Genomic DNA, 115,343 nt, shown 5'->3' on the forward strand with positions numbered 1-115,343 from the left:
TCCCCTGGTTGGCAGTCTAAATAGCGACAAATAGCCTCCAGAGTTGAAAAGCGAACAGCCTTCGCCCTGCCCGATCTAAGAATTGACAAGTTCTGCGGGGTGATACCAATTGCCGCCGCAAGCTCTGTTGATTTCATCTTGCGTTTAGCCAACTGCACATCAAGTTCTATCACGATAGCCACTATATGGTTAACTCTTGTTCTGATTGCAGCAATAACCCTTGCAACATAACTTCAGCAATAACAATAATGATTAAGCCCACCAGCAGCATTGCGATGTCATTTTCTCCGAGGCTAATGGTTCGCTTAAGAGCCAACTCTGAGTACATATTATTCATAATAATGCTCAATATGGGTGGATATATTATGTTTAGTAAAAATTGCCCCACTAGGGTCCAACCTAAATAGCGAAAACAGTTAATATTGGCTAATTCAAACACTTTTCCCCGCTGGTATAAACTAAACAAGCGCAATAATACACAATTAATAATCACTAACGGGATTATCTGTATTAACCCCATTAGCAACACTTCGTTGAAGCCATGCAATGCTAATTGCTCTGCTAACACACTCCAATTACCAGCGACTTCTAGCCCCAGCCAAGCTTCCATGCCACCTTCTCCACCAATAACCACATGGTGATCTTGATGGAACACACCAATCGCTATACTCAGCAGCAGAGACAATAACGTAAAATAGAGACCAAATTTAACCATCAAGCTCAGTACTTTTATTCTATTCATAATGTTTCAGCCTTGCCTGCCAACAGCACTTTTTCAATAAATGCCTTATATTGAACCGAAAATAATGCTGACTTAATCGCATTACCATGGCCTTTTCCTGTGGCGATAAATAGCTGTTTGTTTGGTGTGGCCGCACTTTCATACAAGGTTTTTGATAAACTAACCGGAGTAGTGTTATCGTTTTCCCCCACCATTACCAGCAACTCTCCAGAGTAAGTTTCGATATTAGCCAGATTATCAATATTGGCAAGTTCATCGCTAATATCAAGCTCAATGAAAGGCGATGCATACCATGGCACTTGCGCGTCGATCATCGCCTTAGCCGTTGTTGTTGAGCCCTCCAAAACTAGCCCATCTACTGGTCGCTGACTAGCCAGCCTCCCAGCTATCATGCTGCCCAATGATAATCCGTGAACAATAACGGGCAGTTTTGCCAAGCTTGGGGCTGACTTAACGTAGTCGTAAATATCGCTCGCATCAGATTCTAATGTACTGATACTTGGAACGCCTTTACTCATCCCGTAGCCACGATGATCCATGATCAGCAAGTTATTATCGAATTGACTCAATATTTTTGCCAACTCTCCACCCTGCGACTCGAATCTAAACTGATTCCCGCCAAAATATATCAATGTAAATCGAGCATTTGGCTGTGTGATAAGCGCACCTTTCAATCGAGTGCCGTCTATCGCGCTAATACTGATAAGTTCTAGTGCTTGTTGTCGTTCCCAAGTATCGACATCCGCCTGGCTAATTGAATCATCAGGATATAAAAAGTGTTCCTCTGTCACCGAAATAGACTGACAAGCCGACAACATCAATAATCCCAAAAATAGCGTAACGTAATTTGTAGCGCGCTCCATTTAACATCCTTATTTAACTCAAGCTAATTTACACTAAAAACTACCCAAACTATTAACATTAGTCAATAATTAATTATCGTTAAACGGTAATTGAATACACGTGAGTATAGTTTTAAATTGGCCTCTTTGATGTTGAAGCAACAGATTACAATCACAGGTATTAATGGAAAGTTTGCGTGCCGATGACATCGAAGGGAATGAGTAGAGCGATGGTGTTAGAAAAATATTAAACGCCGTAAAAACTGATAGTTTACGGCGCTAACAATTTAATTTGGATACCTAGTAGAACTAAGCATCCTCTTCATGCATATAACCCTCTATTAACGCTATCTGCTCCGCCAGTTCATCATTTTTTGAGGTGAGTCGGTAACAGCCATGGGCCATTTTCTCTAAGCTGATATTATCGCCAGCGCCTAAATGCAGTTGTTCGACGATCTCTTGTGGTAACTCCAGCCCTAACCCTTTACCCACATTTTTAACCTTGAGTTCTGTCATAATCATTACCTATGTATCTGTCTTACATTCAGTCTGTGGTAAAAATGAGGCTGATGTAAGAACCAAATAATTACTTCAAATTATAGTTGATTTCGCAGGCGCCGAACGATATGTCACTGCACCATTGGCTGAATAGTGGTTGGTTATTGATAAAGGCAACATTCTCGGCTGCAAAATCGATGAAATGTAAAAAGATGGATTACAACAGAAAAAATCACAGACCAACGGCTAGCTTAAAGCTAGCCGTTGGCTTGAACATTACCCCATAGTCACCAAGCTACAAGCGCAGATATTGGTGCTAGGTAAAAAGTACAACAGCGCAGTATTTTCGGTTTGGTTACGACTAGCGATTTGAATCGTCAAGTTGTGTACTCCCTTCTCCGTTATATTACGACTGGCGAACGCTTCTAAATGGTTCGCATGTAAAGGCAATGGCAACTCGCTATTATGTCGAATGAGCTTACTACTGACCAAATTGAGGATATAGATATCCTTGTCCTTATTCGCACTCAGCACATCGCCCTTTAACTGTAGGGTCGCAATGGGAATACCGTCGGTGGTGAAGTATCGATAACTAATACTAGCCGAGCGTTTTTGCAGAGCAAAATCAGCAATCATTGAGTGGTGTTCAATGACATTGGTTCTGGGATTCATGGCAACCAGTTCATTGCGACATGACAACACAATGTCCACTTCGGTTGCCTTAATGTGCTGATAAACAATTATTCCTATGACTAGCGCCAATAGCCCGCCACTTAACACTATTTTTAGCTGTTTAATCACAGAGTGATACCTCCTTGAGCCAGTCTTCTGAAATAAATTCAGGGCTTAAGCTAAAGTCGATAGTTTTAATGTTTCTCATCAATGTGCCGCCTTTCGCTGTTTTGCCAAGCATAGATACATTAAGCACCTGCATATCATTTGAAAATGCGAGGTACACCCTATCCCATGTCAAATGAGGGCAACGATTTAGTGCAAATACAACCTTGGCTTCGACGGACACCTCTTGCCGTAATCTAATTCTCGGCGACTCTAACCAAGTGAGTATCAGTTTTTGTCCATTATCCAACACTATGTTACGGCTGGTTTTAATCGGCGCATCAATATGTTTAAACAAAATATACTCATGCATAGCCGTCACCACGGCAATACAACTAATAAAAAGTGCCGTCACGGTTAATAAAAGGTACTTTTTACGTGCTTTAGAGTGCTGCGACCAACTTGCATTAGGCGCAGCTATATTTAACCGATAACCTTTTCGGGGAAAGGTCTCAATTAATTCAGCATGTGCTTCGCCAAAATGCTTCCGTAAGGTGAATACGGCTTTTGCTACAGCAGATTCACTCATCACTGCAGTTTGCGATCCCGCACAAGCAAGCTGACCTTTACTCATCACCTGATTTGGGTGAGTAGCTAACAGTTCAAGCACCTGACATTCGGTGCGTGTTAGGTGTACCGAACTTTGAGTTTCACTATTGAATAACTGACTATTGGCAATATCAAATTCAAAGATTTTTAACCGCATATCAATAGCGTCCATATAAAATCGTTAAACTATTTTACTGCAATTACAACAGCACAAACATCCTGTTAATCACAATTTGCAATACGCGATATTATTTATTGCAACTTTGCATTAGTTCTAATCTATCAGCTCATAATGTCGGCCCTATCATTGTTTTTCCTAGCCTTTTACCCTTATTGCATGGGATCTTAAATAGCAATATTACCCGTAGGTTTTTATTGCTCACTTATTTTCAGAGAAACTCACTGACTTACAATGCATCCTCCATCGAAAATTCAAAGGTGTATATGCAATTTTTCTTGTGCATCATAACTTTATTAGATCTAGATCAATAAACTCTAGCAGTAATAAGCAGGATAAAACGCTGTAATCAGCATTACATCCGTTACGAGCAAGCAATACAGGTGTTATTTACCACTAATCACGCGCTTAACAGTAGTTAACACCAACGCAGAGCCCAACCATTACGGCAACAATTTAGGTGGAAATTACTTTGAGCTAGCTCTCATCAGCATTTCTCAGTCCTGTCATTCTTATCTCAAGCCAATGCAGCGTTGATTTGCACTCCAACAGGAACAACATTTTAACTACCTGCAGCTAATTCAAAACGCTCAAGCTGAGTATTGAGTGACATATAAAAAAAATGGGACATAAAATGATGAAAACACTAAATAGAAGACAAGCAATCAACCGTATTATTGGCATTTCGTCAGTTGCAGCAGGTACAGCTTTAGTGGCAAACCCAGTTATAGCAGCAGTAACAAACAGTGATGGAGAGTGGAGACTAGCAGTAGGTGAAAAATTAGCTTACGCCAAACTAGACCCTATGACGGTTGCTAAACGCGCCTATGAAACGGGTAACGGCTGTATGTTCCAAGTGTTTGACAGCATCATTCAAAGTTTAGCTCTGTCAGATTCACCAGACGCTGAAAAATTTGCACTATTGCCTACAGGTCTTGCGGTATATGGCTGGGCGGGCATGCTTGGTGAAGGAACTGTTTGCGGTAATATTAACGCCACCGGTATGTTAGCTAATTTATTGAGTATTAACGGTGAACAAGCCAACGCACTTCTTAGTCCAACAATGCGCTATTACGAAAGCCAAGCGTTACCACTGCAAACTGCTGAGTTTATTGAAGGGATCGGCGCTGATATGACTGAGACATTAGATCAGGTCGGCACACCGACTTCAGCAAACACTATCTTATGTCACTCCTCTATCAGCCTATGGGCAAGAGAAAATGGCAAATCCTTCAGCCAAAAAGGCATGCGCTGTAAGCAACTATCCGCTTCTGTTGTTTATGAGCTAGTGATCATGTTAAATAAAGCGTTTGATGGCGAAACGGTAATCGATCACCCTATCTCAGATACTGTTGCCGGCTGTCAAAGCTGCCACACTTCAGAGTCCACATTTCAACCAAGTGTGAAAACCAATATGGAGTGTGACACCTGCCACACTGGCCACTTCCAAGGGTAGAGAGCATGACAATGAAACATACTAAATTATACTGCGCCATCGGCCTAAGTTCGGTACTACTATTCGGTTGTGGTAGTGATGACGATAAGACTGTCGAACCGCCAATCGTTGAGCCACCCGTCACTACGATTGGCATAAATGAAACTGAAACTTTGAGCGTTAACCTAACTACGGTTGACGGTGAAACAGGCAATGTAGCCTTAACGTTAACGGGTGATGATGACTTGTTAGTGACAGGCGCTAGCGGCTTTAACCTAATCATCATGGGTTACCCAAAGGAAGGCGAGACTTCAGTTAAATACAAACTTGCTTGGCATCAAGCCAACAATGCAAATTGTATTGAAGATGCAGAGTGCGATTTGACAGTCACTGAAGCTGAGTCCGGGATCTACAATCTTGAACTAGGCACTGTTGAGTGGAAAGATGCAGTTGACAACTATCGCGTCGCTGTAGAAGTTAAAGGTGAAAAGTCCCACCTTGAGCTCGCATTTTTAGATTAATGTCTACTTCCTAAAAAGCAGGCAATCAATACTCGACCAGCACGCAATGACCATTCATTGCGTGTTTTTTTTGTTTCAAAATCAACCTATGTTCCACAATAAGTGGTGAACTTCCCGAAACTTGCCGGCGCAGAAAGGCTGAACTCCTCTTTATCCGTCTGTAGCGTATAAGGGTTAGCAAGTACCGAGATTAACGCCTCAAATGGTTGATAATCGCTACGCTCCTCTGCCGCCTCAATAGCGGCCTCAACCAGATGATTCCGAGGGATATAAACCGGGTTAACGGCATCCATCAAACTTGCGCGCTCTGCAGTGGATAGCGGTTCCTTTTCCAGTCTTGCTTGCCATTGCGCTTGCCATTGCATGAATAATTTAGAGTCAGTAAACAGCGATTCAACATCATTGCTGTCAGTGACCAAATCAACTGCTAATTGACGAAATAACTGAGTAAAGTCCACCGCTTGCCCTTGCATCGATTCCAGCAACTGCTGGCAAAGTTCATAGTCTCCGTCTAATTCCAAAGTCATGCCCAGTTTGGCCCGCATTCCCTCGAGCCAGTGGCACTTAAAGATATCCCAAAACGCCTTTATTGCCTCCGTTGCTTGCGCTATAGCATCGTCTGCATCTTCACTGATAAATGGCAGCAATGTTTCGGCAAGTCGCGCTAGATCCCATTGCGCCATCGCGGGTTGGTTGCTATAAGCATAGCGACCATCCTGATCGATAGAGCTAAACAGTGCACTGGCGTCATAGTTATCCATAAACGCACACGGACCATAATCTATGGTCTCACCACTAATGGTCATGTTGTCGGTATTCATCACCCCATGCACAAAGCCTACTAACATCCATTTTGCCACCAGCTCGGCTTGCTTATCTCGCACGGCACAAATGAGGCCTAAATAAGGTTGTTCAGTTTGCTTAAGCTCAGGGTAATGCCGCTCAATGGCGTACTCGGCCAGCTGTTTTAACTTATCCTCTTCGCCTTGAGCGGCGAAGTATTGAAAAGTGCCTACGCGCAGATGACTTGCTGCCACTCGAGTTAATACAGCACCTGGCAAATATCGCGTTCTATAGATGGGTTCACCCGTCGTCACCACAGCCAGCGCGCGAGTCGTCGCAATCCCAAGCGCATGCATCGCTTCACACAATATATATTCCCGTAATATGGCGCCAAGCACCGCTTTACCATCACCACCGCGAGAAAACTGCGTACGGCCAGATCCTTTAAGCTGAATATCTTGCCGCTGACCAGACTTATCCACGACCTCCCCTAACAACAAGGCTCGACCATCCCCAAGTTGCGGACTGAATCCACCGAACTGATGGCCAGCATAAACTTGGGCTAATGGCGCTGAACCTTGAGGCGCTTCGCTTCCAGAAAAAACATCAGCAAGCTGCTCTGCACTACTATTGCTTATGCCTAACTCCTCAGCGAGTGCCTGATTGAGCTTTACTAATACCGGTGTTGGCGCTTTATCACCATGGCATGATACGTAAAACCCTTTGAGTTCATTTGCGTAGCTATTGTCAAAACTTACGCCTAAATCAATCTTGGTGCTGCTCATCAAATATCCATCTGGCTGCAAAACATAACAAATTCCGATTCCACTACTTTACCCTAGCGGTGCCCATAACGGTAACCTTGGCCGTCTTTGTGGTCTTAGTGTAGCTTCATTCTCGGCCTAACCACTCGCATCAGTTTTTCAGCTAGCCACAGCGCAACTGTTTTCAAGCTGCCATGAATCGCTCTTTGATGCATTCGATACAGGGATATATAGACAAAACGCGCAATTTTCCCCTCAACAAACATGCTGCTTTTGGTCAGATTGCCCATCAGGCTACCCATGGTGCTGTAACGAGACAAATTGACTAAGGAGCCGTGGTCTACATAAACGTAATCCACCAGCGACTCGGCATTCATTTCCCTAATAATATTCTTCTCAGCGCACTGTGCCATTTGATGCGCAGACTGTGCTCTTGGCGGTACAAAGCTACCATCGGCTTGCTCAAATGCACAACAATCACCGATGACATAGATATCTTCGTTAACGGTACTTTTAAGGTTCGTTTGCACCTTAATTTGATTGGCGCGATTGAGCTCAAACAGCGCCAAGTCTCTAATAAAGTCCGGCGCTTTCACCCCTGCAGCCCATAACATTAAGTTAGCGGCGATAAGCTGCCCTTCGGCAGTCATAAAACCTGCTGATGTAGCTTCACTAATACGGGTATTTTCCATTACAGACACCCCCAACTGACTTAGTTCACGTCTTGCAGATGAGGCTATACGCTCAGTCAATGCCGGTAAGATACGCGGACCCGCCTCAACTAGATGAATGTTGAGCTTGTCTGCTGTCATCCTACTGAGGCCATACACTTTCAATAGGTCAGTGACATGATATAGCTCAGCCGATAACTCCACTCCAGTGGCACCGCCACCAACAATGGCAATATTAAGCTCATTAATAGAATCAGACTGATGAACGCGAGTAAAGCTATCAAGAAGCGCATTGTGAAAGCGATTTGCCTGCTGATGAGAATCCAAAAAAAAGCAGTTTTCCTGCACCCCTGGAGTGTTAAAGTCATTACTCACACTGCCGATAGCGATTACTAATTTATCGTACTTAATTTTGCGCTCAGGCAGTAACTCTTTTCCCATATCATCGGTAATTGCCGCGACCGAGAGCAACTTGCTCTCGCTGTTAAGCCCGCAAAAAGTCCCCAATTGAAACTGATAACCCTGCTTTGCTGCATGGGCTGAATAAACCACGCCATCAAGATCAGAGTCTAGCGAACCGGTAGCAACTTCATGCAATAGCGGCTTCCAGATGTGAGTGCGATTTCTATCAACCAATATGATCTGTGCTAAATTTTTTTTTCCTAGCTTACGGCCGAGCTGAGTCGCAAGCTCTAGCCCGCCAGCTCCTCCACCAACAATCACAATTTTTGGACATGATGACATCACAACTTCCCCTAACGCTTGATTGAATTTACCGTTACTCTGAATAAGCATTTAATTCAGAAACACTTATTTAGCGTCCTCTATAGTGACTGAAACAAAAAATAAAGTCATGGTCATTATGATTAGAAATAACAACAAAAGCAGTGAATTAAACCGCAAACCTAGGCGCTTACAGCAAGTTAAACTGTTAAAAAGTGAAATTACAAAGATGTATGCCGAAATGCGCATTCCAATTTAGCCTAAGAGCTATCATTAGGCAGAAATTAAGTCTGGGGCTGGGTAGCCACATACTGACTAAGCAAGGCTTGAATTATTAGGTAGTACTGCAGCAGTCACTATCGACAATTGCGTCACTGAATATATAAATCATATAACTCATAAAGATAGCTAAGTTGACTCTAATCCAAGTGATTGCTACTTTAGCACTGCAACAAATTAGCAACCTTATTTAACTATGATTTTGGTCATGGATTGAAGCTCTTATTAATGGATTAAAAAATGAAAAAAGTACTCCTATGCGCTGCACTATTAAGCCTTTGTGCATGTAAAAGCACTGACATACGCAATATCACTAGCTCAGTTTCAGATATAGCCAGTATCGGCTCATCAACTACAACGACCACTAACTCACCTAGTGCTGATTACACTCATAATCAGCCACAATATTCCAATGAATCTGAGGATATCAGTGCCCATCGCACAGGGAAAACCAATAAAGATTACGGTGTGATCCGCTCGATTACTGCAGAGAAAAACCCTAAAGGTATGACAATGGTGCGTTTTGTTTCATTTCACCTCGATAGCGGTGCAGCATTAGAGAGTAACCAATACTTATATTCAATGGATGAAAATGGCTGGATGAGTAAGAAATCAATCCTTACACTGGATAGTAGAACTAAGATGCTTAATAGCGGCGAATATTACCTAAAAGCACACGCTAAAAGTGGCGAGTTCTACACCACAGGATTGTTGACATTAGCATCAGGTGTCACCAATGTGGTAACGATTGATCTTGAGTAATAACTAGCTAAAACAGTCAATAATGAAAGGCCGCTAAACAGTGGTCTTCCATCTCTACTGCAGCCAAGATTTTCCTGCTGCAGGCACTCTAGTAATAGTTTTTTCATCACCACTTTAGCCAAATAACAACTTCATCGGTACAACAACCCTTTTAAACTGCATGCCACTCCACTTACAAACTACTCGTGAATAAGTCATCGCTACCAGTATATCCAATGGCCGCCTTTCCAACTTCCAAATATCTACTTGCTTCCTCAAAAGATAATAATTTCAAGTTTAATCTTTAATATCAACAAAATAGAAATAAAATCAAACACAACTTCAGCCCTACAATTAGGTTAATTAGTCTTTTTAACAAGCTAAATCCTTCCAAAAAACAGACTCACCTTTGACATTGGATACATTATACTGTAGAAATATTTTAACATTCCCGCAACAAAGTATTGACGGGTAGTTGAGTTAAATAAATAGAAATAAAAGAGGACGGAGTGATGGCGGTCGCAGCCTAGCTTCAATACCCCTCCCCATAGAGGCTACATAATATGATAAGAAAAATTAAAAAGAGTTTGCCCTGTATCATTTCACGCAAATCAATTCTAACAACCGCTATTCTTGCTTCGTTAAACGTAGGTACTGTGCAAGCAGCTGAAATGTGCGGTGAAAAGACCTTAGACAGACAAGGTGAAGTATCCGCTAATCAAGACCATTGCATCACCGATTACGGTCACTTCCTCTATATTAATGTTCCATACGAAAACAGTGATGTCACAATTACCACTTCAGGTGGCAGTTATGCTGGCAGCGACGCAGATATAGTCTTATATAACGGTGATGATTGGAGTGGAAATCAAGAGCTTGTCAGTAATACTGTCGGTACTAACGATGAGAGTATCTCTTTTATTTCTCGTGCCGGTAAACGTTACTTTAAAATCAATGGCAATATTCAAGAAACCAACTTAAGAGTCAATATTACTGGTGGTGATATACCACCACCTATGGGCGACTACATTGTTTTTAATACTAATCTCAACGTCACTATTCCAGCTCCTGCGATTTCTTCAAAGTCTGAGTACGGAGCTACTATTGCGACCATCCTCGCAGCAAGTTACAGCGATTTTGAATCTATTGCAGGTGCAAGCCAAGATCCCATCGCAGACGTTTCCGATGCATTGCATTACCTTGCAAGCACCGATGATTTAGACGATCCAGATTTAAACCAACTATTATACTTTCTTGCCTCTTATAAATATTACGCTGCAGCGATGACAGATACCGAGGCGCAAAATCTAAGTATTGCACTTCAGGCTGTCACTCAAATGACCGACTTTATCGGCGACGCTGGTGGCGTCATTCAAGAAGGTTACGCTGGTGCACTTAATAATTTTGAGCGTGGTGCTGGCGCCGCGTACTTTAAAGATTTATTGCCACACCTCTTAGCGATTATTCAATACTATTCAGAGCAAACAAATCCATTTGATGGCAACAACGCAGGCGACGCAACCATGGCGTTACTTAAAGCCGTTGGATCAGCAGCCTATTACGGAGATTCCGCGACTAAAGCCGCCTATAACAATAATATGTTGGACGTATTATCGGTGATGCGATCGTTTGCCTTCCTAGGCGAGACATCGCTTGATATGCGTTGGTCGACTGAAGCTGATAAAAAATGGATTATCCCCCATAGCTTTATCGCTCTCGGTAAAATTTCATCTATTGCTACCGACGAAGCTAAAGCTCGCTTTGATAGTACGATTATTGAAACTCGCGACAAATTAGTGAATGACATCTCTGTTGAAACTACTGAAACCATCGTGACAAAGAGTTATTTAGAGTCCGCAGGACGACAGTGTGAGGCAAGCGATCCACTCTTTGGTAACTGTATTGTACCGCCAAAAGAGGAAGATATTTTAACCGTCCGTCATGAGTGTACAGATAAGCTCATCATTCGTGCTCAAAGCAGTATTTCTCAAGCTACACTCGAGCAATCTTGTGCCGATTTATCACTGCAAGAAGCCGAATTCCACGCTTTTTTCAACACCAACGCTATTCCTGTTCAAGGCGATCTTAACGACGTGCTTGAAGTGGTCTCTTTTGCCTCGCCTGAAGATTACGAAAAGTACGCTCCAGAATTCTTTGGTATTAGCACTGATAATGGTGGTATGTATCTCGAAGGTTCTCCTGAAGTCGTCGGAAATCAACCACGCTTTATTGCAATGCAGTGTCCTGACTCATGGGTGGGCAACTCTTGCCAATATGAAGACCAAATTTACAACTTAAGACACGAATTCGTCCACTATTTAGATGGTCGCTATATCAAAAAAGGGTCATACGGTTCATTCGATTACAATGTCTCTTGGTCAGAGGGAATGGCCGAGTACATGGCCAACGGTAACGATCATCCAAGAACCAATAACACACTGGAAGGTAAAACTATTCCGCCATTATACAACCTGTTATTTATGGCTTATGGGTATGATGAACTCTATCAGTGGAGCTATTATGCGATGCGTTACCTGTCTGAAGAGCATAACGACGAAATAGTAAAGATAACTCAAGCACTGCAAGTGGGCGATAAAGATGCCTACACCGAAGTACTAAAAGGGGTTGCCGCGCGAACAGAAGCTGGGTTTGAAGCTTTTGTATTGGCTAATGCCGATGTAATAGCCCCACCAGCGGCAACGATTCCTGATACCAATGTCATTGGTGAATGTACGTTAACCCAGCAATACGCTCGCCATGTTGACGCTGCAAAGATTAACTTCACCATTACCAATACTACCGATGTTCCAGTGTCACTATTTTGGCTAGACAATAACAAGGGAACAGCCAATTTCGCTAAGAACTACAAAACACTAGAGCTTGGTGATAGTTATACATCGACCAACTGGCGTCAGGGCGATCGATTGATGTTAAGCGATAATGCCATGAACTGTCTCGGTGTTAGCGTGATGACCGACGACAGCAATAACTTCTCTATCGATGAAGAGCTTGTCAAAGATGTAGTACCTGAAGTATTACCAAATCAAGACATGCTAGGTAGCTGTGAACTTGTAAGGCCTCACCTAATAAAAGATGAATCCCATGAATTTACCATTACCAATACTACAGACTATCCAGTGCGTTTGTTCCGTATTGATAATCTAACGGGCAAGCCTAAATATGCGAGCGCTGCCACCGGTTTCGATTTTGGCTACGGTACCTTGAATAAAGGCGAAAGCTATAGCGCTGATATCTGGTACGGCGACCGTCGTTTTATGGTTACCGATGCGCGTCTCAACTGCTTAAGTGTTGGTGTGCTAAATAATACAACGGCTGACTTTACCATTGATGAATCAACCATTGCCAATGCAGCAGAACCTGAGGTTATTCCAGAAGTTAATACAATCGGAAGCTGCGAGCTTAAAGGTAAACATCTAACTGGCCCGTTTGAAGCTGACTTTTCATTTACCAACAACAGTAACACTGCAGTACGTGTTCACCGTGTCGACAATGAAACAGGAGAGCTCAGTGAAAGCTTTGGCTTTACCACTCTTGAGAATGGTGAGACCTATGATAGTGCAACTACCTGGAAGTGGTTTGGTAATCGCCGTGCAGCAATTACCGACGTTAACAACCAGTGTTTAGGGGTCGCGGTGATGTCACAAGAAAATGATATCAACGATTATTTAATCACCGACGAGTTAGTTAATCGTGGCGACACTTCACCTGTTGACTCAGACGGCGATGGCGTTATCGATAGCGAAGATGCATTCCCTAATGATGCTACTGAAACACTTGATAGCGATGGAGATGGTGTAGGTAACAATAGTGATGCTTTCCCATTTGATGATACCGAATCAATGGATAGTGACGGTGATGGCGTAGGTAACAATGGCGATGCATTCCCTAATGATGCCACTGAAACACTTGATAGCGATGGTGACGGCGTAGGTAACAATGGCGATGCATTCCCTAATGATGCTACTGAAACACTTGATAGCGATGGTGACGGCGTAGGTAACAATGGCGATGCATTCCCTAATGATGCTTCAGAAACGCTCGATAGCGATGGTGACGGCGTAGGTAACAATGGCGATGCATTCCCTAATGATGCTACAGAAACGCTCGATACTGACGGCGACGGTATTGGCGATAATAGCGATGCTTTCCCAACTGACCCTAATAACGGCGTGATCACAAGTTGTGGCGCCGCGACCATCAACTCCGGCAAGTTAACCTTAGAAAATGAAGAGTGTATTAGCGGCGGTAAAGGCAGCTATTACGTGTGGGTTGACGCAGATAACACCGACCTATACATCTCGACTCAAGGTGGAGATGGAGATGCGAATATCTATTTCAACGCCGATACTTGGGCGTCTTCGACCAATGCACAGTCTAAGTCTGCAACAAGTGGCAATAGCGAGCAGTTGCATGTTGTTGCAAATCGTGGCTGGCGCTACATCAGCATCGATTCGAATACTAGCTACAGCGGCGTATCGATGACAGTGAGTTTAACCAACGGTTCAACCGTTGATCTTGTTGACCCCGTTGAACCAGAAGTGCCATCAACACTGAGCAACATGTGTGATAGCGCATCGCCTCAAGATTATGGCAGCATTAGCAATGGAGTACCTATCTGTGTAAAGAATGGTCGTTCATCTTTCTACATCAATGTGCCTACAGGTACCCAGAGCTTAACAGCTGAAACCGGTCACGGCAGCGGTGAATTAGAGTTGTATGTCGGTGAAAGTTGGCCTGATGCGAATAACAATACAGGAAAATCGACAAGCCTTGGTACTCAGGAGAGAGTGACCGTACAGCAGCCTAGTTCAGGTTGGTACTATGTTACAGTTCAAAGTACACCAAGCAGTGATGACGTCACCTTAAAAGTGACACTGAAGTAATAACTCGAATGAGTGTTAGTCGAAAGCTACAACAAAACTAACACTTACGAGCTACTCGAAAAGGCAAACCATCAGGTTTGCCTTTTTTCTGTTATATCGAGCAAATTAAATCAGCGGAGGTATTCGATTATGCTGATAAAATCGATAGTATTGCACCACTACTATACCAAAATACCTTTAAATACTGATAGTTAAGCTACAACTCATGCTGCTGAATATACTGCTTCGGTGACTTACCTAAGGTCTTCTTGAAAAAGGTGATAAAAGCACTCGCCGATTCATAACCGAGTTCTTCTGCGATGCGTTGCACCGAGCTGCCACTCGCTAGCTTTTGCAAGGCTAAAACAATATGCAACTGGCCCCGCCAACGACCAAAAGTAAGCCCCACCTCTTGTTTAACTAATCGCGTCAGTGTTCGCTCACTCATAGCGTAAGCTCTGGCCCAAGCAGCGATCGAACGTCTATCCTCTGGAGTTTGCATCAGTTTCGCAGCGATTGCTTTTAGACGTGGTTCTGCAGGTGTTGGAAAGTCATAATGCTGGCTTGGCATCTGCTTTAGCTGATCAATGAGTACCTCCACTAAGTTGGCGGTAGTGGTGTTAGGCTGATAGTTTTGATCTAGGCTGGTCAAATGTACCGTTAACTCTCTTATCAAAGGCGAAATTGATAGGGTACAACTTTTTTCAGGCATACCTTGCACGTCGGGATCAATAAACAACATGCACACTTTGGCGTTACTGGAGATCAAATTGCAGTGTAATTGTTGACTCGGGATCCAGACAGCACAGTTCGGTGGCACCATCCAAATCGCATCAGCAATTTTACACTTAATGTAGCCACTTAACGCCATCACCAACTGGCATTTATGGTGCTGATGCAGCGGAGTTTCGGCATCACGCTCGCCGCCACTCATTGTCAAAGCCACCACTTTTTGCGGAAAGGCATCTGAATCAAATACAGGAAAGGTATGACTGTTCAACATGCTACTTGACCGTTTTAAACAATAAAAAGTCACTATAGCTCAATTCAGCAAGAAGAATGAAGCGTAAGCTGCCCTCATTACTGTGAAGCCGTTATTTTTTGCTCGAGGACAATACAATCACAAAGCTAAAACCCTCTTATCTGACCAGCAGTGCGTTTTTAATGCTGGGAGTTTTATTGATCTCAGTGAGCTTACGTAGCCCTATTACCGGTATAGGTCCTTTACTTGATGCCATCAGAGCTGAGCTCAATCTATCAGCCACTCAAGCAGGCATGTTGACCACACTACCGCTGCTTGCGTTTGCCTTTTTCTCACCAATAGCTGCAAATGTTGGTCGTAAGCGTGGTCTTGAACAAGCACTAATGTTATCGCTGCTATTAATCACCCTTGGCCTTGTTATTCGTTCATTAGGCAGTACATTAGGCCTCTTTAGCGGTACGGTTATTATCGGTGCCGGCATTGCCATTGCCAATGTGTTGTTACCTAGCTTAATGAAGCGTGATTTTCCCAATAAAATTGCCACTATGACCTCAATCTATGTATTGATGATGGGCGCGGGCTCCGCTCTAAGTGCAAGCTTGGCAATCCCACTGGCAGAACTGGCTGATACGCTCTCTATTCGCTTGATGCCCAACTGGGCCTTTTCGTTAGCCAGTTTAATTTTGTTCCCCATCATTGCGATATTGGTATGGCTACCGCAATTGCGTAACCATACAGCCCCGACCAAAGACGCGCTGAAGCTTGATAGCCATAGTTACCTTTGGCGTAATGCTGATGCTTGGCATATCACGCTATTTTTGGCCATGAACTCATTCTTGATGTATATCTTCATCAGCTGGTTGCCCACCATCTTGGTTGAACTGGGATACAGCCATCATCAAGCCGGTGTTATTCATGGAGTATTACAGCTATTTACCGCTGTGCCTGCTGTATTACTTATCCCATTAATGGCTAAAATAGACGACAAACGGCTGTTGAGTTTCGGCTTAACCATCATGGCGTTTATGGGGATCTTAGGTTTGATCTTAGCGCCTGCCCACGCAATGGTTTGGGGAATGATGTTTGGCTTTGGCGCGGGCGGTGGCTTCATTGTGGCGTTAGCACTCATTAGCTTGCGTACAACAAGCGCACATCAGGCTGCAACTTTGTCTGGAATGGCGCAGTTTTTGGGTTATCTTTTTGCGGCAACGGGACCCATTATTATGGGCGCGATACATGAAGATACTGGCAGTTGGCAGCAACCATTGAGCATATGTGCAGCGGTAGCCTTGCTGTGGAGTGCATTCTCTGTTTTCGCCTCTAAGAGTAAGCTGATAACAGCAGCGTCAGCGCCCTTAGCCGCGCAAATAACGAACAGGCAGTAAACAATCAACTCTTATATGATTGGAGCCTAGCTAAAGAATGAAATCCATACTTTTATTCAGCCCACTATCTATGAAGCCCGACAAGCGCCGATATACCAACTGAATTCAACATTGACATAGTGAGTGATCTTACTCAGACCTATTTAGGTTAATTTAAGTAAGATCACTTAGAGGCGATGAGTTATTAAGAATTACTTAGCCTTATCCAGGGTAAAGTCGAGCCTTACTTGCTGCTTAGGCTGCACCACTGGATTACCTTCAACAATCTTAGGCTTATATTTCCAACCTTTAATAGCGCGTACAGCTGACTTATTAAAGATACGTTTAGGGTAGGCATCAATCACGTTTACATTAGTCACAGAGCCCAGCGTGCTAATGTCGAATTCGACGACCACATAACCCTCTTTACCATCTCTTGCAGCACCTATGGGATATTGCGGTGACACCTGCACCACAGGCAAGGCATCTTGATTAACAGGCCCTTGGCTATAGATCTCAACCACCTTTGGCATAATTGGTGGCTCAGAATCCGTTGCTGAATTAATTCCTTCACCGCCACTACTAGGGATAGCAATACGCTCGGGCTTGGGAGTGATAGGTTGCGGCTTAATTTTTTCAATAGATTTAGGTGGGATCGGTTCAGGGATATCGGCCGTGATGTGAAAAATGGGCGCCTCAGTTATCTTGCCGCTAGACACTTGGTCAGTCTTAACCAGCTGCGACATAAAGATAAATAAACCCAAAGTGACTAGGGCTCCCGTTAGCATAATACTCGTGCGGCTAAACAGATTATTTTGACTCATAGATTATCCTTTCTTGAGTGGGTGCCCTTTTATTCCTAGCAGGATAAATAAGTTAAGCCAAACGTTTTGTTACATTTTGTAATAAATAAAACCAAACACAACAATAACTTAACACGAAGTAAACAGGGTGGTTACATTTGACTTGCTGACATATCTATTAATAGGTATAAGAATGGCTTCCCTTAGTTGGCTCTTTTGGCGGGAATTTTAGCGTTCAAGTGTTAGTTATCGTCAGTGGAATAACTAAGATTATCTGTGAGCTGTTATTTTTTGCAGTTTAAATGGCATGCTCTAATTAGCTTTTAAAATGAAGTAAGTAATAGACAAATAATAAATTCTTCTTTGGGAATTAAAATGCTTTTAAGCCACTTAAAATAATGAGAACCTTACCGAAGTGAGAGTAATTATTGATTGAATAACGCGATGAATATTGATTTAAAATCTACCCCATGTGATGACGGTCTAAAGGCGCTCAGCAGCGTATTTAAAAAATATGGGCTAGATGATCAGGCTGTTATCGATAATGCGCTATCTCAATCTCAGCGAGTGGTTGTTAGCAGTGGCAATGTTTTATTGCGCCAAGGTGAACCGCAAACTAGCATCTATTTCGTCGTTTCTGGGATCCTAAAAGCCTGCCACTATGGTAATAACGGTGGTGATCTATCTAAAGAGTTTTATTTTGCCCACGAGCTCTGCTTTCTCTATGCCTGTTGGTTAACGAAAGAGAACGCTGAATATCAAATTGAAGTTGTTGAGGATGCCCAACTGCTGCAAATTCCTTTAAGCTTATTGTCTCAACCACAATGGCAAACAGTTAAGATCGCATTGCTTAGCCAGCAGCTAATTTATAAAGAACAGAAAGAGATTTTTTTGTTACTCAATACCCCGCAGCAGCGCTATCAATTCTTAATCGACCACCGGCCTATTTGGGTACAGAAGCTCAATAATATTCAACTTGCTAGTTATATAGGCATCACGCCTGTAAGCCTGTCACGGCTAAAATCTCGACTTACTGAGTAAACATACTGGTCGCCTATTAACTTAGGATAATGACCACAGTGACCTTTCTATTTAGCCTTAAAAGTGAAAAGCCTGCAGCCCGCAAGCTTACTCATTTAAGGCTTATATATGTCCGCTTTTATGCTGTCACAATGCTTAATTTCCATCGCAATTGTATTCGACATTCTTTCGTTTCAATTTAAACAAAAACAAAAAATAGTCGCCTGTTTATGTGTTTCGGGTGTACTTATTAGCAGCCACTTTGCACTACTTGAGCAATGGACTGCCACTGCATTAATGTTGCTCGCAACCATGCGCTACTACGTCAGCATCTTTAGTCATTCCAAACGCTTAATGTGCATATTCCTATCCTTAAACACGCTCGTTTTAGCATATACCTTTTCTGGAGTCTTAAGCTTATTAAGCTTTACAGGAAGCTCAGTTCAAACCATGGCTGCTTTTTGCCACAGTGATCTGCGCCTGCGTCAATTGATGCTCATTGGCACCAGTATTTGGCTTATCAATAATGCCCTTTTGGGCTCACCTGCAGCCGTGGTAATGGAGCTACTGTTTATCAGCAGTAATCTTATTGCTTACTATCGCTACTATGGTTTGGCTTTCACTGATGACAAAATCACTGATAAGAAAGTGGCTCAATAGATAGAAGAATGGGGATATAAAAAGGGAGCCTTAGCTCCCTTGATTCCGCTCCTTCATGCCCTGATGGCATCGTTACGGGTAAAAGTTAAAAATTATAGGTTACCGATACACCAACATTACGTGGGTCAACTACCGCCGCATATCCGTCAGGGTAACCTCTGCTTGGAGGCTCATTGACTGTTAGCGCTTGCTCATCGAAAAGGTTATTGACGAAAGCACTAATACGCCAGTTATCGTTTTGATAATCAACATTGAATCGGCTCACGATATAGTCACCCGCGACTCGCTCTTCAGTATTGGCTATGTCAGCGAAGTATTCAGCAACATAATTACCTGACAAGCCAAATGTGAGCTCATCACTAAGCCAGTATTTAACCCCTAGATTAGCGGTCACATTTGGCGCCGCATTAAGCTCATTACCAACAATATCGCCATAACTCGGATCAGCTGCTTTAATCTCACTTTTTAGCAAACCTAAACCAGAAAATAACTGCCAGTTATCACCTAACATACTGGTGAATTCCATCTCTAAACCATAGGTTTCAGCTTTGTCTATATTGGTGATACGACGCAAGCTATTTGAGGCTTGGTATCCATCATAGTCATTGTAAAACAGGTTGATATTGAGGTTGATGTTACCGCCATCAAAGTGACTACGAGAACTCATTTCAAAAGTATCGACTGACTCATCGTCATAGTAATAATACTCGCCACCCGCAGGCGTTAGCGCCATTGCTCCGCCGCCAGCGTTATAACCGCGACGACCACTTAACGCTAGTGTTGTATTATCGCTAATCGCGTATTGCACCACGAGTTTAGGTAGTGCAACGGTTTTTGCTTCATCAAGTTGTTCATCAATAGCGCTGCCACGAAATTGCATGGCAAAATTACGTGTTTGCTCATCGCGCATGACGCGACCGCCCAATGTCACCCACCATTTTTCAGCCATGGCAAACGTCATCTCTCCATATACCGATGATGAAGTGCTACCGTCATCGCCGCCATAACTAAAGCCACCAACACTGGCAAAATCTTGGGTGCGTTTGTAATAGGCTAAGCCCACAAATCCATTAAGGTCTCGATTATCTAAGCCAAAGCTGTATTTACCATCGACGGTGTAACTCTTGTCATTCATATCGACCACTTGTTTGGCCGTTGACGTTGCCTCATATGACTGAAAACCCCAGTCATAATCCATATAAGCCACTTGCAGATCGAGTGACTTACTGGCACTCAATTTATAGTCAAATGTCAGTGAGTGGGTATTGGACTTAGTGGTAATGTAACGCTGAAACATAGGGACATAGGCCCAAGGGTCATCGCCTTTAAAGTAGTTACGGCCCGAGTCGCCTTTCTCATCGTTATAAGAGAAACTATAGAGTACGCTTAGGTCATCTAAGGCTGCGGGCTGCCACAACAATTTTCCGCGCCATCGATTAGTGATCAACTCATTTTGGTCAAACGTCTTTGGGTTAGTGCCAAATACCTCACCGTTATTAAAGGTGCTGCCATTGACGTTCTGCCCGCTAATTCTGAATGCTAACTGCTCTTCCAATATCGGACCTGACAACATAATTGCACTGTCGATAAAGTTATCTTGATCGCGATAACCTAAACGGGCGGCTCCTTGCCAATCAAAGGTAGGATCGGCTGTTTTAATAAAGACAGCACCACCAATACTATTACGACCATTAATCGTTGATTGGGGACCTCTAAACACCTCTATCTGCTCAATGTCCCACAAACCGGTATCACCAGTGAGATCGGCAACAAAAGGCTCTGCTACGCCATCAACAAGTGTAGATACTCGCGCTTTAGCACCACCTGTAAATGAGTTGAACCCACTGGCAGAACCATTACCTGTAACACCACGAATATCGGGGACGGCACCCGTCGTCACCACTACGTTAGGCACTTCAGACAACGCACTCGATACCGACTGGTATTGACCACTATCTAACGTCTCTTTATCTATAACAGATACCGACGAGGTCGTGTCTTTTAAGCTACGTTCAACCTTTTCACCGTAAACAGTGATCCTTTCAATTGATTCGGTTGGCTGCGTATCTACGGCAGCAAATGCGGTCGAAAAAGCTGGGCTACATAACATTGCAGCTACGACGAGATTTTTCTTAAATACCCTGTGTTCCATGGGATCCCTTAAATTCACAGTAAATAGATGTAATCACTTCTAAAAAGCAGCAACAATTTACAATAAACCTTGCATGCATACAATTGCGAATCATTCACATTTACATTACCATTTACATGATTTCTTTACCCACGTATCAAAAATCTAACCGGGATAACGGCCGCACACCCTTGAGTGATCCCTTACCCCCTGCTCAGTTTTAGCAGAACAGAGAGACTGCCACATAGGAGACAGAGATGACCATGTTCCAAGTTTCAGCACTGATGCTGACGTTAGTCGGCGTTGGTATTATTTATGCCACCAGCAAACATCAAAGGTTGCTGCAAGACACCCTGCCCAAGCCTCTCGCGTGGGTAGGCAGCAGCTTGCTGCTGTTTGCGCTATTAAGCTGGATGCAACTACTAACAACGACAGCGGCTATTTTTACTTGGCTATTTACCATTGTGGCTTTATTGATCTGTGTGCCATTCACCACCCTGACTAAAACAAGAGAAAATCATCGATGAACCGATTAACCCAAGCGGAAAAAATCCAGCCTCATTGGTGGGGAAAAAGCCTTACCGCAAGTTTTTTGGGTCTAACTTTAGCCTTTGGTCTGGTCGCCATATTTGCGTGGTTTGGCCCTGGAGGGATAGATGCTGCGATGAAAGTGCAACTGAATATGTGGCTTATAAGCCTTATTTGGTTGCCCACCCTAGCGCTTAGCTTCCTTTTCAAAACAGCAGCGAGTGCATTTTTCTATCTATCACTCGCTAACCTTGGTGTTGCAGCTATATGGCTTGGACTTTGGTGGTTACTGTGAAAATTCGCTCAGATATTCTTAGAACCTACCAATCCATACACACCTGGACCGGCATACTGACAGGCCTAGTGCTTTTTATTGCATTTTATGCTGGTTCACTCACTATGTTTAAGCCACAAATAGAGCAATGGGCAACTCCACCAGCTCAAGCGTTACATCAAGTGAAACTGCAACAGTTAGACACATTGATCGAGCAAGCTATTAGCCAAGATACCAATGCTAGTAATGGTTTTATTATCAGTTTTGACAGCAGTGACTCACCGATTAAATGGTATGAGAAAGGCGGTGGTCGCGGCATAAGGCTTGATGACAGCCTTAAACATGGCACGCTCAATGCGGCTGGAGAGTTAACCACGCAAACCAGTAGCACCAATGAGCTGGGTACGCTTATCGATCAACTCCATCGTACCGCTGGTATTATTGGAAAACTAGGCCATGAAGATATTGGAGTACTGATTTTAGGCTTAGCGGCAGCTCTGTATTTTCTGGCCTTAGTCTCTGGGGTTATTGTGCTTTTGCCCACCTTGGTTAAAAACCTATTTGCCCTACGCCAACATAAAGGTGCTAATCGTTTCTGGTTAGACAGTCATAACCTTATTGGGATAATAAGTTTACCGTTTCATTTAATTATTGCCTGGACCGTGGTGGTGTTTGCTTTTCACGACATGTTCTACGGTGGCTTAGGGTTAATCTATGGTGATAAGCCATTGTTTGAACCTAGAGAGCGCTCAAGCATTGAGTATAACGTTAGCGATATTCATAGCATAGATAGCTATTTGGCCCAAGTGCACAGCGTTGCTGATGGCTATCAAATTACCTCAATGGAATTTAGTAAACTGAGCTCTAACGCCCCATCACTCGCTGTCGAACTTCAAAAAGAGGGCAAAATGATGCGTGGCGGCTATAGCGATTATGTTTATCTGCACCCCTATACATTAGATGTGCAATACAGCACTGTAAATCAAATTAACGATGGCGCTTACGGACCTATTGTAAACAGTTTATTTGCGCTGCATTTCGGTAATTATGCGGGGACTTTTGGCCGCTGGATGTACTTTTCATTGGGGCTATTAGGCGCACTGCTATTTTATAGTGGTAACTTGCTTTGGCTTGAAAAACGTCGAAAAAAGCAAGGTGAGCAGCGTAAGTCAACCAAGTACATGGCGGCGCTAACCATAGGTTTTTGCCTAGGTTCAATGCTCGGTGTTGCCGTGTCCATGTTAGCGACAAAATGGCTCTACCTTATTAGTGAACAAGTAAACGGTTACTATCTCCTTTGTTACTATGTTGCCTTCTTTGCCGCCATTGGATACAGCTTTACCCGCGGCGCAGCGCTGGCCGCGATTCACTTACTAAGAATACTCGCACTATGTTGTTTTTTGATCCCAGTAACCAGCTTACTCACCTTTGTGCTCCCAAGCCTTAACCACTGGAGTGAGATAACGGCTAGCACGAGTATCAGCACTAACGTGATTGATCTATTGGCACTGGTGTTTGCAGCACTGTTTTATATGGCTGCAAGAAAGGCACATCATAGAGCTTATTATGGTGAAAAAGGCAGTATTTGGGCTATTGATAAAGCACTAGAGATACCAAGCTCGCCGTTATCGGAATCGACACCGTTTAACTCTGTAGCTTCAAAGGTTGATTAAACAATACTGATAAGTCACAGCGCTGAAAAATTAGTAACAAAGATATATTGCTCAAAATGTTCCAATAAAAAAGCCAGTTGGGAGTACCAACTGGCTTAATAAAAACCATCAATCTATTTTAGAATTAGACAACGGTGAGTTTTACGCTAGCAGTAAAAACCCTACGAAAGTAAACCCAGCTGCAATTAACGCATAGGGTAACTGTGTTACCGCATGACTCACTAAGTTACACCCAGAGCCCTGAGCAGCTAATACCGTAGAGTCAGAGTAAAAGCAGGCCTGACTGCCAAAAGAGGATGCCGATAACAAAGCACCAATAACCAGTGGGATATTGGCATCAACAGCCTGTGCTAACGGCATAACGATGGGGATAGAGACCGCAAAAATCCCCCAGCTTGAACCTGTTGCAAACGCCAATACTGACATGGTTAAGAACACTACAGCAGGCAGTAGTTCAGGGGTCATATAGGGACTCAAACTGCCAATTACGAACTCAGGCAGCATCATCTTGTCGCACACATCTTTAAAGATAAAAGCCGCTATCACAGTCCCAATCGCCGGTAGCATATTCTTAAAGCCATCAATCATCTGCTCCATCATCTCTGATAAAGGCATCAACTTTTGTAAGCCATAATAGGGCAAAGTGATCGCTAACGTGGCAATGAGCCCTTTGAGTACATCGATATCAAAATAAACGGTAAAGCCAACCAACAACAAAATCGGCACAAAGAAGTTGTGTAGTTTACCACCCTCATCGGCATTTTTAAATTCATCTTCAATGGCCTTAAGCGCGTATTCGTCCGAAGTTTTTACCTCATCGAGATCCAACTGTTTAATCGCTGGCTTGCCCTGCATTGCAGCAAGTTGCGCTTTTTTCATTGGTCCAAAAACCGGTACGATACCCAAAATAACCAGTAGTACCATTGCTACAGCGAGCCATGCATAAAGCATATAGGGGATCGCTTGCATATAAACCGCAATACCTTGCCCTTCGCTAGCAATACCGTTGTCCACCAGCAAGCCACCAAAGAATACCGCCCATGTAGACAATGGTACCAACACACAGATCGGTGCAGCCGTTGAATCAACAACATAGGCGAGCATTTCACGGGACACTTTAAATTTATCAGTCACCCGCTTCATGGTTGACCCTACCGTAAGCGCATTAAGGTAGTCATCGATAAAAATCACAATGCCTAAAACGAATGTCATAAAGAGTGAAGACTTCTGCCCTGTGGCCAATTTCAATGCATGACGACCAAATGCCATTGAACCGCCAGTTTTTACCAGCAGTGCGATTAGGGCACCAAAACCACCACACACAAGAATAAGCCAACCAATGGTTTCATCGGCCATAACAGATAACGACGTATCAGCGAAATTGGTTAGCATATTAGCGCTGTCATACATCGCTAGACCCACTAATGCGCCAATAATCAAAGAAAGGATTGGGCGGCGCAGCACAATGGCTAACACCAATACCACCACAGGTGGGATAAGACTTAAGGCTGTCGGCTCAGACATGCACTAAGGTCCTTATAATAAAGTGCCAAAATGGCAAGATTATTCACCAAACTCATACACTTATTTGTCGAGTTCAATTGCTGCTTTTCCCTGAGGTACCTGCCGATACCTTAAATTTTGCGGGCCTTTAATGGAGCCCTAGGAAAAACATCGCGCCGAAAATAATCCTCAATGGCTTTTGAGTCAATAAAAATTACTATCTTGCTGGCATTTTTTATTGGAGGTGGGAAGAAAAGTCAGCTAACGCTCTGAAAAAGACACTGTTAAGCTAAAATGACTCCTCTTTAGGCTAACGGTTACTCACTTTCGTCAGCTTTAGAAATAAAGAGTCGACTGACATCGTTGCTCCAAAGCTGAATGATTTTACGGTTTTTGGCCTTATTCCAAAAACATTTGCCAAACAGAATGATCCCCGCGCCTTCAAAATCTCGACGCACCTTCAAGCCAAAGCGAGATATAAGTGAACTGGAAAACATATCAATAGGGATCCCCACATCTTTAGTCTCGGCGGGATTGAGCCATAAGCGCTCTTTATCAGTATGTGAAATAGTGCCCCAATACATCCGCGGTGCGCCATTATCCGTTGGCTCAGCATCAGCAAAATTTACAAATAGGTTTTTGGCACGCCAGCGATACTTTTCATCGGTATATACCCAAAGATCCGATGTTGCCAGATCGCTGCCACGTAACAAGCTATGCAGTACCTTTTCCAGTCCTTGAGTCGCGATTCTCATTTTAGTTTCTGACTTATCGTCTTCGTTAACCAACTCTGGCTTGGCGATCGCTAGCGCTGGTTTTGATAAGTCAGCTTCGGCTGGTACGGAAGTGATGTCAGGTGAGCTATTTACCGCAACCTCACCATTCTCACTCAGTGCTTTATCTACCGTTGGCCGCACTTTGGGCTTAGTGACTTTTGCAGCACAACTAAAGTCGATAATCATCGCGTCGGAATCAACCACCTGCTTATTAACCTCTATGGCATGCTGCTCTTCACGCTCTTTGGCTGCCGAAGGTTTAAACTCGGCGCAATCAGCTTGATGATAACGGGATCCAAAACAGGCGGCTTTACCATCTTTCGAGGCTTTACGATAATAAGCCTTACCGGCACATGCTGGACATACGAGTGCTTGCCGATATTTTTCAATATCACCATCAGATAACTTCTGAAACTTAAATACCGAATAGGTCATCGGCTTAGTTGCATCATATTGGCAAATAGCATCGAGCATGGTTTGTCCTTTAAGCTATTGATTTAATCATCATAAGCGTTTGCGCTATTTTAACAACGAAATTATCGACCTCAGCTATACGTAACAGCATCTTAAGAATGATTAACTTAAATTATTTCGATAAAAATCGAAATATATATTGACTAAATACTTAATAAGTTTATTATCCGCTCATTACAATTATTTCGATAATTCCAGAAATAACAAACATGTAAAAGGTCAATATTATGAGTCCTGAAATCATCATCATGGCAAAAGAAACTGCGAATATGTTCCTGTTTCTAGCTGCTGAATTAACAGTGTTATTCCTCGCGATAAGTTACATTGTTGGCATATTACAGGAGTATATTCCACCGGAAAAAATACAATCGATTTTGAGCTCAAAAAAAGGCAAAGGTTACATCATTGCCGCCCTTCTAGGATCGATAACCCCCTTTTGTTCATGCTCAACCATCCCCTTCTTAAAAGGGTTACTTAGAGCAAAAGCAGGCTTTGGCCCAATGATGGTTTTCTTGTTCTCAAGCCCATTATTGAACCCAATCATTATCGGCCTGTTTGTGGTGACATTTGGCATAAAAGTCGCGGTGTTTTACTTCTTAGTCGCTATGCTTGTGTCGGTAACTGCAGGCTACGTTCTAGAAAAACTTGGATTTGAGCGCTACGTAAAACCTGAAGCTTATGAAGCGGTAACAGCCTCTAGTTGTGGCACTAGCTGTAGCGATACCCCTACAACGCCTGTAAGCGCCAAAGCGGACGCTAAAGAATGTAATGACCAAGTGCTATCACTAGAAACCGTCAGTTGTGGCGCTGCATTGGCTGCTAACAATTGTGGTAGTACACCTGCCGTTAGCTCATGCGGCTCGCCAAGCACCAAAACAACCAGTGGTTGTAACGACAGTAACACTGTAGCTAAGCAAGATAATCGTTGGATGCGGGTATGGCGTTCAACATGGAAAGATTTTAAGCAAGTTTTACCCTACTTAATGATAGGTATTTTACTTGGTTCGTTCATTTACGGATTCATGCCTACCGAGCTGATTGCAAAGTACGCTGGTGAAGGCATGTGGTATGCAATTCCTATTGCAGCAGTCATTGGTATCCCACTCTACATTCGTGCAGAAGCAGTTATCCCATTAAGCTCGGCATTAGTCGCTAAAGGGATGGCGTTAGGTTCAGTCATGGCATTGATTATCGGTAGTGCGGGCGCCAGTTTAACTGAAGTTATTTTGCTAAAGTCGATTTTTAAGAACCAGATGATAGCGGCGTTTCTAGCCGTGATCCTAGGTATGGCGATAGGTGCTGGTTACCTTTACAGCTTCATCTTTGCTTAACGATTACGTTAAACATTGTCACCGACTATTTCCACCAAAAAATCACCTGCTAATACTGATGTTAAAAGTATTAGCAGGTACAACTAATAATTGCGTATAATTGCACCACTGATAAGAGTATCTCAATCGAGTTCCTTTTTAGTGGTGCAAGCTTTCATTTGTTAGCAACCCACCAACTAACAGCGCACTACAAGTACGTAATAGTAAGTTCAGGAATGAGTTTAAAAGCGAATAAACTGACTATAGGAGTCACATAATGGCAAAACATCGCCAAGTACAACCGCAGATAGAACATGAAAGTGGTCGCGGAGTCATTAAAGATAACGCGTTAAAGGCCATCGTCACCAGTACCCTGTTTCGAACACGGACTGAGAAACCTAAAAAAGGCAAAGGGTCTTATAACCGCAAACAGAAGGGGCAAAAGCTGAAGGGCTTAGCCCCTTTTGACTATCTGCGACAGGCATTTTTTTATAACCTGGCTCGCTAGCTTTCCTCCTCCCTAAAACCTCATTAACACCTTCTATATATCTCGCGACACCCTCGCATAATGACTGTTTGCTTTGCCCTACAATAATCGACTATTGATTAAATCAGTGATTGTTGAATTTATCGGTTGACTACAGCGCGCAACAAATAGACTATCAGACCTTCGAGACACTAGATTCTACTGGGTAACATGACGCTTTTATTCACCTCTATTTATACGCAAGTTAATTGCCTGACACTGCGACTCCTCGCCAGTGTGATGTGGCATTCTAGCTGCGCGGTAAATTGGGAATATAATCAATAGTTAGCCACTAGTTCTCGATTCCACACCGCAAGAGTCTGCAGCGCGGTGATGGATATTATCTCCTTTGCTCGCCCTTCTCTCCAGCGGTTCTAATTTAATCTGTATGATTAGCCCAGGTCATTATTGATGACTAAGCAAAAGGAGTGTTGAGATGTCAGCTACAGCATTACCCAAGATGGTTCCAACGGCATTTTTGTCAGTGGTATTAATTTGGTCGACAACGCCGCTAGGTATTGTTTGGAGCAGTGAGTCGGTGCATCCCACCATGGCGGTATTACTGCGAATGCTAATTGCGTTGACCCTTGGGTCGCTGATCATACTGATTGCCCGAATTCGACTGCCATGGAATGCCACTGCCAGAAAGCTATATGCCGTATCATCCATCGGGATTGTTGGTGGTATGCTGTTGAGCTACTTTTCCGCCCGATACTTGCCCTCAAGCACCATGTCACTGATCTTTGGCTTATCGCCGTTGATCTCAGGCTTACTGGCACAGAAATTACTGAATGAGCCCAAATTCGGCCCAATGCGCTTAGTGGCTTTAGCCATGGCATTTGTCGGACTTGGCATTGTATGCTCATCTAAGTTGTCACTGGCGAGTGACAGCTGGATTGGGCTGATATTAATCTTGTCTGCGGTTAGTTTGTTTAGCTTAAGCGGCGTATTAATCAAAACGGTTAAAATCAACATACACCCTATTGCCAGTACCGTCGGTGCACTCATTTATTCAACACCTATGTTTGCTTTAGCGTGGTTACTATTTGATGGCACGATACCCTTTGAAACTTGGCAAACTCGTTCGCTGTTAGCAATCACTTACTTAGGGGTATTTGGTTCACTGATTGGCTTTATTTCCTACTTCTACATTTTGCAGCATCTTAACGCCAGCACGGTTGCGTTAGTGACCTTAATCACGCCAGTATTTGCGATAATGTTAGGTGCACAACTCAATGGTGAAACGATTACGTCAGCGCTAGTGATAGGGGCTGGTTTTGTACTAACGGGGCTAGCCTTGTATCAATTCGGTGACCAGTTACTGCATAAGTTTTGCAAAAAAGGCACCAGTGCTAGGCGTTGAACCACTGCTCTACACACTCTGCATAATGACAACGAGCAGTAATGGCGACGAACATAACCATCAATGTCAGTCGCCGTTTTCAATGGCTGTTGCTACTGGTAAGTCTTGCCTTGGTGTTTAAGCCAACCGCCAATATGTCGACCTTGTGGATCATGATGAGTCCAATGCACCACACCGCCGCGTTCGTTGTATTCATAAACCCCATAAAACGAGATGCTGTCACCTGTTTTTAAACTCTCTATTCTCGGTGCTAAATCGATGTTATGCGCAATCAACAGGGTCTGACCGTTGGCCAGCGTAACGATAAACCGCTGGTGACGACTGCCTTTAGTGTCGTCAGCTAACAGCCGAGTCACAACGCCGCGACTTTGTACCTGTATGCCACTTTGCTGCTGCAAAAATGCCTGGCTTATTCGTAGTTCATCTGCAGCGACAGCTGTTGATATCAATGCAGAGGAGCCATAAGTAGTAACAGAACTACTTGGAGCAACCGTCGGTGCGACGACACGGTTATAGACAAAACTGGCAATCGCCAACACTACCAGCATTATCGCAATACGGTATAACACCCCTTTTATCGGGCTATTACTTAGCGCTTGCTTGTGGTTAGATTGGTTTGAATGGCTCTTGACTGCGCAGCCTTTAACACTAGCGTCAACGCCCTCTATCCGCGCTGCAAATGCTCGTTGCTTACCATCGGCTTGCGTCTCTATTTGAAAATACAGCACATCGCCAACTAAGGGTCGCCTGACCATATGTTGCAGCGCTGACATATGAATAAATACATCATTATCCGCTTGCGTGTTTGCTACTCGAATAAAGCCATAGCCTTTACTATCATTCCAACGAATTAACTGTCCCTTATTAATCACAAGCATCCCTCTGCTAAAAAACGTTGCTGTACTGATTTAGGCCATAAGGCTTGATAGATATTCAGTTGCTCAAACAAGGCATGATAAATGTCCAATGCGGCTAAGGCATCGCCTGCTGCGTAATTAACCTGCTCCTCTGATAATGGCTTATTCAATGGAATAGCCCAGTTAGACAGTGTTACCCGCTTACTTTTAGGCAGTTTAAGTGCCAATACTGTCGCTGCCATCTGCACCGTGCCCATCTGCTTTGCAGCGCCTAGCTGATTCATTAACCAATTGAGATCAAGTATGGGGTTAAGCACGATACCGAAATCTCGCTTCATCGAATTGATGTCACTACGTAGGCCAATACCCACCTTAGTAATATTTGACTGCTCAGCTAGCACTTCTGCAAGTGCCGCCTTAAAGGGCACTATATTAGTGCCGACCATTCTAAACAGATAACAGTGGCTAGTGGTCGCTATTTGAATTAGCGAGATAGGATTGCTATTACGGCGACCTTTTTCGAAGCTAGCGGCAGTTTCAGTATCAAACCCAACCCATTTTTGAGCCTTAATATCATCAATCGCTACCCCTAAAGAATCAGTAGTCACTATGACGATTTGACGCGAAGTGCCATTTAAACGCTCTGATACGCTTTGAGTATTCTCGATACGATAATCACTTAAGCGCGCAACATCTCTATCGCTCATGCGGCAAATCAGATGCGTTCGTAGCAACAGCCAATCAAGTTTCTGCTGGTTCTGTTCATTGGTAATGGAGGTTAAAAATACTTGTTCAGCACTTTCCATTGCAGCGAAATAAGCATCCGCTTGCACACCGAGCGCTTGCCTAATTAGCACCGACTTTTCTGTTGCTAACCCAAATTTATATAAGCTCATGCTGTGTTTCTCAACGCTGTTAATCGCCATTTGCCTAGGATATCTCTTGCCGAATCATAACGCGAAATCCCCCCTTATTGCTTAATAAAATCCAACTGTTAGTATCGAATGCGTCTAATACAATAACAATAAGATGCCGAAAACCATGAAAAAGATGAATAAATGGATTTATCCAGCCCTATTGGCGTTGAGCTCTAGTGCTCATGCCCAAACCACCTTAATTAAAAATGTAAATGGCTATACCACCGACAAAGGCCAACTTGTTTCGTTTCACTCAATTGAGCTTAAAGATGACACGGTGATGCGCCTTTATAGTGATCAGCAAAAACCAAAACACGGCAGCGCCATGCGCACGATTGATGCTGAGGGTAAAACCATGCTGCCGGGTTTAATCGATGCTCACGGACACGTACTCGGTTGGGGGCTCAACTTAATGCGTACCAATCTTCGTGGAAGCGTGTCAGAAGCTGAAGCAGTAGAGCGAACCATTGAATTTCGGAAGCTAAACCCAGAGTTGGCTTGGGTACAGGGGCGCGGCTGGAACCAAGTACTGTGGCCAAGTAAAACGTTCCCGACCGCAGCCACACTTGATAAGCATTTTCCAGATACCCCCGTATGGTTAAGGCGAGTTGACGGACATGCAGGCTGGGCCAATAGCGCCGCGATGAAACTTGCAGGGATCAGCAAAGACAGTAAAGCACCATCAGGCGGTGAGATCATCCGCACCGCAGATGGCGAGCCCAGTGGTGTATTTATCGATAACGCCATGGGTCTTATTAGTCAGGCCATTCCAGCGTTGAGTGTTAGCGAACAAGAAACGGTACTTAAAGCGGCAATGAACGACTTAGCCCGATTAGGACTCACCAGTGTTCATGATGCAGGCGTGGGCAGTAATACTATTAGTGCCTATAAAAATTTAGCCGATAGAGATGAGATGCCTATTCGGGTGTATGGCATGGTCGCGGCTGGCGATAGTCAGTTCAGCAGCATTATGAGTAAGGGGCCATACCATCACAAATCACAGAAGCTGGATTTTAGCAGCGTTAAGATCTCCGCCGATGGTGCTTTAGGTAGCCGAGGGGCGGCATTAATCGAAGATTATTCAGATCTCCACGGACACAAGGGCTTGCTACTCCATAGCGACCAGCAACTTAACAGCTATATGCTAACGGCTATGCAAGCGGGGTTTCAGGTCAACACCCATGCCATTGGCGATCATGCTAATAAACTGGTGTTAGATTCTTATGAAGCCCTCATAAAACTAACCAATAGCAAGCCACTGCGCCATCGTGTTGAGCATGCGCAGATATTGCGTCTTGAGGATATCCCACGTTTTGCCGAACTTGGAGTTATTGCATCAATGCAAGCAACACATGCCACTAGCGACAAAAACATGGCGGAAGATAGAGTAGGACCAGATAGAATAAAAGGCGCTTACGCGTGGCAAAAACTGCTTAACGCCAATGCCGTTATCGCCGCGGGTTCGGACTTCCCAGTAGAATCAGCAAATCCTTTCTTTGGTCTGCATGCCTCTGTAACACGCCAAGATCATGACAACAAACCACTGCTAGGCTGGTATCCAGACCAAAGCATGACGATGGCCCAAGCACTCAGTAGTTTTACTTCTGCAGCGGCGTACTCAGCCCATCAAGAGAATAAAATTGGTCACTTGGCATCAGGAATGAAAGCTGACTTTATCTTAATTGATCGCGACGTTATTAAGGGTAATCCAACTCAAATATGGCAGGCTCAAGTGCTGCAAACCTGGGTTGATGGCCGAGTGGTCTTTAATATCGCAGATAAGCAGCCCTAAGCTAAAGTGAATGGTTAGCCATTAGCTATCAATCGAAAGGCGAGCACGACTGCTCGCCTTTTACTCTCACGTTATTGCAGTTCGTTCACGATAGCTATGTTATGTTGCCTAGTTCATTAACAAAATGATAACCTAGCTCATTGATTTTTTAGGTACTCGCATTAAGCACAGAATCAAAGTGAAGGCACTAGGCCACGGATAGTTTTAAGTTAAGGATAAGCACGAGATGATAGTGGCGTTATCGGCACTACTGATGAGCTTAGTCACCACAGTGGTCGGCATATACTCTGCGACGATAGATAGAGCATACGCCCGGACATCGGTTTGACCTAGATTAGAAATATTTCGTAGTTTCAGTAACGAAGGTTTCAACTACGGAGTCAGCAACAATGGTACTGGTCCCGCCATCATCAAATACGCCGCTTTGACCTATCAATCTAAACCAATTCAAACCTGGGACGATATTCCCGCCATACCGACTTTTACCCAGTCGCATATCGGCAGCCGCATTCTTCCAGCAGAAGACGTTATCCAGCCACTTGCATATCGAGGTAAGCAGTCTAAAAAGTTCTTAGCTATAGATAACGATGTGCGAATAAGCCTGTGCTACTGCTCTATTTATGACCAGTGCTGGTTAACTGACCGAGAAAAAGATCCGTTGCCGATAGATGAATGCGAAATAGCAAAACGCACCGCTTTCAGCAATAGCCTAAAGACACATCCATCAGATTAGGTTGAGGGGATATCACCGAAACGACCATTTTGATAATCATCAATAGCTTGGCGGATCTCAGCTTGGCTATTCATCACAAAAGGCCCCATATGCACGATATCCTCTTTTATCGGAGTGCCCGCAAATAACAGCATGCCCGCCCCCTCAATTGTTGCAGTAAGCCGTAACGCCGCTTTTGCATCAAGTAGCAATAATTGCTGTGGGTTATAAATTTGCCCTGTGTCACTGGTTAATTGCCCTGCATAGAGGTAAATGCCGACAAACTGATGTTGCTTCAATGTCAGTTCCGCACTGCCATTGGCATCAAGTACCAAGTCTGCTATTTCAGCTTTACCCGCAAGTTCTTGAATCGGAGCCGCTGCTGTTTGTCCTGCAAAATTCCAATTCCCCGCCAACGCTCGTAACTTGGCACCATGGCTATTGCTGATTTCGGGGATCGGCGTATTAGTTGTATCTTGATAGCGCGCTGGGCGCATTTTTTCACTGGCGGGCATGTTAAGCCAGATTTGAAATCCATGCAGCCCTGCATCGCTATCGGCTAACGGCATCTCAGAGTGGATCACTCCGCTGCCGGTACTCATCCACTGCACGTCACCCGCCTGTATTGCTTTAACGTTTCCGAGCTGATCTTTATGCTCCATACCGCCTTTTAAAATATAGGAAAAAGTTTCAATACCACGATGTGGATGCGGCGGAAAGCCACCAATATAGTCCGCTTTATCATCAGACTTGAGTTCATCAATCATCAGAAATGGGTCGAAATGGCGATGGGTAAAGTCGGCAACGCGAGAAATATTAACCCCGTCGCCATCCATGGTGCGATGTGCTTTATGTTGGCTGATTATGTTCATCTGTTTCGCCTAAATGGTTATCAATAAGGCAAGGTTAACAAGCAGTGATTAGAATGAATAACACGAAATATGGCAGTATTCATTCTAATAATACGAAAGAAATAACCAATACATCGCTGAAAATAGATGCAGTTCTTAAAATGGGTGATCGACCATAACCCAGCCATTAGTGGCTTCATCAGAATGTGCAATATCAAAGCGGATCACTAGGCCAGCTGTTAATGCTCTTAACGACAATCCATAATCAACCTTAAGATCAGACAGTAATGTGCTGGCAGTATATTCAGGTGCAACCCTACCCGCCTCCACAAAGCCCACCACTTGAAACCAATCTAACCTTAAGAACTTTAGCCAATTTATATCTTCAATCGGATTATATTTTAAGGTGTAACGGTACTCGGCACTGGTATAGATGGCGGCTTTATCGTGAAAGCGATTCTGATCGAAACCTCGCATACGGTAGAAGCCCCCTAACGTCGCGCCTTCATTGTAGGGTGCATTATTAGTGACTTGTCGTCCGCCAAGACTGTCATACTCAACCTCCCATGATGGCGAGTAGCCCGTCCAAAAGTTAAGCGCTAGTATTCGCTGACTGGCATAATCTGACTCTCCGAATGAAAAGTACTTACTCATATCGAGGTTTATAAAGGTCCACTCGTGATCGGAGTCCAACCATGCGGCATCATGAGAAACTGATAAATACTGGCTGCTTCCCATTGATGGGTTAACCGAAAAGTCAGTATTGTCGTATAAGATCCCCAGCTCCACAGCGTGGATGGTGCCATCAAGCTCCTCGTCGACGAACTCAAAACTCTGATAACGATTGAACTGTCTTAATACGAGGACGGTTGCACCACTCTCTAGTGGGTTCCAGCTTTCGCCACCACTGGGCTCAGACACCAATAAGCCATTTTTAAGCTTGTACTCAACCATGCCCTTATCTTTAGTTGCACCGATTGGCAGCGCATACTCGAGCTTTATATCGAACCAGTTTGATGAACCATCGGCTTCTAAAAACTGCATGTTTGTTGAATCATTACTGCCTGGAAGTGGCGTGCCTTTGGGAATAAACTCTTGCCCCGCACCAGCATAAGCACGCTGATCAGGATAGTAACCGAGAAAACCATAGGTACTCAAAAAGAAGCGCTCTGTCTTTGGTAGTTTAAAATTCCAAACACCCAGACCGATACCTTTGCTCACATCGCCACCAAACACAGTGCCGCCAATCGTCATCTGATCTTGGAAGTAGCCACTGAGCATGCCTCCCAGACCAATGTTGAGCCCCATAGAGTCGGAGCTAAACAGATAAGGCAAAAGTAGTTTTTCTTTGACGTTATCTGGTGTCTCAGCCCTATCGATTGAGGTTTTCACATTAGCAGCTGGCGCTGAAATTGCGATATGAGGTAGTAATGCGAGTGCAAAAATACCGCGGTAAAACGCGCTAACATTGGTTTTTAAAGCCATTTAATTCCCCAATTCAATAATGCGTTAGACACGCCAAAATCAGTGTGCTGTACTCACAATACACATGCATACCGATTAAACAAAACAGCATCAATAAAACAATAAAATTGCAGCGACTGCTATCTTACGAATGAGCAAACTACGTAAAGTATTTATTAGAGCATGTAACTAATAGTTCATGATAGACAGGTCGTAAACTACGATTGTGATAAATTGCACCATTAATTAATCTTGAAATAACTGGCTGGTTTCGAAGCAAGTAATGACAGCTATACTCATTAGTATCCTTAAGAAATGGAACAAAACTGATGGCTAGAAAAAGACTAATGCTGCTGATATTGCTTTTCTGCACTGCATTTACACTCGTAAATGCAACTGCTGCAACACCTCCTGCGGGGAGCCATAATGGTCAATTGATTATTCAATCAGGTCAAGTAATGGCGTGGGAACAATCGAGCCAGCAATGGCTGACGGTGGAAAAATTTTGGCAGCACTGGGCTGACTCCCGTGGTGGCCTTACTTGGGGAAGCAGTGAAACTTACCCCGCCTATGAGCAAGTTAAAGAGCGAGATACCTTCCTGATAGAACTAAAAGGAGGCACTTGCATGATGGAGTTCTGGCATAGCCGCTGGCGTAGGGCTAACGATGTTCGCCGTTGGGACGATGCTTTTAATGACTACTCTGCTTGCCCGCATGTTTTCGAGTAAAAGAGTAACGCTTGAGATTTAGTGAGTCTTAATGGCCACTTTCAGTGGCTAAGGTAATACATTTTCAGTAGTTTCCAACAAGATCACAGCTTGAATTAAAACTTCTGATGTCCTTTCAATTGTCACGTAATATTTATCACTTCTATCGCAAATCTCTCTTTGCTTCCAGTGAGTTAAGTTTACTATGACAGAATCTTCCTTTGAACGGGCTAAACGCTCATTCATCACTGCGATATCGGCAACGCTAGCGAGCATATCCCTTGGGCTAGCTTTCAAAGTTTGGCTAGCACAGTGGGTTGCCAAAAGCGATCTCGCGCTCTATCACACTGTGATCGATATTATCTCACTCTCGTTAATCCTTTTGAATGGTTTCAAAAGCTCAATGGTAGTGAGTTTTTCCCAAACAAATAACGCACAAGACATTACCAATATCTTCCGTTATGCATTGATTTTAATAATTCTATTAACTTGGGTGACAGTGCTACCGTATATCAAACACCACCTTAAATTCAATGTTGAGTACGCTGTGCTTGTAGGCATTATTTTAGGTCTCGGCTTAAAAGTCTATTTCACCTGTCAAATTGGTATGTATCGACTGTACAGTATTGTCAATAAATCCATATGGATTGAACCTTTAGTGCATATACTACTGTTCTTAGTCTATTACTATACGCTGCAGCAAAGCGCTGTTTCATCACTATTTTACAGTTTAATGCTCTCCAGAATAATCGTTTCCGGCTACATGTTTATCCAACGGCGAAAAATAGTCGCTACGACCCCATTAGCGCCTGTTAAGCTCGATCCAGAGATACGTGACTTTGTGAAAAAAAGCATGTTTTCGTCTTTAGAAGTGGGTGCCAGTGTCTTGATGATCTACATTACCGTGCTACTGACTATCAGTTACTTTACCATTGATGAACTCGGTGATTTCCAAGTCGTTGTTCGGCCAGTGTTTGCTTATATGTCGCTGCTGTTTATCTTTCCTGTTTATCGCTATATTCTGCCTGAAATTGCCCAAAGTCTACGCCAAGGAGACCACCAACAAATCGCAAAAATACGCCGCTGGTTCTATCGTTTTAGCATCAGCATTAGCACGGTGTTTTTATTGAGTATGCTATTTTTCAGTAAACAGGTCGTTAGCTTCATCTTTCCAGAAACCTACTTAACTGCAGCGCCAGTGTTAATGCACTTTTCACTGTTCTTTGGTTTTATGATACTAAACGCTTTTCAAGTCGCCTATATCAAAGCGCATGGACACTTTTTGCAGAGCCTTGCTATTCGCATTACCGGTGTTATGACTCTCATTGCTATGTTCTATATCTTACGGCAGGTCACTGACAACGTTGTCGCCGTCATACTGGCAATGGGGTGTGGTTACGTATTGATGTTTATCATTTCGAGTGTGCTGGAGTATCGCCTAGTCAAGCAGCACAAGCTAACCGCTAACTGACCACATCTGTATACAGCTCAATACTAGACACAGGGGACAAAGTTTGATTGAATTAGATGATTACCAATCACATCTTATGTCTGATGCGAGTTATTTATCAGTAGTTTCCAGGCAGATCACAGCTTTAATCGAAACTTCTGATGTCTTTTCGATTGTCACGTAATATTTCCCGCTACTATGCAACCTTACTTTGTTTCCGGTGAGCTAAGTTTACTATGTCAGAATCTTCCTTTGAGCGGGCTAAGCGCTCATTTATCGCGTCTATATGGGCGACACTAGCGAGCATATCCCTTGGACTCGCCTTTAAAATTTGGCTAGCACAATGGGTCGCCAAAAGTGATCTTGCGCTCTACCACACCGTGGTCGATATTATCTCTTTATCCTTGATCCTATTAAGCGGTTTTAGAACCTCGATGGTAGTGAGCTTTTCTCAAACGAAAAATGCCAAAGATATCACTAATATCTTTCGCTACTCTCTCATATTGATGGTCTTGCTCACGTGGGGGATAGTACTACCGTATATCAAACACCAACTGAAGATTGATGTCGAGTACGTGCAACTCGTGGGTATTATTTTGGGCATGGGCTTTAAGGTGTATTTCACCAATCAAATTGGCATGTACCGACTTTATCATATCGCCAACAAAGCCATTTGGATTGAGCCTTTGGTGCAAATACTGCTGTTCTTAGTGTGCTATTACGGGCTGCAACAAAGTGCTGTTTCATCGCTATTTTTCAGCCTTATGCTCTCTAGTATTGCTGTTGCCTGCTACATGTTTATTCAGCGTCGAAAAGAGATTGCCACGACACCATTGGCGCCTATTCAACTCGATCCTGAAATGCGTAATTTTGTGAAAAAAAGCATGCTGTCCTCTTTAGAGGTCGGTGCTAGCATTTTGATGATCTATATTACGGTACTGCTGACTGTTGGCTACTTTACGGTAGATGAACTCGGCGATTTCCAAGTTGTTGTTAGGCCGATGTTTGCTTATATGACACTGCTGTTCATCTTTCCTGTTTATCGCTATATTCTACCTGAAATTGCCCAGTGCCTGCGCCAAGGAGAGCATCAGCAGATCGCAAAAATGCGCCGCTGGTTTTATCGCTTAGGGTTGACTATTAGCCTGCTGTTTTTACTGAGTATGATATTTTTTAGCGAACAGCTCGTCACCCTTATATTCCCTGAAACCTACGCTTCGGCAGCCCCGGTGTTAATGCACTTCTCACTGTTTTTTGGCTTTATGATGTTAAATGCCTTTCAGATCGCCTATATCAAAGCGCATGGACACTTTATGCAGAGCTTATCTATCCGTATCACGGGCATCGTCACCTTAGTGGCTATGTTCTATATTTTACGGGGTTTTACCGATAACGTCGTCGCCGTCATACTGGCGATGGGGTGTGGTTATATACTGATGTTTATCATTTCGAGTGTGATGGAGTATCGCCTAGTCAAACAGCATAAGCAGATCGCTAACTAGAGTCTTACTGTGACTTAAGCTGCTCGCAAAACGTATCAATAAACCATTGATAACGACTGGGCAGCTGCCGCTGCTTCTTGGTCACCATATATAGCTCTTCAGCGACCTCTGACAGGGTATTAGCAACAAAGAGTGGCTCGGGATATTCATCCACCACGATCTGCGGCAACACGGTAAAACCTAAGCCTTTAGAAACGGGTAGCAAAATTTGATTCAACTGGTTGATATAGCTCCGTTGCTTGAGCTTAGCCATTCCCACAAACTCATTTCCAAAATGTGAGCTCAAAATTTGCTCGGCGTAATAGTGGCCATCAGGATGGTTAATAAAGCCTATATCTTCGAGTAACGGCAAGGTTACTTTAGCGCCCTCAAAGCTCGGTGGCAGCACTAAGCACAACACTTGCTTGCCTAGGTATTGCTGCTTAAGCTCTAATGATGATTGCTGTTGGGTCACAATACCGACATCAACACTATTGTCTAAAATGCTACTAATAATGGCGCTGTTTGGTGCAGCTTCTAAGGACACTTGAAGCTGCTCATGCTGCAATTGATATTGCACAAACCGTGGAAAAAAGTGCATTGCCAAAGCACCTGAGCAGGCAAAACGACAGGCCCCACGATGGGGTTCATCTACGAGAAGTTGCTGCAGCAGATGCTCCTCCTCCGCCATTTTCACTTTGGCATAGGCTAACAATTGCAGACCTGCATCAGTCAGCTCAAAGCTTTTACCTTTTCGAGTTAATAGCAAGGTGCCGACTTGATTTTCGAGCTTGTGGATATGCTGGCTTACGCCCGGTTGAGTCATAAATAGTTGCTCAGCGGTACGGGTAAAGTGCCCGATCTCCGCTAGCGTCACAAACGTTGTAAGCCATTGCTGATTCAACATGAATATCTCACTCAAATTTAAAAATTATCTACTCATGTAAATAATAACAAATAGTAATTGTAAAGCTAACTATTGATAATTTTCTCAGACGTTTACGACAACCGATAGTACTGACTGCAACACTAATAAAATTCCGATGACATGATGGATTGGACACTAAAAAGGGCTGAATACTCAGCCCTTTTTAGTGTATATATCTATCCTAGCTGTAGATGCAAGATTCTGTGGCGTGGAGATTACAACAAACGAGTGAATCTCGTATTTGCCTAACTCCCTTAGACCACCAGTTCAGCCTTAGGCTTTATCTCTTCAGCATCAATAAAAACTTGATTACGACCATTTTCTTTCGCTTTATACAGCGCCATATCAGCAACCGCCGCGAACTTAATCATTTCGTCATTTTCGGTAGGAATAATACTTGTTACCCCCACACTCACCGTCACATAAGGGCGAGTAGAGGAGCTTGCATGGGGAATATTTAGGGCTTCAACATTACCACAGCATCGCTGCGCCGGTGACAAGCAATCTCGCGTATAGGGTAACAGCACGACAAACTCCTCCCCGCCATAACGGGCAACAACATCACCAGGACGGTGTAATGCTTCCGCGATCGCTTGAGCAACTTCCTTCAAACATTGATCGCCAGCTAGGTGACCATAAGTATCGTTGTAGCTCTTAAAGTTATCAATATCTATCATCAATAACGCCAGCCGTGTTTTATTCCTTATCGCTAAGCTCCATTCACGCTGAAAGGCATCATCGAAGTAACGCCGATTACCAATTCTAGTCAAGCTGTCAGTCATTGATAGTGCTTCAAGCTTCTTTTTGGCTAAGTTAAGCTCCCGCGTACGCTCCTGTACTTGTGTATCAACCATATGTGTATGACGCATAACAAAAAATACATAAATGGCCAGCGCAAAACTTGCTAATATACCAAAGGCTCCAACTAAATAGGGAAAAGCGGTGCGCCGCGCAGCGATATAGCCTTTGCTCGGCATAGCGTGGATCTGCCAGCGACGCCCTGCAAAAGAGGTTAGCGGCTTCTGATAGACAATTTCACTGGCGCTCTGATGCAGATCAAGTGAACTATTGCCACCGAAATTACTGTATAGCGCTTGATGTTTATCATCGGTTATATCCTCTAAGATATAATAGAGTCCTTGGGCTGAAGTTCGCTTAACCGCACTGTCAAACATATCCGAAATACGATATACCCCAAGTACAAAGCCTTGTAACCTCTGTCGTCGCTTACTCAGTGTGTTCGGCTCACCTTGATAAACGGGCAAGAAAATAAGCAAGCCTTTCTGATTTTTCGCCTGTACTAGATTGACCCCTTCCGAAGCGATTGGCATACCAAGATCTGTCGCTAACGCTAACGCCTCATTACGGGCCCTGCTTGAAGCTAAATCAAACCCAAATGCTTTTTCATTGCCAGAGTGAGGTTCGAGATAGTAAACGGGATAGTAATACGCTCGCTGACCTGCCGAGATTAGGCTTCCATCTGAGGCTCGCTCGGTAAATTCAAAGTCTGCAGAAAAACGTTTTTGTTGCGCTTCAAACTCCCCCCTTTGATTATCTAATACCTTGGGTACCCACTCCAGTGCCTGGATATCACTGTGACGCATTAAAAAGCTCTTAGCAACCTGGCTAAACTCCGCTCGGCTCACATATTCTGAGCTAATGAATACCCCTTTCAGTGCATGCAAGACTTCAATGTTAAGCAATATCTCCTGCTCTAAAGCTTGGGCTTTGTCATCAATATCTTGAGTAAACTCAGTTTCAATCGAGTGCGTTTCTTCGACATAAAAGCGAAAACCGATAGCAATAGAAGAACACAGCCCCAGTATGGTGGCGCATAACAATATAAAATGAGACAAAATCTTCATAACACTCTCAAACTACTCACTCGATGAAACACCTGTAGTATCCTTGCAGCCGTAGCACGACTAGCCCCACGGCATATCGACGTACACTCTAACTAATGTGTCTTTATCCCAAGGCAAGATAGCAAGGTAATCAGCGTCATTTTTATCCCGATTATCAAAAGGGTCAAGATTATATTCAGTATGTTCAACGCTGAGCTTAATCAGGCTATCTTCAATCCAGCTATCTGAATGAAAACTAAATACTGCTGAGTATTTGTTTTCTAGCCAGTCACTGCCATCATTCCATGTTTGCGCACTGGCATATATATCAAACGATTCACCGAGCATAATGCGAGTGTCCGCCGCCACAGAGTATGCGCCAGTGGTGTTCTGAAAATCCTCTCGGTCATAGCCACGCTCTCTCGGCACGTCATCATCAATTTCCAGCATATAATGCCCACCAGCAAGCGTTAGCCCGGCATATATTTTATCGCCGTTATAACGTGCGACAACACCTGGGAATAGCTTTGACTGTTTCTCCACTGAGCTTACCGTATTACGCTTACCGTCTAGAGTAACTTGCCATTGCAGATCCATCGCTGGAGAGAAGCGGTACAGATTGCCACTTACAGACCAAGCGGTTTGAAACCAGATGGGGATATGATCAGGGTCGAGTTTATCTTTATCGTCATCAATAAAGATATCAATATTTCCTTTCCAACTGATGTTGGATTGAGTTATATGCTCAACAAAAAAGCCTGCATGCGCCCCCAGAGTATGAGAATCAACTTGCTCAACAATGGTATTGTGACCGCCAAATACGATACGCCAATCTGTACCTTCCGCTTCAGCGGTGACGCTCATAGCTGCGCACACGATTGAACCTACAACTAAATATGATGGTGTATTCAAATCCATTTCCCCCAACATGACTTTCAAGTTTTCAAACCGAACCGACTGAAATCCAACTAAAAAACTCAAGAATTCACTAAAATTTAACACAAACTGCTCACATAATCTGTTTAATCTTAGTTCTGATGTCTATGAAAAGCTTAATTATTACCTAGAAAATGACTCTCAAGTTAAAACCAAGACCCAGTGACTAAACCGCGGGTAGTACACAAAAATCAATTAGTTCCATTAAATAGGAAATTTTGATGTGAATAAAACCCAGTTTGTGAAGCACTACAAACTTTAATATGAAAAGTGTCGATTCTCATCTAAAGCACTATATAAGTCACATTTTAGTGCATGCCAGACAGTAAAAATTAAGTCATAATTAAGCATCTGGTTTTATTCTTAACCACGAGTAACGGAATTTTAATAGCTGTATTTTCGTTACCATTACACCTTGTCTAAAAAGACACAGGTCACTTTGAGGACATTAGCTTGATTAAACATATCGCTTTAGCATTAACACTTGCCGTTGCTCCAATGAGCAGCTTTGCTGCACAATTCATCGAAGGTAAGCACTTTACCCAAGTATCAGACAAAGCGCCAAGCAGTGAGCCTAAGCTGACAGAGTTCTTCTCTCTGTACTGTCACAACTGCTACAACATGGAAAAACAGTATCTAGGTGATATAAAAGCCAACTTAGATAAGTCAGTGACGTTCGACAGCAAGCACGTCGATTTCATGAACAGTGATATCGGCACCGAAGTAATGCGCTCTTTGGCTGTGATTCAAACCGTCGGCCAAAAAGATCAACTAACTAACGCAATGTTTGCCGCCATCCAAGGTAACGACAGTGGTCATGGCCACGATCACGGCGCAGAAGGCGACACGCACGAAGAAACAATCAATAACCGTGATGACATCAAACAGGTCTTCGCGAAATTTGGTGTTGATGCTGCGCAATATGACAAAGCCGCAGACAGTAAAGAAACCGATGCGAAACTCGCTTTATGGCGTGCACAGCAACAAGAATTTAAAGTTCAAAGCGTTCCAGCATTCGTGGTTAACGACAAGTATGCCGTTAACATGAGCTCGGTACGTACTTTAGGTGAGCTTATCGACCTTATTAACTACCTTGCGGTAGAGCATAAGTAAGCTAATTTAAATTATGTAAAGGCGCCTAACGGCGCCTTTTTTGTGGCTAATGTGAGCTACTGGATTCACTTTAGCGGTACTGCTCCAACAGTTGCTGCCACCGAGCTAACATCTTTTGCCATGCATATTGCGTTGCTTGACGCTGTTCGCCACAGCCTCCGATACAGTTGCCATTTTTGACTCGAGTAATCGCCTGCCGGATCCCATCAACTGACAGTGACTCAATCACTTCATACCCATGAAACTGACCTTGTTGATGTTGACGCAGCTCTGTAATTTGATCGGCAAGTCCATCAATTTCAGGCAAAATAACATGCCTTCCTGCTGCAATTGACTCCATACACGTTAATCCAAAAGGCTCCCAGCGAGAGGGGATAACGACAGCATCAGCAGTGTTTAACAATGCGGGCACATCATCAACCTCACCAATAAGTGTAACTTGAGGCATCATCTGCGCCAGTAGCTGCAGCTTATCTTTGTCCTCTCCATCACCCGCTATCGTTAGCGTTACCTCTTGCTCACTAAAGCTCGCCATTGCCTGTATAAGCAGGTCAAACCCCTTCTGCTTTGCTAGTCGGCCATAGGCAACTAGCCGCAATGGTGAATGAGCCTCAACCGCAGCAACAGCCATAAAGTGCTCTACCTCTTTTGCTTGCCCAACCCGTGCAACTTTGTCCTCCGTTAACACACCAAGCTCAACTAGCCAATCAGCTTGCTGATGCGATACCGCGATCACTTTATCCATCAATGCGTACCCCAGCTTGAGCATGAGCTTAAAGCGATAAGGATGAGCGACGCTATGGCGCACAAACTCACGGCAATAGTGATGCTCTTGATACAATAACGGCGTCGAGCTGTTGGCCAGCTTTAGTGCCAGCAGGGCGGGGATTTTTCGCCAACTCATCGCGGCGTGAATAACAATGATATCGGCGTTATAACGGGACTGCTTTAGTTGTGTCAGCTGAATATGCAGCAACTTAAAGTCAAAATGCTGCTTCAATCTTGAGGTAGCAAGACTCTCTAGCGCCAAATTGACGCCACCGAGTTTTGTATCATCGATGAGATGGATCACCTTTGGACGCAATTACCTACCCTGACTTGCAGCTCAATAAGAATAAGTTAGTTTAAAGCCCTCAAAGATAAAAGCTTTGTTTGGTAAAAAACAGTCTAATTACGAATAAAATCGAGTAGATGTACACAAGCAAAAACAATATGCACGCCAATAAAACCAATAAAACCTTTAGCACAGAGGATATGGTAATTTCGCCATAAAAGAGCATCAACAGATCCTTGCGTCACAAACCACAATACCCCCGTCATGCCCACAGCTAAGAAGATCAGCAAGCCTAAGCCTTCAACAATACTAAACAAACCGCGACCGCCGGCTATAGGTAACTTGCCCTTACTTAGCCCCTTAATATCACTGACCAACTGTGAAAAATCGCCAACTAACCAAGGAAAATATTGGCGCCACTTTCCTTTTCGGCAAGTTGTAATTAAGAATGATAGCGCCAGAAAGGCGGCAAATAACCCAAGGTAGACATGGCTGAGATCCCACAGGCTTGCGTTCGCCCTTAAGCTGCGACCGATCAAAACCCAACCGCTGGTTAAGACCAGATAAGCCACCGTAAAAACAATGACTATATGCTGCCAGGCACTGTATTTATCTAGCAACTGCTGTAGTTTTGATTTAGCCATGGCGACCTCTGTTGACTCACTTATGACTCAAGCGATAATTGATCAATATTGTCAGCATAGCTATCGACTTTTAACCAATCTGTGTACTCAATATTGGTATCTGCGGCAGTAGGACCTTTGGTCATCCACATAATAAAGCGGATTATACTTCTATCGACAATGCCATAACTTGGGTAGTTCAGATTACCGCCAAAGACTTCTGCAAGTGCCGGTAACCACGGTGACTTATCCATGAACGCCTGCATATAAGGGTTGGTTTCGGCAGTATTTTTCAGTGGTTTTCTTGCCACTAAATTCACCGAGAAAAAGCTACTCGGCTTTTTCTCAAGCGCATCTTGATGTGCTTCAATAAAATCATACACCACAGGGTTATGTTTACCGTGACGAATACTGGCACCAATAATGACTTTATCAAACTCAGCTAAATCAATGTCGTCACTAATACTAGCGGCTTGAACTTGGTTGCCTAAAGCTATTAGCTTTTGTTCAAGATACGCACAAATTTTGCGGGTCTGGCCATGTACGCTTGAATAAACGATAAGAATGTTGCTCACCAGACAGTCCCCCTTTAGATAGAAATTCAGTGGTTTAATCATAGGGGATTATAGAATCTTTTTACTTGAATCAGATCACGAGCTACAAAGCGATAAACTGCTTTAGCTTTATCTACCTCACAAAATTAAAAAGGGAAATGCATCAAGAATGCATTTCCCCCTCGGCGAGTTTAATGATCTCTTTATAGAGACATTAAGAAATCAACAACTTGAGCTCGCTCAACGGCGTTAAGTGCCATAAAGTCATCAGTGCTCTGCTGCGCTTCTCCACCATGCCACAAAATAGCTTCTTCTAGCGTGGCGGCGCGGCCATCATGCAAGAAGCCGGCTTGTGGATTTACGGTTTGCGTTAAACCTATCCCCCACAATGGACGCGTACGCCACTCACTGCCGTCGGCAAGGAAGTCTGGACGACCATCAGCAAGCTCTTCCCCCATATCGTGCAGTAACATGTCGCTAAAGGGGTAGATTGTTTGGCTCTTGTGACCAGCGATCATCTCAGTACCGCCAATATCACCCGACGCTTTAGTGGCAAAGCTTGGGGTATGGCAGCCACTACAGTTTAATTGCTCAAACAGACGTGCACCTTCGCGTACGTCTGCATCAGCAACTCTGCGCCTAGCAGGTACTGCCAGTGTTTCGGCATAGAACACCACGGAATCACTAAACTCTGCATTAGCCTCTGGCTCACCGTCAATACCAGCGCCAGTATCGACAAATCCAGTGCGAGTTAGATAATCGTCATGCAATGCCGTACCTTTAATGCTTTCATCAGGAAACAGTGGATTAGTGATACCGATATCGCCGCGCAATGCGCCCAATGACTGCACCCTTACACTAGGAGTATTTGCCTTCCAGCCAAAGCGCCCTAAAGATACCGGGTTGCTATCGCCCGCCTGTGCTTTTACTGCATCAAATACATAGTTAGCACGCCCTGAAATACCATCATTATTGGCATCATCAGCGTCAACGTTCGCCACAATATCCGCCTCAGGTATCGCCTCAAGCAACCCGAGGCCAAATACAGGCATGCCGTTACGCCAGCCCATCAATACATCGTCTTGCAATAAGTTCGAGGTGACATTGGCACTTGATTTGGTTTCACCGGGCGCATCATAGGGATTTTCGACATCAAACAGTGGCTTTTTCAAGGTTACAGTAGTGCCATCGCTATAGCTGATGACCTTGGTTTCATAAGACAGGTATACATCTGCTTGACCAATGAATTTATTCTGCTCCCAGTCATTGCGCGCTTTAAGCACACCTCGATGGAATAGTTGACCGCCAAAATTGGGTACCGCAATGGGGGCGCAGTAGTTGTTAGCAGCTGTACCGACGAGGCAAGGCTCATCGGGTGCTTTACTTATACGCAGAAATATCCCCGCCTCTGAGCCGAGTTTCACCCGAGTCTCGCCCGCAGCGACTTGGGGGGTTGAGTTGCGACCATCGCGTTGATGACAAGAGTTACAATCGGCATTATTAAACACTGGCCCAAGACCATCTAACTCTGGATGTGCATCATTAGGAGCCGTCGTAAATGCGGTTTCAAAGCCTAAATCACCGTCTAAATGTAGCGCTAATTCCGCAGCCGTCAGATTGGGGGCTGGCGTTGAAAAACCGTGACCAGATTCCGATGCATCATAGGTTGTTGTATCGCCACCACTCGCGGTGATATCAGTGTAAGCAGGATACACCTTCTCTTCTGGTACTGGCGTATTCTCATCACCAGAGCCGCCACATGCCGATAAACAGAGTACGCTTGCCATCGCAACTATAGTCAGTTTTATCCCTGTATTACTCACTTTCTTATTGTTAATTATCATTTGCGTTACCACACACGTTTTATCTTAAATTAGTCTTTAAATTCTGTTGTCCAAGACACAGAAAAGCACTAAGAGATGAACATGAAAAAGAGGGCATAAAGAGTATCCTTTATGCCCTCTCGACAGACTAAATGGTTATACTTTCCACGTTTTAAGTAGTGGTAGTACATCTGATTCCAAGCTTGTTTGCAGCTTTGAAAGTGCATCAACAGCAGTTTGAATACGCTTTCGCCCTTCAACATCAGAGATAGCTTGACGGAAAGGCATATCACTCGAACCTTCAATGGCTTGAATCGTCAAAATAGCGTTGTCGATTTCAGTACCAACCCGCGCCGCCAACTCCTTATCTGCCGCTGCAACAAAATCAACAATCCCCTGTTTATCGGCAGACCCAGCCAACTCACCTTGGTAAACGTTGCGCACGCCGATGATGTTATTGCTAAAATCAGTCAACGAATTCCACGAGTACTGAGATTCAACTTTAGAGGTGTCGGCACTGGCGGCATCGGCACCAAATGGATCAGCAATTTTACCGTTACCCACTTCATCTACAATGCCGATCATGCCGTTAATGAGCTCTTGAACAACACCTACATTTGAGCTGTAGAAAGTATTGCCATCGCTACCAGGATTCTTAATTAGCTCGCCATAGGCTTTGCCTGTACTTGCATCGTGGCTTATTAACCACGCATCATCTAAGTTTTTAGTGTAATCGCGAAATACCTCAGCAAGCCCCATTAGGTAATCACGCTCATTATCAGATAAGTCTGCAATCATTTTGGTGTTAGTCGTGACACCGTCACCAAACAGTAGGTATTCCATGGTATGGAAACCTTGTACGTCGTCATTCCAACCTTTAATAGTCTTCGCATCAAAACCAGTAGTCGTCGACAGTACTGTTGTTAAATCGGTGGTGTTTAGTGGCCAGCTGTCTAAATGCGGATCGATACCGAGTGAGTCCACTGGACCAAAGATATGTGATTCACCTTGCTCCCATGGCTGGCGAGCCGCTTTCCATGCTTGTTGTACAGCTTCAAGATTTGACTGTGATGGCGTTGCCACTAATGTCTGTGTTGATGCAAGTAATGTTGCACCACGGGTGGCGAGATCGCTGTAACCGGCAACAATGACATCATCGGTCAGGTTGGTGACCATCTCAGTTGCTGCAAATGAGAAGGTACCGTCCGGTACTGGTGCTGGCGTGCTGTCAGAACCTGAACCGCCACATGCAGCAAGTGCAGAAATAAGTGCGATAGCAACCGCTGAATGAGTAAAGTGCTTCATTTAAAACTCCATTTTATAAACTTAGTTAATTTGGCTAATTTGATTTAACGACTACGTACTGAATTGCTTACAACGAGAATTGATAACCCACGCCAAGCGCAAAGAAATTGGTATCGGGGATGGAAGCAACTGCCACTTGCTGCACTCCGGCTTCCGCCTTAATAACGATTTCTGGAATGGGGAAATAGTTAATACCCGCACTGATCCAAGTGTTCTCGTAACGCTTGGTTGCAATGCCTGTTTCAACTTCTTTTAGTGGATTTGAGTAATCGATATTGGCAAAAATGGTAATAGGAACAGGAGTGAAATGACCTAAGTCGACTCCGGCTTCAACGAAGAAAGCTTCGGATTCACTACCCAATTGCGCAAAATTACCCGGCTTTAGGCCTGGGGTAGTTTTGTTTGCTTGAGTAATCGCATCAGAATCACTCAACGTACCGTTAAGGTATTGGCCACGAACAATCCATGGGCCTTCAACAAATGCTCCTGCAATTGAAAAAATACTGACTGTGCCATCTGAATTTAGCTTATTGGTTTTATGCCGATTGCCACTGGTATTACCGTAGTAATATGAAACACCTACCGCTGAACCGGTTTTGAAGTTGCCGTAATCAAGACGCATTACGTAGGCTAGGTCGTCAGCATTGACATGCTCGAAACGCTTTTGATGGCCCGATGCAACCCAATCATAGGTACGAAAATACTCTGAGTTTAACCCGCTAACCACTTGTGCTTGATAGTGAAAGTTAGCAATTTCACCAAAAATGCCAATACCATTTTCATTCCATACCGCAGGTAACATCGCCGCTTCACTTTTATGGCGCTGCACGGTGAGGTACTGGCTTGGTTTATGGAGGGTACTGCTAAGACCTACTGGCAGATGGATATTACCGAACTTAACCCCAAACGCATCGCTTGGACGATAACGGATCTCGGCTTTCTCTATCATGACTTCGCCGCCAGCTTCAACTTCAGCTTCAAACTCACCGAACTCATCGAAACCATCGTATTCTAGTGAAGTACCAGTGCCGCCGTGCTCATATTCAATCTCAACTTCCATATCCCACTGGTCGTTAAATTGATAACCAAATTCAGTCACAATGCGCTCTAGATCAAAGCGACCACGGCGCTCAGGCGTCGTATCTTGAACGTTGTCATAATATTCATTGCTGGTGTAGATCACACTGCCATATGACTTAAATGAAAACTTGCTGAACTTGCTATCTGCAGACTCAGCTTTAACTACTGCTATTGTTTCTTGCTGTGCTAATTGTTGCTGCTTCTGCTGTTCGGCTTGAGCTTGTTGTTGCTGTGCAAGCTCCTTTAACTGAGCTTTAAGTTCAGTAAGTTCAGCTTCTTGCTTTGCAATCGCTGCTGCGAGTACTTCAGGATCTGTTGCTGACATTGCATTTGCGCTAAAGATACTTGCTATCGTCGCAGCCAATATATTCAGCTTTACATGCTTATACATGTTTCTCATAAAACGGCTCTCAATTGATTCTTTGCTGGAAAGCCAGCATCCCTTAAATTCGCCGTCAAAATACTACAAATGAGAACGATTTGCATTATTCTTTACAATATAATTTACATTAAACTTACATTAGGTAATGCAAATTAACACCTAAACTGCCTTGGCAAATATTTATTAAACAACTAATATCAATAACTTGAGATGGAGCTATATAGCATAAGCACACAATGCTGCAGCAAAAAATAAATTAGCAATCCTTGCTTCTAAGCAAATTTTACACAGTTGTTAACATTAAAATTACTGGTAAACGAACTCGAAAATGCTCATAAAAAAGGATGCTATAGCAATTGGATTAACCGAATACTTGTTAGTTTACGTTTTGCAATTCAACTCGAGTTATTAGCAATAACTACATTAACCGGGTTTAATACCCCCTAGGTCAACTAGGTTAATATTGACAGCTGCATAGTTTTTTTGATTTATCCACAGCCTCTACAAGTGGCATATAAGGGAACGACCATCATTACCACAATCCCCCTTGAATTGAATTCGCTCAGGCAACTCTGAAACATGCACTTTAAAGTAGGATGGGTATATACTGCTCGTCCTTTCGCCGGAACACATGGATCGTTTTAATGAAGAACAACCCGCAGAAACTGCTGCTTTGGATGACCTTTATCATGTCATTAGTCTTTGCTGTATGGCAGGTATTACTCAACAACTTTGTCATCGAGCGTGCACAATTCACCGGTGCTGAAATAGGTATATTACAAAGCTTAAGAGAGGTCCCTGGGTTTCTAGCGTTTACCGCGATTTTTGTGCTCTTACTCATAAAAGAACAAGCATTTGCATTATTGTCGCTGGCACTACTTTGTATCGGAGTCGCCATCACAGGGTTCTTCCCGCAAGTTCTCGGCCTCTATATCACCACAGTATTGATGTCCATTGGCTTTCATTATTTCGAAACCGTCAACCAATCACTGACACTGCAATGGGTTGAAAAGAGAAACACCGCTGCATTTCTAGGTAAAGCACTGGCATGGCGCAGCGCTGCTGCACTGTTAGGTTACGGCAGCATTTGGTTAATCATGACCTGGCTAAAGCTCGATTACCAATGGATGTATGCCATCATTGGCACCTTAGGGCTTGTCATGGTGATAACCATTAGTTTCTACTTCCCAACCTTTGAACAAAAAGAGCCGCAGCACAAAAAAGTAATTCTGCGGAAACGCTACTGGCTATATTACATGCTCACTTTTTTCTCCGGTGCGAGAAGACAGATATTCATGGTCTTTGCAGGCTTTATGATGGTGGAAAAGTTTGGCTATAGCATTAGCCAAATTACCTCACTCTTTCTCATAAACTATGTGGTTAACCTATTTTTTGCCCCTGCTATTGGCCGCCTAATTGGCCGAATTGGTGAGCGTAACGCGCTGACTATTGAATATTTAGGTCTTATAGCGGTCTTTATCAGCTATGCACTCGTTGAGCATGCTCAAGTCGCCGCAGCGCTATACGTAATTGACCACCTATTATTTGCCATGGCGATTGCAGTCAAAACCTACTTTCAGAAAATCGCCGACCCCAAAGATATTGCCGCAACCATGTCGGTCAGTTTCACCATTAACCACATTGCAGCAGTTATCATCCCCGCACTACTTGGGCTTCTATGGTTAACCTCCCCGTCACTGGTATTTTATATCGGCGCTGGTTTTGCAGTATGCTCACTGATATTAGCTGTGAATGTCCCTCGCCACCCTCAGCAAGGTGAAGAGGTAGCCTACTTTGGCAAAATGCCATCTCTGCTCAATGCAGACAAATAGCTAGACAATTAACCGCTTGATTGATAAAGATATAGGCACATAAACAAAGGAGTGCGACTGATGGTTGAAACAGTTAAAGACACCAGAAATCACACCGTGAAAACTTCGAATAGTGATAACGGTAAATCAACCGATGTTTCAGCCAGAAAAAAAGCCTTATTACTTGGGCGTATGCTTGGGCTGAGCAGTGAAGATGATTACCGCCCAAGCAGCGCCTCAATTGCTGAGCGTTCAAGCTTTAGAGCACAAAAACTGGCTAGCCAATACCAGTCGAATTTGGAAACTATTTATAAGATTGCAATCAGCCAAACCCCGTCAGACGTGACTGGTGTCGATCTTGATCCCGATTGGGCACATCAGTTTTTTCAACTAGCAGAACAGATCCATAATCGAAAAATGCAGGAGTTATGGGGCAGGATTTTAGCCAGTGAAATAACCAGTCCAGGTAACTTTAGCTTACGCACGTTGACCACTTTAAAACAGCTGACTCATAAAGAAGCACAGATCTTAGAGAAGGCTCTGGGCATGTCAGTATTGGTAAACAACGAATCACGGTTGAAGCTCATTATTGGTTTTAAACATGCCAGCGGGTTGGGCCACTTTTTCAAAAAGCCAACCCAAACAAATATTGGCTTATCTCAATTTGGCCTGCCCTACTCCAACATCTTGACCTTAGTCGAAGCGGGAATATTGCATCGCAGCGAATTAGAAACCGGGATACTCAGCAGCAAAACGCCCATTAGTTTTGCTCTAAGCGGGATAAAACTCAAACTCACGCCCAAAAGTGGGCAATTGTTCTTCAGTTACTATCGTTTTACACCCATTGGCGATGAACTTACACAGTTGATCCGATACAAAACCGACGTTAATTATATTAAGGCGTTAAAGGAGGTTTTTGCGCAAGACTTTAGAATCGATTAATTCGATTTTGATAACACGAGGTACTGGTAAATAGGGCAAGTTGTAGCTCACCCACTTAACTGCATTTACCTAGTGAAACCTACTTAGAGGCTCTAATTAGAAAAACTCAACTGACTTAGTATATCTCTAAGTTCTTGTTGTTCACTTTCCGTTTTATAGGTCAAAATAAAACTCAGAACATAGTCTTCATACCTAGTGGCGTAGTATTCTTGATTCACTGTCATATTGGCAATACTAATTTCCGACGGCATCACATCAAACGCCACACCTGACAAGTCTTCTGAATAGATCTCTTTAGAAAATGTATACTGTATCTGCGCTCCTCGAAGAATCTTTTTCACATGGAAAAAATAGTCAGATCCTCTTTTTATTCCAGGCATATGTGCGACTCGCTCCGCGACGGCCATAATGCTGGGATTAAACTCCACTGGCGAGCCTTGCTCAAACTTAAAGAAAGCAAACATATTAACAGTTTGCTTTTCAGACTCTTTAATAATGGCTTGTAAATTTTGATCGTCACCGGCAATGAGATTACCGCCTATTTCTCTAATTTCATTTATTGCAGCCTTACTTTGAACCGCCCACAGCTCAGGCACCGGTAAAGCAATATTAAAATAGCTATTTTTATAGATATTATTTTCTATGACTCCATACTCGATTTCATTTGCTAAGAGGCTGTTAGACCATATTAAAAGCATGGGGATAATTAAGACATAGCTAAGTATTTTCTTCATAATAACGCCTCTGAACAAGTCCATGTAGAGTAGGGATTGCGACTAACTAAAGATGTTTACTTTAGTTACTATTAAGTGGTTTTTCTAAGCATAAAATACCTAGTTTACAAATAAATAACAACGTATTCTTCCAAATACCGTCGCCGTTAATTCGCTCTATAATAGAGACGAACTTAACAAAATTGCCGTAAATGCTTGCACTCGGTTGTGGAATGATTTTCTCAACGGTGATCATTCTAGCCACGAACAATCACCGCCAAATAAGCGCTAGCTTAGTAATTAAAGCAGCAAGCACTGTAAACCTAAACTGCTGCCTTTAACTTCGCGCCATCTATCACCTGAATTGCGGCTAAATAGTCTAAAAGAGCATTAACTTGGGTGGCAATATCACCTTTACTGGTATCGATGGTTAACTCCGCCGCGATTGGTGTTTCGTACGGTGCAGAGATACCGGTGAACTCTTTTATTTCTCCTGCGCGTGCTTTTTTATAAAGCCCTTTGGGATCACGCGCTTCGCAGACCTCTATTGGCGTAGAGACATGAACTTCAATAAAGCGTCCCTCTTCAAATAGGCCGCGGACACGCTCTCTCTCCTCCTTAGTCGGGGAGATAAATGCCGATAACACTACTAATCCAGCATCAACCATCAACTTGGCCACTTCGCCGACACGACGTAGGTTCTCGTCACGATCACTGGCGCTAAAACCCAAATCTTTACAGAGGCCATGCCTAACATTGTCGCCATCGAGTAAATAGGTGTGAAAGCCGCCATCAAACAGTGCCCGTTCTAATGCTCCCGCTAAGGTTGATTTACCAGAGCCAGATAGACCCGTAAACCAGAGTAATACCGGGCTTTGGCCTTTTTGCTTTGCACGCGACTCTTGGTCAATACTATGTTGGTGCCAAACGATGTCAGACATAACCACTCCAAAAACAATAATCTAATAGATAAAATGCACCAAACTTACTCAACTTATGGTTTTAAGATTGTATTACAACTTTAAAACGGGAAGAGCATCGGCACTAATATAATGACAATCGACGAGTACAACAGCGACAGAGGCAGTCCCACTCTTAAAAAATCGGTAAAACGGTAATTTCCTGCGTTATAAACCATCAAATTTGTCTGGTAACCATAGGGCGAAATGAAACTCGCGCTGGCACCAAACACTACCGCCAAAATAAACGGCCTAGTATCAACCCCGTAGCTGAGCGCAATGGCGTAAGCGACAGGAAAAGCCAGTGCGGCGGCCGCATTATTAGTTATCAATTCAGTCAGTAATAACGTCAATAAATACACGCACACAAATGCAGCGAAGACATCAAAACCATTCAATGAGCCCAAAATAAAATGAGCAATATCATCTGCAAGACCGGTAGATAGCATCAAGTTAGCCAGACTTAACGCACTACCAACAATGACCACTAACTCAATAGGAAAGCGTCGTCTAAGCTCTGTTAAACTCACAGCACCAATCGCGACGTAGCTAATCAATAGTAAGGTTAAGCCTTTGACCAAAGGCAGCGCGCCTATCACGCTGGAAAAAATGGTCAGCACAAAGCCGAACAATACCCACTGGCTGCGCCTTTTATCTAAGCGAACGCTGAGATCAAGGCCACTAACCGCAGCAAAATCTGACGCCAATTTGGCATTATGGCTAAAACCATCGCCAGGAGTAATGAGTAATACATCTCCCGCTTGTAACTCAATATCACCGAGGCCGCCTTTTAGTGGGTGATGCCCGCGGCGAATAGCTAGAACAGCCCCATCAAACCGCTCTCGAAACTTAGAGGCCTTCAATGAAGTACCCACAAGACTTGATGTAGGGGCGAGTACCGCTTCAACCAAATTCTGCCCTTTGGCTTGTTGCTTGCCAAACCACTCTAACCCATCAAACTGGTGTAATAGCTCAACGGATTCAACGGCACCACCAAAGCGCAATATGTCTTCACTTTGCAAAACCAGATGTGGCGGTACCGGACAAATACGAATGCCACTGCGTTCAAGTTCTACAAGATAGAGTTTTTTCAGTGCTCTTAGGCGATTGTCTATGACACTCCTGCCAATCAATTGCGACCGCTTTGCGACTCTGGCTTCAAGCAAGTAGGGTAAGCTTTCCTCTGCCCCCTCTTCACGCCTGTCGGGCAGAACATTAGCCAGCAACACCAGCAAAGCCACCCCTAAGGTTACAATCACTACACCTATGATAGAGAACTCAAAAAAACCCAAAGGCGCTAAGCCTGCATTCTCTACAAAAGAGTTAACGATTAGGTTAGTTGAAGTGCCAATTAGGGTTAATGTACCGCCAAGAATAGCTGCGTATGACAGTGGTAATAACAGTTTAGCGGGCGCATGAGACTGATTGCGCCTAACCACGCCAATCAAGGATGACACTACTGCAGTATTGTTAGTAAACGATGACAATAGCGCAGTAGAGAGGCCCAACTTTGCCATCGTCGATGCCAGTGACCCTTGACCCACCACTTGACTAAGCTTACCCAGCAAAGAGGTTTTCTCAAGTGCCGTAGCCGCTAAAATAATCAGCACTAAGGTCACTAAGCCGGCATTAGTAAAACTTGCTAATGCCGTCTCTAGCTCGACCATCCCTAAAAGATAGCTCGTTAATGCCGCGGTAAAAAACAACGCCGCGGGTGTCCAAACCCCAGCCATTAAAGCAACGACTAGGGCAAATAAAATACTCGACAACACCCACAGTTCAGACACCACTAGCCCTCTAACTTACTAATGTCTAGCGCTTGCCAATGAGGGTATTGCTTGCGGATCAACGCATTTAACTCAAGTTCAAAACCTGTGAACTGACTCGTTGATTTGCTGGTTTTTGTGGTCGACACCGCCATGATGGCCGCCACTGTCGCATTGGATAATCTGTCGATTAAGATCATACCGCCAGTGTCACGGACTAGCGTATATGGGTCGATAGCAATCGCTTCATTTAGCTCAAGCGTTACCCGAGCCATATCATTTAAACCAATAACGTCACTGTTTTTACGCTCTAGTGTATTGATATCCACTAGATATTCGATATTTGTGATACTCGCTTGTAGCTTCTTACCAGCCACTTTAAGATCGTATAACTGGCCGATCTGTAGTGGTTTTTCATCCATCCAGGCAATATTGGCACTGAGCTGATTTGCGAGTGTTGGTGCATTATCAACTTGCGACAGCAGGTCACCACGCGAGATATCAATTTCATCCTCTAGGGTTAATGTCACCGCTTGACCGGCAATCGCTTCATCTAGATCACCATCAAATGTCACGATACGCTCAACCTTACTGCGCTTGCCAGATGGCAAAGCCACCAGCTCGTCACCCACCTTGATAATGCCTGATGAAACAGTGCCAGAGAAACCTCTAAAGTCGAGATCTGGACGCAATACATATTGCACCGGAAAGCGTACTGGTAAGTTGTTTAATTCACGACGTGTATCGATATTTTCTAATAGCTCGAGTAACGTACCATCGGTATACCAAGGTGTTTGAGTACTGCGGTCGACCACATTGTCGCCTTTTAACGCCGATAGCGGCACATAGCGAATATCGATATCACCCAACTGCGCGGCAAACTCTGCAAAATCCGCTTTGATGTCATTAAAGACTTTTTCGTCAAAACCGAGCAGATCCATTTTATTGATGGCAACCACAAAGTGACGCAGGCCAAGTTGTGAGGCAATAAACGCGTGACGGCGAGTCTGCGTTTGTACGCCATAGCGCGCATCAACCAAAATAACTGCTAAGTCACAGGTCGACGCTCCCGTGGCCATATTACGCGTGTACTGCTCATGGCCCGGAGTATCAGCAATAATGAACTTACGTTTGTCAGTTGAAAAATAGCGATAAGCCACATCAATGGTAATGCCTTGCTCGCGCTCAGCTTGCAAGCCATCAACCAATAACGCTAGGTCAATCTCTTCACCTGTGGTGCCCATTTTGGCACTGTCACTCTTTAAACTAGCCAGTTGGTCTTCATAAATTTGCGCGCTGTCATGCAGTAAACGTCCTATCAAGGTGCTTTTACCATCATCGACACTACCGCATGTGAGAAAGCGCAACATGCCTTTATGTTGTTGCTGTGCTAAATACTCTTTCACACCTAAATCTTCTAGCTCAGCGGCTAAGCGGGTGTTGTTATCTACTGCTTGGTTCATGATTAATTCCTTTGAAATCTGACAATGCTTAGCACTTATTGCGCCTAGAAGTAGCCTTGGCGCTTTTTAAGTTCCATCGATGCACTTTGATCTGAATCGATAAGTCGGCCCTGACGCTCACTTGAACGTGTTAGCAGCATCTCTTCGATAATCTTCTCAAGCGTGTCAGCTTCTGAGTGCATCGCCCCTGTTAACGGGTAGCAACCTAATGTTCTAAAGCGCACTAATTCATCTTTAACCGTTTCGCCCTCTTCTAAAGGCAACCTGTCATCATCAACCATAATCATCATGCCATCACGCTCAACGACAGGACGTTTTTGGGCAAAATACAGTGGTACCAATTTAATATCTTCTTGGTAGATATATTGCCAAATATCTAACTCAGTCCAGTTTGAAAGTGGGAAGACTCGAATGCTTTCACCTTTATTGACTGCACCGTTATAGGTACGCCACAGCTCTGGACGTTGATTTTTAGGGTCCCATGTATGGTGCTTATCACGGAAAGAATATACGCGCTCTTTAGCGCGAGATTTCTCTTCATCGCGGCGAGCACCGCCAAACGCGGCATCAAAACCATACTTATTTAACGCTTGCTTCAGTCCTTGAGTTTTCATGATATCGGTATGTTTAGCACTACCATGCGTAAACGGACCAACCCCCATAGCGACACCCTCAGGGTTTTTATGCACCAGTAATTCAAAGCCAAACTCTTTAGCCTGCGCATCACGAAATGCGATCATCTCTTTGAATTTCCAGTCGGTATCCACATGCAGCAATGGAAAAGGTATTTTCGCAGGGTAGAACGCTTTGCGTGCCAAATGCAGCATCACAGAAGAGTCTTTACCGATGGAATACATCATTACTGGGTTATCAAACTCAGCCGCGACTTCGCGAATAATTTGAATACTCTCAGCTTCGAGTTGTTGTAAATGGCTTAACTCTTTGGCGGCCATGCTAATTCTCCGTCTTCTTGAATCGATTGTGCTAAGCACATCTCTTTAATTTGTGTTGTTAAGCTTGGCTTCGCTACTTTGCGCGCCTTGGGGCTTAAACCAGTTGAGGCTATCAGCGAGCTCAACCACCTCACCTATCACCATTAATGCGGGCATCACTAATTCTGGATCCGCAGCTAACTGCTCAATATTTCCTAACGTGCCAATGAAGGTTCGCTGCTCATGGGTTGTTGCTTTCGATACTATTGCCACTGGGGTATTCAGCGACCGCCCTGAACCAACTAAGCCTGCTTTAATAACTCCGGCATTGAGGATCCCCATATATACCACTAAGGTGTTGCTAGGGTTGGCGTATCCTTGCCAGTCCATCGGACGACTCGCCAACTGACAGTGACCGGTAATAAAGCTCACACCCTGAGCATAATCTCGGTGCGTCAATGGGATGCCAGCATAAGCAGCCGTGCCGCTTGCAGCAGTGATCCCTGGAACGACTTCAAACTCAAGACCCGCTGCCACAATCGTTTGTAACTCTTCACCACCACGACCAAAAATAAAAGGATCGCCACCTTTAAGGCGTACCACATTTTTACGGGTAAATGCCTTGGTCACCAGCAGTTGATTAATTTCACTTTGCGCCGCGCTGTGTTTACCCGCACGCTTTCCCACTGCTATTTTTTCAGCTTTAGTTGGAATGAGTGCCATGATATCTTCGCTCACTAAGGCGTCGTACAGCACCACGTCGGCAGATTGCAATACGCGATATGCTTTAACCGTTAGCAGATCCACATCACCAGGGCCTGCTCCCACTAGCCACACCTTCCCTCCTGCGGCTTGACCCGGTAAAGATACAATCTCCATAACGCTACCTCACTCTAAATTTGATAAGGTGAATATAGCCGCCCTCTTATTCCATAATAAATAGGAAATTCGAAGCATTTATAACTTTTAGTTATTAAAAGACTCATAATATTTGTCTACATAAGAAAGCTAAACACTTATCGATTATAAAACAATGACTTAGGAAGAAGTGTTGAGTTTGTGTTGCACAAAATCAGAGATACAGTGTGACCAATTTAGCTCTAAGTTATTGCATTTAGATCTAGGGAGCATTCTCAAAATCTCGTTTATATCACGGTGGCTACCCCTTAGCCGCCATTCAGTTAGCAAATGAATACCGTCATGTAGGTTAGCAGCTTGCTATGACACTGTTAAACCCCGCAATAGCTAGGTAGAATTGCGGCAAATAAAAAAACAAGCGCTGTTTTAACCACTTTCAGGGAATGTTATGAATACGCTAGGCACGCTATTATTGTCTATTGGTTTGGGCTGCTCTTTTGCATCGTTTGCAGAAACGACCAAGGCGGAGAGCACTGAAACCGTTCGCAAGACTGAAGATATCGAAGTAAAAAGAGCACCATCACTAGTTGCAATGCGGGTCTCTAAAGAGAGTGCAACAGGCGATCTACCCTATGTGATCACGCCTCACAAGGTGAACTACATTCTTCCTGTGACTTACAGCTCCTCTCCTAATATTGCACCTTTTGCTGAAGAGGCTGCCGACCACCCCTTTGAACTGGATAATGTCGAAGCCAAGTTTCAAATAAGCTTTAAATTTCCGCTGTGGCACAATGTATTTGGCGATAATGGCCACCTCTTTGCGGCTTACACCAACCAATCGTATTGGCAGGTATATAACAAGGATATCTCTTCACCCTTTAGAGAAACCAATCACGAACCTGAAATATTCATGGTATTCACTAATGATTGGCAGGTGGGGCCTTTAAAGAACTCTTTTTGGGGGGTCGGTGCCGTGCATCAGTCCAACGGCCAAGCGGGTTCATTATCCAGAAGCTGGAATCGCTTATACGGCATGATGATATTTGATTCAGGTCCATTTGCGCTTGAGACTAAGGCATGGTGGCGCATACCTGAAGATGAAAAAGAAACCCCGACCTCGCCAAGTGGTGATGATAACCCTGATATCATCGACTATATGGGCAACATTGAGTTCACTGGTGTCTATGGTATTGATGAACATAGATTTAGCTTAATGGTGCGTAATTACATTCAGAAACCTAATTATGGCGCTGTAGAGTTTACCTGGAGCTACCCTATCATGGGCAACCTTAGACTCTATACTCAGTACTTCAATGGCTACGGCGAAAGTCTTATCGACTATAATGCACATAACCAACGCATAGGTATCGGGATCTCTATCAACGACATTTTGTAACTATGCTTATCTAGCCTAGAAAATTAAAGGCTATGCAGGCCTAACCTAAAATAGGTTAGGCCTGCCATATCAAGGAATAGATATGAGCGAGAGCTTTAAAAGCATAGTAATGTTATTGGCACTTATGATGGGCATAAGTGCAGCTCAACTGATTCGACTGTCCTTTTTCCCGCACACCGCCTCCTATCAACTAAGTCCAGAACAGCAGCGCCAAGATATTAGTCAACTCTTAGCCGCCATAAATCAAAAATCAGCTTTCGCAGCATTCGATCCCAGTCGCAAACACGCTTTTAATCAACAAGCACGACTACTGCTAAACACTAACTTACCATCCACTAATGCCGCTGCTTTTCAAATTAGATTACAACGCTGGGTTTCATCGTTAAACGATCCAGCTATCACAGTAAAATTGCCCGATAGAGTGCAGCGGTTTGCCGATGTAAAACAGTTTCCTGGCCAGCTACAATTCGATGGTCAACATTGGTTAGCCTATACCGCAATAAATAGACCATTCGATGAGGATTTTCCTTATCTGACCCACATCGATGGACTCCCCATGCAACGCTGGGAACAAGCAGCCCAGCGCTACATTCCCGACTCTATCAAGTTATCGGCAAAAGAGCAGAGTCATTGGCTACGGCGTATCAATCGACTTAAATTAGATATAGGGCTAACCATCTCCAATAATATCGTTTTGACACTCTCCAATCCCGAGGGCAACGCCATACAACGTAAGGTTGTTTTAGTCAGCAAAAATCAGCAGCGCGATGATACTCACCCGCTAACAACATCTACCCAAGCTGTCCACCCTTCATCTATTAGACAACACGTTATTCGATACCCCGCAGATAGTGAATTCGCGGCGCTGATTTTGGAGCAACTCGCATCGAGCAATCCAAAACAAGATCTACTACTCGATATCAGACATTTAGCGACAGCAGATACGGCTTTAACCCATTGGCTACAAAGCCAGTTTGCGCCGCAATACTCTGCATATAACCGTGCTATCGGATTAGTCAAATACAAACGATCCACCCACACGACCACAACATCATTTGCCAAACAACATTTTAAGCCCATTGAACGGCTACACTTTTTCGAGCAAGTTAACCTAGAAATGCTTGGGTTCGATAACCAAATTCAAGATTCGTCCAGTTTTAGCCACTGGCTTGTCCGCAGCTCAAATCATACCCGTTCAAACAGCAAGCTTAACTCGCGTAAATTGAACCTATTAGTCGACTCTAGTTGCCAGCAAGAGTGTGAATGGCTGGCATTGATGGCATCTGCCTGGCCAAATGTACAACTTGTTGGAGAAAGAACCAGAGGCAGCCCAAGCCCGCGCCATTACATTACACTCATCCAAAGTGGCATACAGCTTAGCTTCAGTGCTGGCTTAACTTACAGCGCTCATGGAAAGTTAGTCTCGGGAATAGGCATCTCTCCGACAATAGCTCTTAATAACCTCGCTCTTAGTCAAGAAAGTATCAGCCAGCTGATCGCTGCTAAATCTATCGTTCCAACACACACATCAAGCGCCAATACACTCTCAACAGCTAAAAGATCGCCATAAAGGCATCTTTTACGATGAAGATCCGCACTTTTGTTCCATCGCTTGCTTAAGTAGGGTATAAGGGCACTATGAAAACCCCTAAACGACTCCAACCATTGGTTGATGAAGGATTAATAGACGAAGTTATTCGTCCATTAATGAGCGGAAAAGAAGCCGACGTCTATATCGTAAGATGTGGTGATGATGTCCGCTGCGCGAAAATCTACAAAGAAGCCGACAAACGTAGTTTTAAAAAAGCAGTCGAATATCGTGAAGGCCGCAAAGGTCGCAATAGCCGACGGGCTCGTGCGATGGAAAAAGGCTCCAATTATGGCCGTCAAGAACAGGAGCAAGCCTGGCAAAATGCTGAAGTAGATGCGTTATACCGCCTCGCTTACGCTGGAGTACGAGTGCCTCAACCCTACGGCTGCTTTGATGGTGTTTTACTCATGGAGCTGGTGACCGATGATGCTGGCTACGTTGCACCTAGATTAAACGATATCACCCTCACAGCAGATATGGCCATCGCCCACCATTATCAAATCATGAAAGATGTGCAACGTATGCTTTGTGCCGGTCTGATCCATGGCGACCTGTCTGAATTTAATGTTCTGCTAGATGATATTGGCCCTGTGATTATCGATCTACCACAAGCTGTCGATGCTGCAGCAAATAATAACGCCAAGCGCATGCTGTTGCGTGATGTAAATAACATGACCCAATATTATGGCCAGTTTGCTCCCTCGCTGCTCAAAACCAAGTATGCACAAGAGATGTGGCTGAAATTTGAATCTGGCGATCTTACGCCAGAGAGTGAACTAACCGGCGAATTTATTGAGAGTGAGCATACCGCGGATATCAATGCGGTATTGGAAGAGATCCAAGCGGCATTCGAAGAGGAACAGCAACGTAAAGAGCGTATCAGTGATGCAGCAGCGCAAGATGAGTATTAAGTAGCCTTTCTTTTCTGAAACTGAACGATAAAAAAGCCCAGCAAAAAAGTGTTGGGCTTTTTTATATCAAATACAGCTAAAACTATTCCACTTGTGCTGATTCGCTATCACTAGCAGGCTCATCTTCAGCCGCTTTTTCAATCCCAAGCGCCTTTAACGTTGCAGCAATATCTTCAGCTGCCGTTTCGGCATTGATGTCATCATCAATTTTTAAGATTTTGCCATCTTCACCGATGTAAAAGGTCACTCGGCTGGCAACACGGACAAAATTAAGCACGTCATAGGCTTTGGCAGTTTCTTTGGTCGGATCGCTCAGCATTGGGAAGTCTGCTTTTTGCTCTTTAGCAAACGCTTGGTTATCTTCAAGATCGTCGACGCTCGCCATCATATATGCCGCATTGTACTCGCGGATCAGGTGCCCTTTTTGTACTAAAGACTTACATTCGAGTGTGCAACCATGAGTATTCGCCATTGGATACCATGCCAATACTAGCGTCTGCTTGCCTTTGTAGTCACTCAATTGATAAAAGTGGCCATCAGTGGCCTGAAGCTTAAAACTGGGTGCTGTGTCACCCACTTTTAAATCGGTAGCCATGGCTACCGATGGTAACAGTAGCGCTGCAGCTAAAAGCATTTTTGACGTTTTCTTCATCATTGTTTTAATCATTGTTTTCACCTAATTTTTACTATGTTACCTGTAATTGTTATAGCACTAATCATAGCCGTAAACAAAAAGTTCACCTACGCTGACAGCAACTCTCTAGCCTAAACATTCAAATGCCAAATCGTAGGCCTTAGCTAAATCAACCGTTTTAGGACGACAATTTTTAAGCTCGCTATGCTTCTTATCTGACGCGCGTAAGGTGGCGGGATGGATAAACTCAATCTCACAACTGCAGCTAGCAAGAATAGCGCCCTCCATCAAGAATGTGCCAGCTCCGCCTGCACCTTGACCCGTTGTGGCACGTCTATTTAGCACCAATTTTTCAACAGAAAAATCACTGAGGTGATTACTGACTTTAGCGATAAATGCAACCACATCAGCTTGTGTAGGATTTTTATGTAAACTAAATTTAGTGACTTTCGGCGCGATCAAACTATGACTTGCACGATCTCCCGTTAGCGTCACAACCCTAACCTCATTCGCTTTTAAAAAGAGTCCTGCAACAATCAAACTAATTCCCCTAAATCGACACTAACTTAAAAATAGAGATAAAAACGCCAGCGTTAACACTGGCGTTATTTCTACGGTTTTAACCTTACCCTGAACGTTACTTGGTCGCGCGCGAATTCACTGCTGAATCGATAACAATGCCTTTATTATCGACATCAAGCTCTACTTTAACCCGCATATCATAATCCTTCATCGCCTTGAACTCCTCTGGAACTGGTTCTCCAGTGAGCTCAATAAACTTAAGTAGCGGCGCGAACATTTTCATATAGTCTGCAGACATCGCAAACAACCCGTTGCTTGCTATTGCTTCAGAGCTAAGCGTATTGGCAACAGCTTCACCTTTATCACCAAAGAACAGAACTAAATGATTGCCCTTCACTGCTAACTTAGCGGTGACTTTCATCTCTGGTGGCATCGGCAATACATCATTCAAAACAATCGCACTGCCATCTGTCGGTAGTTGAATGTTGGCCAATTCAGGCGCGAATGGCTTAACCATATTAAACAGCATGGCTGGATTTTCGGCGGACAGGGTCATCACCGCATCCAAGCTTTCAATCTCAGGTGAGTCAACATCGTCATTGATCTTATAGTCAATCACTGACAAACCAACACCTTTAACGCCATTCGCCATACCGGTAAACATGCCAAGCATAGCTGGGCTCTGTTGGCTCATCTGTGTTTGCATCTCTTGCAATGGCGCACACTGGTATTCAGGTGTTAACATCTCATCCCAAATAGCCTGTAAAGATGGCACCATTTGGTTGATATCGATACCTAAGCCTAACGTCGCGACGCTGTTATCAATATCTTGCACATAAGCTGGAATATAGCCGCGCATCTGCTGATATGCATCTAGCATAATTTGGTTTTTACTTTCAAAAACCACCCTATAACTCAGTGAGCTTTCATTGCTGCTGATATCCATTAGGTCATAACCGGCAACCGTACGCGGCCAGTTAGCAGCTATTGCCGACAACTCTTGGTCACATACTGGCGATCTCAGCTCTGCAAAAGGGTCTTCTTCCGCCATTTCAAATAACTTAGTCATTTGACGCGCCAGTTGATTACCATCGGTACTCGTGAACGCTTTTACAATCTCCTGATGATTGATATAGCTGATCCCTTCATTGGTAAAGCCGTGCTTAGCAATGATATCTTCAATAATTTTAGCATCGACAATTGAATGCTCTACGGGCGTCACCGCAAGGGCTGTTTCCAATAAAGCGGCTTCACTAAATGATGTATCTAATGTCAGCGTTAAAATTGAATCATGCACAGCTACAATCAGGTTTATCTGTTCATCTTCATTGGTGTCGGTAAGCGGATAACTGCGATAATTGACGCCCTTGAGTTGGGCTGGAACATGCTGCAAACCACTGTCAACTTCAGCTTTATCCAATAACGCCCATACCGCATCGGCATTAGCCACTTCAAGCTTAAGCACAGGCATTGCGCCGAGGGTATAAAAGTAGCTACGGATATTTTCAGCTAAGCCGAATGTATTAATAAAAGTATCACCGTCTTTCATTGCCGCTAAATATGATTTCATTAGGCTATGAAAAAACTGTGCCCGTGGCTCATCCTCGCCTTCCCACTCGCTTAGCGCGTTAGCGCCCGATTGCTTATAAGCGTCAGAAAGTGAATTGATATATGACTTGATCGGAAATGGCTGCAGCTGTCCAGAAAATATCGGGGTGTCAGCTGGAATATAAGCCATCACAGCATTATCACTTGTTGATACTTCAGCCTCTTGCTGACTATACCAATACCCACCCGCACCAACGGCTACAACAGCCGCTGCAACTAGCATCTTATTCATCTAAAAACTCCATTTAATAATTCCATCAATCCAGTCATTGACGCTATTTTTAACTCTGCAATTACACGTTTAACCCAACAAGCGGTGACGATCTAATAATACAAATTACTTAACTTGATATATTACATCATTATTTAATGAAATATATAACCTAAGCATTTGATTTAGTATCAGGGCGTGTTCAAACATAAGCCAGATTCATACGGATGCAATTATGGTCATCCATATGGCATAAAGCTAGATTTAAGAAGACGATGGGACAACGAGACGAAGGTCAAAGCTAAAGATGCATAGTAAAAATGTGATAAGCCCCAAGTAGTCTAATCAGACTACTTGGGGGATAACTCGCTTTGGATGAGCAGGCGCTAGCAAGCCAATCTAAGCACTCAATAAAGCCACCTAATGATGCGCGAAATTGAGCTTGGTTTGTCTGGTTACTGACGGCTCTGCCTGCGATATTTAGAGAAGCGAGGTTTAAAGGAGAATTAATACAATTCTCAAGGATAAACTAAGCCATTGGAAGACTAAATATCGCCAAGCCTAAATAGGCTGGACACAGAACAGTTTCCTAAAACCATCTACGGGAACGTTGAACTATAGCCTAAAAGAAACAGCTGTGCATAACCTTGTGAGTAAAAATGTACAATTTTTCACTAAAAGAGTTCCAAAACAGCTAAAGCCCTTTGTTTATATAAGGTTAAAATAATAATTAACTTATAATAAAAGCGTAAAATGTATATTTGTACCACTTAATTAAACGTTAACACGCTGCAAAATATCTACCTGTTCGTCTCGGTTTATATATCGTAATGTAAGCCACATTCACGTTTAACACCGTTGAACCTGGTCTCCTCTTCAGTCATCCCTACTTCAAGTGGTTTACTTGAGTGAATATCACCAACTGAGACATAACCTTGATCCCAAAGAGGATGATAAGGCAGCTCAAAAGCCGTTAAGTATTCGTGTACCTGTTTATTGTTCCAATCGATCATCGGCAGTACTTTATAACGGTTACCATGTATTGCTAGTACTTGTAGCGCTTCGCGAGTACTTGATTGCGAGCGTCTAAGCCCCGCAAACCAGGTGCTGACTTCAAGCTCCTTTAATGCCCGCTGCATAGGTTCAACTTTATTGATTTGGTTATAACGATCTAACCCATCAAGACCTTGCAACCAGAGAAAACCAAACTTAGCTTCCTGCCAAGCTGAACTCAGTGGTGAAGCATACACTTTAAGGTTCAACTTCAGCCTCTCAGTCAACTCATCAATAAACCGATAGGTTTGGCTAAACAAGTAGCCGGTATCGGTCAAGATCACCGGAATATCCGGCTTTTCAGCACTCACCATATGCAGCATAACGGCCGCTTGAATACCAAAGCTCGACGACAACGCCGCCTTACCGGGCAGATACTCCAGCGCCCAGCGGACTCGCAGCTCAGGCGTTAACTCGTCGAGGAAACGGTTCACTTTTTCAAGCTCACTACGCTGCTCTATTACTGGCGCAGTCAGCAAAGCTGCCAGCGCCTCTTTAGAGATAACAGATTCTATCTGCTGATCAGCCATGAAAATCCTTAGCAGCATCAATCACTGCAGCCACTACACCACTACGAACGGTATAGTTACCGAATGTTTCACCTGTTTCTCGCTCAAATACATAACGAGCAAACAAGGCATCGAGTTCAGCAAGAATTTCAGCTTCCTGAATGTTTTCGCGGTAAAGTTTGTTGAGTCGTGTTCCTTCATAGCTTGCGCCAAGGTAGAGATTATAACGACCAGGTGCTTTACCCACCAAACCAATTTCCGCAGCAAACGGACGTGCGCAGCCATTAGGGCAACCAGTCATGCGAATGACAATGCCTTGCTCTAAGAAACCATGCTTGTCTTGCAAGGCTTCAACTTTGGTTAAGAAGTCTGGGAAATAACGCTCAGCCTCTGCCATTGCTAATGCGCAGGTCGGTAATGCAACACAGGCAATAGAGCGGCCACGCGTTTCGGTTATAAGCTTACCCATTAAGCCGTGCAGTCTTGCAAGCGCTTCGATTTTATCTTTATCAGCCGCAGGCACACCAGCCACAATAATATTCTGGTTAGAGGTCATGCGGAAATCACCTTGGTGAATTTTCGCGATCTCTCTAAGTCCTGTTTGCAGTGGCTGCCCTGGCAGATCTTTGACACGGCCACCTTCAATAAACAGGGTTAAATGCCAGTTGTCATCAACACCCTGCTTCCAGCCATATCTATCACCACGGTCACCAATAACAACATCGCGCTTGGGCTCAAAGTTAATCCCGGTACGCTTTTCAACTTCAGCTTTAAACACATCATAACCATGTTTAACAATGGTGTATTTAAGGCGTGATAACTTACGATTTTCTCGATTTCCCCAATCACGTTGCACCGTCATTATCGCTTCAGCAAATTTAAGCGTATCTTCCGCTTTGATATAACCAAAGTCATCGGCCAAACGTGGGAAAGTCGTTACTTCACCATGAGTCGAGCCCATGCCGCCGCCCGCGACCAGATTAAAGCCTACGAGTTCGCCCTCTTCCGCAATGGCTACAAACCCTAAGTCATTGGTGTAAACATCTACATCGTTATCCGGTGGTACAGCGACCGCCATTTTAAACTTACGTGGCAGGTACGTTTTACCATAAACAGGCTCAACCTCTTCACCTTCAGTTGTCACTAGCTTTTCATCATCTAACCAGATCTCTGCGTACGCTTTGGTGTGTGGCAGCATATTATCTGACAACTTTTTCGCATATGCATAAGCTTGCTGGTGCAACTTAGACTCAACCGGGTTTGGATTACACATCACATTACGGTTCACATCACCACAAGCTGCAATGGAATCTAACGCTTCGCGATCAAGATCTTTGATGATGGTCTTCAAATTACGCTTTGGAATACCGTGGTATTGAAACGTCTGGCGCGTCGTTAGACGAATACTGTTAGAGCTGGTTAAATTAGAGGCTATCTCATCAACCGCTAACCACTGCTTAGGTGAACATACACCGCCCGCAACACGAGCACGCAGCATAAAGCTATATAGCGGCTCCAGTTTCTGCTCTTTACGTTCATTACGTAGATCGCGGTCATCCTGCTGATAGAAGCCGTGGAATTTAATTAACTGCTGGTCGCCTTCACTAAAAGCACCAGTGACAGCCGTATCCAAACCTTCTTGAATGGTGCCACGCAGGTAATCACTATCGGTCTTTAAATATTCGTTTATTGCTAACTTCTTCTCACTCATAGCAAGATACTCTCTATTATTCTTTTATATTTAGCGCCGACGTTAGTGTTGCCAGCGACTCATCAATGCGTTCTAAATCAAAGCCAATCTTATAAAAACTAGTAAACGTCTTTTTGGTAACGCTTAGCTGCTCGTAATGTTTCAAGATAACCTTCAGCTTGCTCTGCGGTCTTAGCGCCAAACTTTATGACGACATTCAACAGTGCTTGGTGAACATCTTTTGCCATACGTTCAGCATCGCCACAAATATAGAGGTGGGCACCCGATTCAAGCCACTGCCATAGCGTCTCACCCTGCTCGATAATTTTATGCTGTACATAAACCTTATCGGCTTGGTCGCGTGAGAATGCCAAATCAAGACGCGACAGCTCACCGCTTTGAACATACTGCTGCCACTCTGTTTGATAGAGAAAGTCTTGCTCGAAATGAGGATTACCAAAAATTAACCATGCATTACCTTCAATACCTTGTGCAGAACGCTGCTGCATAAAGGCTCTAAACGGTGCAACGCCAGTACCAGGCCCGACCATGATGACCGGAGTATCAGGGTTCTCTGGCAAACGGAAATGATTATTGGGCTCAACGTAGACATTAACTTGTTGACCCTCTTCGGCACTTGCTAGAAATTGAGAGGCGCCACCAAATCGAGCCACACCTTCACGTTCGTCTTCAACCAGTGCCACGGTTAAATGCACTTCAGATTCAACTTCCGCTTGGCTAGAGGCAATTGAGTACAATCTTGGGGTGATACCACGCAGCAGGCCAACCAGTTGTTCTGCGCTAACACTAGCAGGATACTGATGGACCAAATCGGCAACTTGGTTGTTATTAACATACTCACGCACTAACGCTTTATCAGCACTGATATCGAGTAGTGTTTGATTTTGGCTTAATTCAGCCCAGCCAGTGACTAAGCCGGGGTAAAGTTGCGTTAACTCTTTCTTATTAGTCAGTGCGTCTCGCAAGCTCATCGTGTCACTACCAAGGCTGACTTGGTCATCACCATTAAGACTTAAATGTCCAAGCAACTCACTCACCAAGGCGGCGCTGTTGGTAAACCAAACACCTAATGCGTCACCCGCTTGATAACTAATACCTGAATCACCCAGCTCTATTTCGACATGACGAACATCTCGGTCAGAATCTCGCCCAGTCAATTTTTGGCTCACCAGTAGCTCTGCCGTGTATGGCTTTTGCTTGGTAAAGCTCGCGGTTGCAGATTGAGTCGTGCTCGCAATCGACACCACACTGGCGCCAGTACTTTGAACAAGCGGTTTAACCGCTTCAAGTACGCTTTCCTGCCACACTGCAGCGCGCTCTTCATAGTCCACATCGCACTCAGCCAAAGGTGAAATTGATGTTGCACCAAGTGCTGCCAAGCGCACATCGAAGTCTTTACCCGTTTGGCAGAAGAACTCGTAACTTGAATCACCCAGTGCCAATATCGAATAATTTAGCTTATCTAGTTTAGGGGCACGCTTTGAGGCTAAAAACTTGTGCAGTTCAATGGCATCATCTGGTGCTTCGCCTTCACCATGAGTACTGACCACAAACAGCATTAAAGTTTCTTGCTTCAACTGGCGTGTTTTGTAATCCCCCATGGAAACGAGATTAACCGCAAAACCTTGTGCTTGCGCCTTTTCAGCGAGTTCAGCAGCAACGCCACGGCCATTACCAGTCTGACTACCATATAAAATAGTAATGACTTGCTCAGCAGTTGCTTGTGGTGCAACAGAAGTTCCTTGCTCTGAGGTTGCTTGTGGTGCAACAGAAGTTCCTTGCTCTGAGGTTGCAGCAAGATAGCCACTAACCCACGCAAGTTGTACGGCACTCAATTCAGCAGTGAGCTGCTTTAGCTTATCGACCTGCCCAGAAGACAAAGGTGATGCGAGTGATGAAAGCTCTTTTAACAACATTAGGACGGCCCTGTATCAGTTTAATGTTGGCAAGCTTAGCGCCTCTGTTGAAAAGTAAAAAAGAATAAAAGATGATTTTTAATTCCATTTTGGAATATACAAAGGTTGAAAATTAAGCTACAAAAGTAACTGGTATATGAATGAATTCACTTTTAATGAGCTTGATGACAGCAAGCTTAGATTAAAAAGTGTGGCCTAGCGCAAAATTTTCAGTCAGACCAGTACCGTAAACACGATATTGAAAAATATGCGCTTGTGTCTAAATTCAGAGTCGCCACAATATGCAACCTTACAAATAAAAAATGACATCTGTCCCTACGAATGTCCTCAACGAAGAGGTTAACCTTTGTGAAGTTAGGTATCCCCAAAGAAAGTCACGCAGGAGAAAGTCGCGTTGCACTTATTCCTGCTAATGTGGCTCGTCTGCTAAAGAAAAACGTGCAAGTGCTTGTACAAAGCGATGCTGGAAGTCATGCCGGGTTTACCGATGAAGATTATGTTGCAGCAGGTGCAGCTATTGTGTCTCGTGCACAGGTCTTAAGTGACTCGGATGTGATTACTGTGGTTAATGCTAAAGGCGAGCAGCTTGCTGAACTAACGGCAATCATTAAGCCGAATCAAATCGTGATCGGCATGATGGATCCACTGGCGCACCCTGAAAATGCCCAAGCAATTGCCGAAACAGGTGCAACAGCGATAGCACTCGAACTCGTACCGCGGATAACGCGTGCACAAAGCATGGACATTCTCTCTTCAATGGCCACTATTTCGGGTTATAAAGCCGTATTGCTTGCTGCACATAAAGCACCGCGTTTATTCCCGATGATGATGACAGCAGCGGGTACCCTCAAACCTGCACGTGCATTCATTATGGGCGTCGGCGTTGCAGGCTTGCAAGCTTGTGCAACGGCCAAGCGCTTAGGTGCAGTCGTTGAAGCTTATGACATTCGTCCTGCCGCTCGTGAACAGATTCTGTCGGTAGGTGCCAAACCGGTTGAACTCGATTTAGAAACCGAGAACACCGAAACTAAAGGTGGTTATGCTACTGAGCAAAGTGATGACTTCCTTAAGCGTCAGCAGCAAGCGATGGCAAACGTACTAGCACAACAAGATATCGTCATCACCACAGCCGCAATTCCAGGTCGCAAAGCGCCAGTCTTGATCACCAAAGAGATGGTAGATGGCATGAAGAGCGGCACCATTATTGTCGATCTTGCTGCTGAAACCGGTGGTAACTGTGAACTGACCGAAGTCGATAAAGAGGTCGTTTACAAAGGGGTGACCATTCTAGGCCCATCAAACGTGCCTGGCAGTGCAGCAAACCATGCTAGCCAGATGTATGGCACCAACATTGAAAATCTACTAAAACTACTTGTCGACAAAGAGGGTGTTTTAAGCCTTGATTTTGAAGATGAAATTGTTAAAGACACCGTGGTCGCGTATCAAGGCGAAGTGGCCAGTGCACGCTTACGCGATATATTGGGTTTACCCGCACAGGAGCCTGCTATTGAGGCTGCTACACCGGAGGCAAAATAAATGGAAATCTTACTCTTACTGACCCTATTTATGGTCGCAGTATTTCTCGGCGTTGAGATCATCACTAAAGTACCACCAACGCTACATACTCCGTTAATGTCAGGCTCAAATGCTATCTCTGGGATCTCTTTAGTCGGCGCACTTTTATCAGCGGGCTCTGGCGCTGGTATTTGGGTCAACGTATTAGGTTTTGTCGCAGTGGTGCTTGCCACGATTAATGTTGTGGGTGGCTATATGGTCACCAACCGCATGCTAGCTATGTTTAAAAGGAAATAAGCCACTATGAGTACGACAATTATTTATCTCGCCTATTTGGTGGCTGCGAGCTTATTTATCCTTGGGATAAAAGGCCTGACAAAGCCGAGAACGGCAGTCAGAGGTAACCAACTTTCCGCATTAGGTATGTTTATTGCGGTAGTGGTCACTCTGCTGGATCAGAGTATTTTAAGTTACGAGTGGATCATCGCCGGTGTGTTACTCGGTGGTACTATTGGCGCAATTATGGCGACCAAAATCCAAGTAACCTCAATGCCACAGATGGTCGCTATGCTCAACGGTTTTGGTGGTGGTGCATCACTCTTTATCGCATTGGCTAACTTCCTCGACCCACAATCTGCAACTCACACTGTCGCCTTAGTTTCGATTACCGCTACTGTGGTTATTGGCGCCGTAACGCTATCAGGTTCATTTATTGCGTTTGCTAAGCTACAAGAGCTTATATCAGGCAACCCGATAAAAGTGCCTGGCAACAAGATATTCAACGCATTGCTGTTAATCGCTGCCATTGGATTGTCTATCGCTATCGTGATGGATCCAAGCAACACCAACCTTATCTATGCGTTAGTCGCAGTATCTGTGCTGCTGGGTTTATTACTGGTCATACCGATTGGCGGCGCTGACATGCCAGTGGTGATCGCCCTGCTTAACTCATATTCAGGTATTGCAGCGGCAACCACGGGGTTTATTACCGGCAACACCGTCCTTATCGTCTCGGGTTCACTGGTAGGTGCATCAGGTATTATTCTGACACGGATCATGTGTAAAGCGATGAACCGTTCACTGTTTAACGTGCTATTTGGCGTGATGGCTGAAGGCGGCGAAACCGTTGACGCTGACGAAGTTTATGCCGGTAAAGTCACCTCATCTTCACCTGAAGAGGTGGCGATGTTACTAGAGACAGCCGAGCGCGTTGTGATTGTACCGGGTTATGGCTTAGCCATGGCACAAGCACAACATGCTGTACGTGAACTAGCCTCGGTGATGGAAGCGCGTGGCACCAAAGTTCTCTATGCCATCCACCCCGTTGCTGGTCGTATGCCAGGACACATGAACGTATTGCTAGCAGAAGCTGAAGTGCCTTATGAGCAGTTAATCGAGATGGATGAGATTAACCCGCAGTTTGAGCAAACCGATGTGGCGATTGTGATTGGTGCAAATGATGTTACCAACCCGATGGCACGAGAAGACAAAGGTAGCCCAATTTACGGTATGCCCATTCTCAACGTCGACAAAGCAAGAACCGTAGTGGTGGTGAAGCGTTCACTAAGCCCTGGGTTTGCAGGTCTTCCTAACCCATTGTTTGCGATGGACAACGCAGTAATGTTATTTGGTGATGGTAAAAAGGCCATTGTAGAGCTAACACAGAGCCTAAAAGAAGCAGATTAATAATTGGCTTCGACGACTTAAAGACCGCATTCGCGGTCTTTTTTTTAAGCATTAATTAATACAAGTTTGTTAAACTTATGTATGCAAACCGCATTTTTCTCTATACTTCTAGCAGCGCTTATCCAAGAACAATAATATGAAACCCAATCTAATTTCAGTTAGTTTTGTCTGCCTATTGATGCTTGCCCCCCTAGGCATGCTTAATGCAGCTGACACCCCAATACTGCCAACATCTACAGAATCGGCCACCGCAGTGACTGTAGAGGAGCCTGCGGTCAATCAATGGAATAACAGTTGGGGTATTGGTATTGGTAAACGCCGTGGCGATATTCCCTACGCCACTGAAGAGGATGAAGTGTATGACACACTGCCGCTCATCTACTTTAAAAATGATTATTTCTATATTAACGGCATGGAAGCTGCCGCTCATATCTGGAAAAATGATAACCATCAGGTCAATTTGTACACCCGTTTTCGTTTTGTTGATATCCCACAAGAACTGCAAAATGACACTCAATCTCAAGCTTTTGACTTCGGTTTTCAGTACCGTTTTGTCAAAGAACAGTGGGATGTCGATTTAGCGGTCCTCTCTGACTCCGACAAGCGCAGCTATGGCTATAGCCGCACTCAATATCTTTGGGAGTCTGGAGATTGGCGGCTATTACCTTACGCCGAGTTTCAGTGGAAAAGTGCCGATTTCAATCAATATTATTATGGCTTAGATAAATATGAGATTGGCGGTGGTGTGAGCTTTAATGCGGGCATAAAAGCGCGTTATCACGTGAGCAGTAATCTTTATTTACTCGGTCAATTTGGCGTCGGTCGTTTAGAAGATGATGTCTACGAACTCCCCAGTATTAACAACCGCTTTCAGTATGAGTCCTTTTTTGGTTTTGGTTTTTTTCCTGAACCCAATAAAAAGAATTATTCGGCTAAGCCTGTCGTGACAAAACAGGACAAACCGACGGAGTACTTACGCATTGCTCATGGTTGGGCAACGCCGTCTAACCTCAATGCGATACTAAAATGGCAAACTAAAACGGATCCTTACAATAACCAAATGACGTCGGCTTTTTACGGTACTCAGCTAACCGATACTATGTTTACCCTGCCAATCGAACTTTACTTAACTCCTGGCTTAGTCTGGCATCATGACTCTGAAGTACAAGATAATATTGCCGAGGCCATTATTGCAATAAAGGCTTACTACACCTTTGAAATTGGCCCTCGGTTTAGACTCGGCGTCGCCGAAGGTTTATCTTATGTCAGCACTGTAACTTACATTGAGTCTAGCGAGTTAGCAGAGAAAGACTATAAGCCATCCAAACTGCTTAATTACTTAGATTTTTCTTTAGATGTAAATGTCGGCGATGTTTTCAATTCCCGAAAAATGGAAAACCTCTGGTTTGGTTATAGCATCCACCACCGTTCTGGCATTTTCGAGTCTAGCTCAGCCTTTGGCCGCATAAGCGGTGGTAGTAACTATCAAAGCGTTTACCTGCAATGGCATTTCTAAAATAAAAGGCCGCATTAGCGGCCTTTTTTCTCTACATGCGCAAACAGTCGTAAGCTAGCGAGACACTTTCACCTCTGGTGAGTTAAGCATCGACAAAATTGGGTTGGCCAACATTACCCGTTGCTTTAGTGCAAGTCCGATAATCAACCCTGCAATAAAGCCACCAATGTGAGCCCAATAAGCCACAGCACTTTCAGCAAGCCATGCGCCGATAATGTTGATCAATAGCCAGATCGCAAAGAATACCAGCGGCGACAGTTTCTTCTGAAAAACAACAAACATAAATGTCAGGCTGGCATGCTTAAACCACAATAGGTACATGCCAAACAAACCTGCTATCGCCCCGCTGGCCCCCACCATGTAAACAGTCGAGCTTGGATCTGATGCAATTTGAGCAAAGACAGCCGCAAAGCCACACAGCAAGTAAACTGCCAAAAAACGTGAATGCCCAATAGCATCCTCTAAGTTGTCACCAACCACATAGAGGAAATACATATTCCCTGCCAAATGCAAGATATCAGCATGAAGAAACATATGACTCAATAGCGGCAACACCTGTTGCCCTTGCATCACAAATGATGGCTGCATAGCAAAATTATTAAATACCCAGACAGTGGCAGGGTCACTATAACCGTAGGCAAAAAAGATAATGATATTAAGAGCTAGCAGACTATATGTGACCCATGGTTTGATCTTGGTTTTCAAGTTGTACTCTATGGGCATTTGCAGTAAAAACTGAAACAACCAGGTCTTGATGTTGGTCTTTTGATTGAGTTGCTCTAACGCTGCTCTTATCTGAGGAGACTGCACCACTTTTTCTCGTTCATGCTCATCAATCCACACCCCAGTACATGAGTGGCAAACATCAACCTCGACTTGAAAATCGTCCATTAAAAAATAGTGCTGCATGTTGCACATGCAATGACTACATTGTCGATCTGACACTCCTCTATTTTCGCCAAGAGCGCCTTCAATGCCGACACTGTCATCGCCATTATCAGCTGTTGACAGCGCAGCATTGAGTTCGCCACTGTCAAACCATATACCACCGCATTTAGTGCAGCTATCAACCTCTTGACCATGAAAGTCGAACACTCGCATCGTCAGGCTGTTACAACCTGGGCACTTCATCGTCATTTAAATATCCTTATGCGACGCTAATATCGGTAGCTTTTAACTCTGCGGTAAGATTGACAGGCTCTGTTGTTGCGTAGGCTCTAGACTTGACTTCCATATCGTGTATCACTCCTTGATATTACACACTTTAAATACTTAATCGCCGCTAGCATATATAAAAAAAACCTTCATCGCTATAGCTTGTTAGCGTTTTTAAGCCATTAGATAAACAGATGTTTTCAATACGGTTAACCAGCATAAGACAATAACCAAAGATACATACAGCCATTAGATACAGTTAAGCAACCCTCAGCGTTTTGCCTTTTATACTCTTGTTCTATTTTGCTTAAATAGAAACATCGCGCTTTGCCCTAGAAGTGTATCAACTGCCAACTCCCCCTGGCTCCCAAGTTCCCCCGCCACTTTCTCTTTCAACAAGGTCAGTGTTTTATATTGGGTTGTATTAAGTTCATTTGAGCCACAAATAGCAAAGAACAGTTTTATAATGGCACAAAACTGCTCGGTTTCTAATGCGCTATGCCATGACCTTTGCAGTGGCTCAATACCGCTAAAATCTAACTGTTCAATTAACAGTGCGGCAAGTTTGGGCTCTAACTGGTTTAGAAAATCTGCCTTATAGGGAAAGTGATGACTGATGCCGGTACGGCTTATGCCTGTTGTTTGTGAAAGCGTGGAGTAGGACATAGCGTCATAACCCATACTCAAAATCTGCTGTAGTGCTGCAGCCAATATTTGCTCTATGGTTTGCTTGGTATCAGCTTTTGAACGCTTCGGCATAATACATCCCCCCTTACCTCTATACAATTGAGCTCACTTTAACAAAAGCGCGCTGCCGAAACTGCCATCAGTAGTGCCTATCGGTCAGGTATTCAGCTTAGGTTCAGCAAAAATTATTGGGGAACTCTCTATATTTGAGCCTATATAGGCTCAAAGTATCAGACTTTATTTGAGTTTAATGTTTTCCCTCTTCACTATGATTTCTCCCATCATTTGAAAGCTAAGGTTTTTGTCCAGCGATAACTTTTTCAGTTGGCGGCCAGTTTCGCTGCTGCACCATTTTATGTTTTCTTTATCACTTTTTAGCATGGCTCTTAAAATCATGCCCAGCTCGCCCTCTATTTGCTATTGAGTAAAAATAAAAAACAGCGTAATTTCAATAGACTAAATAGCATGCATTCAAAGCAGGCAGAGGATACGAGACAAGATAGTTTTCTCAGCATTAATTACCAAAGATTGCTTTGAAGTGAGCAGAGAAATTAGTTGTTTTAGCTACGGCCTTACTGATGTCATCAGATAGCCCGTATTCAAATGTTAAATGCACAGGGGCTAATCATGTATCAATGGACTGTTTGCGATCCAATTATCGAGAATGTAATTCAAAAAGGCGAAATAAAAAAAGAAGATATCGCTTTAAAATTCGAAAGCTATCCTTGGACACTGGAGCTCAAAAAGCTCACTGAAAATCTAAGCAAAGATATTCACTACAACCCATCACTTGAGTTTATTGATGTCACTAACAATAGAGGAATTATATTTTCCGCCGTACCAGAAAACGAAGAGTTTATTTTCTACGTTTTTTATCAACGTCCGGAGGTAGTAAAAAAGTGGTTTGGTTTAACGAAGTGGCAAGATCCCAAGCACGTAACAGATCGCCTAGATCAATCTTTTGACTCTGCCAAAGACTTACTAAAATTATTTTTAAATCAGGACTTCGATAAACTTAATACATTCTTCTAATGTTAAATTCTGTACAAGATTGAAGTGCAAGACTGTTCTCTATCACATGTAAAATCATATTTGGGGTAAAAGATAACCTAGCTAGATATACATGCTTCATCATTTTGTAATGGATAGACTCCCAATATTGATATTCTCAATACCAATATTCGTAATATTATGTGTGAACATTACAGCAGTAAATGAAACATAAATTGGGCTTACATTTGAATTGAGTGACAGTCATTCGTTAGCACAGGTTGACTTACCGAAGGCAATAGCCTCTCTTAAAAGTAAACATATAATGAGGAAGTTATGATCCAAGGAAAGTGCAATTGTGGCGCAGTGGTCTTTGAAGTCAGTAGCAAAATTGCCGACGTTTATTTTTGTCACTGCTCTATTTGTCGTCGCTCAACCGGTGCAAATGGTATTGCAGTTATTGTGACGAATAATGACGATTTTAATTGGGTTTCAGGGGAAGAGTTAGTTAAAACGTGGTCGAAACCAGGGCATGACTGGCAAGCCAGCTTTTGTACTCACTGCGGTTCAAGTTTACCGGGGAGCAATGACGCTAGTCGGATGTATATTCCTGCAGGCTTATTACCCCAAATTGAAAACTTACAAATCACTCACCATATTTGGGTTGGTTCCAAAGCCAATTGGGACGTCATTGGTGGGACAGGTGTACAGCATGATCAGGCATTTAACAGCTAAAGCGCTACAATCGTGGGGTTAAGCGCAATGTCTCTGGCTGCATACTTTGTTCTGCTAACCAGCGTTTTGCACCTGAGTGCCCCATCAACTTTATTAGAGTTGGTTCTAGGTAAACGCCTAAGGCAGGCTTACGCCAGTACATATAACCCGATAAAGGCTGCACTGTACCTGCGCCAAAAGTGCGCTGAATGAGACTGGAAAACTCTGCGATGTTGTCATTGCTGGGAACGGTGAGTTGCGGCCAAAAATCAGTTAAAAAGGCGTTGAAGCTATCAAATGCTTGCAACTCTTTTACGCTGTAATGCTGTAATGCTTGCAACATAATGGGCACGCTCCAGTGAGACATAAACTCGATATTAGCCATCACGTCGATGTTACGTCGGTGGTATTGCTGCCATGCGAGACTCAAGCTATCGGTGTCCTTGGCAACACGCCAAATGAGGTAAAGATCAGATAACCACTCATGTTGAAACATACTACGGATCTGTTGATTCAAACTCTCCATTGCCGCTATCGCTTCAAGATGACCTAACTCATGCCAATAGGTCAGTTCATCTTGCCGATTTAGCTTAAGAGAGTAATAACCTACGCCCCAATTTACACTGCGCTTTTTAGGCAATTTATCAAAATCTGTCATCAACACCCCTGCGATTTTAGGGTGAAGTATAGGAAGTACCATGGCGGCACGCGCCCCCATTGAGAGCTGAAGCAGCTGGCTGTTGGGCAGCTGCTCTCGTGCCATTGGAGGCAGCTGAGCAAGACAAAGTTCTATGGTTTCGCGATCACAGATAAGGGCTCGCTTAGCCCCTATATCGTCCCAAAGATAGCCAGCGGTAAACGCCAAGCCCGCCACGAATCCAGTTATCATCATCGGGCCGTATTATTGATTTGCCATGATGTTTTCAATAATGGCGGTGGTTGAAATACCCTCTTCAAAGCCGAGTACTTTAACGTGACCACCAGCAGCAATCACCTCCTTGCCACCGGCAATATCTTCAACCTTGTAATCACCACCTTTTACCAATAAGTCTGGTAACAAGCGAGCAATAACGCGTTGGGGGGTATCTTCACTGAAAGGCACTACCCAATCGACCGAAGCAAGGCCGGCTAATACAGCCATTCGTCTGTCTTCAGGGTTGACTGGACGTCCTTCACCTTTAAGACGTTTTACCGAGGCGTCACTATTAACCGCAACGATTAATCGGTCACCGAGTGCTTTGGCCTGTTGCAAGTAGCTAACGTGTCCTGCGTGTAAAATATCAAAACAACCATTGGTCATCACTACACGCTCGCCACGTAGCTTGGCTTGCTCTAAGGCATACACCAGCTGGTCTTCACTCACAGAACCAAAACCTGATTCCCCTTGGTTCAAAGACAGGGCTTCGATTAACTCAATGCGAGTCACGGTTGAAGTGCCTAGCTTGGCAACCACAATCCCAGCAGCCGTATTGGCAATGGCGCAGGCTTGCGCTAAGTCACTGCCAGCTGCAATCGCTGTCGCGAGCGCTGAAATAACCGTATCACCGGCGCCGGTGACATCATAAACCTCACGGGCAACCGTCGGTATATGCAACTCAGGCTGATCTTTAGTGATTAACGTCATGCCTTTTTCTGAACGGGTGACTAACATGGCGTGCAGTTCAAATTGTGTCAGTAAAGACTGCGCTTTAGCGACTAGGTCGGCTTCAGATCCAACCTTACCCACCACGGTTTCAAACTCACTCATATTCGGCGTTAATAGATAAGCACCACGGTAACGCGCAAAATCACTGCCTTTAGGATCAACTAATACCTTGACCCCTTTGTCGTTAGCCGACTGAATAAAGGCTTCGGGAGAAACAAGTGCGCCTTTGGCATAATCAGACAATACCGCCACGTCAACATTATCTAGTTGTGAGATGGTTTTTGCGAGCAGTGCATCACTTTCTGCTTTCGAATAGCTCTCTTCAAAATCTAACCGCAGTAACTGTTGATTACGCGACATCACGCGCAGTTTAGTAATCGTTGGCTTACCAGCGACTCGATGCCAATTAGGTTCAACACCTAGTGCTTGAATGCCTACAGTCAATGCATCAGCGGTCTCATCAGTACCAACAATACCAGCCAGACTTGCAGCGCCGCCTAGGGTCGCAATATTTATCGCCACGTTAGCCGCTCCGCCAGGCCTGTCTTCAATCTGTTCCACTTTGACAACAGGAACCGGGGCTTCCGGAGATATACGCGCAGTTGGGCCCGCCCAGTAGCGATCTAACATTACATCACCAACGACGAGTACCTTGGCGTTTTCAAATGCTGGCAGAGAAATCTTCATAATGACCGTGTCTTTCACAAATTTACTGATGATTGTACCTAATTTTTAATGATTTTGAGTAAGTTTGAGCGAGTTTGCGTTAGAATAATGAGTAATTTTTCAATGTATTCGAGTTTTCCGTGGTAGAAAAAGCCCAGTTTTCATCTCATCTATATCATCCTAAGTACTGGCTCTTGTGGCTAGGCGTTGCGATGATGCGTTTAACGCAAGTATTACCACTGCGTCTTCAAATGAAGATTGGCGCAGCGATTGGCAGAATCGCAATGAAGCTAGTCGGCAAACGAGTTAACACTGCTAAGCGTAATTTGCAGCTGTGCTTTCCTGATATGACCGAAGCTGAGCTACAAACATTATTGCGTGAAAACTTCGAACAAACAGGCAAAGCCATCTTCGATACTATTAATGGTTGGTGGTGGTCAGATGAAAAAATTCAGCAGCATATGACCATTAAAGGTCAAGAGCATGTGCAGCAAACACTTAACAACGGCCAAGGGGTCATACTATATGCCGTCCACTGCCTACCTTTAGAGATGGGCGCGCGGATCTTCGGTCAGTTCCAACCAGGCGTTGGCGTATACCGACCACACAATAACCCGGTAATGGAGTACCTACAGGTCAAAGGTCGCTTACGCTCTAATAAAGCACTAGTACCGAAACGAGACTTACGCCAAATGGTGCGTAGCCTAAGAGCGCCAAACGTTATTTGGTACACAGCGGATCAAGATTTCGGCCGTTCTAGTGCCACGTTCATCCCTTTTTTCGCCGTTAAAGAAGCAGCCACCATTACTGGCGCAACCACGCTTGCAAGACTCGGTAAAGCCAAGGTGCTACCGTTTTTTGTTGAGCGAAACAGTACAGACACCGGCTATAACATCGAGATAAAGGCGCCACTAGATGACTTTCCTGGCGAGAATGAGATTGAAGATGCAAAGCGTGGCAATAAAATTATCGAAGAGATTATTTGTCGCAACAAAGGCCAATATATGTGGTTGCATAGACGCTTTAAAACCCGTCCAAAAGCTGAAGACCCATCTTTGTATAAATAACAGCTCTTAAGTCAATTGGTGTCAAAACCCCTTTGCGGCGCATGCAAAGGGCTTCTACTCTGCTTTATTAATGAGATGTGTTCATCTCTATTTCGCTTAAAATCAGTCACTTTTACCGCGTTCTATATGCTAGTTGATTTAGCACTTCACTTTGATGTCAAAATGACAGCCAACTGTTTTTTTGACACTCAACAACTGTCTTTATGACACCATCAATTACACAGTAAAAAACAATAATCTCTTTGAAAACAGCAACTAACACCATTGGCACGTTATATGCTCTAACAGGGCTCGCCTGAATAATAATAACGTTGCGCTAAGAGGACTTATGAGCAAACAAAGACTAACGGCAATCGCACTACTGCTGGTGCTAATTGCTTCATTTACTGTACTGCTGAGTATTGGTAGTGAGATCTATCGAGAAAAACCGCCTATCCCGACGGCTTTTGTTGATAGCCAAGGACAAACACTATTTAGTCAAGATGATATCGAACAGGGACAATTGGTTTGGCGCTCTATGGGGGGGCATCAGCTGGGTTCTATATGGGGGCATGGCTCATACGTTGCACCAGACTGGACGGCTGATTGGTTACATAAAGAAGCACAAGCTTGGCTAGATATCAGCGCAAAGCAGCGTTTCAACTTGCCATTTACTCAAATAAACTCGCAGCAACAAGCGGGACTTGAGCAGGGCTTGCGCGAAGACATTCGTCATAATACAGTTGTAAATCAAGCCAATGGCGAGACTTTCACAACCCTTTCAGCCACGCGTATCGAAGCCATTAAACAGGTAGAGCAACATTACTTGGCACTCTTTGGTGATGACCCTAAGTTATCATCACTTAGAGAGCAATATGCGATGAAGGAGGGAACCGTTCCCAGCTTAGATCGCCGTGAAAAGCTTAATGCTTTCCTTTTTTGGGGTGCTTGGGCTGCGGTAACAGAGCGACCTGATGCTGATTATACTTACACCAATAACTGGCCATTTGATCCACAAATAGGTAACACGCCAACCTCTGATAATATTGTATGGTCAATCTTAAGTATTGTGACACTCATCGCTGGTATCGGTGCATTGATCTGGCATCACGCCAGTGGTAAGCATGAAAGCTTGCCTAAGCCCGCCGATCAAGATCCACTCTTTTTTACTAAACCCACTAAATCACAACGCGCTGTAGGGAAGTACTTCGTTACTGCGATAGGTCTGTTTCTATTACAGATATTGCTCGGCGGCATCACCGCACACTATGCGGTTGAAGGGCAAAATTTTTACGGTATACCACTGTCAGAAATCCTGCCCTACTCTGTTACTCGAACTTGGCATACACAACTTGCCGTCTTCTGGATTGCGACAGCTTGGCTAGGGACTGGTTTATATATTGCCCCAGCACTATCAGGGCATGAGCCTAAGTTTCAGCGCATCGGCGTAAACATACTTTGGGTGGCATTGGTTGTCGTTGTACTCGGCTCTATGGCCGGTGAATGGCTGGGGGTTCAGCAATACTTTGATCTGGACATGAACTTCCTATTTGGCCATCAAGGCTATGAATATATTGATTTAGGCCGAGTGTGGCAGATCTTACTGTTGGGAGGCTTATTAATTTGGCTTGCTCTGGTTACAGCATCAATACGCCCTGCTTTGAAAGTTAAAGGCGAGATGCGCCCAGTTATTTGGGTACTGTACGCCTCATGTGTGGCTATTGGCTTATTCTATGGCGCAGGCCTCTTTATGGGTAAGCACACCAACCTTGCGATTGCTGAATACTGGCGTTGGTGGGTTGTTCACTTGTGGGTAGAAGGCTTCTTCGAAACTTTTGCTACCTCTGTCATTGCATTAATGCTGGTACGCCTCGGGCTTATCCGTGCACGCAGCGCAAACGCAGCGGTACTTTTTGCCACAGTTATTTTCCTAACCGGTGGCTTAATAGGTACCTTACATCACTTGTACTTTACCGGCGCGCCAACCTCTGTTATTGCATGGGGCGCAATCTTCTCAGCGCTAGAAGTAGTGCCACTAGCACTGATTGGTTTTGAAGCTGTAGAAAGTTACCGCTTACGCTCTGCAAGCCCGTGGATGATCCGTTACAAGTGGGCCATTATGTTTTTTGTGGCAACCGCATTTTGGAACCTAGTCGGCGCAGGGATGTTAGGTTTCCTAATTAACCCGCCTATCGCTCTGTACTTTATTCAAGGCCTAAACACGACTGCGACTCATGCTCACGCAGCCTTTATGGGTGTGTATGGCATGCTAGGAATGGGACTCATGTTGTTCTGCTTCCGTGGACTAACAGGACAAATGCAGTGGAATGAGAAGCTACTAAAAGGCGCATTCTGGACCATGAACATAGGTTTAGCAGCGATGGTGTTTATGTCTCTGCTTCCCGTTGGTATCGTGCAGTTCTTTGCTGTTATCGACAACGGCTACTGGTTTGCTCGCTCACCAGAGGTGATCCATAGTCCACTGGTTGAAACGCTAGTATGGATGCGTGTACCAGGTGATGTTCTGTTTGGCATTGGCGGCCTATTTATGGGTGCCTTCCTCTTCGATATTATCAAGAAAGCCATTGGTAAGAAGAAAGAGACTTGCGAGCTCGATGATGATCAAGCGTCGGCTAGCGCTTAACAACGCTATTTAATATTTACCCAAGGGTGCTATTTTTAGCACCCTTTTTTTAGCTATAAAACATAGTATATTTGACACAGTTACAAACCAACACTAATGTCAAAAAGACAGACACCACAACCGCCTCTCGGTGAGTGAGTGTTTCACAATACCAATACCTTAGGGAAATCAGCTATGTCTTTAAGCCAAACCGATCTTACCCGCATCGCCTTAGATATTACTGCGGGGCTTTCTGACCATGACCGATTCTCACGCTTACTCGATACCATAAGGCAAACTTTGCACTGCGACGCCGCCGCGCTGCTGCAATTTACCGGCCAGCAATTTAATCCTCTAGCCATCGATGGCCTCAGCCCTGATGTGCTGGGACGACGCTTTATTATCAGCGAACATCCACGACTCGAAGCCATTGCCCGTGCTGGTGATATTGTCCGTTTTCCCGCAGACAGTGAACTACCCGATCCCTACGATGGGCTTATTCCTCATCAAGGTGATCACTTGGTGGTGCACGCCTGTATCGGATTACCGCTACTTGCTAATGGCGACTTAATTGGCGCTGTTACTATTGATGGCTTCGATCCTAAGCAGTTTAACGCTTTCAGTGACAATGAACTGCGTACACTTAGTGCCATCGCAGCCGCGTCACTTAGCAATGCATTAATGATAGATAAACTCGAGAAACAAGCACTGCAATCACAAGAGATCACCAGCGTAAACCGCATAGATCCAGACTCTCGTGTGGAGATGATAGGCCATTCCATGGCGATTAACTCGCTTAAGAATGAGCTTAGTGTGGTTGCCAGTACTGATTTAAACGTGCTCATTCTAGGGGAGACAGGCACAGGTAAGGAGCTAGTAGCAAAGTCTGTGCATCAGCAGTCCAATCGTGCCAAGCAGCCACTGGTCTATTTAAACTGTGCCGCACTGCCGGAATCGGTTGCAGAAAGCGAACTATTTGGCCATGTGAAAGGCGCGTTTACTGGCGCAATAAGTCATCGTAGCGGTAAGTTTGAAAAGGCCGACAACGGTACGCTATTTTTAGATGAAATCGGCGAACTCCCCTTAGGCTTACAAGCCAAATTATTAAGGGTGCTGCAATACGGTGACCTGCAAAAGGTAGGTTCAGATAAAAGCCTTAAAGTTGATGTGCGTATCATCGCTGCGACCAATAAAGATCTAAAACAGGAGGTGTTAGCGGGGCGCTTCAGAGCCGATCTTTACCATCGCCTCAGCGTATTCCCCATTGTTGTTCCGCCCTTAAGAGAGCGTGATGGTGATGTCACTCTATTAAGCGGTTTCTTTGTCGAACGCTGCCGACAAAAACTTGGCCTTAAAAGCCTGAGACTAGACGCTAGCAGTCTTGCTCTTCTTAATGACTATGATTGGCCGGGTAATATCCGCGAGCTGGAACATGTACTACATCGAGCATCAGTGCTGTCTCGCGCGCAATCATCATCGAACAGTTGTCTTATCACGCCGCAACACTTTGACTTTAACGTGGAGCCGCAAACTGCCGCAGTAAAACCTAAAGTAAAAGCGAATCAAGCCACCTTGCCTAGTAACCGAACACTAAAACAGGCAACAGCTGCTTTTCAGTCGCAGTATATTCAGCAAGTATTGACCGAGAACGACGGCAACTGGGCGGCTACAGCCAGAGCACTAGCACTCGATTCAGGCAACTTGCATCGACTGGCTAAACGGATCGGAATTAAGTAGTCAGCACAGCTAGGTCACTTGAATAAATGCTCATTGGGATTAATGGGCAATAGCTGTTATAAATGAGTCCGAGTTGAACTAGCTCTGATACGTTGCAAAAGGATGACGCACATTGATAAAACAGGCAAATATACACTTTTTCAACAGCCTACTTTTTGCCGTAGGCTTTATCTCAAATGGAGTGATGGCTGCAGAGCAACAGCCTCTATCAGCCAGTGAATATCGGTGCGAACTCAGCGCACAAGCCGCTCCACTGTATCAAACAGAAAAACGTATTCAATATCGCCAATTAAGCAACGGTTTACAGGTGAGAACCTTAGCCCTTGCTGACTCGTCATCTATCTCAATCGCTAGCCAGTTTGCTGTCGGCTCTCGCAATGAGATTGAAGGCCAAACAGGTTATGCCCACCTATTTGAACATATGCTTTTTAAGGGCAGTAAGCATGCTCCCGGCGATAGTTATGCTCAAACCATGAGTGAACTAAGCGGCCAGTTCAATGCCAGTACCTTTTTTGACTTCACCAATTATTACTTAACCATTCCAGCGCAAGCGTTAGAGCTAAGCTTGTGGCTGGAAGCGGATCGCTTTAGGAATCCAGCATTAACGCCAACGACAGTCGCCAATCAGCAAGCGGCGGTACTCGAAGAGACGGCCACCAGCATTGATAACCAACCATATGTGCGTAAAGCGATGGAGTTTCTGCTTTCACAAGTCCAAGGAACGCCCTATGGCCATGCGGTTATTGGTAGTATCGTCGATGTTAAAGCTGCCACAGCGGCATCGCTCAACCAATTTCACCAAGATTACTATCGACCCGATGCCATGCAGTTAAGTTTGGTGGGTAATATCCCAGCACAAACCAACAGCTGGATAGATAACAGTTTTGCCAGCTGGAAAAGGCCTGCAGCCGCTAAAACGACCATGGCGGATCTACACATTGAGGCCAAACCTGTTCACGGTGAGATAATCGATGAGCGTGGCCCTTGGCCAGCGGTATTACTCGCTTGGCATACCGCTGGTACCAACTCAGGCGATGCGCCGGCATTGGCGCTACTGGAAGCATATCTCTTTCAAAATAAAAGTAGCCTGATTGAACGCACCAGCCTTCATGATCCCGACCAGCTGCTTAGCTACTCTATTCCTTTAAAAATGCAGCACCATGGTGTGACTAACCTGGTGTTAGTGCCTCGAGCGCGCACCTCACTCGATACCTTAACCGACAATGTGGATAAACTAATTGAGTCAGTCAGCAGTAAGCCTATCTCCACTCAGCGACTTTGCCAGCTTAAGCAGATCTGGCTAGATAAAAAACTGTCAATATTAGATAGTCCATCGGCACTGTCTCGAACTCTTTCTGCGACTATAGAAAAAGATGCTGCGGCGCCTTTAACGGCGCAGTGGCAACGGATCAATGCCGTCAGCGCGGCGGATCTACAGCGAGTCGGCGAGCGCTATTTTAAGCACAAACGTGTCAGACTCGACTTACTCCCCCCTTGGCACTTACGCGCAGCCAAAACCATTTTAGAGTGGTTACCTAAAGGTGCGGCTGACAGTCTTGAAGAGGGTGTAATGTAATGGTCTATTGGATAAGACTTTTCATTGTAAGAATTAGCGTCATGAGAATGGGCACCATAAGAGCGGCAAGTATCAGCTTGATTACCTACCTTGGCTTAACACTACTAGGCTGCCAACAGACCCAAATAGATTTTACCGACACAAGCGCCGCCAGTTTACCCCAGTTTGTCCCTATTAAAGGCGCGCCAGCGGTCGAGCCAATGCGCTTTGAACAAAGCCAGACAGTTGAGCAAAAAGCACTGCCAAATGGCAGTAAACTATTTGTGCTTAACGATCCTAAATCAGGTTTAGATCACCTTACTCTCGTTGCCTATAGCCCTAAGCAGCCTTTTAGAAATGTAGATGTGTTGAACAGGGCATTCGAAGAGAAGCGCCGTTGGCTTGTGGCCAATACGGCACTGAGTTGTACCCAAAGCCTTACCTTCAGACCCTCTTTACACAGTATCGCCATTGGTATTAGTTGCCATCAACTTTCCACTGAAGCCAGCGAGCTATTAATCAGTTTCTGGCAAGCTAACAGTTTTGATAACATCGATATTGCCAATGTTAGACGACAATTAAAGCTCGCCAAACACATCAATGCTTTTAGTGGTGCAGAGATAAACACCGTCTGGGCTAAAACGATTCTCGGTGAAGAGCACATCTATAACCAAGCGCTCAACGACAGATCCCTTGCAGATAGCTTAACGCTTAAAAGCCTTAATAAGATCAGAGATCAGATCCAATCTCAAGCGGACTGGGCTGTATTAACCAACCCAAGGTTACTTAAAGATAACGGCGAGCAACCACAAACATTGCTGGCAGCTGCGACAGCGCTAAATAACAGCTCAAGCAAGAGCCAACATACAGAGGCACTGTCCCTGCCTGTAGTGCCTTTTGGTAACAGCAGTAAAACCCTGTACATTATTGATGCCCCCGGCAGCGTGCAAACCCAGGTAAGGATAGGCTACCCACTAACGAGAGACTTAAAAGAGACACGACTAAATCAGCCTGTACTACCAAGCCAAGCTAGCAGTGACGCCCAAGATTGCCAAATACTGGCAAGCTGGTTGGGGCGTAGTTTTTCTGGTCGATTATATTACGACTTACGCGAGGTTCGCGGGTTAACTTACGGTATATACGGCCGCTGTTATGACAACCCTCTATCACGCACAATCAAATTTTACGGCAGCACTAAACTGCAACATACAGGCGCTTTTATCGATGGTGTACTTAAGCATTTAGCACTAGCAGCACAAAGCCCTGCCAGTCAGGCTGAGTTAACCGCAGTCAAAACCTACAACACCAGTAAATTAATGCTACAGCAAGATAACCCCATGGCGCTAGAGGTTGATACCATTAGGCAACTCACCTCCGGCTATTCGCCGTTATATCCGCAAGAGTTTGCAGACAGCATCGATGCCCTTACAGCTAAGCGATTACAGACGATTGCCGCCAAGGTGTTTAATCGCACGCCCTACATTGTGATCCGCGGCGATGCAGGCAAAATTAGTGTGGATCTACAGCAGAAGTTCCCAGACTGGCAGTTGATTGAAGTGACTGAAAATGAGTAATCTTGGCTTGCAACATACACTTTGAACCAGCTGGTTTTTCGCATGACGAAATAGATTACTTATTAAATTAGCTTGTTATAATGCGCAGCATTGAAACTAATAGAACAATCTTCGATGACACCTTCTAGCGCGCTAATACAGCAATCGAACACAGGGATTCAACAACAAAATCTAGGTCCTCTGGCGCGCTATCGGCGGCAACAACTCGCGCAATCCGGGTTTGTTGACGATCCTAGCCAGTATCAAACGCTGCAAGCTATAGAAGCATTGTACCTGGCGATCACATCGACACACTCTAGTAAGCCGCCCATTGAAAATGTTAAAGGCTTATATCTATGGGGCGATGTTGGCCGCGGTAAGACCTTTCTAATGGATCTGCTTTACGACAGTGTAGAGAACACGCCTAAATTACGGCTGCACTTTCATCGTTTTATGGCTCGTATTCACCAAGAGATGATCGCGGAATCGGGTAACCGGGAGCCGCTTTCCCGAATTGCTAAACGTATCGCTAGCGAGTGTAAACTACTGTGTTTTGATGAGTTTTTTGTCTCCGATATCGGTGATGCGATGATCCTAGGCAAGCTGTTTGAAGCGCTATTTAGTGAAGGCGTGACCTTGGTCGCCACCTCAAACATCCCCATTAACGAGTTATACCGTAACGGCTTACAACGACAACGGTTCTTAGCCACCATCGACTTATTAAAGGAGTTTACCCAAGAGATCCATCTTAACGGCAAAACCGATCATCGACTGCATCACGCGGTTATTCAACAGCGCTACTTTATTAATGATACAGGCACAGCGCAAAGCCAGCATAACGCTTTTACGGATCGCTTTGGCGCAATGTCGGCATCAACCACGCCCCACGATGAAGAGCTAATAGTGCATGGCCGAGTGATTGAAACCATCAAATACGATGACCATATCGCTTGGTTTCACTTTGACGCGTTGTGCGATGGCCCACGCTCGCAATTAGATTACATCGACATCGCCACTCGTTTTAATATCGTGATGTTATCTGAAGTACCAATATTAGGCGGTGAACCCAGAAGCTGGATCCGTGCTCGCGGCACTGAAGACGGGGTTATCGCCATCGAAACTGGCGAGCGGCAGCTGTCCTATGCTGTGAACGATGATCCAGCGAGGCGCTTTATCAGCTTGGTCGATGAGTTATATGATCAAGGCGTTGAACTGTACATTCAAGCAGATGTGGCAATGGAAGATCTCTACAGCGGCGGAGCGTTAAGTTTTGAATTTAGGCGCACCTTAAGCCGACTAACCCAGATGCAGTCGTTAACTTATTCGAATAATTAAGCCGACGGTCGTGAGAGTTACCAGCATTGGCTGGCCAAAGCTTAGGAATACAATGATTTAAAAGTACAGTAGCTTAAGCCTGTTTCAGTGCTTCGGCTTCATTGGCACTGTAATTAGCCTTAAAGGTAAATGCATAAGGTGAATCGCCATTTACTCTTAAATACTTTAGTTTCTCTAATCCCTCTTCAACACTCGGTTCATGTCCAATAGGCACCCACCATAGTACATAGCTGTCTTCGCTCAACGCTTCAAACCACTCTTTTTTACGACGTAAGAAATCACGATGGTGAGTGCGAAACATAAAGTTTTTCAGCGAATCGACCGAGGTCCAAGTCGACATATTGATGATAATATTAGGATCAGCAAAAATGTGTATACTCGTGGCATCTCCCGTCTCATCTTGAAGCCGCCATACAAATCCATCACTGGATTCTGCGGTATGGTTTACGGGCTCTAAATTATCGACAAATTCTTTCAGTTGCGGTGAGTCTAAAGCAAACTTAGCTTTAGCGATATTGAGCTGCGCAAGGTGCATTCTATCCTCCTTAATAGTGTTCAATTTAGCGGCTATTTTTTGTGATAATGCCTTTCGACATTCACCGTCACTTCGCCCCACTTTGAATTGGCGACTCGAGATTGATGCGCTTTAAACGAGGTTTCATCAATAAACTCCTCATAGACATTAAAGCGATTCATTTGTTCATTGTCTTGTGAAACTTCAAACACGATACAACCAGGCTCGTTTTTTGTGAGCTCAATGTGTGTCAACAGTGCGTCTTTTATTATTGTTAACTCAGACTGCTCAACCAAGATATAGCCAGATAAAATGACCTTACTCAATGCATGCTCCTTGTGGTAAATAGCAACCCATTAAAACTATGTATTCGAGCTAGTTATTCGAGCTAGTTATTCGAGCTAGGCATTCGAGCTAGGCATTCGAGCTAGGCATTAATCACATAATCAAAATGATAATGGTGTACTCCGGCCTCTATTTTTATCGTCATAACACCGGAGATCCCTGTTAATTGCTCTGTACCAGAATCTGGTACGACTAGCACAGATAAGGTATCGGCGCCTCGGTTCATCACGCCTGTATGATGTAATGAAACTTCCCCACTGAGACCATCGATAACGCCAGTGAAGGACTCAATCGCCACATAAGCTGCAGAGTTAGCTACTGCGGTGCGTTTACTCAACATTTGCCCTTGGCTACTACCGTTAATGTCACCGCTGAATGTTTTACTAAACAACATGCGCCCCGCCTCAACGGGGTCATCGGTTGCCGGGGTAAAATTAATTGAAAACTCTCCAGTTGCAATCATCTCTATCTCCAGTCCTTTATTTAAACTAATTCAATAATGAGGCCTAAAATCCACACGACCAATACTTTGGATTAAAAGCTTAGCTTCTTACTCGTGATATTTGCGTATTACAGCGACTTTGCCATCTTCAATTTCTAGCACTTCCATCATGATAGAAGTGTATGAGTTCCCTTGCTTAGTCTGCGGGTGGATCCCTTTTGCACTGTGTCGATAGCGGATCGCTATTGCGGAGTCGTTAAAGGTAAATAGGTTTAGCAGTTCCGCTTTATATTCAGTATGTGCACCAAGGTAGAACGTCATGCCTTTACGCATGCTTTGCTTGCCATCAGCCGCGCGAGAGTCATCAGATTGATATGGAAGGTGTTGATGACCAACATCATCTGTTAGCAGGGCTAAATAGTTTTCCAACTCCTTTTCTGTGGCATTAGGAGCTTGAGACGCTACCATGGCCTCAAAATAGTGTTGAGCAATTTGTTCCATCTCAGATTTGTCTTCTTGTGCCTGTGCTGCACAGCTAACTAACAAACTTAATGCAATAACTAGTAAACGCTTCATGACAAACTCCTTTTGATGACAGCTAAACCCGCTACATGCAAATACACCTGACGATAAACAAGTGAATGTTACTGCTGTTAAAATGTAACATCATCTGCATTGAGACTTACCATAACAATAAATACCTTCACAAAAAACAGTCTAATCTAGCTTGAGCTAAGTTAGGCCAACATCGCCTTAAAGGGAATAACCACTTCTTCCACCATACGCCTGGAATTAAACACATATTTAGTGTAATTGGTATTAATTAGAGTATAAATCGGAAGGTAAATACTAGCAGGATTCTATGCAGTGCAGATTAATGCGACGTTAGTACCCTAGTGTCTAATGCCAGAAAAAGATCTCAAATTACGGTCGTGAGATGTGACGATGATGATCTACAAATTAAAATGTATGCTGTAAATAGCAAACTCAAACTTAAATAAACATGGCAATCATGCCGCCTATCGTCGCAGCAGCTTTTACATATTGCCCAGCTGTGTATGAAGAGTCTTCTTTTTCTTCTACTTGCTCTGGATGATCTAAACCTAACGCCCCAAAAGCAAACGACTTCAAATCGGTTCCATCATCACTATCAGCTACGGCGCCGGCTTGTTGCTCTAACGCGAGTTTATCTTTAGCCGCATCAGAAAGCGTTACTGATGTATCTACTGCACTTAGTTTAGTTGTCGGCTCTGAACGTGGTGGCTCAAGCACATTATCCGTATTAACGTTTGCAGCCGCCAGTCCACTTTTAACACTTGCTAAGGCGTCTAAACTCTTGACCAAATTACTGCTTACACCGTTAACGTATGTCATCAAATAATCCTTTACACAACTGCAAGTTATATTGATGTGCATAGTATCAGTAAAGCCATCAAATTCTAGTTAATAATACCAATTCCATTAAATATGTGTTCAATTCAGAGCTCTCTCAGGGCTCTTCAATGTTAGGTGCACCGTTGAAGAAATGGTTATTCCCTTTTGATACAAAACGTATCCTTATCGAAAGTGAGTTAGCTAGAAAAATTGAACGGTATTATTTGAAAATAAATAGGGGTGTTCTGCATCACCATAGGCAGTAATATTTAACTGAGTAAGCCCTTTAATCAACTGTAATAATTGTTTGCCTTTTGGGTTAGCGATACTGTCGTTGGTCAGAAGCATAAAATGACTATTTGAACCGAAATGAGCCCCAAACTGGCTAACGCTCTCACGATGATTAACAAGATACAGCTTATCAATCCAGCGCCCTGCTAAATAGATCGCATCACTTGCCGCAGAAGCGACCATAATGATGCCAATGTAACTCGGCTCGTTGGCGATAGCTTGATTAATTTGGGTAAATGGCTCTTGGTTAGCATCTAGCATTAACAGCTGCGCCTCTCCGTTAACGCTTTGCAGCAGCCCTGCTAGATCTTGCACCGTATCATCAACGACGACCAGTACGGTTGAGCTGTCTATGTTGAGCAATGATGCTGTGGCTGGTAACTCATTCGCTATGGCTTCATTTATAAATAGCAGACAACACAACAGAAGTAACCAGCTTAACGGAAATTGTCTAGGGAACTTAATATCTTTAGCGCTAAATTTAGTATCAACAACAGTAGACAGCTCCGACTCTACATCAGTCTCTATATTAGCATCATCAAACAGGCTGAAATGGGTCAGGCTGTCATTAAACGTTGAATATGTTGAAACGTGCTTTGGGCTTTCCATGTCAGGCCTCCTACGTAGGCTTTAGTTCCCTCTGTACATGTAGGTAATGCATAGAACAAACCAGTTTTATTACTGGTTAAATTTCAGATAGATAACTTACCCAGCCTCAACCTTTAGAAAAGCAAGCTGCGGCTATTGCTATTTTGCTGCGCAATCTGCAACGAAAAAAGCGACCAGACTAAGCTGGTCGCTTTTTTCGTTGCAGAATGAATTATTTTACTCTACGGGCTGTTAAGGACTTGCTGGTAAATCTCCACCACTTTGTCAGCATAATGCTTCACGTCGCTATAGGGTAAGACAGTGTTAACCTGCTGCAGAGTTAATCTATGATTCTCATCACGAAGATGACAATAAGCATGAGTTAACGATTGAGCACTTGCGATAGGAATAAGCTCAAGCTCTGCAAGCTGCTCAAAAATACGGACATTATCGGACCAAAAAGAGAGCGCCTGATACTCGCAGGCGTGAGCCAGTACCAGATACTGAGCGATAAACTCAATATCGGCGATACCACCAGGGCTCTGTTTAAGATCAAACATCCCCTCCCGCACCTTAAGCAAGTGATCACGCATTTTAAGTCGCATATCGCGCACATTTTTTGCTAGCACTGTATTATCACGGCTCGTCTCTAAAACCTCTGCCCTTAACTCATTAAAACGGCTGGATAGTGTGTTGTCACCAAACATAAAGCGAGCTCTCACCAATGCTTGATGCTCCCAGGTCCAAGCTTCTTTACGCTGATAATCACCAAAGTGTTCTATCTCACTCACGAGTAGGCCCGAAGCCCCCGAAGGACGCAGGCGCATATCGACTTCATACAATTCACCCGATGTAGTGCGCGTTGAAAACAGGTGTAATATCCGTTGTGCCAGTTTTAAATAGAAGTGACCGACATCAATCGCTCTATCACCGTTGGTTTGCCCACCTTGTGCAGCATTGTGCAAGAAAACCAAATCAAGATCCGAACCATAACCTAGCTCTATACCACCCGCCTTGCCGTAGCCTATAACGGCAAACCCCATCTCATTATCTTTGAGGCGCTCAGGCACACCATGACGAGTGCTTACCTGCATCCAAGCTTGTTGTACAACCTGTTCAATTATCGCCTCAGCAAGAAAGGTAAGATGATCGCTTACTTGCATCACAGGTAACACGCCTGTGACATCAGCGGCGGCTATCTTGAGTTGTTGCGATAACTTAAATTGCCGCAACGCCTCCATCTGCTGCTCCATATCATCTTCAGGAATACGCAGCAGATACTGTCTAAGCTCACTGCCATAATCATCAAGTGATGTGGTGTCATAGAGCTGCGAAGGATCAATAAGCTCATCAAGCAACATTGGGAATTTTGCTAACTGCTGCGCGATCCAAGGACTGGCGCAGCAAAGGCTGACTAATTGCTGCCGAGCACCTGGATTTTCACACAAGAGTTCGAGGTAGGTTGTGCGGGTTAAAATTTGATCCAACACTTTCGATACAGGCTCGAATGCTTTAGTTGGTTGCGAGTGGGCTGACAAGTCACATAATAACCTTGGCATCAACTTGTCGAGCGTTTCTCTACCCCGTGGACCTATGGTTCTACGTACGACCGTGTCGTGCCAACGTTTTAGCATCGGCCATAATTGCAAATCGACCTCTTGCTCATCCAAAATGGCGAAGGCGGTTTCCTCTTCCTGGGAGTTCCATAGCTGCTGCGACCAGGTTTCGCTGTTATCCTCTTGACTATTACCACCAACAGTCTCTTTAAAGTGGCGATGAATACAGGCCATTGCGCCTTCAATTTGTTGCCTAAGATCCATCTCATTATCAGCATTTAAGGCCCAACACAAACGCTGCCAATCGAGGTCGTTCGCTGGCAGAGTTTGAGTTTGCTCGTCGTTAATGGCTTGCAGTAGATTTTCAACACGGCGCAGCAGCAGATAGCTTTGCTTTAACTCATCAAGCGCTAAGTATTCAATTTGTCCAAGCTGATACAGGGTGTCAATGGCAGCGAATAAGCTTTGCTGCCTTAATGAAGGCTCCCGCCCTCCACGGATCAGTTGAAAACTTTGCACCACAAATTCCACTTCGCGAATACCACCAGCGCCCAGTTTAATATTGTCGTTAAGCTTTCTCCGGCGCACCTCTTGAGTGATAAGCCCCTTCATTTTTCGCAATGATTCAATGGCAGAAAAATCAAGGTAACGGCGATAGACAAACGGCCTTAATAAATCGTGCAATTCATCGGAATCCGCAGTCCAAGGGCCTAATGCGCGCGCTTTTACCATCGCATAGCGTTCCCAATCTCGGCCTTGCTCTTGGTAATAATCTTCTAGGCCACTAAAGCTGACCACTAACGGACCGCTCTCACCGTAAGGGCGCAAACGCATATCGACACGATAAACAAAGCCATCAACTGTCACTTGATGTAATAGGTTGACTAAACGCTGTCCCATGCGGATAAAAAACTGTTGGTTGTCGATTGAGCGTCGTCCGCCAATCGTTTCACCATGTTCGGGAAAGGTAAATACTAGATCTATATCGGATGAAAAGTTCAGCTCACGGCCACCGAGTTTCCCCATGCCTAGAATCAACAGTTTTTGTGCAACCCCCTCGGCACTTGTTGGAGTCCCTTGCGTGCTGCACATATCACGGTATAGCCAATCACGACCGGCAATAACCAATGCTTCGGCCAGTGCCGATAGATCTAACAGCGACTCTTCTAGCGGGGTGTAGCCCATAAAGTCTCGCCATGCAATAGACACCATTTGGCGATTTCGGTATTGACGCAAGACTTGCTTTACTTGCTCTTCATCTCTGACTGCATCTAACAGTTTATGCAGTTCACTGTCGAATGACTTTCGCTCGATGCCACTCAGATCAGATTCAAATAGCACCGCTATCCATTGTGGGTATCGACATAGCTGCGACGCAACAAAATCACTGAGCGCCATGATGGTCTTAAGCTCTTGTTGCTGCTCTTCCGACAAGGAGGCGAGTGCCTCGGGAGATCTGTCGACTAACCTTTGCCAGTCGTTTTCAACGTTGGCAGCCATTTGAGTGGAAACATCTTTTTTACCCAGTAAAGCCGCGCGCATAATAATCCCTAACAATTTTCACTATCGACATATTATGTCGGTAGTGCTATAAAAATGTGATTGATTTTTTTAATTGATGTTGGCTACATGAGCAATTTAGTGCTTATAGGCCTTTGAAACATCAATCATTGTATTTTTGTGCTCTAATACAGAATACTATACCCAAAGCAGTATCAATTGCAGTACAGCAAGACTGTTTCTCTCACGAATTCAATATTTCAGCAGATGAAAGATTCATCTTATGTACTAAAATATCATGTTAAAAAGAGAATATAGTCCCGAGTTGCTGCTATTGACTAGCGCACACCTTAACTGAATTTTGGAGAAAGCATGGCAGGAATGCTAATTCGTGTTCTCACCGTTATCATGGCGTTATCACTTGCTGGATGCGGTGATGATAGACCAGAGCAAATAGCGAAGTACCAACAGCTCACTCAGCAGCGTTTGGAAACTTTAAGCACCATGCTCAACGACGGCCAAGTGCGTAATGCAAACTTATTGCAGCAATATACGCGTGTCTTATCTCAACAAAAGCCTGATTTAGCACCGTTGCTAAATGAGCTTGTAACCGATGCGACCAATCGAGGGCCGATGTTTACCTCGCTAACGCGCAGGTCAACTGAAGCTCAAAATGCGGCAAACTTTGTCGATATCGATCAGCAACTCGCCGAAGTTGAGAACCTATATCAAGCGGCAGATCCCAGTCTTTATAACGACATGCTGTCAGACCCACTCAATGTAGTTGCCGATATGTCTGATGGTACGCTTGCTCGAGTTAACTCCATCAGTCGTGAGGCAGCTGCTTTAGCCAATGGTTCAGAAGACTTTGGCGCGGGTAGTCAATTAGTCGGTAATCCGTCGTACGGCAACTGGCAAACGGGCTCTAATGGGATGTCAATTTGGGCTTGGTACGGCATGTACTCCATGTTTTCCAATTTGACCCGAGGTCCTATCGGCTACGATCGTTGGTCAAGCCGTCGTAACTATAGCTATTACAATGATGTTGGCCGTTATCGCTATACCTCGCCAAAACAAGCAAGAGCCCAAACCCAGACCTATGAGCGCACTAAAAAGCAGTATAGTTCTCAAGGTAAGAGGTTTGATAGTCCATACGCCAAATCGCGTACCGGCTCTACCAGCTTGTCTAGACAAAGTACCAGTACACCTAAAGCTAGTTCAACAGGACGCACTGCGAGTAAGAGCAAGTTCCGCTCAAATTATTCTAAAGACAGTAGCTTTCGTAATTCCAGCAGCCGTACTACTCGCGGTGTTCGCCGAGGCAAATAATTAAGGGACTCTTATGACATTTTTTCAAAACAACGGCATCACGCCAGATCTACTTATTATTTTGGCGATTGATCTCACCATTGCCGTGTTGCTACTGACGTTAATGCGCTACCTGCAAGGCTGGACTGTAAAAGTAAATAGCCGCCAAGAGCTTGCTGAAAATGACAACTTTGCCTTTGGTATTAGCACCGCTGGCGCAGTCGCGGCATTAGGTATTGTGCTTACTGGTGCGATAACAGGTGAAGCCGCCGAATCTTACCTCGTTGAAGCCATTGGCATGAGCGCTTACGGTCTATTTGGTCTGGTATTAATCAAACTTGGTCGATTTTTACATGACAAAGTTGCGCTAAATGAGGTCGATAAAAACGCCCTTATCATTAAAGGTAATGTCTCCATTGCCATTGTTGATGCCACCGCAGCAATTGCGACAGCCATTATCATTCGCTCAGTGCTGATGTGGGCTGAAGATCTTACGATTTATACCTTTATTGCTATTTTTAGTGCCTTTGCTATCTCACAGCTAATGCTAGTGATACTGACTCGTGTGCGTGCGAACCGTTACGCTAAGCGTAACCAAGGTGCTTCAATGCAAGCCGCATTGGCCCAAGGTCACACAGCTTTAGCTATTAGGCATAGTGGTTACATGCTCGCAATGGCATTTAGCTTTAATGCGGCAAGCCACTTTATCATATTCAATCCTGAAGCATATGTCGCCAACCTCATCGGTTGGTTGATGTTCTCAGTCATAATGCTGTTGTCATTGTCTATTTTGATCAAAATCGTCAAAAAGTTAGTGCTTGCTAACATCAATCTATTTGACGAAGTAGAGAAGCAGCATAACGTCGGAGTCGCCGCGGTTGAAATGGCGATCAGTGTTTCAATCGCGCTTATTCTCGCCGCGTTAATGGCCTAATCAAAGCCTAAAGATGGGAGCGGATGACACGCTCCCTTTTTCATTCCATAGGCAAATCAATAGACTCACCATGCAAAACACTCCTCAAAGCGACACCATGAATCCAAATACAGGAAAACCGGCAAAACTTGGCTGGTTTGATGACATATTACTGCTAGGCATTATGGCGGTACTCGCAGGCTGCGGCTTGATCTATGAGTATCTGCTCTCTCACTATGCAGGCCGCATACTCGGCGCACTTGAAGCGGCCATTTACACCATGATAGGACTGATGATCGTATCAATGGGAATAGGTGCCTTCGCAGCCCGTAAAATTCGCTGTGCCTTTACCGGTTTTGCCGTACTTGAGCTCACCGTTGCTCTGTGTGGCTCGTTAGCCATTTTGATCACCGCTGCCGTTATTGGTTTTGGGCAGCAGTTACCGTTAATCGTTGCGCAAACACTGGGCCTGCCAAGCGATCAGCTACCCAATGGTGGCTTTATTGGCACCCTGCAGAAACTCAGCGAGTACTTACCTTATGTTTGGGGCGTCATACTTGGCTTAATGATTGGTATGGAGATCCCACTCATTGCTCGGGTTCGTCAGGCCCTCTCAGATGCACATTTGACCCATAATGCGGGCACTATCTATGGCGCAGATTATATTGGCGCAGGCATAGGTGCTGCCATCTGGGTTGGCTTTATGCTGGCCATTGATATCCAGTTAGCCGCGGCGTTAACGGCCAGCTTTAATCTGCTCGCAGGTTTTCTGTTTATTTGGCGTTTTTGGACACAAATTCGTCACGTAAAGCTGTTGCTCGCTGGCCATATTGCTGCAACTGGTGTGCTGCTGTTATTAGCGCTGCATGGCCCCTCTTGGGAGCAAAGTTTTAATAACTTACTCTATAAAGACAATGTGGTTTACGCTAAAGCAACTCGCTTTCAGCAACTGACTTTTACTGAACGCCTAAGAGGCAATGGTCTCGGCCCCGTTCACTCGCTCTATATCAACGGCCGCTTGCAGTTTTCCAGCAGCGACGAGCACATATACCACTCCTTTTTGGTGCACCCGACACTTGCCGCCAGTGCGCGTCATGACAAGGTGTTAATCATTGGTGGCGGAGATGGCCTTGGATTAACTCAAGTGCTTAAGTGGCAGCCTAAGCAGGTCACTTTAATGGACTTGGATAAAGAGCTCGTTACACTATTCAAAACACCCGACACCGATATGCCAGCGCACCTAACTCAAGCCTTAATGGCACTGAACAAAGATGCACTGAATGATCCTAGAGTCAGGTTAATATTTGATGATGCTTTCAATGGGGTCGACAAGCTACTTAAAAATGAGGAAAAATTCGATGCAATTATCGTTGACCTTCCCGACCCAAGCCATCCTGATCTTAATAAGCTCTATTCAGATGCGTTCTATCTGAAACTTAAGGAACTTATGAGTCGCGACGCTGCCATAACCATACAGTCAACATCGCCATATCATGCACCAAAGGCATTTATTTCAGTCGGTAACACCTTGGAACTGGCAGGTTTTAAGGTAGATCAATACCACCATAATGTGCCCAGTTTTGGCGAATGGGGTTGGACTATTGCGACCTTAAGTGGCAAAAGTGCCAAATCTAGGCTAAATGAAATACAGCAATTCCCTATAGATGATGCTTGGTTTACGCCTGAGTTAATGCATGCAGCGTTTGCATTTCCAGGTAATTTTTATATTGATAAGCAAAACATTAAGCCAAACACTTTAGGCTCGAGTCAGTTATATCAGTACCACCAGCAAGCTTGGTTAGAAAATCAATAAGGCTTATTTTTTACTCCGCAAAGATAGCGCTTGACATATTATGTCTCGATGGTATCTTTAAACGCAGACATAATATGTCAATAAGGACAAATATGAATATCCACAATATTGCCAACCATCTAAATGAACTTGGCGACAAAGGCCATACAGGCTTTCAATTTGATTGTTATCCAATTGATGGCGATGTGGAAGTCTTGCAGGTTAACATCGTTGGCCGAGAAGAGATCCCGGTATTCCTATCGGTTACGGACAACCAGATCCTTTGCATCAGCTATTTATGGGGCGAGGATGAAGTGAATCAAGATCGTCGCGCAGAGATGTTTGAGACCATGTTAGAACTCAACATCCCAATGCCACTGTCATCGTTTGCCAAGATTGACGATAAGTATGTGGTATACGGCGCACTATCAGTGCAATCAAGCATCGAAGAGATAGAACAAGAACTCTCTGTTCTGTCTGACAACTGTCTCGAAGTAATCGACGAACTCGCCGATTACCTAAAATAAAGGAGCCACATTATGGGCATTCTAAACAAGATTCTTACTGCTTTTCGCGGTGGCGCAACTGAAGTTGGCCAAGGTATTGTAGACGCTAACTCAACACGTATTTTTGAGCAAGAGATCCGTGATGCAGAAAAACACCTGACTAAAGCTAAGCGTGACTTAACTGAAGTCATGGCAAAAGAGATGCAAGCCAGCCGTGAGGTTGACCGCCTAAAGCGTGCAGTTGCTGAACATGAAGGCTACGTAGCACAAGCACTTGAAAAGGGTAACGAAACATTAGCACTAGAAGTTGCTGAGAAAATCGCTGAACTCGATCAAGAGCTTAATGACCAACAATCGGCTAATGAAAGCTTCAGCGCACATGCGACTCGCCTTAAAGAGCTAGTACGTAAGACTGAACGTCAAGTGACTGATTATCAACGCCAACTGACTATGGTTAAAACCACAGAAAGCGTACAAAAAGCCACGGCGACAATTACTGATTCATTTGCAGGCAGTAACTCAAAGTTACTTAATGCTAAAGATTCGCTAGAGCGTATCAAAGCCCGTCAGCAGTCATTTGATGATCGCCTTAAGGCATCTGAAACGCTAGCTGAAGAAAACAGCGATAAAGCCTTGCATGATAAGCTAGCTGAAGCCGGTATTGGTGAGCAGAAGTCTAACGCTAATGCTGTGCTTGACCGCATTAAAGCCCGTAAAGGCTAAAGGAGTATGACGTGGGATTTCTAAGTAGCCTATTTGGCAAGAAAGAGGAACCTAAACGTCAACTCGATCACCCATCAAAGCTAAACAAGGGAGATATGATCTCCCTTGATGATAGCTTTGCGCTGCCACCACAATTACGTGGGCAGCAGCTAAGAGTTGAAGCGGTTAATACCTATGAGTATGAGCGCAAACAGCAAACGGAATGGGTGCTTAAAGGGCACGGAAGTGACACCATCTTTCTCGGCTTAGATGAAGATGATGAAACTTACCTCGCGTTGTCGTTAAAGGTTAATCGTGGTTTAGTGGAGGAGCTATTCAATTTAGAGCAATTTAGCGCTATTTTTGAAGAGCCAGGCAAAGCTGAGCTAAGCACCAATGAATTGTCAGCGGAACTTGCAACTGAGTTTGAGCAGTGGTTATCACCTCAATACCATCAGGTTACATTTGCCGGTTTTGGTTACTTTCACCGTCAGGACTATCGTGGCAAAAAGCCACCTCAAGATGCTGATGGTGCCACTGGCGACCCCTTTGAGTCATATCAATTACTGGATGACGATGAAGACAAAGCCATTGACATAGAAGTCTATGATGGCGGTGAAACAGATGTCATGTTGACACTTTATCGCCCTCTATCAGACATCAGAGACTATTGGCCTGGTGCATAATGAAAAGGTTCTAACGTTTTTAACGTTAGAACCTTTTTTGTTTCTCTCTTATGAGTGATAGCATTAACTTATAAAGCAGTTTATATCGATAGGTAATACCTTACGCATGAGCAAGCAGAAGAATCCGTTGCCGGAACAGTGGCAACAAAATCAAAAAGCCGCCAAAGCCACTCAAATTGCTTTTGATATGGATGAGAAGTTTCAATATTCCATCCGTAAAGCCGCACTTGATGCAGGTGTCAGTCCCTCTGATCAAATTAGAGACATTCTTGGCTTAGCCGTGACTAAGCGCCCTAAGCGCCCTCGCCTTACCGTATCTTTAAGCGCAGAAGACTATGAACTACTCGCTGAGAAGTACAATTTAAAAGCCGAACAACAACTAGAAATAAAAAAGCATGTTCTAGATGATCTCATTAACTTCAGTAGCGAAGACTAAAGCCCCGAAGATTAATTTCGCTTCCCGGTTTAGGGAAAGTACGCACTAACGATGGACCGAGAAATGACTAACGAAAAGCGCTGGATCATACAAACTGAAACGCCGCCAACCCCTTTTCAGCTCGCGATGATGCTACTGTCGTTGCTCTCAGTTGTTGTCGTGCTAGTCCTTACCTTTGGTGGTCTTGAGGGCGAAACCAGGCGTTTATTGTTCTTCATTGATACCTGTATTTGCCTTCTTTTCATGTCGAATTTTTTCTATGGCCTATTCACAGCAGAGAGTAAGAAAACTTACTTTAAGCACCATTGGATAGATTTAGTTGCCAGTATTCCAGCGATTGAAGCACTGAGAATGGCGCGACTTTTTCAGATCCTTCGTGTGGTCAGGCTTATTCGTATGACCCGCTCTTTGATTGTGCCCATGGTCAAACAGCGTCGCCAAGCGACTCTGGCAAGCCTGTTAGTGGCCTTAGTGTTGATTCTTACCTTTGCCTCAGTTTTAGTATTAATTGTCGAGAGCGGTGTTGAAGGGGCTAATATTGAAACTGCCGAAGATGCCATTTGGTGGGCGTTAGTAACAATATCAACTGTCGGTTACGGTGACTACTACCCAGTCACCACAGCAGGACATATTATCGGTGGTATTGTCATTGTTTGTGGCGTCAGCTTTTTTGGTATTATTTCTGGTTATATGGCCTCAGTATTTGTTGCTCCTGACGAAGCTGAAAAGCTCGAAAGCCACAGCGAAGAGATCCGCTCTGAGCTACAAATGAGTCTCGCCCGCATGGAGGCCAACCAACAACAGCTGCTAAAAGAGATTGAAGCATTAAAATTAGAGATGAGAGACAGCAAAAAATAAGCCCACACCTTGTGGGCTTATCATCATAAAAGTGTATCACAACAGTGTTAACGCCAGTACGGCTCATTCTGCATTGCACTTCGGCGAGAGAGCTCCATTGCTTGTACTAAGCTGAGCTCTTTATTTTCAAGCCAATCACTAATATCAATATAGGCTAACTCACTAATCACTTTTAGTTGTCGGTAAGCCGCTAAAGTTCTAATACCCAATGCAAGATCTTGCCAAGGAGCTCTAAACTGATCTCGAGATTTGTGTGAATAGAGCTGACCATATGCCACACCAACAAACATGCTGTTATCTAACGCCTTAGCGACAGCGAGATAGTCGCTACTGCTCAAATCATTATTTATTGGCATAACATCTAAGATTTTTTGCCATGACTTTTCTTGTAGCTCATCGGCAAATTGTTTCAAACCGAGTGTTTTATCGATAACAACACGACCATCACTAATTTGCATCAACAGATCAACAAGGTGTACTTGCAGTCGGCCATAGCAGATATCATCTAGCAAGGCATCGAAATGTGCAGCGATATCGAGTTGCTGCAGTTTGGCGTTGGCAATATCCACCAATGCATCCGACATCGAAAGCTTAGTGATAAGTGAGCCATTTTTTTCCACAATGGAAAAAAGACTCAATGACTCTTCAATAAAGTTAAGTCGACGTTCAATACAGTCAAAGTCATCTTCAAAAGAGGCACCCAACAAGGTAAATTGCGCCAACGTGCTTTTTAGTAAGCGAATACAGGCTCTAAGGCGGTAACAGAGCATAGGCAGTTCATGCGGGTTCAGCGCGACATCAAGGATCATCGCTTCTAGCTTCTGCCACCTATCAAGACCAACTTCGAGTAGGTTAATCGCAACTTGCTTTAAGTCCTGATCAGGCTTTAATGCAATAAAATCGAGCACCTCTAAGTTGAACGGGCTTGCTTGAGCCGCTAACTGGTAGCCTCTTTGCGCTTTACTCGCATGGCCTAGCCGAACTGGTACTTCTCGGCTAACGATCCCCGCCAAAATAAGCAAGGCACTTGTATCACCTGCGAGTAACTCAAACTCTAATTCACAAATAGGTTCAGAGCGGTCATCGACAACAATATGGCCGATATCAAGCGCCACTTCCACTAGACTATCATCCACAAAAATATGCCATTTCTGTCGTTCAAAATCGGTATTAAACAAACAACGCAGCTGCAACTGCACCTGTTTAATATCTGCGCCTAGCGGCCAAATTTCCGGCGGAAATAAATTTAATTTAGGAAAATCGTGATCTATATCAACATTAAATTCAGGCCGAGAGTGGATGCCACCGACTACCTGTCCGGCAGTCTTAATTGTCTGCTCTCGGTGAGCATTAACTCCTCGAACACGTAGCCCCATGTCCCATTGACGCAAAGTAAGGTCGGGGGTTTCAAAATACCCATTAGTCAACTTTTTACAGCCTTTACTGTCGGAGTTATGAATGCTATCCAACAGGTTTATAAGGGTTTTTTTATTATTTTCATTGAAGAAAAGTTTGAGTTCTATCTCGGCTTCCATCTCTGTACTATCGCCTTGTCATTAAAATTTAATCAATCTGTCACTAATTCTACACAGTGTAATATTTTTGTAATAAAAACGCCGTAGGATTCGCTTTGCAGTTAAGATATAACTCGTTAGAATAAAAAACTGTTTAGTTAAATACAAAAACACAGTTTTCTTACGCGGCCGCTTGGGTTAACATGCGCCCGCTTTTTCCAATAGTGGAATAACCTAAATAGGTAAACGGCAATGCCAGTAAACTCTATTTTGGGCGTGTTTGCAAAATCGCCAATTAAGCCTCTTCAAGAGCATATCGACAAAGTATACGACTGCGCGTCAATACTTGTCCCTTTTTTCGAAGCTACAGCCTCAGGTGACTGGGACAAAGCTGTTCAACTGCGCAAGCAAATAAGCTTGGCTGAGCAAGAAGCTGATTCACTGAAACGTGAAATCCGCTTAACTCTGCCGGGTGGTTTGTTTATGCCAGTCGAGCGTACTGACTTACTGGAGCTATTAACCCAGCAAGATAAGATCGCTAACAAAGCGAAAGACATTTCTGGCCGTGTTATTGGCCGAGAGCTCGTCATCCCTCATGCAATCCAAGAACCATTCATTGCTTACTTACAACGCTGTATCGATGCAGTTGCGTTATCAAAGCAAGCTATTAACGAACTCGATGACCTACTAGAAACAGGTTTTAGAGGCCGTGAAGTGGATCTTGTGGCAAAAATGATCAGTGAACTTGACTCTATCGAAGACGACACTGATGTTTTACAAATTAAGATCCGTAGACAGCTTTTTGCTATCGAATCTGATTTTAACCCTGTAGATGTAATGTTCCTCTACAAGATAATTGAGTGGGTTGGCGACTTGGCAGATCTTGCCGAACGAGTCGGTTCCCGCCTAGAGCTGATGTTAGCTCGCGTCTAATCAAAAGATTATCAAGGTAATAACATGGTTGATGTATTAGTCACCAACGGCCCATGGCTTATTGGCATAGCGGCTCTATTTGGTTTTTTAATGGCTTGGGGTATTGGCGCAAATGATGTTGCCAATGCAATGGGAACCTCTGTCGGTTCCAATGCGATAACAATTAAACAAGCGATTATTATCGCTATGATTTTTGAGTTTGCAGGTGCGTATTTAGCCGGTGGCGAAGTCACCAGTACAATCCGTAAAGGCATTATTGACTCAACATTCTTTATTGAACAACCTGAGCTTCTGGTTTACGGCATGATAGCGTCTTTGCTAGCGGCTGGTATCTGGCTTATCGCTGCTTCAGCACTTGGTTGGCCTGTTTCGACCACTCACTCTATTATTGGCGCCATTGTTGGTTTTGCTGCCGTAGGTGTAAGTGCAGATGCGGTCGAATGGGGCAAAGTCGGTGGTATCGTTGGCTCTTGGGTCGTCACACCTGCAATATCAGGCTTTATCGCCTTTATGATATTCCAAAGTGTGCAAAAGCTTATCTTTAATACCGAAAACCCACTAGAAAATGCTAAGCGTTATGTTCCTTACTATATGGCCCTTGCTGGTTTTGTAATGGCGCTGGTTACCATTAAGAAAGGTCTGAAGCATATTGGATTACACTTTGGTAACTTAGAAGCTTACTCATTGGCTCTCGCGATTGCAGCATTAGTGGGTATTGGTGGCATGATTGCTATCAAGCGCCTAAAAATGGATAACAAAGCGGACCGTCAAACCCAGTTTGGTAACGTTGAGAAAGTCTTCGCCATATTAATGGTTGTAACGGCTTGTTGTATGGCATTTGCTCATGGTTCAAATGACGTTGCTAACGCAATTGGTCCACTAGCCGCGGTTGTTTCAATCGTTAACAGTGGTGGCGAGATCAGCAGTAATGCAGCTCTTGTTTGGTGGATTTTACCGCTGGGTGCTGTTGGTATCGTATTGGGTCTAGCTATCTTTGGTAAGCGTGTAATGCAAACCATCGGTAAGAATATTACCCACCTTACTCCAAGTCGTGGTTTTGCCGCTGAGCTTGCAGCAGCGTCGACAGTTGTTATTGCATCGGGCACAGGTCTACCTATCTCAACCACACAAACCCTTGTGGGTGCTGTGTTAGGTGTCGGTATGGCCCGTGGTATTGCCGCAATCAATATTGGCGTAGTGCGTAATATCGTTGTGTCTTGGGTGGTAACTCTACCTGCAGGTGCGGCACTATCAATCATGTTCTTCTTCATGATTAAAGGTGTTTTTAGCTAAATACCTCGCTTTGTAGTGTATAAAAACACTGCGATTCTATGAGGGAGTTTGATAAAATTTGTATCAAGCTCCCTTTTTGCGTTTTATCTCCCTTAATGCCCCTTGCATTAAGCCTTCTAAATCCCTAGCATGTTGGCTAAATTTCATTGATGAGAATAGATTGGTGTTAAAAATTCTAACTATTGTGGGAGCGTTATTACTTTCCCCCTCTTTATTTGCAGCAAACCAAACAAGTTACATCTCAGATGATGTTTTTATCTATCTCCATGGCGGACCTGGCACTCAGTTTCGGATTTTGGGCAGTGTAGAAGCGGGTCAGAAGATAACTTCTTTAGGTGAAGTTCAAGGTGACTACAGCAAGATAATCGATCACAAAGGTCGTGAAGGCTGGGTGCAAACAAAGCTACTTAGCGCTTCGGTAAGCTTACGGGAACAGTTGCCCGTAATTCAGGCAGAGTTGGCACAAACTAAAGCTGACTTAACCGATGCACTCTCGACAACCGATGCGAGTGTACAGGAGCTAAGCCAGATTAAGACACAACTCGCTCAAGCACAAAAAGCACTAGCAAGCACGAGTCAAGAACGCGATAGCGCGCAGGTAAAACTTGCCAGCATGCAAAAAAATGAGCGTTTTGAAATGTGGAAGCAGGGTGGCTTTATTGCCGCTGGCGGCCTAATCTTGGGTATTATTTTAGTTTACTTACCACGACCGCAGCGTAAACCTAAAAATCACTGGTAATTAATCCTTTATTTTTTAGTCTCTTCTAGCCAGTGTTTTCAAACGCTGGCTTTTTATTTTCTAAGCTACAGCCCTCGCCCACTGTGGCCCAGCACGCATTCACCACCACACGAATCAAACGAAGATCACATCGCCACTCACAAAAGTGTCCCTCGTCACATTTTGCAGGTATAATCGGCCGCGCGGGGGTCTTAGATTGTATACAAAAAAAATAACAACAAAGATCTCGTCGCATAAAAACATCCCAGCAATATATCTTTAGGCCAAGATGGAAGTGATTAATATGTTCAAAGCGAGTGAAGTACTAGCTGGTCGTTATGACTCAGCCGATCTCAACGAACTGTTCAAAGCAATCAGCGATAATTATATCGTTGACGAAGAACAATATTTATCAGAATTGATAAAACTGGTTCCGTCCAGCGATGCAGAGATCGACCGTGTGACAAATCGAGCACACGAATTAGTGGCTAAAGTACGTCAATACGACAAGAAAGGCCTGATGGTCGGTATTGATGCATTTTTACAACAATACAGCTTAGAAACACAAGAGGGCATTATATTAATGTGCCTTGCTGAAGCACTATTGCGGATCCCTGATGCAGCAACCGCTGACGCCCTGATTGAAGATAAACTCTCAGGTGCTAAATGGGATGAACATTTAAGCAAGAGTGACTCACTATTAGTTAACGCGTCGACTTGGGGACTCATGCTTACCGGCAAGATCGTTAAGCTAGACCGAAAAACCGACGGTACTCCAAGTAAGTTACTTAACCGCTTAGTCAATAAAATGGGTGAGCCCGTTATCCGTCAAGCCATGCTTGCCGCAATGAAAATAATGGGTAAGCAGTTTGTTTTAGGGACATGCATAAAAAGTGGCCTAAAAAACAGCGAAGCGAACCGAAAAATTGGCTACACACACAGCTACGATATGCTCGGGGAAGCTGCACTAACACAAGCTGATGCACTGAAATATTTTAAGGAATACTCTGATGCCATAGCAGCCCTTGGGGCACAAAGCTATGATGAGAGTATAGCCCCGCGCCCTACAATCTCTATCAAGCTGTCAGCTCTTCATCCGCGTTACGAAGTTGCTAATCAAGATCGCGTTTTATCAGAGCTTTACGACACGCTAATCAAGCTCATTAAGCAGGGGCGTCAACTCAATGTTGGGATCTCTATTGATGCAGAAGAGATGGACAGACTCGAGCTTCACTTAAAACTGTTCCAGAAGCTCTATAACTCTGAAGCTGCAAAAGGTTGGGGTCTACTTGGTATCGTGGTACAGACCTACGCTAAGCGTGGCCTTCCTGTACTTTGCTGGTTAACCCGTCTAGCGAAAGAGCAAGGTGATGAGATCCCGGTACGCCTAGTGAAAGGAGCATATTGGGATAGTGAACTAAAGTGGGCTCAGCAAGCTGGTGAAGCTGGATACTCTCTCTTCACTCGTAAAGCGGGTACCGACGTATCTTACCTCGCATCAGCGCGTTACATACTTTCTGACGCAACTCGTGGCGCTATCTACCCGCAGTTTGCCACACATAATGCCCAGTCGGTTGCAGCGATCATGGATATGGCTGGCGACCGTCTGTATGAGTTCCAACGTCTACATGGTATGGGGCAAGAACTTTACGACACCTTGATCGCTGAATCTCCTACAACCCGAGTTCGCATCTACGCTCCTATTGGTGAACATAAAGAGTTACTCCCCTATCTAGTACGTCGTTTGCTAGAAAATGGGGCGAACACCTCATTTGTGCATAAGCTTGTCGATCCAAAAGTTGCGATTGAGTCGCTAGTGGTTCACCCAATCAAAACCTTACAACAATATAAGACGCTCTCAAATAACAAGATCGTGCAGCCAGCCGATATTTTTGGAGCATCGCGTAAAAACTCCAAGGGATTAAACATGAACATCATCTCGGAATCAGAGCCCTTCTTCGCGGCACTCGACAAATTTAAAGACACCACTTGGAATGCCGGCCCACTGGTCAATGGAGAGGTACTCTCTGGCGAAACCAATGAAATTGTAAGCCCATTCGATACCACTAAAGTCGTCGGTAAGCTCGCTTTCGCCAATAATCAAGCAATTGAACAAGCTCTGTCTGGCGCTGAACAAGCATTTCCTGCATGGTGTAATACACCTGTAGAAGAGCGTGCTTCTGCGTTGCAAAAGCTGGCGGATCTACTCGAAGAAAACCGCGAAGAGCTTATCGTTCTGTGTACCCGTGAAGCGGGCAAGAGCATCCAAGACGGCATAGATGAAGTTCGTGAAGCGGTAGATTTCTGTCGTTACTATGCTGTTCAGGCCAAGAAGATGATGGCGCAGCCGGAACTCCTCCCTGGTCCAACAGGTGAACTAAATGAGCTGTTTGTTCAAGGCCGTGGCATCTTCGTCTGTATCAGCCCATGGAACTTCCCACTGGCTATCTTCATTGGCCAGGTTGCCGCAGCGCTCGCGGCGGGAAATACCGTTGTCGCCAAACCTGCGGAGCAAACCTCGATTGTAGGCTTTCGTGCAACGCAACTTGCTCATGAAGCTGGTATCCCTAAAGCAGTGTTGCAGTTCCTACCAGGTACAGGGGCGACAGTAGGCGCTGCAATCACCTCAGATGAGCGTATTGGTGGTGTTTGCTTTACCGGTTCAACGGGTACGGCAAAACTCATCAACCGTACGCTGGCGATGCGCGAAGGGGCCATTATTCCTCTGATCGCTGAAACCGGTGGTCAAAATGCCATGGTCGTAGACTCAACGTCTCAACCTGAGCAGGTCGTCCATGATATCGTCGACTCATCGTTCACCAGCGCTGGTCAACGTTGCTCAGCGTTACGTGTTTTGTTCCTACAGGAAGATATCGCTGACCGAGTACTCGACGTGATGCAAGGTGCGATGGAAGAGCTCACTATTGGCGATCCTAGCTTAGTGAAAACCGATGTAGGCCCTGTTATCGATGCCGCTGCGCAGGCTAATTTAAATGCCCATATAGACCATATCAAGCAGGTCGGCACACTACTTAAGCAGTTGGAATTGCCAGCAGGTACTGAAAATGGTTACTTTGTTGCGCCAATGGCTGTTGAGATTGACTCCATCAAGGTGTTGGAGAAAGAGCACTTCGGCCCCATCCTACATGTTATTCGATATAAAGCCGCTGATCTATCCAAGGTCATCGACGAGATCAATAGCACAGGCTTTGGATTAACACTCGGTATTCATAGCCGTAACGAAGGCCATGCGCTTGCGGTAGCCAGTAAGGTCAATGTAGGTAATGTCTATATTAACCGCAACCAGATTGGCGCTGTGGTCGGTGTGCAGCCATTTGGTGGACAAGGCCTGTCGGGCACTGGACCAAAAGCGGGTGGCCCACACTATCTCACTCGCTTTATCACCGAAAAAACGCGCACCAACAATATTACTGCCATT

Annotated in this window: 100 protein-coding genes (2 of these 100 only partly in view); 48 read left to right on the forward strand and 52 right to left on the reverse strand. The window is 44.4% G+C overall.

Going from position 1 to position 115,343, the window contains the following annotated elements; genetic code table 11:
• From JK628_RS17965 to JK628_RS17990, 6 genes are all read right to left on the reverse strand, one after another.
• Positions 1-182, reverse strand: the 5' portion of a protein-coding gene (locus JK628_RS17965; protein WP_202286302.1) for a helix-turn-helix domain-containing protein. 31 nt of this gene lie to the left of the window's left edge; the window shows 182 of its 213 coding nt (coding positions 1-182); its start codon is at positions 180-182; its stop codon lies beyond the left edge, outside the window.
• The gene (locus JK628_RS17970; protein ID WP_202286303.1) at positions 182-742 is read right to left on the reverse strand and encodes a DUF2975 domain-containing protein; all 561 of its coding nucleotides are present in this window, start codon (positions 740-742) and stop codon (positions 182-184) included. Before JK628_RS17970 ends, JK628_RS17965 begins: the two co-directional genes overlap by 1 nt.
• Complete coding sequence (locus JK628_RS17975) at positions 739-1,605, reverse strand: alpha/beta hydrolase (protein WP_202286304.1); 867 nt, start codon at positions 1,603-1,605, stop codon at positions 739-741. The genes JK628_RS17970 and JK628_RS17975 overlap by 4 nt, the downstream gene beginning before the upstream one ends.
• A gap of 288 nt (positions 1,606-1,893) precedes the next feature.
• Complete coding sequence (locus JK628_RS17980) at positions 1,894-2,100, reverse strand: AbrB/MazE/SpoVT family DNA-binding domain-containing protein (protein ID WP_202286305.1); 207 nt, start codon at positions 2,098-2,100, stop codon at positions 1,894-1,896.
• A gap of 258 nt (positions 2,101-2,358) precedes the next feature.
• Complete coding sequence (locus JK628_RS17985; RefSeq protein WP_202286306.1) at positions 2,359-2,883, reverse strand: hypothetical protein; 525 nt, start codon at positions 2,881-2,883, stop codon at positions 2,359-2,361.
• Positions 2,876-3,625, reverse strand: coding sequence for a winged helix-turn-helix domain-containing protein (locus tag JK628_RS17990; protein WP_202286307.1), 750 nt, complete (start codon positions 3,623-3,625; stop codon positions 2,876-2,878). The genes JK628_RS17985 and JK628_RS17990 overlap by 8 nt, the downstream gene beginning before the upstream one ends.
• Positions 3,626-4,283: 658 nt before the next feature.
• Between JK628_RS17990 and JK628_RS17995 the strand changes: the two genes are divergently transcribed.
• Positions 4,284-5,102, forward strand: coding sequence for a cytochrome c3 family protein (locus JK628_RS17995; RefSeq protein ID WP_202289874.1), 819 nt, complete (start codon positions 4,284-4,286; stop codon positions 5,100-5,102).
• An 11-nt stretch (positions 5,103-5,113) separates the two neighbouring features.
• Positions 5,114-5,602, forward strand: coding sequence for a hypothetical protein (locus tag JK628_RS18000; RefSeq protein ID WP_202286308.1), 489 nt, complete (start codon positions 5,114-5,116; stop codon positions 5,600-5,602).
• An 86-nt stretch (positions 5,603-5,688) separates the two neighbouring features.
• On the opposite strand, the gene JK628_RS18005 is transcribed toward JK628_RS18000, so the two are convergent.
• Together JK628_RS18005 and JK628_RS18010 are read right to left on the reverse strand one after the other, a co-directional pair.
• Positions 5,689-7,170 (reverse strand): protein adenylyltransferase SelO, encoded by a 1,482-nt coding sequence (locus JK628_RS18005; protein WP_202286309.1) that lies wholly within the window; start codon positions 7,168-7,170, stop codon positions 5,689-5,691.
• A 95-nt stretch (positions 7,171-7,265) separates the two neighbouring features.
• The gene (locus tag JK628_RS18010; protein ID WP_272931660.1) at positions 7,266-8,567 is read right to left on the reverse strand and encodes an NAD(P)/FAD-dependent oxidoreductase; all 1,302 of its coding nucleotides are present in this window, start codon (positions 8,565-8,567) and stop codon (positions 7,266-7,268) included.
• A gap of 495 nt (positions 8,568-9,062) precedes the next feature.
• Here JK628_RS18010 and JK628_RS18015 point away from each other — a divergent pair, with 495 nt between their 5' ends.
• Together JK628_RS18015 and JK628_RS18020 are read left to right on the forward strand one after the other, a co-directional pair.
• Complete coding sequence (locus JK628_RS18015; protein WP_202286310.1) at positions 9,063-9,584, forward strand: hypothetical protein; 522 nt, start codon at positions 9,063-9,065, stop codon at positions 9,582-9,584.
• Between the two features lie 542 nt (positions 9,585-10,126).
• Positions 10,127-14,467 (forward strand): collagenase, encoded by a 4,341-nt coding sequence (locus tag JK628_RS18020; RefSeq protein ID WP_202286311.1) that lies wholly within the window; start codon positions 10,127-10,129, stop codon positions 14,465-14,467.
• Positions 14,468-14,663: 196 nt separating this feature from the next.
• On the opposite strand, the gene JK628_RS18025 is transcribed toward JK628_RS18020, so the two are convergent.
• Positions 14,664-15,449 (reverse strand): AraC family transcriptional regulator, encoded by a 786-nt coding sequence (locus tag JK628_RS18025; RefSeq protein ID WP_202286312.1) that lies wholly within the window; start codon positions 15,447-15,449, stop codon positions 14,664-14,666.
• A 161-nt stretch (positions 15,450-15,610) separates the two neighbouring features.
• Between JK628_RS18025 and JK628_RS18030 the strand changes: the two genes are divergently transcribed.
• The gene (locus JK628_RS18030; protein ID WP_202286313.1) at positions 15,611-16,813 is read left to right on the forward strand and encodes an MFS transporter; all 1,203 of its coding nucleotides are present in this window, start codon (positions 15,611-15,613) and stop codon (positions 16,811-16,813) included.
• A 191-nt stretch (positions 16,814-17,004) separates the two neighbouring features.
• Here the strand turns inward: JK628_RS18030 and JK628_RS18035 are convergent, their stop codons facing one another.
• On the reverse strand, positions 17,005-17,616 hold the full coding sequence (locus tag JK628_RS18035; RefSeq protein WP_202286314.1) for an energy transducer TonB: 612 nt from the start codon (positions 17,614-17,616) through the stop codon (positions 17,005-17,007).
• Positions 17,617-18,039: 423 nt separating this feature from the next.
• On the opposite strand from JK628_RS18035, the gene JK628_RS18040 reads away from it, so the two are divergent.
• Together JK628_RS18040 and JK628_RS18045 are read left to right on the forward strand one after the other, a co-directional pair.
• Positions 18,040-18,636 carry a Crp/Fnr family transcriptional regulator gene (locus JK628_RS18040; protein WP_202286315.1) on the forward strand — a complete coding sequence of 199 codons (597 nt, stop codon included), beginning with the start codon at positions 18,040-18,042 and terminating at the stop codon, positions 18,634-18,636.
• Between the two features lie 108 nt (positions 18,637-18,744).
• The gene (locus JK628_RS18045) at positions 18,745-19,275 is read left to right on the forward strand and encodes a YgjV family protein (RefSeq protein WP_202286316.1); all 531 of its coding nucleotides are present in this window, start codon (positions 18,745-18,747) and stop codon (positions 19,273-19,275) included.
• Positions 19,276-19,360: 85 nt separating this feature from the next.
• On the opposite strand, the gene JK628_RS18050 is transcribed toward JK628_RS18045, so the two are convergent.
• On the reverse strand, positions 19,361-21,427 hold the full coding sequence (locus JK628_RS18050; protein ID WP_202286317.1) for a TonB-dependent receptor: 2,067 nt from the start codon (positions 21,425-21,427) through the stop codon (positions 19,361-19,363).
• 236 nt (positions 21,428-21,663) lie between these two features.
• Between JK628_RS18050 and JK628_RS18055 the strand changes: the two genes are divergently transcribed.
• From JK628_RS18055 to JK628_RS18065, 3 genes are read left to right on the forward strand one after another with little or no spacing between them, the layout of a single operon-like run.
• Positions 21,664-21,933, forward strand: a complete 270-nt coding sequence (locus tag JK628_RS18055; protein ID WP_202286318.1) for a hypothetical protein — start codon at positions 21,664-21,666, stop codon at positions 21,931-21,933.
• Positions 21,930-22,229, forward strand: coding sequence for a hypothetical protein (locus tag JK628_RS18060; RefSeq protein ID WP_202286319.1), 300 nt, complete (start codon positions 21,930-21,932; stop codon positions 22,227-22,229). Before JK628_RS18055 ends, JK628_RS18060 begins: the two co-directional genes overlap by 4 nt.
• Positions 22,226-23,881: a PepSY-associated TM helix domain-containing protein gene (locus JK628_RS18065; RefSeq protein ID WP_202286320.1), complete on the forward strand. Its 1,656-nt coding sequence runs from the start codon at positions 22,226-22,228 to the stop codon at positions 23,879-23,881. Before JK628_RS18060 ends, JK628_RS18065 begins: the two co-directional genes overlap by 4 nt.
• 141 nt (positions 23,882-24,022) lie before the next feature.
• Here the strand turns inward: JK628_RS18065 and JK628_RS18070 are convergent, their stop codons facing one another.
• Positions 24,023-25,405 (reverse strand): Na+/H+ antiporter NhaC family protein, encoded by a 1,383-nt coding sequence (locus tag JK628_RS18070; protein WP_202286321.1) that lies wholly within the window; start codon positions 25,403-25,405, stop codon positions 24,023-24,025.
• Between the two features lie 296 nt (positions 25,406-25,701).
• Entirely contained in the window at positions 25,702-26,634 is a 933-nt protein-coding gene (locus JK628_RS18075; protein ID WP_202286322.1) for a hypothetical protein, read from the reverse strand.
• A 227-nt stretch (positions 26,635-26,861) separates the two neighbouring features.
• On the opposite strand from JK628_RS18075, the gene JK628_RS18080 reads away from it, so the two are divergent.
• From JK628_RS18080 to JK628_RS18090, 3 genes are all read left to right on the forward strand, one after another.
• Positions 26,862-27,965: a permease gene (locus tag JK628_RS18080; protein ID WP_202286323.1), complete on the forward strand. Its 1,104-nt coding sequence runs from the start codon at positions 26,862-26,864 to the stop codon at positions 27,963-27,965.
• A gap of 256 nt (positions 27,966-28,221) precedes the next feature.
• Entirely contained in the window at positions 28,222-28,452 is a 231-nt protein-coding gene (locus tag JK628_RS18085; protein WP_202286324.1) for a ribosome alternative rescue factor ArfA, read from the forward strand.
• A 454-nt stretch (positions 28,453-28,906) separates the two neighbouring features.
• Positions 28,907-29,833 carry a DMT family transporter gene (locus tag JK628_RS18090; RefSeq protein WP_202286325.1) on the forward strand — a complete coding sequence of 309 codons (927 nt, stop codon included), beginning with the start codon at positions 28,907-28,909 and terminating at the stop codon, positions 29,831-29,833.
• A gap of 92 nt (positions 29,834-29,925) precedes the next feature.
• On the opposite strand, the gene JK628_RS23580 is transcribed toward JK628_RS18090, so the two are convergent.
• A complete protein-coding gene (locus tag JK628_RS23580) occupies positions 29,926-30,705 on the reverse strand; it encodes a DUF3465 domain-containing protein (protein ID WP_443019973.1) in 780 nt (259 codons plus the stop codon).
• Positions 30,702-31,586, reverse strand: a complete 885-nt coding sequence (locus JK628_RS18100; protein ID WP_202286327.1) for a 3'-5' exonuclease — start codon at positions 31,584-31,586, stop codon at positions 30,702-30,704. The genes JK628_RS23580 and JK628_RS18100 overlap by 4 nt, the downstream gene beginning before the upstream one ends.
• Before the next feature lie 145 nt (positions 31,587-31,731).
• Between JK628_RS18100 and JK628_RS18105 the strand changes: the two genes are divergently transcribed.
• Positions 31,732-33,399 (forward strand): amidohydrolase, encoded by a 1,668-nt coding sequence (locus JK628_RS18105; RefSeq protein WP_202286328.1) that lies wholly within the window; start codon positions 31,732-31,734, stop codon positions 33,397-33,399.
• Positions 33,400-33,823: 424 nt separating this feature from the next.
• The gene (locus JK628_RS23355; RefSeq protein ID WP_237524055.1) at positions 33,824-34,132 is read left to right on the forward strand and encodes a hypothetical protein; all 309 of its coding nucleotides are present in this window, start codon (positions 33,824-33,826) and stop codon (positions 34,130-34,132) included.
• Here the strand turns inward: JK628_RS23355 and JK628_RS18115 are convergent.
• A complete protein-coding gene (locus JK628_RS18115; protein WP_202286329.1) occupies positions 34,129-34,983 on the reverse strand; it encodes a pirin family protein in 855 nt (284 codons plus the stop codon). The two genes, JK628_RS23355 and JK628_RS18115, sit on opposite strands and share 4 nt — an antisense overlap.
• A 135-nt stretch (positions 34,984-35,118) precedes the next feature.
• Positions 35,119-36,447 carry a BamA/TamA family outer membrane protein gene (locus tag JK628_RS18120; RefSeq protein WP_202286330.1) on the reverse strand — a complete coding sequence of 443 codons (1,329 nt, stop codon included), beginning with the start codon at positions 36,445-36,447 and terminating at the stop codon, positions 35,119-35,121.
• A gap of 308 nt (positions 36,448-36,755) precedes the next feature.
• On the opposite strand from JK628_RS18120, the gene JK628_RS18125 reads away from it, so the two are divergent.
• From JK628_RS18125 to JK628_RS18135, 3 genes are all read left to right on the forward strand, one after another.
• Entirely contained in the window at positions 36,756-37,154 is a 399-nt protein-coding gene (locus tag JK628_RS18125; protein WP_202286331.1) for a hypothetical protein, read from the forward strand.
• A gap of 184 nt (positions 37,155-37,338) precedes the next feature.
• On the forward strand, positions 37,339-38,604 hold the full coding sequence (locus JK628_RS18130; RefSeq protein ID WP_202286332.1) for a lipopolysaccharide biosynthesis protein: 1,266 nt from the start codon (positions 37,339-37,341) through the stop codon (positions 38,602-38,604).
• Positions 38,605-38,819: 215 nt separating this feature from the next.
• Positions 38,820-40,085: a hypothetical protein gene (locus tag JK628_RS18135; protein ID WP_202286333.1), complete on the forward strand. Its 1,266-nt coding sequence runs from the start codon at positions 38,820-38,822 to the stop codon at positions 40,083-40,085.
• 4 nt (positions 40,086-40,089) lie between these two features.
• Here JK628_RS18135 and JK628_RS18140 read toward each other — a convergent pair whose 3' ends face one another.
• From JK628_RS18140 to JK628_RS18150, 3 genes are all read right to left on the reverse strand, one after another.
• Complete coding sequence (locus JK628_RS18140) at positions 40,090-40,971, reverse strand: LysR family transcriptional regulator (protein ID WP_202286334.1); 882 nt, start codon at positions 40,969-40,971, stop codon at positions 40,090-40,092.
• A gap of 275 nt (positions 40,972-41,246) precedes the next feature.
• Entirely contained in the window at positions 41,247-42,857 is a 1,611-nt protein-coding gene (locus JK628_RS18145; RefSeq protein WP_202286335.1) for a diguanylate cyclase domain-containing protein, read from the reverse strand.
• 60 nt (positions 42,858-42,917) lie between these two features.
• Positions 42,918-43,748, reverse strand: a complete 831-nt coding sequence (locus tag JK628_RS18150; RefSeq protein ID WP_237524056.1) for a hypothetical protein — start codon at positions 43,746-43,748, stop codon at positions 42,918-42,920.
• Between the two features lie 477 nt (positions 43,749-44,225).
• On the opposite strand from JK628_RS18150, the gene JK628_RS18155 reads away from it, so the two are divergent.
• The gene (locus JK628_RS18155) at positions 44,226-44,885 is read left to right on the forward strand and encodes a thiol:disulfide interchange protein DsbA/DsbL (protein ID WP_202286337.1); all 660 of its coding nucleotides are present in this window, start codon (positions 44,226-44,228) and stop codon (positions 44,883-44,885) included.
• A gap of 70 nt (positions 44,886-44,955) precedes the next feature.
• Here the strand turns inward: JK628_RS18155 and JK628_RS18160 are convergent, their stop codons facing one another.
• The 6 genes from JK628_RS18160 to JK628_RS18185 form a co-directional block, all read right to left on the reverse strand.
• Entirely contained in the window at positions 44,956-45,969 is a 1,014-nt protein-coding gene (locus JK628_RS18160) for a glycosyltransferase (RefSeq protein WP_202286338.1), read from the reverse strand.
• An 83-nt stretch (positions 45,970-46,052) separates the two neighbouring features.
• Entirely contained in the window at positions 46,053-46,583 is a 531-nt protein-coding gene (locus JK628_RS18165; protein ID WP_202286339.1) for a cytochrome b/b6 domain-containing protein, read from the reverse strand.
• Between the two features lie 20 nt (positions 46,584-46,603).
• On the reverse strand, positions 46,604-47,137 hold the full coding sequence (gene hemG / locus JK628_RS18170) for a menaquinone-dependent protoporphyrinogen IX dehydrogenase (protein ID WP_202286340.1): 534 nt from the start codon (positions 47,135-47,137) through the stop codon (positions 46,604-46,606).
• Between the two features lie 182 nt (positions 47,138-47,319).
• Complete coding sequence (locus JK628_RS18175; protein WP_237524240.1) at positions 47,320-48,903, reverse strand: di-heme oxidoredictase family protein; 1,584 nt, start codon at positions 48,901-48,903, stop codon at positions 47,320-47,322.
• Positions 48,904-49,095: 192 nt separating this feature from the next.
• Positions 49,096-50,244, reverse strand: coding sequence for an imelysin family protein (locus tag JK628_RS18180; protein ID WP_202286342.1), 1,149 nt, complete (start codon positions 50,242-50,244; stop codon positions 49,096-49,098).
• Positions 50,245-50,311: 67 nt separating this feature from the next.
• Positions 50,312-51,649 carry a hypothetical protein gene (locus JK628_RS18185; RefSeq protein WP_443020017.1) on the reverse strand — a complete coding sequence of 446 codons (1,338 nt, stop codon included), beginning with the start codon at positions 51,647-51,649 and terminating at the stop codon, positions 50,312-50,314.
• A gap of 701 nt (positions 51,650-52,350) precedes the next feature.
• On the opposite strand from JK628_RS18185, the gene JK628_RS18190 reads away from it, so the two are divergent.
• On the forward strand, positions 52,351-53,538 hold the full coding sequence (locus JK628_RS18190; RefSeq protein WP_202286344.1) for an MFS transporter: 1,188 nt from the start codon (positions 52,351-52,353) through the stop codon (positions 53,536-53,538).
• Positions 53,539-53,598: 60 nt separating this feature from the next.
• Complete coding sequence (locus JK628_RS18195) at positions 53,599-54,459, forward strand: TIGR03899 family protein (protein WP_202286345.1); 861 nt, start codon at positions 53,599-53,601, stop codon at positions 54,457-54,459.
• A gap of 92 nt (positions 54,460-54,551) precedes the next feature.
• Here the strand turns inward: JK628_RS18195 and JK628_RS18200 are convergent, their stop codons facing one another.
• The 7 genes from JK628_RS18200 to cobA all read right to left on the reverse strand — a co-directional run bounded on the left by JK628_RS18200 (position 54,552) and on the right by cobA (position 61,171).
• Positions 54,552-55,193, reverse strand: coding sequence for a hypothetical protein (locus JK628_RS18200; RefSeq protein WP_202286346.1), 642 nt, complete (start codon positions 55,191-55,193; stop codon positions 54,552-54,554).
• Between the two features lie 61 nt (positions 55,194-55,254).
• Positions 55,255-55,437 (reverse strand): hypothetical protein, encoded by a 183-nt coding sequence (locus tag JK628_RS18205; RefSeq protein ID WP_202286347.1) that lies wholly within the window; start codon positions 55,435-55,437, stop codon positions 55,255-55,257.
• Positions 55,438-55,495: 58 nt separating this feature from the next.
• A complete protein-coding gene (gene cysC / locus JK628_RS18210) occupies positions 55,496-56,113 on the reverse strand; it encodes an adenylyl-sulfate kinase (protein WP_202286348.1) in 618 nt (205 codons plus the stop codon).
• A gap of 80 nt (positions 56,114-56,193) precedes the next feature.
• Positions 56,194-57,918 carry an SLC13 family permease gene (locus JK628_RS18215; RefSeq protein WP_202286349.1) on the reverse strand — a complete coding sequence of 575 codons (1,725 nt, stop codon included), beginning with the start codon at positions 57,916-57,918 and terminating at the stop codon, positions 56,194-56,196.
• Between the two features lie 2 nt (positions 57,919-57,920).
• Complete coding sequence (gene cysN, locus JK628_RS18220) at positions 57,921-59,360, reverse strand: sulfate adenylyltransferase subunit CysN (RefSeq protein ID WP_202286350.1); 1,440 nt, start codon at positions 59,358-59,360, stop codon at positions 57,921-57,923.
• Between the two features lie 44 nt (positions 59,361-59,404).
• Positions 59,405-60,313 (reverse strand): sulfate adenylyltransferase subunit CysD, encoded by a 909-nt coding sequence (gene cysD / locus JK628_RS18225; RefSeq protein ID WP_202286351.1) that lies wholly within the window; start codon positions 60,311-60,313, stop codon positions 59,405-59,407.
• A gap of 45 nt (positions 60,314-60,358) precedes the next feature.
• Entirely contained in the window at positions 60,359-61,171 is an 813-nt protein-coding gene (gene cobA / locus JK628_RS18230) for a uroporphyrinogen-III C-methyltransferase (RefSeq protein WP_202286352.1), read from the reverse strand.
• Positions 61,172-61,598: 427 nt separating this feature from the next.
• Here cobA and JK628_RS18235 point away from each other — a divergent pair, with 427 nt between their 5' ends.
• The 3 genes from JK628_RS18235 (at position 61,599) to JK628_RS18245 (ending at position 65,048) form a co-directional block, all read left to right on the forward strand.
• Positions 61,599-62,546, forward strand: coding sequence for a phospholipase A (locus JK628_RS18235; RefSeq protein WP_202286353.1), 948 nt, complete (start codon positions 61,599-61,601; stop codon positions 62,544-62,546).
• Positions 62,547-62,628: 82 nt separating this feature from the next.
• Positions 62,629-64,116, forward strand: a complete 1,488-nt coding sequence (locus tag JK628_RS18240; RefSeq protein ID WP_202286354.1) for a S41 family peptidase — start codon at positions 62,629-62,631, stop codon at positions 64,114-64,116.
• Between the two features lie 68 nt (positions 64,117-64,184).
• Positions 64,185-65,048, forward strand: coding sequence for a PA4780 family RIO1-like protein kinase (locus JK628_RS18245; protein WP_202286355.1), 864 nt, complete (start codon positions 64,185-64,187; stop codon positions 65,046-65,048).
• Positions 65,049-65,130: 82 nt separating this feature from the next.
• On the opposite strand, the gene JK628_RS18250 is transcribed toward JK628_RS18245, so the two are convergent.
• The 6 genes from JK628_RS18250 to JK628_RS18275 form a co-directional block, all read right to left on the reverse strand.
• The gene (locus JK628_RS18250) at positions 65,131-65,703 is read right to left on the reverse strand and encodes a peroxiredoxin family protein (RefSeq protein ID WP_202289876.1); all 573 of its coding nucleotides are present in this window, start codon (positions 65,701-65,703) and stop codon (positions 65,131-65,133) included.
• A gap of 105 nt (positions 65,704-65,808) precedes the next feature.
• Complete coding sequence (locus JK628_RS18255) at positions 65,809-66,222, reverse strand: DUF3010 family protein (protein ID WP_202286356.1); 414 nt, start codon at positions 66,220-66,222, stop codon at positions 65,809-65,811.
• A 97-nt stretch (positions 66,223-66,319) separates the two neighbouring features.
• Positions 66,320-68,044, reverse strand: a complete 1,725-nt coding sequence (locus JK628_RS18260; protein WP_202286357.1) for a hypothetical protein — start codon at positions 68,042-68,044, stop codon at positions 66,320-66,322.
• A 797-nt stretch (positions 68,045-68,841) separates the two neighbouring features.
• Positions 68,842-69,606, reverse strand: coding sequence for a phosphoadenylyl-sulfate reductase (locus JK628_RS18265; protein WP_202286358.1), 765 nt, complete (start codon positions 69,604-69,606; stop codon positions 68,842-68,844).
• Entirely contained in the window at positions 69,599-71,296 is a 1,698-nt protein-coding gene (gene cysI, locus JK628_RS18270) for an assimilatory sulfite reductase (NADPH) hemoprotein subunit (protein WP_202286359.1), read from the reverse strand. Before cysI ends, JK628_RS18265 begins: the two co-directional genes overlap by 8 nt.
• 98 nt (positions 71,297-71,394) lie before the next feature.
• A complete protein-coding gene (locus JK628_RS18275; protein ID WP_202286360.1) occupies positions 71,395-73,212 on the reverse strand; it encodes an assimilatory sulfite reductase (NADPH) flavoprotein subunit in 1,818 nt (605 codons plus the stop codon).
• 348 nt (positions 73,213-73,560) lie between these two features.
• On the opposite strand from JK628_RS18275, the gene JK628_RS18280 reads away from it, so the two are divergent.
• From JK628_RS18280 to JK628_RS18295, 4 genes are all read left to right on the forward strand, one after another.
• Positions 73,561-74,748 carry a Re/Si-specific NAD(P)(+) transhydrogenase subunit alpha gene (locus tag JK628_RS18280; RefSeq protein ID WP_237524058.1) on the forward strand — a complete coding sequence of 396 codons (1,188 nt, stop codon included), beginning with the start codon at positions 73,561-73,563 and terminating at the stop codon, positions 74,746-74,748.
• Positions 74,749-75,024: an NAD(P) transhydrogenase subunit alpha gene (locus JK628_RS18285; protein WP_202286362.1), complete on the forward strand. Its 276-nt coding sequence runs from the start codon at positions 74,749-74,751 to the stop codon at positions 75,022-75,024.
• 6 nt (positions 75,025-75,030) lie between these two features.
• Positions 75,031-76,413 carry an NAD(P)(+) transhydrogenase (Re/Si-specific) subunit beta gene (locus JK628_RS18290; protein ID WP_202286363.1) on the forward strand — a complete coding sequence of 461 codons (1,383 nt, stop codon included), beginning with the start codon at positions 75,031-75,033 and terminating at the stop codon, positions 76,411-76,413.
• 136 nt (positions 76,414-76,549) lie between these two features.
• Positions 76,550-77,929 carry a MipA/OmpV family protein gene (locus JK628_RS18295; protein WP_202286364.1) on the forward strand — a complete coding sequence of 460 codons (1,380 nt, stop codon included), beginning with the start codon at positions 76,550-76,552 and terminating at the stop codon, positions 77,927-77,929.
• A gap of 54 nt (positions 77,930-77,983) precedes the next feature.
• Here JK628_RS18295 and JK628_RS18300 read toward each other — a convergent pair whose 3' ends face one another.
• The 3 genes from JK628_RS18300 to JK628_RS18310 all read right to left on the reverse strand — a co-directional run bounded on the left by JK628_RS18300 (position 77,984) and on the right by JK628_RS18310 (position 80,167).
• Complete coding sequence (locus JK628_RS18300; protein WP_202286365.1) at positions 77,984-79,066, reverse strand: rhomboid family intramembrane serine protease; 1,083 nt, start codon at positions 79,064-79,066, stop codon at positions 77,984-77,986.
• Positions 79,067-79,369: 303 nt separating this feature from the next.
• Positions 79,370-79,843: a TetR family transcriptional regulator gene (locus JK628_RS18305; RefSeq protein WP_202286366.1), complete on the reverse strand. Its 474-nt coding sequence runs from the start codon at positions 79,841-79,843 to the stop codon at positions 79,370-79,372.
• Positions 79,844-80,008: 165 nt separating this feature from the next.
• Positions 80,009-80,167: a hypothetical protein gene (locus JK628_RS18310; protein WP_202286367.1), complete on the reverse strand. Its 159-nt coding sequence runs from the start codon at positions 80,165-80,167 to the stop codon at positions 80,009-80,011.
• A gap of 231 nt (positions 80,168-80,398) precedes the next feature.
• On the opposite strand from JK628_RS18310, the gene JK628_RS18315 reads away from it, so the two are divergent.
• Both JK628_RS18315 and JK628_RS18320 read left to right on the forward strand, forming a co-directional pair.
• The gene (locus tag JK628_RS18315) at positions 80,399-80,803 is read left to right on the forward strand and encodes a hypothetical protein (RefSeq protein ID WP_202286368.1); all 405 of its coding nucleotides are present in this window, start codon (positions 80,399-80,401) and stop codon (positions 80,801-80,803) included.
• A gap of 294 nt (positions 80,804-81,097) precedes the next feature.
• Positions 81,098-81,496 carry a GFA family protein gene (locus JK628_RS18320; RefSeq protein ID WP_202286369.1) on the forward strand — a complete coding sequence of 133 codons (399 nt, stop codon included), beginning with the start codon at positions 81,098-81,100 and terminating at the stop codon, positions 81,494-81,496.
• A 4-nt stretch (positions 81,497-81,500) separates the two neighbouring features.
• Here JK628_RS18320 and JK628_RS18325 read toward each other — a convergent pair whose 3' ends face one another.
• Both JK628_RS18325 and hldE read right to left on the reverse strand, forming a co-directional pair.
• On the reverse strand, positions 81,501-82,367 hold the full coding sequence (locus tag JK628_RS18325) for a hypothetical protein (RefSeq protein WP_202286370.1): 867 nt from the start codon (positions 82,365-82,367) through the stop codon (positions 81,501-81,503).
• Between the two features lie 9 nt (positions 82,368-82,376).
• Positions 82,377-83,807, reverse strand: coding sequence for a bifunctional D-glycero-beta-D-manno-heptose-7-phosphate kinase/D-glycero-beta-D-manno-heptose 1-phosphate adenylyltransferase HldE (hldE, locus tag JK628_RS18330; RefSeq protein WP_202286371.1), 1,431 nt, complete (start codon positions 83,805-83,807; stop codon positions 82,377-82,379).
• A 119-nt stretch (positions 83,808-83,926) separates the two neighbouring features.
• Here hldE and JK628_RS18335 point away from each other — a divergent pair, with 119 nt between their 5' ends.
• The 6 genes from JK628_RS18335 to zapE all read left to right on the forward strand — a co-directional run bounded on the left by JK628_RS18335 (position 83,927) and on the right by zapE (position 93,635).
• Entirely contained in the window at positions 83,927-84,853 is a 927-nt protein-coding gene (locus JK628_RS18335; RefSeq protein ID WP_202286372.1) for an LpxL/LpxP family Kdo(2)-lipid IV(A) lauroyl/palmitoleoyl acyltransferase, read from the forward strand.
• 328 nt (positions 84,854-85,181) lie between these two features.
• A complete protein-coding gene (locus JK628_RS18340) occupies positions 85,182-87,476 on the forward strand; it encodes a nitric-oxide reductase large subunit (protein ID WP_202286373.1) in 2,295 nt (764 codons plus the stop codon).
• 174 nt (positions 87,477-87,650) lie between these two features.
• Positions 87,651-89,192, forward strand: a complete 1,542-nt coding sequence (gene norR / locus JK628_RS18345) for a nitric oxide reductase transcriptional regulator NorR (protein WP_202286374.1) — start codon at positions 87,651-87,653, stop codon at positions 89,190-89,192.
• Between the two features lie 184 nt (positions 89,193-89,376).
• Positions 89,377-90,768, forward strand: coding sequence for a M16 family metallopeptidase (locus JK628_RS18350; RefSeq protein WP_202289877.1), 1,392 nt, complete (start codon positions 89,377-89,379; stop codon positions 90,766-90,768).
• Complete coding sequence (locus JK628_RS18355; protein ID WP_237524059.1) at positions 90,768-92,321, forward strand: M16 family metallopeptidase; 1,554 nt, start codon at positions 90,768-90,770, stop codon at positions 92,319-92,321. Before JK628_RS18350 ends, JK628_RS18355 begins: the two co-directional genes overlap by 1 nt.
• A 114-nt stretch (positions 92,322-92,435) precedes the next feature.
• Entirely contained in the window at positions 92,436-93,635 is a 1,200-nt protein-coding gene (gene zapE, locus JK628_RS18360) for a cell division protein ZapE (protein WP_202289879.1), read from the forward strand.
• Positions 93,636-93,708: 73 nt separating this feature from the next.
• On the opposite strand, the gene JK628_RS18365 is transcribed toward zapE, so the two are convergent.
• The 7 genes from JK628_RS18365 to glnE form a co-directional block, all read right to left on the reverse strand.
• Positions 93,709-94,170, reverse strand: coding sequence for a DUF3291 domain-containing protein (locus JK628_RS18365; protein WP_202286375.1), 462 nt, complete (start codon positions 94,168-94,170; stop codon positions 93,709-93,711).
• A gap of 32 nt (positions 94,171-94,202) precedes the next feature.
• On the reverse strand, positions 94,203-94,475 hold the full coding sequence (locus JK628_RS18370) for a putative quinol monooxygenase (RefSeq protein WP_202286376.1): 273 nt from the start codon (positions 94,473-94,475) through the stop codon (positions 94,203-94,205).
• Positions 94,476-94,576: 101 nt separating this feature from the next.
• Entirely contained in the window at positions 94,577-94,957 is a 381-nt protein-coding gene (locus tag JK628_RS18375) for a DUF3224 domain-containing protein (RefSeq protein ID WP_202286377.1), read from the reverse strand.
• Positions 94,958-95,044: 87 nt separating this feature from the next.
• Positions 95,045-95,512 (reverse strand): nuclear transport factor 2 family protein, encoded by a 468-nt coding sequence (locus tag JK628_RS18380; protein ID WP_202286378.1) that lies wholly within the window; start codon positions 95,510-95,512, stop codon positions 95,045-95,047.
• A 417-nt stretch (positions 95,513-95,929) separates the two neighbouring features.
• Positions 95,930-96,310 (reverse strand): hypothetical protein, encoded by a 381-nt coding sequence (locus tag JK628_RS18385; protein ID WP_202286379.1) that lies wholly within the window; start codon positions 96,308-96,310, stop codon positions 95,930-95,932.
• Positions 96,311-96,511: 201 nt separating this feature from the next.
• Positions 96,512-97,210: a DUF4347 domain-containing protein gene (locus tag JK628_RS18390; protein ID WP_202286380.1), complete on the reverse strand. Its 699-nt coding sequence runs from the start codon at positions 97,208-97,210 to the stop codon at positions 96,512-96,514.
• A 221-nt stretch (positions 97,211-97,431) separates the two neighbouring features.
• Complete coding sequence (glnE, locus tag JK628_RS18395) at positions 97,432-100,245, reverse strand: bifunctional [glutamate--ammonia ligase]-adenylyl-L-tyrosine phosphorylase/[glutamate--ammonia-ligase] adenylyltransferase (protein WP_237524241.1); 2,814 nt, start codon at positions 100,243-100,245, stop codon at positions 97,432-97,434.
• A gap of 372 nt (positions 100,246-100,617) precedes the next feature.
• Here glnE and JK628_RS18400 point away from each other — a divergent pair, with 372 nt between their 5' ends.
• The 8 genes from JK628_RS18400 to JK628_RS18435 all read left to right on the forward strand — a co-directional run bounded on the left by JK628_RS18400 (position 100,618) and on the right by JK628_RS18435 (position 107,446).
• Positions 100,618-101,574 carry a hypothetical protein gene (locus JK628_RS18400; protein WP_202286382.1) on the forward strand — a complete coding sequence of 319 codons (957 nt, stop codon included), beginning with the start codon at positions 100,618-100,620 and terminating at the stop codon, positions 101,572-101,574.
• A gap of 13 nt (positions 101,575-101,587) precedes the next feature.
• Positions 101,588-102,487: a DUF350 domain-containing protein gene (locus JK628_RS18405; protein WP_202286383.1), complete on the forward strand. Its 900-nt coding sequence runs from the start codon at positions 101,588-101,590 to the stop codon at positions 102,485-102,487.
• 70 nt (positions 102,488-102,557) lie between these two features.
• Positions 102,558-104,279: a polyamine aminopropyltransferase gene (locus JK628_RS18410; RefSeq protein ID WP_237524061.1), complete on the forward strand. Its 1,722-nt coding sequence runs from the start codon at positions 102,558-102,560 to the stop codon at positions 104,277-104,279.
• A 92-nt stretch (positions 104,280-104,371) separates the two neighbouring features.
• Positions 104,372-104,785: a YjfI family protein gene (locus JK628_RS18415; RefSeq protein ID WP_202286384.1), complete on the forward strand. Its 414-nt coding sequence runs from the start codon at positions 104,372-104,374 to the stop codon at positions 104,783-104,785.
• A 12-nt stretch (positions 104,786-104,797) separates the two neighbouring features.
• On the forward strand, positions 104,798-105,487 hold the full coding sequence (locus JK628_RS18420; RefSeq protein ID WP_202286385.1) for a PspA/IM30 family protein: 690 nt from the start codon (positions 104,798-104,800) through the stop codon (positions 105,485-105,487).
• An 11-nt stretch (positions 105,488-105,498) separates the two neighbouring features.
• Positions 105,499-106,152 carry a hypothetical protein gene (locus JK628_RS18425; protein ID WP_202286386.1) on the forward strand — a complete coding sequence of 218 codons (654 nt, stop codon included), beginning with the start codon at positions 105,499-105,501 and terminating at the stop codon, positions 106,150-106,152.
• Positions 106,153-106,258: 106 nt separating this feature from the next.
• The gene (locus JK628_RS18430) at positions 106,259-106,588 is read left to right on the forward strand and encodes a hypothetical protein (protein ID WP_202286387.1); all 330 of its coding nucleotides are present in this window, start codon (positions 106,259-106,261) and stop codon (positions 106,586-106,588) included.
• 63 nt (positions 106,589-106,651) lie between these two features.
• Entirely contained in the window at positions 106,652-107,446 is a 795-nt protein-coding gene (locus JK628_RS18435) for a potassium channel family protein (protein ID WP_202286388.1), read from the forward strand.
• 47 nt (positions 107,447-107,493) lie between these two features.
• Here JK628_RS18435 and JK628_RS18440 read toward each other — a convergent pair whose 3' ends face one another.
• Positions 107,494-108,981: a CYTH domain-containing protein gene (locus tag JK628_RS18440; RefSeq protein WP_202286389.1), complete on the reverse strand. Its 1,488-nt coding sequence runs from the start codon at positions 108,979-108,981 to the stop codon at positions 107,494-107,496.
• Between the two features lie 231 nt (positions 108,982-109,212).
• Between JK628_RS18440 and JK628_RS18445 the strand changes: the two genes are divergently transcribed.
• The 4 genes from JK628_RS18445 to putA all read left to right on the forward strand — a co-directional run.
• On the forward strand, positions 109,213-109,893 hold the full coding sequence (locus JK628_RS18445) for a TIGR00153 family protein (protein WP_202286390.1): 681 nt from the start codon (positions 109,213-109,215) through the stop codon (positions 109,891-109,893).
• A gap of 24 nt (positions 109,894-109,917) precedes the next feature.
• A complete protein-coding gene (locus JK628_RS18450; RefSeq protein WP_202286391.1) occupies positions 109,918-111,186 on the forward strand; it encodes an inorganic phosphate transporter in 1,269 nt (422 codons plus the stop codon).
• A 163-nt stretch (positions 111,187-111,349) separates the two neighbouring features.
• Positions 111,350-111,925: a TIGR04211 family SH3 domain-containing protein gene (locus JK628_RS18455; RefSeq protein ID WP_202286392.1), complete on the forward strand. Its 576-nt coding sequence runs from the start codon at positions 111,350-111,352 to the stop codon at positions 111,923-111,925.
• Between the two features lie 268 nt (positions 111,926-112,193).
• On the forward strand, positions 112,194-115,343 hold the 5' portion of the coding sequence (gene putA / locus JK628_RS18460) for a bifunctional proline dehydrogenase/L-glutamate gamma-semialdehyde dehydrogenase PutA (RefSeq protein WP_202286393.1). The gene runs 45 nt beyond the window's last position; 3,150 of the gene's 3,195 nt are visible here — the first part of the coding sequence; the start codon lies at positions 112,194-112,196; its stop codon lies off the right edge, out of view.

The organism is Shewanella sp. KX20019, assembly GCF_016757755.1.
In the GTDB taxonomy this organism is placed as follows: Bacteria; Pseudomonadota; Gammaproteobacteria; order Enterobacterales; family Shewanellaceae; genus Shewanella.

What these genes read in the sequence shown, in the direction of transcription:
- JK628_RS17970 (WP_202286303.1), bottom strand. Translation starts at nt 742, where the DNA reads ATGAATAGAATAAAAGTACTGAGCTTGATGGTTAAATTTGGTCTCTAT.
- JK628_RS17975 (WP_202286304.1), bottom strand. Translation starts at nt 1,605, where the DNA reads ATGGAGCGCGCTACAAATTACGTTACGCTATTTTTGGGATTATTGATG.
- JK628_RS17980 (WP_202286305.1), bottom strand. Translation starts at nt 2,100, where the DNA reads ATGACAGAACTCAAGGTTAAAAATGTGGGTAAAGGGTTAGGGCTGGAG.
- JK628_RS17990 (WP_202286307.1), bottom strand. Translation starts at nt 3,625, where the DNA reads ATGCGGTTAAAAATCTTTGAATTTGATATTGCCAATAGTCAGTTATTC.
- JK628_RS17995 (WP_202289874.1), top strand. Translation starts at nt 4,284, where the DNA reads ATGAAAACACTAAATAGAAGACAAGCAATCAACCGTATTATTGGCATT.
- JK628_RS18000 (WP_202286308.1), top strand. Translation starts at nt 5,114, where the DNA reads ATGAAACATACTAAATTATACTGCGCCATCGGCCTAAGTTCGGTACTA.
- JK628_RS18005 (WP_202286309.1), bottom strand. Translation starts at nt 7,170, where the DNA reads ATGAGCAGCACCAAGATTGATTTAGGCGTAAGTTTTGACAATAGCTAC.
- JK628_RS18015 (WP_202286310.1), top strand. Translation starts at nt 9,063, where the DNA reads ATGAAAAAAGTACTCCTATGCGCTGCACTATTAAGCCTTTGTGCATGT.
- JK628_RS18020 (WP_202286311.1), top strand. Translation starts at nt 10,127, where the DNA reads ATGATAAGAAAAATTAAAAAGAGTTTGCCCTGTATCATTTCACGCAAA.
- JK628_RS18025 (WP_202286312.1), bottom strand. Translation starts at nt 15,449, where the DNA reads ATGTTGAACAGTCATACCTTTCCTGTATTTGATTCAGATGCCTTTCCG.
- JK628_RS18030 (WP_202286313.1), top strand. Translation starts at nt 15,611, where the DNA reads ATGCTGGGAGTTTTATTGATCTCAGTGAGCTTACGTAGCCCTATTACC.
- JK628_RS18035 (WP_202286314.1), bottom strand. Translation starts at nt 17,616, where the DNA reads ATGAGTCAAAATAATCTGTTTAGCCGCACGAGTATTATGCTAACGGGA.
- JK628_RS18040 (WP_202286315.1), top strand. Translation starts at nt 18,040, where the DNA reads ATGAATATTGATTTAAAATCTACCCCATGTGATGACGGTCTAAAGGCG.
- JK628_RS18045 (WP_202286316.1), top strand. Translation starts at nt 18,745, where the DNA reads ATGTCCGCTTTTATGCTGTCACAATGCTTAATTTCCATCGCAATTGTA.
- JK628_RS18050 (WP_202286317.1), bottom strand. Translation starts at nt 21,427, where the DNA reads ATGGAACACAGGGTATTTAAGAAAAATCTCGTCGTAGCTGCAATGTTA.
- JK628_RS18055 (WP_202286318.1), top strand. Translation starts at nt 21,664, where the DNA reads ATGACCATGTTCCAAGTTTCAGCACTGATGCTGACGTTAGTCGGCGTT.
- JK628_RS18060 (WP_202286319.1), top strand. Translation starts at nt 21,930, where the DNA reads ATGAACCGATTAACCCAAGCGGAAAAAATCCAGCCTCATTGGTGGGGA.
- JK628_RS18070 (WP_202286321.1), bottom strand. Translation starts at nt 25,405, where the DNA reads ATGTCTGAGCCGACAGCCTTAAGTCTTATCCCACCTGTGGTGGTATTG.
- JK628_RS18075 (WP_202286322.1), bottom strand. Translation starts at nt 26,634, where the DNA reads ATGCTCGATGCTATTTGCCAATATGATGCAACTAAGCCGATGACCTAT.
- JK628_RS18080 (WP_202286323.1), top strand. Translation starts at nt 26,862, where the DNA reads ATGAGTCCTGAAATCATCATCATGGCAAAAGAAACTGCGAATATGTTC.
- JK628_RS18085 (WP_202286324.1), top strand. Translation starts at nt 28,222, where the DNA reads ATGGCAAAACATCGCCAAGTACAACCGCAGATAGAACATGAAAGTGGT.
- JK628_RS18090 (WP_202286325.1), top strand. Translation starts at nt 28,907, where the DNA reads ATGTCAGCTACAGCATTACCCAAGATGGTTCCAACGGCATTTTTGTCA.
- JK628_RS18100 (WP_202286327.1), bottom strand. Translation starts at nt 31,586, where the DNA reads ATGAGCTTATATAAATTTGGGTTAGCAACAGAAAAGTCGGTGCTAATT.
- JK628_RS18105 (WP_202286328.1), top strand. Translation starts at nt 31,732, where the DNA reads ATGAAAAAGATGAATAAATGGATTTATCCAGCCCTATTGGCGTTGAGC.
- JK628_RS18115 (WP_202286329.1), bottom strand. Translation starts at nt 34,983, where the DNA reads ATGAACATAATCAGCCAACATAAAGCACATCGCACCATGGATGGCGAC.
- JK628_RS18120 (WP_202286330.1), bottom strand. Translation starts at nt 36,447, where the DNA reads ATGGCTTTAAAAACCAATGTTAGCGCGTTTTACCGCGGTATTTTTGCA.
- JK628_RS18125 (WP_202286331.1), top strand. Translation starts at nt 36,756, where the DNA reads ATGGCTAGAAAAAGACTAATGCTGCTGATATTGCTTTTCTGCACTGCA.
- JK628_RS18130 (WP_202286332.1), top strand. Translation starts at nt 37,339, where the DNA reads ATGACAGAATCTTCCTTTGAACGGGCTAAACGCTCATTCATCACTGCG.
- JK628_RS18135 (WP_202286333.1), top strand. Translation starts at nt 38,820, where the DNA reads ATGTCAGAATCTTCCTTTGAGCGGGCTAAGCGCTCATTTATCGCGTCT.
- JK628_RS18140 (WP_202286334.1), bottom strand. Translation starts at nt 40,971, where the DNA reads ATGTTGAATCAGCAATGGCTTACAACGTTTGTGACGCTAGCGGAGATC.
- JK628_RS18145 (WP_202286335.1), bottom strand. Translation starts at nt 42,857, where the DNA reads ATGAAGATTTTGTCTCATTTTATATTGTTATGCGCCACCATACTGGGG.
- JK628_RS18165 (WP_202286339.1), bottom strand. Translation starts at nt 46,583, where the DNA reads ATGGCTAAATCAAAACTACAGCAGTTGCTAGATAAATACAGTGCCTGG.
- JK628_RS18175 (WP_237524240.1), bottom strand. Translation starts at nt 48,903, where the DNA reads ATGGCAAGCGTACTCTGTTTATCGGCATGTGGCGGCTCTGGTGATGAG.
- JK628_RS18180 (WP_202286342.1), bottom strand. Translation starts at nt 50,244, where the DNA reads ATGAAGCACTTTACTCATTCAGCGGTTGCTATCGCACTTATTTCTGCA.
- JK628_RS18185 (WP_443020017.1), bottom strand. Translation starts at nt 51,649, where the DNA reads ATGTCAGCAACAGATCCTGAAGTACTCGCAGCAGCGATTGCAAAGCAA.
- JK628_RS18190 (WP_202286344.1), top strand. Translation starts at nt 52,351, where the DNA reads ATGAAGAACAACCCGCAGAAACTGCTGCTTTGGATGACCTTTATCATG.
- JK628_RS18195 (WP_202286345.1), top strand. Translation starts at nt 53,599, where the DNA reads ATGGTTGAAACAGTTAAAGACACCAGAAATCACACCGTGAAAACTTCG.
- JK628_RS18200 (WP_202286346.1), bottom strand. Translation starts at nt 55,193, where the DNA reads ATGAAGAAAATACTTAGCTATGTCTTAATTATCCCCATGCTTTTAATA.
- cysC (WP_202286348.1), bottom strand. Translation starts at nt 56,113, where the DNA reads ATGTCTGACATCGTTTGGCACCAACATAGTATTGACCAAGAGTCGCGT.
- cysN (WP_202286350.1), bottom strand. Translation starts at nt 59,360, where the DNA reads ATGAACCAAGCAGTAGATAACAACACCCGCTTAGCCGCTGAGCTAGAA.
- cysD (WP_202286351.1), bottom strand. Translation starts at nt 60,313, where the DNA reads ATGGCCGCCAAAGAGTTAAGCCATTTACAACAACTCGAAGCTGAGAGT.
- cobA (WP_202286352.1), bottom strand. Translation starts at nt 61,171, where the DNA reads ATGGAGATTGTATCTTTACCGGGTCAAGCCGCAGGAGGGAAGGTGTGG.
- JK628_RS18235 (WP_202286353.1), top strand. Translation starts at nt 61,599, where the DNA reads ATGAATACGCTAGGCACGCTATTATTGTCTATTGGTTTGGGCTGCTCT.
- JK628_RS18240 (WP_202286354.1), top strand. Translation starts at nt 62,629, where the DNA reads ATGAGCGAGAGCTTTAAAAGCATAGTAATGTTATTGGCACTTATGATG.
- JK628_RS18245 (WP_202286355.1), top strand. Translation starts at nt 64,185, where the DNA reads ATGAAAACCCCTAAACGACTCCAACCATTGGTTGATGAAGGATTAATA.
- JK628_RS18250 (WP_202289876.1), bottom strand. Translation starts at nt 65,703, where the DNA reads ATGATGAAGAAAACGTCAAAAATGCTTTTAGCTGCAGCGCTACTGTTA.
- JK628_RS18260 (WP_202286357.1), bottom strand. Translation starts at nt 68,044, where the DNA reads ATGAATAAGATGCTAGTTGCAGCGGCTGTTGTAGCCGTTGGTGCGGGT.
- JK628_RS18265 (WP_202286358.1), bottom strand. Translation starts at nt 69,606, where the DNA reads ATGGCTGATCAGCAGATAGAATCTGTTATCTCTAAAGAGGCGCTGGCA.
- cysI (WP_202286359.1), bottom strand. Translation starts at nt 71,296, where the DNA reads ATGAGTGAGAAGAAGTTAGCAATAAACGAATATTTAAAGACCGATAGT.
- JK628_RS18275 (WP_202286360.1), bottom strand. Translation starts at nt 73,212, where the DNA reads ATGTTGTTAAAAGAGCTTTCATCACTCGCATCACCTTTGTCTTCTGGG.
- JK628_RS18285 (WP_202286362.1), top strand. Translation starts at nt 74,749, where the DNA reads ATGGAAATCTTACTCTTACTGACCCTATTTATGGTCGCAGTATTTCTC.
- JK628_RS18290 (WP_202286363.1), top strand. Translation starts at nt 75,031, where the DNA reads ATGAGTACGACAATTATTTATCTCGCCTATTTGGTGGCTGCGAGCTTA.
- JK628_RS18295 (WP_202286364.1), top strand. Translation starts at nt 76,550, where the DNA reads ATGAAACCCAATCTAATTTCAGTTAGTTTTGTCTGCCTATTGATGCTT.
- JK628_RS18300 (WP_202286365.1), bottom strand. Translation starts at nt 79,066, where the DNA reads ATGACGATGAAGTGCCCAGGTTGTAACAGCCTGACGATGCGAGTGTTC.
- JK628_RS18305 (WP_202286366.1), bottom strand. Translation starts at nt 79,843, where the DNA reads ATGCCGAAGCGTTCAAAAGCTGATACCAAGCAAACCATAGAGCAAATA.
- JK628_RS18310 (WP_202286367.1), bottom strand. Translation starts at nt 80,167, where the DNA reads ATGATTTTAAGAGCCATGCTAAAAAGTGATAAAGAAAACATAAAATGG.
- JK628_RS18315 (WP_202286368.1), top strand. Translation starts at nt 80,399, where the DNA reads ATGTATCAATGGACTGTTTGCGATCCAATTATCGAGAATGTAATTCAA.
- JK628_RS18320 (WP_202286369.1), top strand. Translation starts at nt 81,098, where the DNA reads ATGATCCAAGGAAAGTGCAATTGTGGCGCAGTGGTCTTTGAAGTCAGT.
- JK628_RS18325 (WP_202286370.1), bottom strand. Translation starts at nt 82,367, where the DNA reads ATGATGATAACTGGATTCGTGGCGGGCTTGGCGTTTACCGCTGGCTAT.
- hldE (WP_202286371.1), bottom strand. Translation starts at nt 83,807, where the DNA reads ATGAAGATTTCTCTGCCAGCATTTGAAAACGCCAAGGTACTCGTCGTT.
- JK628_RS18340 (WP_202286373.1), top strand. Translation starts at nt 85,182, where the DNA reads ATGAGCAAACAAAGACTAACGGCAATCGCACTACTGCTGGTGCTAATT.
- norR (WP_202286374.1), top strand. Translation starts at nt 87,651, where the DNA reads ATGTCTTTAAGCCAAACCGATCTTACCCGCATCGCCTTAGATATTACT.
- JK628_RS18350 (WP_202289877.1), top strand. Translation starts at nt 89,377, where the DNA reads ATGGCTGCAGAGCAACAGCCTCTATCAGCCAGTGAATATCGGTGCGAA.
- JK628_RS18355 (WP_237524059.1), top strand. Translation starts at nt 90,768, where the DNA reads ATGGTCTATTGGATAAGACTTTTCATTGTAAGAATTAGCGTCATGAGA.
- zapE (WP_202289879.1), top strand. Translation starts at nt 92,436, where the DNA reads ATGACACCTTCTAGCGCGCTAATACAGCAATCGAACACAGGGATTCAA.
- JK628_RS18365 (WP_202286375.1), bottom strand. Translation starts at nt 94,170, where the DNA reads ATGCACCTTGCGCAGCTCAATATCGCTAAAGCTAAGTTTGCTTTAGAC.
- JK628_RS18375 (WP_202286377.1), bottom strand. Translation starts at nt 94,957, where the DNA reads ATGATTGCAACTGGAGAGTTTTCAATTAATTTTACCCCGGCAACCGAT.
- JK628_RS18380 (WP_202286378.1), bottom strand. Translation starts at nt 95,512, where the DNA reads ATGAAGCGTTTACTAGTTATTGCATTAAGTTTGTTAGTTAGCTGTGCA.
- JK628_RS18385 (WP_202286379.1), bottom strand. Translation starts at nt 96,310, where the DNA reads ATGACATACGTTAACGGTGTAAGCAGTAATTTGGTCAAGAGTTTAGAC.
- JK628_RS18390 (WP_202286380.1), bottom strand. Translation starts at nt 97,210, where the DNA reads ATGGAAAGCCCAAAGCACGTTTCAACATATTCAACGTTTAATGACAGC.
- glnE (WP_237524241.1), bottom strand. Translation starts at nt 100,245, where the DNA reads ATGGCTGCCAACGTTGAAAACGACTGGCAAAGGTTAGTCGACAGATCT.
- JK628_RS18400 (WP_202286382.1), top strand. Translation starts at nt 100,618, where the DNA reads ATGGCAGGAATGCTAATTCGTGTTCTCACCGTTATCATGGCGTTATCA.
- JK628_RS18405 (WP_202286383.1), top strand. Translation starts at nt 101,588, where the DNA reads ATGACATTTTTTCAAAACAACGGCATCACGCCAGATCTACTTATTATT.
- JK628_RS18410 (WP_237524061.1), top strand. Translation starts at nt 102,558, where the DNA reads ATGCAAAACACTCCTCAAAGCGACACCATGAATCCAAATACAGGAAAA.
- JK628_RS18415 (WP_202286384.1), top strand. Translation starts at nt 104,372, where the DNA reads ATGAATATCCACAATATTGCCAACCATCTAAATGAACTTGGCGACAAA.
- JK628_RS18420 (WP_202286385.1), top strand. Translation starts at nt 104,798, where the DNA reads ATGGGCATTCTAAACAAGATTCTTACTGCTTTTCGCGGTGGCGCAACT.
- JK628_RS18430 (WP_202286387.1), top strand. Translation starts at nt 106,259, where the DNA reads ATGAGCAAGCAGAAGAATCCGTTGCCGGAACAGTGGCAACAAAATCAA.
- JK628_RS18435 (WP_202286388.1), top strand. Translation starts at nt 106,652, where the DNA reads ATGACTAACGAAAAGCGCTGGATCATACAAACTGAAACGCCGCCAACC.
- JK628_RS18440 (WP_202286389.1), bottom strand. Translation starts at nt 108,981, where the DNA reads ATGGAAGCCGAGATAGAACTCAAACTTTTCTTCAATGAAAATAATAAA.
- JK628_RS18445 (WP_202286390.1), top strand. Translation starts at nt 109,213, where the DNA reads ATGCCAGTAAACTCTATTTTGGGCGTGTTTGCAAAATCGCCAATTAAG.
- JK628_RS18450 (WP_202286391.1), top strand. Translation starts at nt 109,918, where the DNA reads ATGGTTGATGTATTAGTCACCAACGGCCCATGGCTTATTGGCATAGCG.